The 99,053-nt window shown below is 40.9% G+C and carries 89 protein-coding genes, 2 rRNA genes and 1 other annotated feature; of the genes, 14 read left to right on the forward strand and 77 right to left on the reverse strand.

The window, feature by feature from the left end:
• Positions 1–598: 598 nt before the first annotated feature.
• Positions 599–844, reverse strand: coding sequence for a helix-turn-helix domain-containing protein (locus tag HMPREF0874_RS10150; protein WP_316066741.1), 246 nt, complete (start codon positions 842–844; stop codon positions 599–601).
• 118 nt (positions 845–962) lie between these two features.
• Between HMPREF0874_RS10150 and HMPREF0874_RS08715 the strand changes: the two genes are divergently transcribed.
• A complete protein-coding gene (locus tag HMPREF0874_RS08715; RefSeq protein ID WP_038125747.1) occupies positions 963–1,694 on the forward strand; it encodes a copper amine oxidase N-terminal domain-containing protein in 732 nt (243 codons plus the stop codon).
• 167 nt (positions 1,695–1,861) lie between these two features.
• On the opposite strand, the gene HMPREF0874_RS08720 is transcribed toward HMPREF0874_RS08715, so the two are convergent.
• The 20 genes from HMPREF0874_RS08720 to HMPREF0874_RS08815 form a co-directional block, all read right to left on the reverse strand.
• The gene (locus HMPREF0874_RS08720) at positions 1,862–3,487 is read right to left on the reverse strand and encodes a membrane biogenesis protein AsmA (RefSeq protein ID WP_008603217.1); all 1,626 of its coding nucleotides are present in this window, start codon (positions 3,485–3,487) and stop codon (positions 1,862–1,864) included.
• Between the two features lie 223 nt (positions 3,488–3,710).
• Positions 3,711–5,543 (reverse strand): carbon starvation protein A, encoded by a 1,833-nt coding sequence (locus HMPREF0874_RS08725; RefSeq protein ID WP_004694192.1) that lies wholly within the window; start codon positions 5,541–5,543, stop codon positions 3,711–3,713.
• A gap of 281 nt (positions 5,544–5,824) precedes the next feature.
• A complete protein-coding gene (hisH, locus tag HMPREF0874_RS08730; protein ID WP_008603219.1) occupies positions 5,825–6,451 on the reverse strand; it encodes an imidazole glycerol phosphate synthase subunit HisH in 627 nt (208 codons plus the stop codon).
• Positions 6,452–6,529: 78 nt separating this feature from the next.
• Positions 6,530–7,606, reverse strand: a complete 1,077-nt coding sequence (gene hisC, locus HMPREF0874_RS08735) for a histidinol-phosphate transaminase (RefSeq protein ID WP_008603220.1) — start codon at positions 7,604–7,606, stop codon at positions 6,530–6,532.
• 89 nt (positions 7,607–7,695) lie between these two features.
• Positions 7,696–8,022 (reverse strand): phosphoribosyl-ATP diphosphatase, encoded by a 327-nt coding sequence (hisE, locus tag HMPREF0874_RS08740; RefSeq protein ID WP_008603221.1) that lies wholly within the window; start codon positions 8,020–8,022, stop codon positions 7,696–7,698.
• Positions 8,023–8,024: 2 nt separating this feature from the next.
• A complete protein-coding gene (gene hisI / locus HMPREF0874_RS08745; RefSeq protein WP_004694201.1) occupies positions 8,025–8,342 on the reverse strand; it encodes a phosphoribosyl-AMP cyclohydrolase in 318 nt (105 codons plus the stop codon).
• 205 nt (positions 8,343–8,547) lie between these two features.
• Positions 8,548–9,306, reverse strand: a complete 759-nt coding sequence (gene hisF / locus HMPREF0874_RS08750) for an imidazole glycerol phosphate synthase subunit HisF (protein ID WP_038125746.1) — start codon at positions 9,304–9,306, stop codon at positions 8,548–8,550.
• Positions 9,307–9,390: 84 nt separating this feature from the next.
• Positions 9,391–10,113 carry a 1-(5-phosphoribosyl)-5-[(5-phosphoribosylamino)methylideneamino]imidazole-4-carboxamide isomerase gene (gene hisA / locus HMPREF0874_RS08755; RefSeq protein WP_008603223.1) on the reverse strand — a complete coding sequence of 241 codons (723 nt, stop codon included), beginning with the start codon at positions 10,111–10,113 and terminating at the stop codon, positions 9,391–9,393.
• A 13-nt stretch (positions 10,114–10,126) separates the two neighbouring features.
• Positions 10,127–10,717, reverse strand: a complete 591-nt coding sequence (hisB, locus tag HMPREF0874_RS08760) for an imidazoleglycerol-phosphate dehydratase HisB (protein ID WP_008603224.1) — start codon at positions 10,715–10,717, stop codon at positions 10,127–10,129.
• A 122-nt stretch (positions 10,718–10,839) separates the two neighbouring features.
• Positions 10,840–12,117 carry a histidinol dehydrogenase gene (gene hisD, locus HMPREF0874_RS08765; RefSeq protein ID WP_008603225.1) on the reverse strand — a complete coding sequence of 426 codons (1,278 nt, stop codon included), beginning with the start codon at positions 12,115–12,117 and terminating at the stop codon, positions 10,840–10,842.
• A gap of 72 nt (positions 12,118–12,189) precedes the next feature.
• Positions 12,190–13,794, reverse strand: a complete 1,605-nt coding sequence (gene hisG / locus HMPREF0874_RS08770) for an ATP phosphoribosyltransferase (protein ID WP_024062603.1) — start codon at positions 13,792–13,794, stop codon at positions 12,190–12,192.
• A gap of 243 nt (positions 13,795–14,037) precedes the next feature.
• Positions 14,038–14,901 carry a histidinol-phosphatase HisJ gene (gene hisJ / locus HMPREF0874_RS08775; RefSeq protein ID WP_038125744.1) on the reverse strand — a complete coding sequence of 288 codons (864 nt, stop codon included), beginning with the start codon at positions 14,899–14,901 and terminating at the stop codon, positions 14,038–14,040.
• A 100-nt stretch (positions 14,902–15,001) separates the two neighbouring features.
• Complete coding sequence (locus tag HMPREF0874_RS08780; protein WP_008603228.1) at positions 15,002–15,502, reverse strand: GNAT family N-acetyltransferase; 501 nt, start codon at positions 15,500–15,502, stop codon at positions 15,002–15,004.
• Positions 15,503–15,856: 354 nt separating this feature from the next.
• Positions 15,857–16,525, reverse strand: a complete 669-nt coding sequence (locus tag HMPREF0874_RS08785; protein WP_008603229.1) for an energy-coupling factor transporter transmembrane protein EcfT — start codon at positions 16,523–16,525, stop codon at positions 15,857–15,859.
• Positions 16,526–16,534: 9 nt separating this feature from the next.
• Positions 16,535–17,347, reverse strand: a complete 813-nt coding sequence (locus HMPREF0874_RS08790; RefSeq protein WP_024062592.1) for an energy-coupling factor ABC transporter ATP-binding protein — start codon at positions 17,345–17,347, stop codon at positions 16,535–16,537.
• Entirely contained in the window at positions 17,340–18,965 is a 1,626-nt protein-coding gene (locus tag HMPREF0874_RS08795) for a tryptophan transporter (protein WP_008603235.1), read from the reverse strand. The genes HMPREF0874_RS08790 and HMPREF0874_RS08795 overlap by 8 nt, the downstream gene beginning before the upstream one ends.
• A gap of 227 nt (positions 18,966–19,192) precedes the next feature.
• Positions 19,193–22,357, reverse strand: a complete 3,165-nt coding sequence (locus HMPREF0874_RS08800) for a type I restriction endonuclease subunit R (protein ID WP_008603237.1) — start codon at positions 22,355–22,357, stop codon at positions 19,193–19,195.
• A gap of 13 nt (positions 22,358–22,370) precedes the next feature.
• Entirely contained in the window at positions 22,371–23,462 is a 1,092-nt protein-coding gene (locus tag HMPREF0874_RS08805) for a restriction endonuclease subunit S (RefSeq protein ID WP_008603239.1), read from the reverse strand.
• Positions 23,459–25,309, reverse strand: a complete 1,851-nt coding sequence (locus HMPREF0874_RS08810; protein ID WP_008603252.1) for a class I SAM-dependent DNA methyltransferase — start codon at positions 25,307–25,309, stop codon at positions 23,459–23,461. Before HMPREF0874_RS08810 ends, HMPREF0874_RS08805 begins: the two co-directional genes overlap by 4 nt.
• Before the next feature lie 239 nt (positions 25,310–25,548).
• Positions 25,549–26,484, reverse strand: a complete 936-nt coding sequence (locus HMPREF0874_RS08815) for an Abi family protein (RefSeq protein WP_008603253.1) — start codon at positions 26,482–26,484, stop codon at positions 25,549–25,551.
• A gap of 356 nt (positions 26,485–26,840) precedes the next feature.
• Between HMPREF0874_RS08815 and HMPREF0874_RS08820 the strand changes: the two genes are divergently transcribed.
• From HMPREF0874_RS08820 to rbsB, 8 genes are all read left to right on the forward strand, one after another.
• The gene (locus tag HMPREF0874_RS08820; protein ID WP_008603254.1) at positions 26,841–27,362 is read left to right on the forward strand and encodes a cysteine hydrolase family protein; all 522 of its coding nucleotides are present in this window, start codon (positions 26,841–26,843) and stop codon (positions 27,360–27,362) included.
• 108 nt (positions 27,363–27,470) lie between these two features.
• A complete protein-coding gene (locus HMPREF0874_RS08825; protein WP_004694229.1) occupies positions 27,471–28,127 on the forward strand; it encodes an NAD(P)H-binding protein in 657 nt (218 codons plus the stop codon).
• A 36-nt stretch (positions 28,128–28,163) separates the two neighbouring features.
• Positions 28,164–28,346, forward strand: coding sequence for a hypothetical protein (locus HMPREF0874_RS08830; protein WP_008603255.1), 183 nt, complete (start codon positions 28,164–28,166; stop codon positions 28,344–28,346).
• A 322-nt stretch (positions 28,347–28,668) separates the two neighbouring features.
• Entirely contained in the window at positions 28,669–29,556 is an 888-nt protein-coding gene (rbsK, locus tag HMPREF0874_RS08835) for a ribokinase (protein ID WP_008603256.1), read from the forward strand.
• 26 nt (positions 29,557–29,582) lie between these two features.
• Positions 29,583–29,996 (forward strand): D-ribose pyranase, encoded by a 414-nt coding sequence (gene rbsD / locus HMPREF0874_RS08840; RefSeq protein ID WP_008603257.1) that lies wholly within the window; start codon positions 29,583–29,585, stop codon positions 29,994–29,996.
• A 44-nt stretch (positions 29,997–30,040) separates the two neighbouring features.
• Positions 30,041–31,522: a sugar ABC transporter ATP-binding protein gene (locus HMPREF0874_RS08845; RefSeq protein WP_008603258.1), complete on the forward strand. Its 1,482-nt coding sequence runs from the start codon at positions 30,041–30,043 to the stop codon at positions 31,520–31,522.
• Entirely contained in the window at positions 31,522–32,457 is a 936-nt protein-coding gene (locus HMPREF0874_RS08850; protein ID WP_004694241.1) for an ABC transporter permease, read from the forward strand. The genes HMPREF0874_RS08845 and HMPREF0874_RS08850 overlap by 1 nt, the downstream gene beginning before the upstream one ends.
• 9 nt (positions 32,458–32,466) lie before the next feature.
• Complete coding sequence (gene rbsB, locus HMPREF0874_RS08855; RefSeq protein WP_008603259.1) at positions 32,467–33,369, forward strand: ribose ABC transporter substrate-binding protein RbsB; 903 nt, start codon at positions 32,467–32,469, stop codon at positions 33,367–33,369.
• A gap of 54 nt (positions 33,370–33,423) precedes the next feature.
• On the opposite strand, the gene HMPREF0874_RS08860 is transcribed toward rbsB, so the two are convergent.
• From HMPREF0874_RS08860 to HMPREF0874_RS08950, 19 genes are all read right to left on the reverse strand, one after another.
• Complete coding sequence (locus tag HMPREF0874_RS08860; RefSeq protein ID WP_039965416.1) at positions 33,424–33,822, reverse strand: hypothetical protein; 399 nt, start codon at positions 33,820–33,822, stop codon at positions 33,424–33,426.
• 133 nt (positions 33,823–33,955) lie between these two features.
• Positions 33,956–34,438, reverse strand: a complete 483-nt coding sequence (locus HMPREF0874_RS08865) for a GNAT family N-acetyltransferase (RefSeq protein WP_008603261.1) — start codon at positions 34,436–34,438, stop codon at positions 33,956–33,958.
• A gap of 140 nt (positions 34,439–34,578) precedes the next feature.
• Positions 34,579–35,352 (reverse strand): amino acid ABC transporter ATP-binding protein, encoded by a 774-nt coding sequence (locus HMPREF0874_RS08870; RefSeq protein WP_008603262.1) that lies wholly within the window; start codon positions 35,350–35,352, stop codon positions 34,579–34,581.
• Positions 35,349–36,065 carry an amino acid ABC transporter permease gene (locus tag HMPREF0874_RS08875; protein WP_008603263.1) on the reverse strand — a complete coding sequence of 239 codons (717 nt, stop codon included), beginning with the start codon at positions 36,063–36,065 and terminating at the stop codon, positions 35,349–35,351. Before HMPREF0874_RS08875 ends, HMPREF0874_RS08870 begins: the two co-directional genes overlap by 4 nt.
• Before the next feature lie 6 nt (positions 36,066–36,071).
• Complete coding sequence (locus tag HMPREF0874_RS08880; protein ID WP_008603264.1) at positions 36,072–36,788, reverse strand: amino acid ABC transporter permease; 717 nt, start codon at positions 36,786–36,788, stop codon at positions 36,072–36,074.
• Positions 36,789–36,843: 55 nt separating this feature from the next.
• Positions 36,844–37,683 carry a transporter substrate-binding domain-containing protein gene (locus tag HMPREF0874_RS08885; protein WP_008603275.1) on the reverse strand — a complete coding sequence of 280 codons (840 nt, stop codon included), beginning with the start codon at positions 37,681–37,683 and terminating at the stop codon, positions 36,844–36,846.
• Positions 37,676–39,166 carry an MmgE/PrpD family protein gene (locus tag HMPREF0874_RS08890; RefSeq protein WP_039965417.1) on the reverse strand — a complete coding sequence of 497 codons (1,491 nt, stop codon included), beginning with the start codon at positions 39,164–39,166 and terminating at the stop codon, positions 37,676–37,678. Before HMPREF0874_RS08890 ends, HMPREF0874_RS08885 begins: the two co-directional genes overlap by 8 nt.
• A gap of 32 nt (positions 39,167–39,198) precedes the next feature.
• A complete protein-coding gene (locus HMPREF0874_RS08895; RefSeq protein ID WP_004694260.1) occupies positions 39,199–40,314 on the reverse strand; it encodes a glutathione S-transferase C-terminal domain-containing protein in 1,116 nt (371 codons plus the stop codon).
• Positions 40,315–40,578: 264 nt separating this feature from the next.
• Positions 40,579–41,232 (reverse strand): pyroglutamyl-peptidase I, encoded by a 654-nt coding sequence (gene pcp, locus HMPREF0874_RS08900; protein ID WP_008603280.1) that lies wholly within the window; start codon positions 41,230–41,232, stop codon positions 40,579–40,581.
• 114 nt (positions 41,233–41,346) lie between these two features.
• Positions 41,347–42,276 (reverse strand): DUF979 domain-containing protein, encoded by a 930-nt coding sequence (locus HMPREF0874_RS08905; RefSeq protein ID WP_004697680.1) that lies wholly within the window; start codon positions 42,274–42,276, stop codon positions 41,347–41,349.
• Between the two features lies 1 nt (position 42,277).
• A complete protein-coding gene (locus HMPREF0874_RS08910; protein ID WP_004694268.1) occupies positions 42,278–43,027 on the reverse strand; it encodes a DUF969 domain-containing protein in 750 nt (249 codons plus the stop codon).
• A 208-nt stretch (positions 43,028–43,235) separates the two neighbouring features.
• Positions 43,236–43,721 (reverse strand): GNAT family N-acetyltransferase, encoded by a 486-nt coding sequence (locus tag HMPREF0874_RS08915; protein WP_004694271.1) that lies wholly within the window; start codon positions 43,719–43,721, stop codon positions 43,236–43,238.
• A gap of 411 nt (positions 43,722–44,132) precedes the next feature.
• Positions 44,133–45,863, reverse strand: coding sequence for an S-layer homology domain-containing protein (locus tag HMPREF0874_RS08920; protein WP_039965419.1), 1,731 nt, complete (start codon positions 45,861–45,863; stop codon positions 44,133–44,135).
• Positions 45,864–46,600: 737 nt separating this feature from the next.
• Positions 46,601–47,788 carry a flavodoxin domain-containing protein gene (locus HMPREF0874_RS08925; RefSeq protein ID WP_039965420.1) on the reverse strand — a complete coding sequence of 396 codons (1,188 nt, stop codon included), beginning with the start codon at positions 47,786–47,788 and terminating at the stop codon, positions 46,601–46,603.
• Between the two features lie 318 nt (positions 47,789–48,106).
• Complete coding sequence (locus HMPREF0874_RS08930) at positions 48,107–48,646, reverse strand: hypothetical protein (protein ID WP_004697650.1); 540 nt, start codon at positions 48,644–48,646, stop codon at positions 48,107–48,109.
• 231 nt (positions 48,647–48,877) lie between these two features.
• Positions 48,878–49,948 carry a 3-isopropylmalate dehydrogenase gene (gene leuB, locus HMPREF0874_RS08935; protein WP_008603288.1) on the reverse strand — a complete coding sequence of 357 codons (1,071 nt, stop codon included), beginning with the start codon at positions 49,946–49,948 and terminating at the stop codon, positions 48,878–48,880.
• A gap of 284 nt (positions 49,949–50,232) precedes the next feature.
• A complete protein-coding gene (locus HMPREF0874_RS08940; protein ID WP_008603290.1) occupies positions 50,233–50,724 on the reverse strand; it encodes a 3-isopropylmalate dehydratase small subunit in 492 nt (163 codons plus the stop codon).
• A gap of 1 nt (position 50,725) precedes the next feature.
• Entirely contained in the window at positions 50,726–51,985 is a 1,260-nt protein-coding gene (gene leuC / locus HMPREF0874_RS08945) for a 3-isopropylmalate dehydratase large subunit (protein WP_008603292.1), read from the reverse strand.
• 1 nt (position 51,986) lies between these two features.
• Positions 51,987–53,525 (reverse strand): 2-isopropylmalate synthase, encoded by a 1,539-nt coding sequence (locus HMPREF0874_RS08950; protein ID WP_039965421.1) that lies wholly within the window; start codon positions 53,523–53,525, stop codon positions 51,987–51,989.
• 180 nt (positions 53,526–53,705) lie between these two features.
• Positions 53,706–53,909 (reverse strand) — a binding site (T-box leader).
• 157 nt (positions 53,910–54,066) lie between these two features.
• On the opposite strand from HMPREF0874_RS08950, the gene HMPREF0874_RS08955 reads away from it, so the two are divergent.
• Positions 54,067–54,582, forward strand: a complete 516-nt coding sequence (locus HMPREF0874_RS08955) for a DUF308 domain-containing protein (protein ID WP_008603296.1) — start codon at positions 54,067–54,069, stop codon at positions 54,580–54,582.
• A gap of 135 nt (positions 54,583–54,717) precedes the next feature.
• Here HMPREF0874_RS08955 and HMPREF0874_RS08960 read toward each other — a convergent pair whose 3' ends face one another.
• Positions 54,718–55,131, reverse strand: a complete 414-nt coding sequence (locus HMPREF0874_RS08960) for a hypothetical protein (protein ID WP_024062104.1) — start codon at positions 55,129–55,131, stop codon at positions 54,718–54,720.
• A 398-nt stretch (positions 55,132–55,529) separates the two neighbouring features.
• Positions 55,530–56,150 carry a hypothetical protein gene (locus HMPREF0874_RS08965; protein WP_008603300.1) on the reverse strand — a complete coding sequence of 207 codons (621 nt, stop codon included), beginning with the start codon at positions 56,148–56,150 and terminating at the stop codon, positions 55,530–55,532.
• Between the two features lie 185 nt (positions 56,151–56,335).
• On the opposite strand from HMPREF0874_RS08965, the gene HMPREF0874_RS08970 reads away from it, so the two are divergent.
• The 3 genes from HMPREF0874_RS08970 (at position 56,336) to HMPREF0874_RS08980 (ending at position 57,471) form a co-directional block, all read left to right on the forward strand.
• On the forward strand, positions 56,336–56,617 hold the full coding sequence (locus HMPREF0874_RS08970; protein ID WP_004697933.1) for a type II toxin-antitoxin system RelB/DinJ family antitoxin: 282 nt from the start codon (positions 56,336–56,338) through the stop codon (positions 56,615–56,617).
• A gap of 6 nt (positions 56,618–56,623) precedes the next feature.
• Positions 56,624–56,896, forward strand: a complete 273-nt coding sequence (locus HMPREF0874_RS08975) for a type II toxin-antitoxin system YafQ family toxin (RefSeq protein WP_008603303.1) — start codon at positions 56,624–56,626, stop codon at positions 56,894–56,896.
• Between the two features lie 227 nt (positions 56,897–57,123).
• A complete protein-coding gene (locus tag HMPREF0874_RS08980) occupies positions 57,124–57,471 on the forward strand; it encodes a hypothetical protein (protein ID WP_008603304.1) in 348 nt (115 codons plus the stop codon).
• Positions 57,472–57,528: 57 nt separating this feature from the next.
• Here HMPREF0874_RS08980 and HMPREF0874_RS08985 read toward each other — a convergent pair whose 3' ends face one another.
• From HMPREF0874_RS08985 to HMPREF0874_RS09045, 13 genes are all read right to left on the reverse strand, one after another.
• Positions 57,529–58,020, reverse strand: a complete 492-nt coding sequence (locus HMPREF0874_RS08985; RefSeq protein ID WP_232197521.1) for a hypothetical protein — start codon at positions 58,018–58,020, stop codon at positions 57,529–57,531.
• A gap of 218 nt (positions 58,021–58,238) precedes the next feature.
• The gene (locus HMPREF0874_RS08990) at positions 58,239–58,979 is read right to left on the reverse strand and encodes an ABC transporter ATP-binding protein (RefSeq protein WP_039965423.1); all 741 of its coding nucleotides are present in this window, start codon (positions 58,977–58,979) and stop codon (positions 58,239–58,241) included.
• Between the two features lies 1 nt (position 58,980).
• A complete protein-coding gene (locus HMPREF0874_RS08995) occupies positions 58,981–59,748 on the reverse strand; it encodes an ABC transporter ATP-binding protein (RefSeq protein ID WP_039965425.1) in 768 nt (255 codons plus the stop codon).
• Positions 59,741–61,264: an ABC transporter substrate-binding protein gene (locus HMPREF0874_RS09000; RefSeq protein WP_039965427.1), complete on the reverse strand. Its 1,524-nt coding sequence runs from the start codon at positions 61,262–61,264 to the stop codon at positions 59,741–59,743. Before HMPREF0874_RS09000 ends, HMPREF0874_RS08995 begins: the two co-directional genes overlap by 8 nt.
• 66 nt (positions 61,265–61,330) lie before the next feature.
• Positions 61,331–62,140, reverse strand: coding sequence for an ABC transporter permease (locus tag HMPREF0874_RS09005; RefSeq protein ID WP_008603309.1), 810 nt, complete (start codon positions 62,138–62,140; stop codon positions 61,331–61,333).
• The gene (locus tag HMPREF0874_RS09010; RefSeq protein ID WP_008603310.1) at positions 62,133–63,083 is read right to left on the reverse strand and encodes an ABC transporter permease; all 951 of its coding nucleotides are present in this window, start codon (positions 63,081–63,083) and stop codon (positions 62,133–62,135) included. The genes HMPREF0874_RS09005 and HMPREF0874_RS09010 overlap by 8 nt, the downstream gene beginning before the upstream one ends.
• A 232-nt stretch (positions 63,084–63,315) precedes the next feature.
• Positions 63,316–63,903 carry a hypothetical protein gene (locus tag HMPREF0874_RS09015; RefSeq protein WP_008603312.1) on the reverse strand — a complete coding sequence of 196 codons (588 nt, stop codon included), beginning with the start codon at positions 63,901–63,903 and terminating at the stop codon, positions 63,316–63,318.
• A gap of 46 nt (positions 63,904–63,949) precedes the next feature.
• The gene (locus tag HMPREF0874_RS09020; RefSeq protein ID WP_008603314.1) at positions 63,950–64,549 is read right to left on the reverse strand and encodes a hypothetical protein; all 600 of its coding nucleotides are present in this window, start codon (positions 64,547–64,549) and stop codon (positions 63,950–63,952) included.
• Between the two features lie 91 nt (positions 64,550–64,640).
• Positions 64,641–65,399, reverse strand: coding sequence for an SDR family NAD(P)-dependent oxidoreductase (locus HMPREF0874_RS09025; RefSeq protein ID WP_008603316.1), 759 nt, complete (start codon positions 65,397–65,399; stop codon positions 64,641–64,643).
• Positions 65,400–65,785: 386 nt separating this feature from the next.
• Positions 65,786–66,787 (reverse strand): electron transfer flavoprotein subunit alpha/FixB family protein, encoded by a 1,002-nt coding sequence (locus HMPREF0874_RS09030; protein WP_024061032.1) that lies wholly within the window; start codon positions 66,785–66,787, stop codon positions 65,786–65,788.
• Positions 66,787–67,776 carry an electron transfer flavoprotein subunit beta/FixA family protein gene (locus tag HMPREF0874_RS09035; RefSeq protein WP_039965428.1) on the reverse strand — a complete coding sequence of 330 codons (990 nt, stop codon included), beginning with the start codon at positions 67,774–67,776 and terminating at the stop codon, positions 66,787–66,789. The genes HMPREF0874_RS09030 and HMPREF0874_RS09035 overlap by 1 nt, the downstream gene beginning before the upstream one ends.
• Before the next feature lie 4 nt (positions 67,777–67,780).
• Positions 67,781–68,059: a ferredoxin family protein gene (locus HMPREF0874_RS09040; protein WP_004694335.1), complete on the reverse strand. Its 279-nt coding sequence runs from the start codon at positions 68,057–68,059 to the stop codon at positions 67,781–67,783.
• Positions 68,056–69,363 (reverse strand): FAD-dependent oxidoreductase, encoded by a 1,308-nt coding sequence (locus HMPREF0874_RS09045; protein WP_008603320.1) that lies wholly within the window; start codon positions 69,361–69,363, stop codon positions 68,056–68,058. The genes HMPREF0874_RS09040 and HMPREF0874_RS09045 overlap by 4 nt, the downstream gene beginning before the upstream one ends.
• Positions 69,364–69,751: 388 nt before the next feature.
• On the opposite strand from HMPREF0874_RS09045, the gene HMPREF0874_RS09050 reads away from it, so the two are divergent.
• Complete coding sequence (locus tag HMPREF0874_RS09050) at positions 69,752–70,213, forward strand: helix-turn-helix transcriptional regulator (RefSeq protein WP_008603322.1); 462 nt, start codon at positions 69,752–69,754, stop codon at positions 70,211–70,213.
• A gap of 169 nt (positions 70,214–70,382) precedes the next feature.
• Here the strand turns inward: HMPREF0874_RS09050 and HMPREF0874_RS09055 are convergent, their stop codons facing one another.
• The 22 genes from HMPREF0874_RS09055 to HMPREF0874_RS09160 all read right to left on the reverse strand — a co-directional run.
• The gene (locus HMPREF0874_RS09055; RefSeq protein WP_008603324.1) at positions 70,383–71,705 is read right to left on the reverse strand and encodes a pyridoxal phosphate-dependent aminotransferase; all 1,323 of its coding nucleotides are present in this window, start codon (positions 71,703–71,705) and stop codon (positions 70,383–70,385) included.
• A 436-nt stretch (positions 71,706–72,141) separates the two neighbouring features.
• The gene (locus tag HMPREF0874_RS09060) at positions 72,142–74,010 is read right to left on the reverse strand and encodes a TonB-dependent siderophore receptor (RefSeq protein WP_008603325.1); all 1,869 of its coding nucleotides are present in this window, start codon (positions 74,008–74,010) and stop codon (positions 72,142–72,144) included.
• Positions 74,011–74,032: 22 nt separating this feature from the next.
• A complete protein-coding gene (locus tag HMPREF0874_RS09065; RefSeq protein ID WP_039965429.1) occupies positions 74,033–74,944 on the reverse strand; it encodes an ABC transporter substrate-binding protein in 912 nt (303 codons plus the stop codon).
• Between the two features lies 1 nt (position 74,945).
• A complete protein-coding gene (gene cobN, locus HMPREF0874_RS09070) occupies positions 74,946–78,569 on the reverse strand; it encodes a cobaltochelatase subunit CobN (RefSeq protein WP_008603329.1) in 3,624 nt (1,207 codons plus the stop codon).
• Between the two features lie 3 nt (positions 78,570–78,572).
• Positions 78,573–80,600, reverse strand: a complete 2,028-nt coding sequence (locus HMPREF0874_RS09075) for a VWA domain-containing protein (RefSeq protein WP_008603331.1) — start codon at positions 80,598–80,600, stop codon at positions 78,573–78,575.
• Between the two features lie 2 nt (positions 80,601–80,602).
• Positions 80,603–81,532 carry an ATP-binding protein gene (locus tag HMPREF0874_RS09080; protein WP_008603333.1) on the reverse strand — a complete coding sequence of 310 codons (930 nt, stop codon included), beginning with the start codon at positions 81,530–81,532 and terminating at the stop codon, positions 80,603–80,605.
• 96 nt (positions 81,533–81,628) lie between these two features.
• The gene (locus HMPREF0874_RS09085) at positions 81,629–82,474 is read right to left on the reverse strand and encodes an ABC transporter ATP-binding protein (protein WP_008603335.1); all 846 of its coding nucleotides are present in this window, start codon (positions 82,472–82,474) and stop codon (positions 81,629–81,631) included.
• The gene (locus HMPREF0874_RS09090) at positions 82,474–83,511 is read right to left on the reverse strand and encodes an iron ABC transporter permease (RefSeq protein WP_008603337.1); all 1,038 of its coding nucleotides are present in this window, start codon (positions 83,509–83,511) and stop codon (positions 82,474–82,476) included. Before HMPREF0874_RS09090 ends, HMPREF0874_RS09085 begins: the two co-directional genes overlap by 1 nt.
• The gene (locus HMPREF0874_RS09095) at positions 83,504–84,457 is read right to left on the reverse strand and encodes an ABC transporter substrate-binding protein (protein ID WP_008603339.1); all 954 of its coding nucleotides are present in this window, start codon (positions 84,455–84,457) and stop codon (positions 83,504–83,506) included. The genes HMPREF0874_RS09090 and HMPREF0874_RS09095 overlap by 8 nt, the downstream gene beginning before the upstream one ends.
• A 43-nt stretch (positions 84,458–84,500) precedes the next feature.
• On the reverse strand, positions 84,501–86,483 hold the full coding sequence (locus HMPREF0874_RS09100; RefSeq protein ID WP_008603341.1) for a TonB-dependent siderophore receptor: 1,983 nt from the start codon (positions 86,481–86,483) through the stop codon (positions 84,501–84,503).
• Positions 86,484–86,626: 143 nt separating this feature from the next.
• Positions 86,627–88,570, reverse strand: a complete 1,944-nt coding sequence (locus HMPREF0874_RS09105; RefSeq protein ID WP_008603346.1) for a TonB-dependent receptor — start codon at positions 88,568–88,570, stop codon at positions 86,627–86,629.
• Between the two features lie 18 nt (positions 88,571–88,588).
• On the reverse strand, positions 88,589–89,350 hold the full coding sequence (locus HMPREF0874_RS09110; protein ID WP_008603348.1) for an ABC transporter ATP-binding protein: 762 nt from the start codon (positions 89,348–89,350) through the stop codon (positions 88,589–88,591).
• Entirely contained in the window at positions 89,350–90,396 is a 1,047-nt protein-coding gene (locus HMPREF0874_RS09115) for an iron ABC transporter permease (protein WP_008603350.1), read from the reverse strand. The genes HMPREF0874_RS09110 and HMPREF0874_RS09115 overlap by 1 nt, the downstream gene beginning before the upstream one ends.
• Positions 90,397–90,408: 12 nt before the next feature.
• A complete protein-coding gene (locus HMPREF0874_RS09120; RefSeq protein WP_008603355.1) occupies positions 90,409–91,431 on the reverse strand; it encodes an ABC transporter substrate-binding protein in 1,023 nt (340 codons plus the stop codon).
• Positions 91,431–93,884, reverse strand: coding sequence for a TonB-dependent siderophore receptor (locus HMPREF0874_RS09125; protein ID WP_008603356.1), 2,454 nt, complete (start codon positions 93,882–93,884; stop codon positions 91,431–91,433). Before HMPREF0874_RS09125 ends, HMPREF0874_RS09120 begins: the two co-directional genes overlap by 1 nt.
• Positions 93,885–94,014: 130 nt before the next feature.
• Entirely contained in the window at positions 94,015–94,767 is a 753-nt protein-coding gene (locus HMPREF0874_RS09130) for a TonB family protein (RefSeq protein ID WP_039965431.1), read from the reverse strand.
• A gap of 4 nt (positions 94,768–94,771) precedes the next feature.
• The gene (locus tag HMPREF0874_RS09135; RefSeq protein WP_004694375.1) at positions 94,772–95,176 is read right to left on the reverse strand and encodes a biopolymer transporter ExbD; all 405 of its coding nucleotides are present in this window, start codon (positions 95,174–95,176) and stop codon (positions 94,772–94,774) included.
• Complete coding sequence (locus HMPREF0874_RS09140; protein WP_004694376.1) at positions 95,173–95,784, reverse strand: MotA/TolQ/ExbB proton channel family protein; 612 nt, start codon at positions 95,782–95,784, stop codon at positions 95,173–95,175. The genes HMPREF0874_RS09135 and HMPREF0874_RS09140 overlap by 4 nt, the downstream gene beginning before the upstream one ends.
• Before the next feature lie 630 nt (positions 95,785–96,414).
• Complete coding sequence (locus HMPREF0874_RS09145) at positions 96,415–97,569, reverse strand: M48 family metallopeptidase (RefSeq protein WP_039965434.1); 1,155 nt, start codon at positions 97,567–97,569, stop codon at positions 96,415–96,417.
• A 184-nt stretch (positions 97,570–97,753) separates the two neighbouring features.
• Positions 97,754–98,125: a CGGC domain-containing protein gene (locus HMPREF0874_RS09150; RefSeq protein WP_008603365.1), complete on the reverse strand. Its 372-nt coding sequence runs from the start codon at positions 98,123–98,125 to the stop codon at positions 97,754–97,756.
• A gap of 466 nt (positions 98,126–98,591) precedes the next feature.
• Positions 98,592–98,708: ribosomal RNA gene (gene rrf / locus HMPREF0874_RS09155) — 5S ribosomal RNA — on the reverse strand.
• Positions 98,709–98,782: 74 nt separating this feature from the next.
• A 23S ribosomal RNA gene (locus HMPREF0874_RS09160) occupies positions 98,783–99,053 on the reverse strand; the annotation flags it as partial.

Consider the following 99,053-nt stretch of genomic DNA (forward strand, 5'->3'; position numbering starts at 1 on the left):
TAAATGGAGATATTAAATTACGTATGAAAAATATTCCACACCCGAGTACTAAGCTAAAAGTATAGATAATTCGAGCTAAACTAAGCTTACCTTTATGCGTAATAAGTTTGTATATGAAGAATATAATACCAAATATCATAATCAGATCTTGATACATTACTTATCTACATCCTTTTTCAAATTAAATTTAATTTCATATTTTGCGTAATTTCTAGCTTTCGTACCGACTATACCAACTACAAAAGAGCCGGCAGATCTTGCAACGTACTTTCTCAATATAGATTATATAAAAGCTACAAATCAACATTACTAAATATCTTTTCACACCTCAAATGAACGTATAAAAATGACCATAAACAAAATGCTGCTTTTAAAGAATTCGCTTACAGCCCCTTTTTTAATTATACTATCTTTCTAAACGTAGAGTTATAAAAATATCTAAACCGGATTCCACCATTAATAAATCATTTAATCTTGTCTTAAATTGTAATAAGTAATGCGACAAAATTAAATCAATTTTCTAATCTGGTGTTTTAAACTTAAGGCATTTCCTAGGTCAATTATTAATCAGCATTAGTGCTTCTGGAGACCAAGTTTGTTATAATCTGGATTTAATTAAAGCCGCTAATTGAGGTATTAAGTTTATTAGTCTTCCTTTATTAGCAGACTTACTAGTTGCTACCTGTTGTGCTTTAATCGTAGAGTATTCGTCTTTAACACGATTTAATTCTCTTACTACAGTAGAATGGTGAACACCAATTAAACTAGCAATTTTATGAACAGAGTACCTTTCTTTTCTTAAAATTTCTATTTGACTTCGTTTTTCTATAGCAAATCGATAAATTCATCCCTTCTTCTTTATTAGTTTTGTAAAATTAAAATTCATAATATAATATTCATATATCCATGTTATAGTACCCATTATGATTTATCGTTACGTTTTATACACAATGGAGGTTACCATGAAATTAAAACAACTGATTTTGTCCGGTATAGCCGTTGGGGCGCTAGCTTTCACAAGCGGAATGGTGCAACCTGCACAGGCAGCAGTCGGAGCGGAGACAGCTACAACGACACAGAGTTTAAAAAGACCTGCATCAGTAACGACACAGCATTATATCAATGTAGATGGCATATTATTAGAGCCCATAGATAATAAACCAAATGTCATCTATGTTGACGGTCAGCCACTCGTAGCGTTACGTCAAGTATCAGAAGCATTAGGTTATAAAGTATCTTGGGATGCCCCTACAAAAACGGCATTAATCGATATGAATATTGCTACCTTAGCGGTACAACCAGACTCTAAACAAGTCGTGCGCAAGGGTAAACTGCAAATCATCAACCTTGATACATCCGAATCTTTACTGCCTGCAGCACGTATGGTAGACGGAATTCTGTATGTAAGTCCGAACGTATTCAAACTCTTGTTAAATGATGTAACCATCAATAAAGACGAAATATACATCGTTCCACAACAAAGTCAATTGGCCACTGATTCAAACACGCAAAAAGGCAAACGAAACGGTATCGAAACATTTTTACCGGATCAAGGAGATAAAGTAATTCCATACGAAGAAGAGGAAACCAAAGAAAAGAAACCTCTTATTACGGTAAAACGAACTAACACCAAAACAGATACCAAAGACACAGAAAATACCGAATATGTACGCTCTAATGGATTAAACAGATAATAAAATCTTTCGTATAGCTACATATAATTTAGCACCTTATAACTAAAAGAAGGCAACTCATCACCATGATGAATTGCCTTCTTTTTTGATTTCTGCTAGTTTATTATTTCCGTTACTTTATATTATTACTTTATTGTTTCTTCTCACCCTTTACGGCTCAATACAGTTTATTGCTTACTGTTTTTTGACAGATTATCTAAACTATCTTTTGCCGTATCCATACTCCGTTTCAGATCCTTCATGGATTCTTTTATGTCCGGCGCTGTAAGCCCAGATTTGTCGATGCCTTTTGCAGAGTCAGAAGCACGCCTACTATTTTCCCTAGCTTGTTTCATATCGTCTTTAATGCGAGTCATATTTTCATCAATTTCATCAAATGACTCATCATACAGAATAAAATTACTGCCTCCGTGAGAAGTAATATTAAGGGGCCCCATCGTGAGCTGTCCATCATCGATACGCAGAGCATCCGTAGTGATAGTGGTGATTTTCGTATTTACTTTCACATCGCTAAAGGATAAATGTCGCCCTTTATTGTGAAAGTTTCCCGTAATACTTTGAATTGGAATCAGCATATAGTGCCCTTCACCAGACCAGAAGTTCCCCCATACCTCCATGTCTCGAGGTTGGCCTTCACTTTTAAAGTTCAAATTTGCCGATACAGGCACGAGGAACTCAGGAGCCTTGAGGGCTACACTACTGTCTAAATCCTTTGCTACGCCTGTAATCGTATAGGCTCGAGTGTCCAAATTATATACACCCTTAGCCTCCAATTTACCGCTGTATACATTGGCACTAACGTTTTCAAAATTCAAAATACCATCTTGGTACGTCACATCTCCTACTACATTCTCAAAGGTAAGTGCGGGGATGCGTAAAATAGGCATCGTCACACGACCTTTAGCAAAAGGACGGTTAAAATCACCTGTTACCTTTGTAAGCAAGGTCATGGCATCATGAATATTCTCACCAAAGCCTAGTGATGATGGATCCACCCCTTTCACATCAAATTGTAGATCCAGTTGAGGCATGCGATGCTTTAAAACATCCTTTAAATCTACACGACCTTTTAATACAAGACCATCCCCTATGGCGGTACCACCAAATTTGCCCGTCTCCATATCGATACGAATGGCCCTCTTACTATCAAGATCAATTTTTGAGTTTACATTCTTTATCACATAATGGCGATTTCTATTAAAGACCTCTAACTGACTATTTCTAAGTGTAATCTTAAGATCTAAATGTTGACCTTGCCAATTAAAGTTACGTACTTTCTTACCTAGTTCCTCTTGCCGTTCTTGTGTGGTCTTTTTAGGTGCTTTCGGACGAGGCTCTACCTCATTAATTGGTTTATTTACATCTGGAGATATGGGCGCGAAATCCAACCGATTATTATCGTCTAAATCAATAACTATAACCGCATCATCTAATTCAATGCCCTTGATAGCGGAGGACTTAAAATTACGTGTCACCACATCCCACATATTGACGCGGACTTTCCCACTTGGTGCATTGAGCAACTCATGCCCTTCTGGGTCCTTCCAAACAAGGCCTGTAAAAGTCAAAGTTCCCCACGGTGTAGCAGATAAACTTTCAACAGTAACCGTACCGCGCATCATAGTTTGTCGAGCCATAACCTCATTAAAAATAACGCCCATTCCACGACTAGCAATGGTTGCTAGTACAAAGACTATAATCGCTCCAATGGCAAGAAAGGCAGCAATGCCTTTTAGGCCTTTCTTATACAATTGTTTATATTTTGTCCAATAAGAACGTATATAATGTTTCATAGCCCTATTATAACATGTTCAAATCACAATATCCATGTGGTGTTGCCTGTATCAATCATATTGACCATAAGAAACTCTTTTCCATACAAAAAGCGCCTTGCTCACAGAAAACTCTGCATGCAAGGCGCCATTACCTAACTATTTTATAAAAAAGACAGCAAATTTATAGATTAAAAGTGCACCCACAAATGTGAGTGCACTTTATATATTGCAATAATCAATCTTATGCTTTTACTTCTTTACCGTATTTTACAAGGCTTTCAGCTTCGATTTCAGCTTGAGTCCGATAGTCTTGAGGAATGCTAGACAAGCGAATCCAACTACGTACGGCTTCTACCAATACGATAAGGATCATGAAGAACATAGCAGCACTAAATGCTACTAAAATCCATTTACCAGCAGGAATATAGCTGTAGAATACATTTTCATAGTCTGCAGCGATAGCCACGATAGCCATTAAGATACAAGGAATACCTGTTACCCAAGCATAGCGTTTGCGGCCAAGTCTCATAATAACTGTAGTACCTACGGCCAATGTCATGGTACCTAATAATTGGTTAGATACGCCGAATAGAGGCCAGATAATACCGATATTACCTTGTAGAACTAGGTAGCCCCACAAGATACAAATTAAAGCGGCACAACCATACACACCAGGAGCCCAGTGTTGGTCGTTGAATTTAGGATGGAAATGACCTAATAATTCTTGAAGTAAGTAACGACCTACACGAGTACCAGCATCGATTAATGTCATGATGAACAATGCTTCAAACATGATACAGAAGTGATACCAGTAACCCATCAAGTGAGCCATGTTAGGCAATCTGGAGAAGATATGAGCCATACCTACTGCAAGGGATACGGCGCCACCAGGACGGTGCATCAAGTCTTCACCAACCATTGCAGACAATGCTGGCAATTCATGGACTTGAAGGCCTAAAGCTTTGAAAGACTCAACTGTGGAGTTAATCGCAAAGTAATCATCTGGATGCAATGCAGTGGCAGCAATCAAGGCCATCATAGCGATGAAGCCTTCTGTTAACATCGCGCCATAACCGATAGGTAAAATTTCTTTTTCATTAGTAAGCATTTTAGGTGTTGTACCTGTAGCAATAACAGTATGGAAGCCAGATAACGCACCACATGCGATAGTAATGAAGATGTAAGGGAATACGGAACCTTTCAATACAGGACCGCCGCCCCAGATGTAAGGAGTTACAGCTGGCATTTGAATTTCAGGCATTACAATGATAATACCAAGAGCCAATGCACCGATTGTACCGATTTTAAGGTATGTGGACAAATAGTCACGAGGAGCAAGTAACAACCATACTGGCAATGCAGCCGCAAAGAAACCATACACAGCAAGCATAATTTCAATGGTTTGCAAGTCGTATGTGAACCAAGATGCATATTCGCTAGCCGCTACATTTGGACCGTAGATGATGGCTGCGAAGATTAAGGCTACCCCAATAATAGTCGCCTCTTGGATTTTACCAGGACGCAACCATTTCAAATAAATACCAATAAAAATAGCGATTGGAATGGTAGCAAATACGGAGAAGAATCCCCAAGGAGAGTTATGCAATGCGTTAGCTACTACTACGGCCATACCAGCAAGGGTAATGATCAATAGGAATAAGGTAGCGAGCATAGCACCAAAACCAGCAAGTTTACTGATTTCTTCACGAGCAATATCCGCAATCGATTTACCATCGTAACGAACGGAAGCAAACAAGATAACCATATCATGTACAGCACCGGCTAATACGGAACCAATTAGGATCCATAATGCCCCAGGCAAATATCCAAACTGTGCTGCGATAACAGGACCTACAAGTGGCCCTGCACCAGCAATTGCTGCAAAGTGATGACCAAAGGTTACCCATTTGTTGGTTGGCACGTAATCGTGACCATCATTGTGAACCATAGCTGGCGTTGGACGATATTGATCCAATGTCAGTACCTTAGCCGCTATAAAAGCCCCATAAAAGCGGTACGCTAAAATTAGAATACACGCGGAGGCAATAACTAAGTAAATACCATTCATAACCATATAAACACCTCCAATAATCACGTGACATGGAGTATATGAATATTACTGATAAAACTTATGTATCGTATCCATGCCACAATGGCTTCCTAAAATGTTAGTACTTACAACATTATTGTATAACTAATCAACAAGGTGTCAATTATTAATTTCTCATTTTGAAAGTTAAGTATAACTATAAAGCATAATAACGGCATTCTCTACCTATGAGATGCCGTTATTATCCTAGATATATTGGTTACTGAATGACTCATTCTTATCTGTAATAAAAGATAGCTATATCCCTATTCTCCTGCTTTCCTATAAGTTTTTGTAATAGTCCCAAATGTACGCAACAAATTTAGACCTACGACACCGCTTTTTTCAGGGTGGAATTGCATTCCATATACTCTACCTCGTTCTACAATGCCAGGTACATCGATACCATAATTTGCAGTAGATATGATATATTCAGGATCTGTATCCACATAATAGGAATGAACGAAATATGTATATTGATCATCTACATTGCTAAAAGCACTATGAGGCTGGTGTACTACATTTTTATTCCAACCCATATGAGGCACGCTAAGGCCAAGGTTGCGAGGAATTTCTTTTACCTTACCGGGAATAAGGCCTAAACCGGGCGTTGGGCCGTATTCTTCAGATTCTTCAAATAAAAGTTGCATCCCTAAACAAATACCTAATAAAGGTATTTCACGTTTTACTACTTCATAGATGACATCGACTAAACCACGTTCTTTTAGAACTGCCATCGCCGGTGCATATGCGCCTACACCTGGCAAGAGAACACTATCAGCATTTAATATAGTCGCCGAATCTGCCGTTAGCACTGCATCAATGCCAATGTAAGCTAAGGCTTTCTGGACATTGAAGGTATTCCCTGCATCATAATCTATAATGGCAATCATAATAAACTCCATTCTATAGGGTAAAACACGATAAGATTAAACAAAACGTATTACGAATTGTATGTTATTCTATACAAATCAATTCATGAAGTCTCTTAATATCTTACGCATAACATCCCCATCTTGAGGCATGGGAATCGTAAGACGTAACCATCCTTCTCGTTGACCTCGGCGCACTTGGTAACCTGATTTAAGCCAAGCATCTGCAAGACCCTCCGCATCAGGCGCTGCAAAGAAAATAAAATTAGCCTCACTCTTATAGTAGTGAATACCTAGCTCGTCAAAAAGGATTTCCCATTTTGACCGTTCCTCTGCATTTTGAGAGACCGTTCTCGCCACGAATTCTTGATCACCGAAAGCGGCTTCTGCAGCCACTTGAGATAAGGTATTCAAATTGTACGGCAAGCGAATGGTTTGCATATAATTTGCCAACTCTATAGGTGTCATCATGTAACCTACACGGTAATTGGCAAGGCCATAGGCTTTCGAGAAGGTACGCATGATAGCCACATTAGGGAATTCATCCAAGAGCGCACGTGCCGTAGGAACTGCTACGGAAGTGACAAAATCGATATACGCCTCGTCTATGATGACCAAGGTTTCCTTTGGTATAGCTGCTACAAATTTGCGGATATTTTCAACAGACTCATAGGTACCCGTTGGATTATTAGGATTACAAATCCACACGACCCGTGTCGTTTCATCTACAGCTTTCACAAGAGCAGAAAAATCATACTGTCCCGTTTCAAAATCAGCTGGCACCTCACGGATCTCAGCACCTTCCACGAGGCCATTCAAGGCATATTCCGAGAAGGCTGGCACGCTTACTACGATGGAGTCACCAGCGGTAATCAATGTTTTATTGACCATGGCGATGACCTCATCTAGACCCACGCCGATGACCAGTTGCTCAGGTTGTACCTGCCAGTAATTCGCTAATTTCATGCGCAAATCGGTGGCGTTGCCATCCGGATAGTAGTTGGCATCATTATGGGTTACATAGCTAAGGATAGCCTCCCGTACCAATGGCGATGTGCCGTATGGATTTTCATTCGCCGACAAGCGCACCAATCGCTCTACACCAAGGCGCTCTTTCACCGCTTCAGCCGACTCCTCAGGTATATAAGGTTTCAATGTGCGAATTATCTCTTTCATAGGCTATCCTTTCTATCTATTCCTTAACTCATATAACACATATGAACTCCACCAGAGCTCATATGTCCGAGCTCATAACAGGATATACATTATAAGTTTGTAATTTCTGGGCGATCCGTAGTCTTGCTAACAACCCCTTCGCGGCTCGCTAGCTCAGCTTCAATGGCTTCGTATGGGATATTTTTCTCTACTAATAACACGAGCAAGTGATATAACACGTCTGCTGTTTCGTAAATCAGCTCCTGTGGATCTTCATTTTTTGCGGCGATTACTACCTCTGTAGCCTCTTCACCAACTTTTTTCAAGATTTTATCGAGCCCTTTGTCGAATAAATAATTCGTATAAGAACCTTCCTTTGGCTGTACCTTGCGATTTTTAATAATTTCGTATAATTCGTTCAGTGTTTGCTGTGCCATGTTTAACTCCGTTCTACTTCATTAAAGAAACAGCTTGTGCGCCCTGTGTGACAGGCAGGACCTTCAGGCTTAACTTGAATGAGCAAAGTATCGCCATCACAATCTAGGGCCATGCTCACCACGTGCTGCACATTACCGCTAGTGCCACCCTTATGCCATAACTCTTCACGAGACCGAGACCAAAACCACGTTTCCCTTGTTTCTAGTGTTTTGTGAAAGCTTTCTTCGTTCATCCAAGCCACCATGAGGACGTCCTTAGTCTCCGCATCCTGCACAACCGTCGGCAACAAGCCATTTCCTTTTTCAAAATCCGGTTTCATATTCTATCCTTTATTAAAAGTAATCACCAATCTGTTATCCTATATTAGCTTGTATCTCTTTCTATTGCTATTGCTATTGCTATTTTCTGTTTATCTATCTATTGCTATTTCTATTCTGTTTATCTATAAACAAGCTATTTAACTAACTCTGAACATATAGACTAGTAAAGAACTTGCGAGAGATAATAATTTTTTTTAATCTGTTTTAGCGTACCGTAATTCCGTGAGCTCGTAGTTCTTGTTTGAGTTCAGGAATTTTAACTTCTCCGAAGTGGAATATAGATGCCGCCAGTGCACCGGTAACGCTAGTTTGCTTAAAGAGATCTACAAAATCCTCAACCTTACCTGCCCCTCCAGATGCAATGATAGGTACATTTACGACTGATTCTAGAGCCTTATATAATTCAATATCAAAGCCGGATTTTGTACCATCTTTACCCATGCTTGTCACTAACAACTCTCCTGCTCCACGATCTACGGCCTCTTTAGCCCAGTCGAGAGCTTTCCACTCTGTACGCTTGCGACCACCATGAGTGTAAGCATACCATTCACCAGTTTCTTCATCGGTTTTCACGTCGATGGCTACCACCATGCATTGATTGCCAAACTTTTGAGCCCCTTCTGTGATGAGCTCAGGATTAGCGAGAGCCGCAGAGTTCAAAGATATCTTGTCCGCACCAGCTTTCAACAAAGCCGTCATATCATCAACGCTCTTGATACCACCACCCACGGTGAGTGGCATAAATACTTGTGTGGAGATTTCTTGTACCACATCGCGCATAGTAGTCCGCGCATCAACGGTAGCCGTAATATCTAAAAATACAAGCTCATCAGCTTGTTGCTGCTCATAGGAGGCCGCAATGTCTACTGGACTGCCTACGTCTACGAGATTAACAAAGTTAACCCCTTTTTTTACGCGCCCATCATCTACATCTAGGCAAGGAATAATCCGTTTCGCTAACATAAAGCTCCTTTCCATCGAGTGTCAATCAATATATTCCATTGGTTACGGTCAATAATTAATTTGAGAACATCACAATCATTTCTATTATTTCTGCTGATTGTACTCGGCGATTTCCTCTAACGTAATAGTGCCCTCGTACAAGGCCTTACCAACGATACTATCCATAACACCTTTTTGTTCTAGGGATTTAATATCTGCTAAATTACGAACACCCCCAGAAGCAACGATGCGAGCTGTAGGAAATTCGTTTTGCAAATTTCCAAGTAACTCTTCATTGGCGCCCTGCATTGTACCGTCTCGGTCTACATCGGTAACGATGAAATACTTTGCCCCACCTTCAACCATGGCACCGATTAAATCGGTCATCGGCACGTCGGATTGGTCGAGCCAACCTTCAGCGGCGACCTTGCCATTTTTTCCATCTACACCGATAACGATGCGCTCCGCACCGTATTCAGCGATAACTTGCTTTGTAAGTTCCGGATTTTTAAGCGCTACAGATCCTAAGATAACCCGATCTACGCCCAAACTCAAATAGAGGTCAACAGCCTCTTTATCTCGGATGCCGCCTCCGATTTCAAGGATACCTGTGAAAGCTGCACGCACTGCTTTTACAATGTCTACATTTACAGGCTTGCCCGCCTTGGCACCATCTAAATCAACGAGGTGCAAGGCTCCAACCTTAGCTGCTTCATATTGTTTCGCTTGGTCTACTGGATCAGGGTTGATGACCGTTTCCTGTGCGAAATCGCCTTTATACAGGCGAACACTGCGCCCCTCTTGTAAATCTATAGCTGGAAAAATCATACATTCTCCTTTATTAAATAACTCCCTTTGTAGAGTTAACTCCTTGGATATCCGGATTGATAGTAACTGCTTTGCGCAATGCACGACCCGTTGCCTTAAACATACTTTCAATAATGTGATGTGTATTGCGACCATACAAATTGCGCACATGTAAGTTCATAGCAGCGCTCATCGCAAGAGCTTGGAAGAAGTCCTCCACCAGCTCTGTTTCAAAGTTGCCACCTAAAACCGGCGTACTCCATTCCCCTTGGAAAACGAGGTACGGGCGACCACTCAAATCGATGACAACTTGCGTCAATGCTTCATCCATAGGGACCCAAGCATCGCCATAGCGCTCGATACCAGCCTTATCGCCAAGGGCTTTCACCAAGGCCTGCCCTAAGGCAAGTCCAACGTCCTCAACTGTATGATGAGCATCCACATATGTATCTCCCTTTGCCTCTACCACAAGGCTAAAACGGCCGTGCTTCGCCAATAGCGTCAACATGTGGTCAAAGAAGCCTATTCCGGTCGAGATGGAGCTTGTTTGTGCCCCATCAAGGGTAATTTCTACTGTAATATCTGTTTCTTGAGTGGTGCGTTGCACCGTGCCTGTGCGTATCATAACGACCTCTATACTTCAAATCTATTTTTATAATCTATATTTCTAATCTATATTTTCACTGTATATTTTAAATACACATATAAATATAGATGCCAAATCTATTTTCTAATATTTTTTATAATCTATTTTTCAAATCGTACTTCGATGGCACGAGCATGCGCTTCGAGACCTTCCGTACGAGCCAATGTAGTAATGTGTTTTGCCACTTCTTCTAAACGTTCTTTTGTAAATTGTGTGAAAGATGTACGTTTCACGAAATCATATACGCCTAACGGAGACGAGAATCGCGCCGTACCACTAGTAGGCAATACGTGGTTTGTACCACCTACATAATCGCCCAACGGCTCAGACGCATAAGCGCCAAGGAATACAGAGCCTGCATTTTGAACGAGGCTCATATAGTTCATTGGATCCGGCAATTGGATTTCCAAATGCTCTGGCGCCACTTCGTTCATCACCGTGAACATGTCTTCAATGCTGTCCATAATAGCAATGTAACTGTTGTTTTCAATAGCTGGACGAGCGATGCTTTCACGAGGTAACAATTTAAGTTGACGTTCCACCTCATCAGATACGGCATTTGCTAAACTTTCACTAGTAGTCACCATAATAGCGCGTGCACGAGGATCATGTTCTGCTTGAGATAACAAGTCTGCTGCCAAATGAACTGGATTTGCGCTGTCATCGGCGATAACACCGATTTCACTTGGGCCCGCAATCATGTCGATATCGACTTGGCCAAATACTTGACGTTTCGCCGTAGCCACGTAAATATTGCCAGGACCTACAATTTTATCTACCTTTGGAATCGTTTCCGTACCATAAGCGAGGGCCGCCACACCTTGGGCACCGCCCACTTGATATACCGCATCAACGCCGGCAAGCTTTGCAGCACCTAATACGGCAGGATTAATGCCATCCTTTTGAGGCGGCGTAACCATGATGATTTCTTTTACGCCTGCAATCTTTGCGGGCAAAGCAGTCATGATAATGGTCGAAGGATACGCGGCTGTACCTCCAGGAACGTAAAGACCAACACGAGCCAAAGGAATGACCTTTTGACCACGGATGATACCCGGTGTATCCATATCCACAAAACCCTGCTCGATTTCACGGCTGTGGAATTCTGTAATATTCGCCTTTGCCTTTAATAATGCGGCTTTCAAATCATCAGATAAAGACTCATAAGCTGCGTCGATTTCCTCTTGAGGCACCTTGAAATCTTCAATGGAAACACCGTCAAATTTTTCAGAATACGATTTGAGCGCTGCATCACCGTTAGTGCGGACATCAGCAATGATATCGTACACCCGACGTTCAATCTCCATATCTGTGGTTTGCTGTGTGTAATTCCGTACGATAGCAAGCATCGCCTCTAATGATTCCTTATATATTTTCATCTGTCATCCTTCTTCCTACTTGAGCTATCCATATTGCTAGTTAAATATATGATTCACTCTACATCTTATTTATTAATTTTTATTAATTGCTTCTGAAAGCTGATCTATGAGTTTAAAAATGGTATTTCGCTTTTGTTTTAATGCTAATGGATTTGCTACTAAGCGTGTAGATATGGGCTGTAGCCAATCGAAGATTTCTAGATTGTTTTCACGCAAAGTGGTACCCGTTTCCGTAATATCTACGATAGCATCTGCTAGTCCTACAAGTGGGGCCAGCTCAACAGAGCCTTCAATCTTGATGATTTCCACATCTTGAGCTCCAAAGTACTGTTTTGTAATGGTTGGATATTTCGTACCAATTCGTTGACGACGACCTTCTTTAGGATCATAGCCCGCTAAGGACGCCAAGATGAATTGGCATTTACCCGTTTGTAAATCTAGCATTTCATAGCTCGTATCGTCTTGTTCATCGAGCACATCGCTACCGACGATGCCAAGATCAACCACGCCATTTTTCAAATACGTCGTTACATCTGGCCCCTTTGCAAGGATGATCTCCATAGAATCGCCTAAAGAGATAATGAGCTTACGCGCCTTATTATGTAATGGCTCGCAATCAACACCACATGCTTCTAGGAGTGGAATAAAATCCTTTTCTACGCGCCCCTTCGTAAGAGCGATACGCAATGTATCGTTATCTTGAGCTTTGCTTTCACCCTGCAAGGTAACATCAGTCAAGACGTCGATATTAAAAGCCATCCCTACTGCCGGCATCGGCGTACCATCAAAGCTAGATAGCAAGCCATCATAACGGCCGCCGCTGACGATGTATTGAGACACGCCGTCCACATAGCCTCTAAAAGTAAGACCTGTGTAATAGGATTGAAGTGGTTCCGTAGAAACATCAATGCGAACCCGTTGCCCCGTTGCTTCCACTTGATTTGCCATATCTACGAGATTATCTAAAATGCGCTGCGCCGCTGCAGGCAAGATAATTTGATTAAGCTCATCCTTTATATCTTGAACCGTACCAAACAAGCGAGGCCATACAGTTAAGAAAGGATATAGCGCACTATTTTTAAAGTCAGAAATCAACTCGTTATATCGTGGCAAGTATTTAGTGAATAACGCCTCTAAGAGCTCTGCCTTTTCATCATCACTGAGTCCAAGAGCATCGGTAATAGCACGAGAAAAACGAGCATCCCCAATTTCGAGCAACAAATGATTACCCAACTGAGCTTCGTTCACCTCTTTAATAATCTTGAAGCACTCTTGCTCAGCCTCAAGCCCTTCATAGCCTACCATCTCGATGCCACCTTGCGTCACTTGGTTGACATCGCCACGATGCTTTTTATTTTTCATAAATACATCGCCCAAGTAGTAGAACGTGCGAGGCAATTCAATATTTGTAGTCGCCAAGAAACGACCGATAGGCATGGTCAAATCCGGACGAATTACGACGGACACTTCAGAACTATCCATGAATTCGTACATATGTTGACCGCGCCCCATTGCATAGCCATTGAAAACATCTTTGTACTCTACGAGAGGCGTAGAGATCTTTGTGTATTGACGATTTCGACAAAGACCGAGTACATATTGACTCACATCATCCTTGCGCTCTGCTACGATCCCTATATCATCGCGGAAACCAGTAGGTAATTGCTGCTGTACCATCGTAAACATCCTTTCTATCAATTGATTCATATTATTTCTCACGCCTGTGAAAGCCATATTTCTGTACTATCATTGGGATTATGTGGCTATCCAATACACTATGAGAAAAAATTTACCTATATCGATACTTTTCTATTTTATCGCTTTAATTTATTAAAGTATGAAATCATAATATAACGGTTCTATAGAATTGTCAATAGAACCGTTAATATTTCATGTATTTACTATAATAATGATTTTATACTAGCCCCAAACGTTTTCTATATCTGCCACGCTATGTGCATCAGACCCCAATACAAATGGCACACCGATGATAGCCGCCATGCCTTGAATGAAGCGGCTTGGGTACATTTCACGACAATCTGGTTTGAAGAAGCCGCTCATGTTGTAGTCTAACTCGCGACCTTGGACGCGCATGATATGCAAAATATCGCTCACCACCTGCGCATTGCGACGATCTAAATGACGTTCAAAGCCAAAGTGATGTTGGTATTTCTTGATTAAATCAAAATGCCCTATCCGTTTAGGCGTATATTCACCGAGGTCAGCACGCACGGCTTGGCGCACTGTAGAATAATACTTGTAATATAACTCATATTGTTTTTCAATCCACGGCCCAAAGCCTTTCTCAAATTCTTCAGCACTGTAGTCTAAGCAGTAAAAGGCATTATTAACGCCTTCCATAAAGTGAACGGATAAAATATTATCATCCGTCAACGGACCATAGCGATCCAAGAACTCTTGAATGTCTGATTCAAAGCCTGGAATATAATCGACTTCAAAACCGAGAGAAATATCGATATGTGTGCCATAGGCACGTTGTAATTGACGACCCAACTCTAAGTAAGTATCAACTTCATTTAATTTCAAAGACGCTGTGTCATAGGCCTTTTTATCACCACCATATTCTGCAGCAAAAGCTGTTGGCAATGGTGCATGTTCTGTAAGGCATACCTTTTCGATACGCAACTCGATGGCCTTCTCAATCATCATCGCAGTTCGGTCCCCACTACCATGTGGACACAACTCCGTATGCACATGACCGTCCACGAGACGGCTACGATATTTACTATATCCAACGAACTGCCGTTCATCTTTCATGTTCATTCAATCACCCCTATTCGCCCTAACCCCTGGCGAATCCTTATCTATAATCTATACATCATTAGTATAACGTATTAATATTTATCTTTTACTATACTAATTATTATACCAATAATGCGTATGTTTCGGTATCCTGATATTTACCATGTTTGAATCCAACTTGAGGCGTTAAACCACAATAGGTAAAGCCAAATCGCGCGTGTAACTTGGTGCTGCCTTCATTGCCAGCCGTAATAACGGATACCACATTGTGCAATAACGGATCATTTTTTGCTATTTCTAAAATATGAGCCATCAGCTGTGTAGCGATTCCCCTACCACGATAATCTTGATGGATATAGATAGATAATTCGACGGTACTTTTGTAGGCCTCTTTAGGTCGATATGGTGAAAGCGATGCATAGCCTGCTACAATCCCATCAATGGTACCTACCACAATAGGATGGTGCTCATCGCTATGAGACTCATGCCACTCCTGCCACTCTGACAACGTGTGAGGTTCAAGATCAAGCGTGGCTACGCCGTTTACAACCTCATAGTTATAAATATCTAAACAAGGGGCTATATCACCTTTTGTAATTGGTCGTATTACTAATTCACTCATAAAGTATTCCTCAAAACTGTAGGTATCCTAAAAAATATTATTTCTATTTAACATAATATATAAAAATAGCCCACATACGCAAGAAAAAGGACGAACTATTCGTATAACATACCATTTCACTTTTATCCATCTTTTGAGGTAAGAATTACATATTTTACATCTATATCCCCAATACAACAAAACTGAGTGGTAAAAACAACGTTTTTTACCACTCAGCATATACGTTTTGAAGCATATATAAGTAAAAAGCTCTTATTTTACTTATATACTTTTATCATATTCTTTATTATGACTATTAAAGCTAATACATTTCTATAGGAGCAAAGTTATACTCTTACTTGATATATAAGAAAATTACACAATAACAAATAAAAGTATTGTAATAACAATTAAAGCACTAACAACAGTATAGTCAATTCTTTTCAATCCTACAGATGCAGCAAAGCTGTGTGTGGGACCACCGAATCCACGTAACTCCAAAGACAACGCCATTGTTTCGGATCGTCCCAAGGATTTTAGCAGCAATGGTTGGATAACAGATGCATAGGATTTGATACGCTTAATGAAGTTGCCTTCGAGAGATAAGCCGCGGCAAGCTTGCGCCTCTTGTACAGCATGGCTTTCAGCAATGAAGTCAGGCACGAAGCGCAGTGCAGCAGTGAACATAAATGCATATTCGTAAGGAATTTTGCATTGTGTTACGAGCGCTGCCGTAAGGTCTTGCAATTTTGTAGTTGCCAACAGGCCTATAAAAACAAGTGTCATAGCCAACATTCGTAAGCCGGATACAATGGCAGAGGTTACATCGCCACTGCCAAGGAATTGGATGAGTCCAAGAAATACAGCGAAGCTAGTTAATGCCAACACGGCTTTGCGTTGTTTGAATAACAAACCTGCCAAAAACAGTACACCGAGTTCTACTACGACTAATGCCAATAGCGATGCCCAGTCGCGCAACAGGATGGCCCACACGGATACAGCGAGGGTCATCAAGATTTTTGTTAACGGTACTAAACGTTCCATATGTCCCTCCTATTTTCCGCTCAACTGAGCCACTAACTTGGATTTCAATTCATCCATAGATTTGCAATAGCCTAAGGATGGTACCGCTAGTGAAAGTTCCACACTTGGCGGTTTTGTAAGGCCTAGGTCTTGCAATTCATCCGTAGATTTTTTGAATAATTCTTCTGGACTGCCGTCAAAGGCAACGGTTTGGTTGCCCATAATGATAGCACGGCTACATTCGCTAGCCATGATTTCCATATCATGGGTAATAAGAAGGATTGTGATACCTTCTGAATTAAGCTGACGCAATAGTGCTAATAGCTCTTTAGTTTCCTTACCATCTTGACCACTGGTTGGTTCGTCAAGTATGAGGATTTTAGACTGCATAGCCAGCGCAGAAGCAATGGCAACACGTTGCTTTTCACCGCGGCGCAATGTTGGAGGATAGGCTTCACGCAAATGACCGATGCCTGTGCGCGCCAATACTTCATCAACGATACGCTTCACTTCGGCTTTACTGCGCCCCAAGGACTCAGGTCCGAAGGCAACCTCTGTGGCTACGGTAGGTCTGAACATTTGGCGATCTGGCTGTTGAAATACGTAGCCGATAAATTGTCCCCGTTTAGACGGCGGCATGGACGTAATATCTCTGCCGTTATAATACATGTGGCCTTCCCTAGCCTTTTCTAGGCCGACAAGTAATCGCGTAATAGTCGTTTTGCCGCAACCATTACGACCACCGATAGCGATATATTCGCCTCCTTCGATGGTGAAAGTCACGTTTCGGAAAATATCTACGGATGGCACATAGCCAAAGCGGATGTTTTCAACCTTAAGCATGAGCTCCACCGTCCTTTCCTGGTACATCATCAACACGTTGAACTGGTTGTCTATTTTCTACTATATTAGATTGATCAACAAGATTATCTACTGTAATTCTTTGATTAGCTGGAGAGTTGCTTTTACCATGCACCTCGGTTTGAATAGCATGAGCCATTTCAATTTGGTGCAAGCCCTTGATAGCAGACTCGATGCTGAGCCAAGGTTCATCACTGTGGAAGCCGGCTTGTTCCAATTCCATATACGTAGTAAACACGGATGGCAATGCATCGACGTGAATGTTGTGCTCGTACATGTAACGAAGCGTAGTCGGTACATCGTCATCACAGGCGATAGAGCCATCTACCATGAGAGCCATGCGGTTAGCGTACGGCAATACGGCATGCAAATCATGGTCGATAACGACAACGGTGATACCGTGTTTTTGGTTCAAATCGCCTACGAGGCGATATAATTCTGCGGTCCCATCTGGATCGAGAGAGCTTGTCGGTTCGTCAAGAACAAGTACGGTTGGATTCGTAGCCAATACAGAAGCAATAGCCAAACGTTGGCGTTGACCACCAGATAAACTTGTAATCTTGCGATTTTCTAAGCCTACGAGGCCAACTTGCTTAAACACCTCTTCAGAACGAGCTTTAATAGTTTCACGGTCATAACCGCGGTTTTCCATAGCAAAGGCTACTTCTTCACGAACTGTCATCGTTACGAGCTGTGTATCGTAGTCGGCTAGAACTACACCGATATGGTTCGCTAGTTCTGGGATTTCCATTTGCGTAGTCGCATGACCATCTACGAAGACCATGCCTTCTAGCCGTCCACCATAGAATTTAGGCACCGCCCCTACCATCGCCATACAAAGGGTGCTTTTACCACAACCTGCAGGGCCTGTAACAACGAGGAAATCACCTTCATTTACATCGAGATTGATATTTTCAAGGGATGGTGTAGTCGCCTTTGGATGATAGTAATTTACGTGCTCAATGGATATTTTAGCTTGGCGCTCAGGCAAAATAGTCAAGCGACTATGATCAGATGTCAATTGATCTGCATTTGGCAACATGCCACGTTTAGAGAATAAACGTTGTGCCGGAATATACAAGATTGGTGTAATGGCACCATTCAAGGCCCCTACAATGAGTACCAATGGCCACATGCCGTACATGTACACATTATTTGGCAACCCAAGCACTTGCCACAAAATGGTAACAAAGATACCACCAGATACAACAGTTGCTAAAAAGCCAGACACGACAGGGGTTAAATCAAAACCACCAATTTTACGGAACTTCATGGACAACATAGCGCGCGTTACGAGAGCCGCCGTCAAAGCACCACCTGGCTCAGACAACAAATTGCCGTAAGGGAACGCTGATTTAGACGTCAATACATTGATGAGGGCCGCCACGAGTCCAATCCCCAAGGTTTGACTCAAACTAGGACGAGTCAATAAAATAGCTACGCAGTACGTAGCAATCGTCCAGTTCGGCGTTACCCCAGCCACACTAGGGCTCACCAAATGCAAAATCGTGCCCAATGCGAGCATCAATGTGCTAACAGTAACCCATCTAAACTGGCCACCCTGCACATGTGTGTACACAAGATCCTGAATCCGTTCCATAATAGCCTCATTTCTATAAAAATATATATGGATTTATTTTAACATTCTTCGAGAATTTGTGAAAGCCTAGAGGCTATCCGTAATGTTAATCTACGATTACCTAATTCATACATAGCCATATAAGAAATAATTTTCTACATTCTCCATTTATACAAAAGAAAGAGGCTACGTAAGTAGCCTCTTATCAAAACTTTAATATACTATCAAAAATATTGAAACTAAAAATACTATGCCATATATCCAAATCTAGTATATACATACTCAAAGACTTCTCCACGACAAACTTCTATTTGTCGTTCATCGTAGCTTTCTGGAAGTTCTCTCCAAAGGATATCACGAATTAGATTTTGTATTTCTGCTGTTGTTTCATCCTTATCCGTCCAATGATCCATCCTTGAAATGGCTTCTGTTATTTTACTATACATCTCTGTAGCAGTACCTTTTAGTTTCTTAATATCTGCTTTATTAGGATTGTCTCTTTTTAACAAATCAAAAATAGCCAATTCATCATCAGTAGTAAAACCTTCACGGATATAACGAGATTCTTCTTCCGTTAGCTCTTTTACTAACTGTATTAATGCTTCAAATGTTTTTTCTATATTAGAACGGTCTTTTCCAGAGTTATAATCTTCAATAATTTGTCTATAGCGCTCATAGTAATCCCTGCGGTTAGGATTAGCTGCTACCAGTCTATCCAAACTTTGTTCAATGAAATCGCCTAAGTCCTTAAATAGTAAGTTCTTATGTTTGACTCTTGTAAACTCTTTACGCAGGATATTAAAATTGATAGCACTTATATCAATACGGGTTATATACTCTGAACCGATTGCATCTTCTGTTTGCCCTAAAGATTCTTTCATTCCTATATGTTCACTAATAATAGCATTTATAGTAACCATCAAGTCAGTAGTATCTACATCTCGTCTTTTAGGCTTTAACATCCGATGTATTGCTGCAATTGTCTCATATACTCTGCGTGTATCCACTGAAATATCATCACGTTCAATATATTTCATCAACTTATGCAGCTCTGAGGCACAGGCAGTGAAGGTTTGTTTATCTGCTACAGTATCGCAGACAGCATTGGCGGCCTCATTCAAATTAGATAATCTACTAAAAGCATTAGTTTGTGCATCAGAAAAATCTTCTATGTATATATTCTTTTGCTTAAAAAAGGCTACTAATATATCAATCAACTCTAGTATACGAGCAATGAGTTTCTCTTTATCGATAGTTGGATCCACACCATCATGATTACCGACATTTGCCGTATATTCAGCCAACGCCTTTTTAAGTGCTTTTACAATACCAATATAATCGATTATTAAACCATTACTCTTACCTTCATTAACGCGATTAGCACGAGCAATTGTTTGCATTAAGGTATGTGCTTTTAATGGTTTATCTAGATACAAACAGGACAAGCACTTAACATCAAAGCCTGTAAGCCACATAGCACAGACAAACACAATACGTAAGGGATTCTCTGAATCTTTAAACTCTTTATCGAGGTCTCGTTTTACCATTTTCCGTCGATGTGTTTCAATATCTAGTCCCCAAGCTTTAAATGTTTGGATTTCATTTTGTTCCTGACTGATAACAACAGCCATGTCCGTTCCTTCCATCCATTTTAGTTTGCGTTCTAGTTCTTGTGTTTCTTGTTGTGTTGCTAATTTAATTTGTTTTTTGAGCCGCTTAATTTCTTCTTTCCAATATTCCTGTACATAATCGTACATACGAACACAGGTAACTTTATTTAAGCACACAAACATGGCTTTGCCACTAGTCCACACATCGGAATAATGTCGTACAAAGTCCTTAGCAATAGAGCGAAGTCTCGGCTCAGCAGTAAGGATATGAATTGATTTTTCAAACTCCTTCTCTAACTTCTCTTGTTGTGCACTATCTAAATCTGCTGCTTCGATAGCATCAAGAATCTCATTAGTTATCTCTGGATTTTGTAAATCATCTAGCTTAGTACCACGATTTTCATAATACAATGGCACCGTAGCACCATCCTCAACAGCTCGTTTAAAATCATAGACCGATATATATCCGCCAAATGTACGTTCTGTAATATTATCATATGAAAGTAATGGTGTACCAGTAAACCCAATACGAGCCGCTGTTGGCAATAGTCGCATCATATTATCTGCATACAGCCCATACTGACTACGATGGGCCTCATCAGACATAATAATGATGTCATGATCTGGATAAATCGGTTCTACATCAGATTTATTAAACTTATGAATCAATGTAAAGATAAAGCTAGGATTTCCTTTTAATTTAGCAATTAAATCCTCACCACTAGTCGCAATACATTGTTTTGCCTTACTATCCTTACCAAGAATGCCACAATTTTCAAAGGTATCACTAATTTGTGTATTAAGCTCTTCTCGATCTGTAAGAACTACAAAAGTCGGTGAACCTGCCATCTTGCGACGTATCTTCTGTGCAAAAAAAGCCATAGAATAGCTTTTACCAGAACCTTGTGTATGCCAAAAGACACCAAGTTTACCATCTTTTAACTTTCTATCTGCATACGCCTCTACCGCCTTATTTACACCTAAGTATTGGTGATTACGAGCCAATATTTTAGCAGTTCGACCATCAGAGTGATCATAAAGAATAAAATTCTCTAATAAATCAAGAAAGTTTTCCTTACTACAAATACCAAGAAGCATAGTTTCAAATGCTACACTCCCCTTTTCATCCTCATCTAGACGCTTCCATTCATGAAAGAATTCGTATTTACTACCAACGGTACCAACCTTCGCTTCTAAGCCATTAGAAAGCATCACAAAGGCATTGTAATAAAACAATTGTGGAATGGTATCTAGATAATCTTTGTAGTTATCCTCATACGCATTTCGTACATCGATATCCGGCCGTTTTAATTCAATAAATAGCAAAGGAATACCATTCACAAAGCCAACGATATCTGCTCGCCGATTATACAAATCACCATGAACAATAAGTTCCTTTACTGCTAAGAATTCATTATTATGTGCATTATTGAAATCTATAATAGCAGCCTTTTTAATCTCTGTTCTCCCATCAGGACACTTAACCGTTACAGGGATGCCATCACGAAGATAATTGTATTTCTCCTCGTTAATTTGTATTAAAGATGCTGTTGATATTCTACGAGTTAATTTAGCAATTGCCTCTATAATTTGTTGATCATTAATCCAAGGATTGAGTCGTTTAAGAACCTTACGGATTTCTCTAGTCAACAAGACTTCCTTATAACTAGTTCTACCAAATGTGCCATCTACTCCGAGTTGCTCTAAATTATATGCATACGCAACCTTCCACCCCAATCTATTCTGTAGCACATCACAAGCACTATCTTGAACTAGTTTCTCTTCAGAATAATCATGACTCATAGTAACACCTCCTTTACACCTCTATTTCCCCATTCATAAGCTTAGGAAGTAAACGATCTCGGGCTTGTTCACAATTTCTATTAATATCTCTCAATACTTGTACTCTTTTAAATAAAGGCTCAACAATATTATTAAAAGTATCCGCTATTTCTTGTGAAGGAATTATTATCATTTCTTCCTTCAAGTACTTAAAATGTCTTGCATAATGATAGTTAGATAAATCAACTGATAAAAGAGATAAATATAATAATGGCGCTGGCATCAGTTCAGTATTACTAATTATTAACTGTGTGCCATCTGCACCTTTAGCAAATGGAAATTGAATATACTTTAAAATACGAGTATGATCACCAAATACGATTACAGGGGCTTCGGATGATACGATTGCATCCTCAAGATTTGTATATCCTGCAATGAACTCCCTACTTTGATCAATAATAGGGATAGTCCCTTCCCGTAAATAATCTTTCGTTTTTATCTGTACTGTCCGTGGTACTGTTTTAATAACACTACCAACAGATTCCAATTTCCAACCTTCTGGAACTCCATCTACATTTTTTATATTTTCATACCCAGGAAATCGTAAATCTACAAACCATTCTTTATATAAACGCTGTGCAGCCTCTTCAAGGAGCTTGATTTGCTTTTGATTGTTTCCAATGAGGTCATCATAGCTACCAATAATAGACGCAATTTTTCTCTGAATAGTTATTTCAGGGCAAGGAATATCTAAACCATTTAAGATCTTAATTGTTAAAAACTTTGTTGTAGATCCAGAAGACATTGACTTTAATAAACGAAGCTGCTCAGTAATAGCAAAAGCTAAAAATCTAACTGTCAATAGACTAGTATTTGCACTCTCAATAATATATGTTCGTTGATACGCATTAAATTTTCCTTTATAATATTTTGCCGTATAATTTCCACTAGCGTTATTTCCTGCCAACAAAACAGCTTCAGTATCATATGCCCAATCATCAATCTTTAGGGTATTGGGATCACAAGTAAAAAATGGATAGGCACCATCGGTCACGGCTGCATTAGAATCTAATTTACCTGTTTTTATTAATGCAATATTCTTTAGCTTTTCAATCTGATAACTCATAACCCCATCTCCTTCATATTTTTAGAGATAGTTTCCATAAGTGCATTAGATTCTTGTTGTAATGCTAACAGTTCTTCATGTATTTCAGCCATACGTTCTTCAAAGTTAACCCCATCATCTTCTACAGGGGCTACACCAACGTAAGCACCTGGTGTGAGGGACCAACTTTTATCTTCGATGCTCACACCGTCATTATCACCTTTGGCTTCATTTGTGATATATGCAATTTTACATAACCCTGGTACGTCTACATATTCTCCATCGCCAAATTTTTCATATAACCATTGTGCTTCTTGAGCAATGGTTAATGTTTCTTTAACAGCTTCTACCTTTTCATCGTATTCTTTCTGAACCTTTCTTCCTTTGCCTCGACCCGCATCAGCAACAGCTTGTTTACCTTCAGTCTCAATAGCTTTCACTTGTTCGGAAAGAACCTCTATATGTTGAGAAAAGGTTTTATCTTCACCTAATGTCTTGCGATATTCATTAAGTAATGCTGTATATTTTTCAACTTCACCACGATAGAGCCAAACAATAGCATTTAAATTTTTTAATTGCCATTCGGTCCATTCGTTTAATGTACGATCAACAACAGTATAGTAATTACGGGCATCAATGAAGAGTACCTTATCTTCAATAGCATCTGGCTTTGCTCTATCAAAGAACCACAAAGAACATGGTAAAGATTTTGTATAGAAGAAGTTATTACCAACACTCACCATTACATCAACTGCACCAGTTTTAACTAGGCTTTCACGGATATTTTTATCCTTGCCTTGACTGTCCGTAGCAGAGGACGCCATAACGAAACCAGCTCGACCTGTATCGTTTAAATAGCTATAAAAATAGGAAATCCAAAGATAATTAGCATTACCGATTTCCTTATTTTTATTAACGCCAGGCATACCAAATGGCAAACGTCCCGCAGCCTGTGTAGATTCAGATTTAACCTTATCTACGTTAAATGGAGGATTCGCCATAATATAGTCACAGCGACCTTCTAATTGATGAGCATCATTGTAAAAGCTGTTTCCTTCATCTCCAGATTTAATAACACCAGTTAAACCATGAACCGCCATATTCATTAAACAAAGCTGTGCATTATACTCAACCTTTTCTTGTCCATAAAATGTCATTGTGGTGTTCGCATTCAATCCGTGAGAGTTTACAAAATCACCAGATTGAATAAACATACCACCAGATCCACAGGCTGGATCAAATAGCGTGCCATGAGTCGGTTCCAGAACATTAACAATCATCTTAACTAGAGATTTAGGCGTAAAGAACACACCATCATCGGAGGCAATGTTCTTGGCAAATTTGTTTAAGAAATACTCATAGATTCGGCCAATGATATCTCCACCTACTTCATCAAGAGCAGAGTTATTAAAGATACGAAGAATTTCTGCTAACAGCTCATCAGAAAAATCTGTATAATTCTTAGGCAATATCCCTGTCAGCTGTGAACTTTGTTCTTCAATCAAAGCCATGGCATTATTGACCACTTCACCAAGACTAGTCATGACTTGACCATCTTTGCTAGTTAAGGCTGCACCTTTGATGTCCTCTGGTAAGTTAAGGAGATAGTCATATTGTGCTTCTAGTGGTAAATAAAGAGCACTTTTAGCCTTAAAGTCACTAGCTTCTACAGGCATAACACGACCATTACGCATAGGTCTATCTTTTAAGATTTCAACCTCAATAAGTTTGAAACGACTATACGCATAACGCAAGAAGATAAGCCCCAATACAGGCATACAATATTGATTTGACGTCAGTTTAGATCCTGCACGTAGCGCATCTGCAGCTTCCCACAATTCATTTTCTAATTTTCGTATATTAACCATCGTTTCAATCCTTGCATTATCAATAATACCGCTAAAGCCACATAGAGGTTTAATACCGATATATGGCTTTAAGGTATGTATTTTTACGTATTTTATATCAATATTATACCATTACAAACAAGTACTATTTTAGGTATAAAAAAAGCACCCTTGAGGGCGCCCATATAAAAAATAAAGCAACACCGAATTAACGATGCTGCCGCTTGAAACCAAAAATGGTTTTTCTATGTACCTAAATATTACCTTATGTGGAACCATGTGTCAATAGCTCTAATAAGCACATCAAATGTAGCTTTTATATTATCATTCAACCTATAATCATTATCTCGGAAAAAGCGTTTCTTAAGTTCATCTAATTCACCACATATATGATTATGAACACCAGTACTAATACATATTCTCTGATGAGCATACATCGTAGTTAAAATTTGATAGGTAGAAATATGACCCAAATGTCTACGTCTACTTGATGGTGATTTTATAAATTTAGTGCATTCACGTTGCAAATCAGCATTAATACGTTTATTATGTGTAGAGTTTATATCGTTAATAATACAATTATTATGCGCACATGCATTCCGTAAACTTTTAACGGTATACATTAAGTATAATCGTTCAGTAATTTCAGTATTTTGCAATAGTTCTACACAATATTTATAGAAATATAAATACTGTCCAAAAGAAATCATTTCTAGAAAAGCCCATACTGGGCAACGTTTATTTTGATCATCAATATATTTAGCATATAAATTACCACAATATAAGCTACCACTATTTTTCCATAAGTCATGCTGTAATTGTTCAAAATTAGATTTCTCTAGTTGATTCATATATTCCTCAACTACATCATAAGGATCAATATTATTCTGCTGTAAAATAGATAATAAATGAACTTTTGAAAAATGCTCAATCCCAATAGTCATCTCTAACATGATTCGTCTCAATCTATTATCAATACATGCTAAATCTATTAAATAGCTAAAATCTAAATTTACATATTTTCCAGATTTTGTGGATTTTAAGAAGTTCTTCCTAAAGGATCTAAGTCTAAAGTAGTTATTATTCTCTACTAAATATTGCTCTGATTCCGCTTCAGTAATATTATTAAAAGTAATACCTTTAGATATACTATGCTCTATCTGTTCTCTTGGTGTTAAAAACGGACCATCGGACATACAGTCGCTCCCTTCAAAATAACCAACCACACACAAAACAAAGGCAAAATTTATATATACAATTATACCACTGCTTAAATATATTTGACTCTATTGAAAAATCATCTTTCTTTTACATATAATATGGCTTAAACACCTACATTCTACTTAAGCAAAGTGACTTTTTGTATAACTTTTGTTGTCGCACCCGCATAGTGGATAGTTTTATAATTCGCGACTACGTCGCGAACCAGTCTAAAGGCAATAATAAAGACCTCCTCTATCTTGGTGTATAATTATTATAATCTCCATATATTATTTAGTATTTCGCTATAATTATAATAAACTCATCATTTACCTTATCAGGGAGGTTCATAATGGCACAAGCATTAATCGTAATCGATATACAAGAAGGCTTAGTTAAGGAAAACCCTTACAATGCCAAAAACTTTATCTCAAATACAAAAGCAATCATTCAACATTTTAGAGATCAAAATATAGAAGTCATTTATATCAGACATTCTGAAGATGAAGGCTTATTAGCAACGGGCAGTGATAATTGGCAAGTCTATCACGAATTAAAACCGCAAGAAAACGAAAAGATTTTCAATAAATATTACAATAGCATCTTCAAGGATACTGAATTAAAGGAATATTTAAACCGAAAAAATATTACCGATGTAACATTCGTAGGAATGCAAGTGGAATTTTGCATTGATACATCTGTGAAAGTAGGCTTTGAATATGGTTATAATATCACCATCGTCGAAGATGCTATCTCAACCTTTGATAATGATCATCTATCCGCCGATACAATCCTATTCTTTTACAAAGAAAAGATTTGGCGGAATCGATTTGCACAGCTAAAAACAACAAACGAAATGTTAAGTATCAATTAAATTACGAAAATAATACAAAGATTTTTATAATTTTTTCTCACGTATTTGTCATATATGTATGTTAAAATTTCATTAAATATTTATGCCCGAACATAGGAGGTCTTTTTTATGTATAAGTATATTACGATTTTAGGAGCTGCGGGCCAAATAGCTCAAAAGTTGACTGCTACACTATTAACATATACAGATATGCACATTACATTATATGGTCGTCAGTTGAAAACACGTATACCTCCAGAGATTATCGACCATGAACGCGTTACAGTGATTGAAGGTTCGTTCCAAAATCCAGGTAAATTAGAACAAGCTGTAACAAATGCGGAGGTTGTATTTGTAGGTGCTATGGAGTCTGGCAGTGATATGGCATCCATCGTGAAAGCATTGAGCCGCAAAAATATACGCCGTGTTATCGGTGTGTCCATGGCTGGACTTTCTGGTGAATTCCCTGTAGCACTTGAAAAATGGACCTTCGATAACTTGCCGATTAGCTATGTTCAAGGTGAGCGCCAAGCACGCAATGTATTACGCGAATCCAACTTAAATTACACCATCTTGCGCCTCACATGGCTTTATAATGATCCAGAGAAAACTGATTACGAACTCATCCCTGAAGGGGCTCAATTCAACGATGCCCAAGTTTCACGCGAAGCAGTGGTAAAAGCCATCTTTGATATCTTACACGCTGCGGATGAAACGCCTTTCCACCGCACAAGCATCGGTGTAGGTGAACCAGGTACACACTATGACAAACCAAGCTTTCACTAATATATAGCTATATTAACAATAAAGGCCTGATAGACTATGAAAATAGATAAAAGCTACAGTAATACAATAAATATTGACGATAATGCAACTAATATTTTACAAGGTAAGGTAGATATATTATCTGCTCTTGTACAAGGCCAAAATGACATCATTCAAGGTCGTATTCTATCTTTAGAGAAATCTTTTGATAGTATAGATAAAATGTTAGATAAAATATAAATAGTATAATATATTAATTCTTTAATAATAAGGTATATCCAAGATCTAAAGAGTACATTTTTACTCATGTAACATAGATTTTGGATATACCTTTTTTATTCCTACATTTTATAGATATTTATATAGATAAACTCACGTATTTACGCTATACTAATAAATGATTAATATACACTTATAGGTATGTGAAAGCAAATGCCTCTTAGATTATCAATTATATTTATATATACAGTTCGTTGTATAAAATGTGCAAGATTCTATGTATAAAAATAAATGATAGTCATTTTTAGTCCCAGTTAGGGCAGAGGCTTATTAAGGAGTTATTATGAATCGTATTGTTGTTATTGGCAGTTGCAACATGGATATTGTAGTCCTCGCGGATAAACGCCCTACTGCGGGCGAAACAATTATGGGCAACGAATTGCACATCGCGCACGGTGGCAAGGGTGCAAACCAAGCGGTGGCTGCAGCTCGTCTAGGTGCAGAGGTCACAATGGTCGGCTGTATCGGTGAGGATGCATACGGCCAAATGATTTTAGATAATTTAAAAGAAAATTTCATCAATACAGATTACATCGTTACGGTACCGAACACTACAACCGGTACAGCACACATTACATTAGCTGAAGGCGATAACAGTATCATCGTGATTGCAGGCGCTAACGCTATGGTAGACCAGTCCGTAGTAGATAACGCTTGGTCTGCTATTGAGCAAGCCGATCTTGTGATGGTGCAAAACGAGATTCCTATTCCAACTATTGAATACATCGTTCGTCGTTGTCACGAGGCTAATGTGAAAGTCCTCTTAAATCCTGCTCCAGCAGCCGACCTCGATTCGGAATGGTTAGAATTAGCAACCTATATTACGCCAAACGAACATGAGCTATCTGCACTCTACCCTAACCAATCTACAGAGGAGACCTTACTAGCTAACGAAAACAAAATCATCGTTACCCTTGGTAGCAAGGGCGTAGGATATGCGGACAACGGTGAAATCCACATCGTACCTGGCTTCAAGGTTGAGCCCGTAGATACAACAGGTGCTGGCGATACATTTAACGGTGCCTTTGCAACGGCTATCGTTAATGGTAAAAGCTTAGCCGACGCTCTACACTACGGTAATGCAGCAGCGGCCCTCTCCATCCAACGCTTGGGAGCTCAAGGCGGCATGCCAACAAAGGACGAGGTCACTGCATTCTTGGCAAAGAATTAGCATATTGAATAGATAAGGAGTTATTTATGCAACGACACGGCATTTTAAATAGCCATATTGCTAAGGTTCTTGCAGATTTAGGTCACACAGATACCATTTGTATCTCTGATTGTGGCTTACCGGTACCTGAAGGGGTTCAAAAAATCGACTTAGCCTTGGATTTTGGTGTACCTAGCTTTGAGCAAGTAGTATCCATCATCGCTAAACATATGAAATCCGAAGCGATTCATGTGGCAACAGAAATTAAAGAAAATAATCCTAAGGCTTATGCCTTCTTGGAGTCTACATTCCCATCCGATCAATACGAATGGATTAAGACGAGCCACGATGCTTTCAAAGAAGCAACAAAACAATGCAAGTGCATCATTCGAACTGGTGAAGCATCTCCGTATGCAAACATTATCTTGCGTGCCGATTGTATTTTCAGCGATCGTCCGTAGAATAATTAAATAGAGATACTTTCACCAATCATATAGGAGTAGTTATGGAAATTGTTATGTCAGGCATTGCGAAAGCATTTGGCACAAACCAAGTGCTGCGCGATGTAAGTATTACCCTCAAGGAGGGCGAGGTTCACGCCTTGATGGGCGAAAACGGCGCCGGCAAGTCCACCCTCATGAACATCCTCACTGGTATTCATAAGGCGGATGCCGGTACCATCACCATCGACGGCGTAGAGCGTACCTTTCAAAATCCGCGGGAGGCAGAGCTAAACGGTGTGGCCTTCATCCACCAAGAGCTCAACATTTGGCCTAATCTAACATTGTTAGAAAATCTGTATTTAATGAGACCGAAGCGCAATAAATTCGGTATGCTCGATAAAAAGGCGATGCTCGCTGAAGCAGAAAATACATGCCGAGAACTAGGCATCGAATTGCCGCTCACGACTGAGGCAGGCCTTTGCTCCGTTGGTCACCAACAAATGACGGAAATTCTTCGCATCTTGATGTTAGATGCAAAGGTTGTCATCATGGACGAACCAACTGCAGCCCTTACAGAGCGTGAAACAGCGACATTGTTTAACATGATGCGCAAAATGAAAGCCCGTGGTGTTGCTATCGTATATATCTCTCACCGCATGGAAGAGGTATTTAGCGAATGTGACACCATAACGGTTATGCGTGATGGTCACACTATTATTACAAAACCAACTGCAGAAATTTCTGTAGATGAAGTAGTACGTCACATGGTAGGTCGTTCTATCGACGAGTTCTACCCTGCTCGTACCACAACACCAGGCGAAGTAGTAATGAGCATCGACAACCTTAAACCAGAAGGTTTTGACAACGACATTTCCTTCTCCTTGCGCAAAGGGGAAATTCTCGGCGTAGCAGGCCTCATGGGCGCTGGCCGTACAGAAATTATGCGTGCCATTTTTGGTGTAGATAAACACAAAGGCGGTACTGTAACAGTTAACGGCTCCGTTCTAAACTGTAAAAAACCAGAAGATGCCATCAAAGCCGGCATTGCTTTCATCACAGAAAATAGAAAGAGCGAAGGCTTGATCCTCGATTTCTCCATCGGTTCCAATATTACATTGCCGAATCTTGGTGACATTTGCCCATCTCATGTACTAGATAGTGGCAAGCTCAATTCCTTTGCTGACGAATTGTCTAAAAAACTGGGCGTTAAAACACAATCTATTCACGAACCGGCATCGTCTCTATCCGGTGGTAACCAACAAAAGGTGGTTATCGCGAAATGGGTTGGTAAAAAGCCATCCATTATCATCATGGACGAACCGACACGCGGTATCGATATCGGCGCCAAGCGTGATATTTATGATTTAATGAACGAATTAACGAACGATGGTGTGTCCATTATCATGGTGTCCTCTGAGTTACCTGAAGTGCTGGGCATGAGCGACCGCGTTATGGTCATTCATGAAGGCCGCGTAGCAGGCATCTTGGACCGCAGCGATGCAACACCAGAATCGATTATGACATTAGCCACAGGAGGACAATAATGGACAGCAAAGCTCTACAATATGTAAAAAAATTAGGCCCCCTCATCGGCCTCATCCTATTATTCGTAATTATCTCTGTCATGAACGACAGTTTCCTTGAATTTTCTAACTTGCGTAACTTGTTACGCCAAGTATCCATCAATGCAATCATCGCCTTTGGTATGACATTCGTCATCTTAACTGGCGGTATCGACTTATCCGTTGGTTCCATCCTTGCCCTCTCTAGTGCAGTGATGGCCAACCTCATCGTAACTGGTACTGACCCTGTATTGGCTATCGTATTAGCCGCAGGTGCAGGCCTCGTATTGGGCGGTATTAACGGTCTCGTTATCACCTATGGCCGCGTAGCTCCATTTATTGCTACCTTGGCAACCATGACCATCTACCGTGGTGCAACGCTAGTATTCACAGACGGTAACCCAATCTCCGGCCTTACACAAGATCCTCTATTCCACGGCTTTGGCCAAGGGGACATCGCAGGCCTTCCAGTTCCAGCTATCACTATGTTCCTAGCTTTCATCATTCTCTGGTTCGTATTGAGCCGCACCTCCTTGGGTCGTAAAACATACGCCGTAGGTGGTAGTGAAAAGGTTAGTTACATTGCTGGTATTAAGATTGACCGTGTTAAAATCTTCGTGTATGCCTTAACGGGTATGCTCTGTGGTATCGCCGGTGCAATCATCACATCTCGTCTTAACTCTGCACAACCTACAGCAGGTGCAGGCTACGAACTGGACGCTATCGCGGCGGTAGTTCTTGGCGGCACAAGCCTAGCTGGTGGTCGTGGTCATATCGTTGGCACATTAATTGGTGCCCTAATTATCGGTACCCTCAACAACGGGTTAAATATTCTCGACGTTTCCAGTTTCTATCAACAAGTCGTAAAAGGTATTGTCATTTTATTGGCGGTTCTTGCAGATCGCAAGAAAGCCTAGGAGGTTCCTATGAAAAAACTATTGTTACTGTTGGCGATGGCTATCATGGTTATCGGTCTTGTATCAGGCTGTGGTAAAAGCGCTGATAACGGCGGCGACAAAAAATCCGGCACCATCGGCTTCTCTGTTTCCACATTGAACAACCCATTCTTCGTAACTATGAAGGAAGGCGTTGAGGCTCAAGCTAAAGCGCTTGGTCTTAAAGTTAAAATCGTTGATGCTCAAAATGACCCTGCAAAACAAGCAAACGATATTTCCGACTTACTTGAAAGCGGCGTTTCTGTATTGATCATCAACCCTGTAGACTCTGCAGCTATCTCTACTTCCGTAGAAGCAGCAAATGCTAAAAACATTCCTGTAATCACTGTTGACCGCTCTGCTGATAAAGGCAAAGTAGTAGCTCACATCGCTTCCGATAACGTAAAAGGCGGCGAAATGGCCGCTCAACTTATCGCTGAAAAAGTAGGCAAAGCTGCAAAAGTTGCAGAAATCGAAGGTATCCCTGGTGCTTCCGCCACACGTGAACGCGGCCAAGGTTTCCACAACGTAGCTGACAAAGACTTAACAGTAGTAGCAAAACAAAGTGCTGACTTCGACCGTACAAAAGGTTTAAACGTAGCAACAAACATTTTGCAAGCTAACCCTGATGTACAAGCTATCTTCGCTCATAACGACGAAATGGCATTAGGCGCTATCCAAGCAGCTAAATCCGCAGGCAAAACAATCTTCATCGTAGGCTTTGACGGTACTGCTGATGCAGACAAAGCTGTTAAAGACGGCACATTGGCTGCAACAATTGCGCAACAACCGGACCAAATGGGTAAAATCGCTATTGATACAGCTCAAAAAGTTATCAAAGGCGAAGCTGTAGAAGCTAAAATCCCTGTAGATCTTAAAGTTGTTACAAAATAATTGTAAATAGAAACTGGGTACAAAAAAGAGTCGCATCCTTTGATGCGACTCTTTTTATTTTGGCTCTCGTTCCAAAAATTCTTTGAAAAACTCAATAAACTTTGGCAAATATGTTTGATCTAAACTTTCAATTGTCATATTACATTTGTAATTATAAGTAGTACAGATAGTAACATCTATCGCCAATGCACCCTTTTGATCTAACGAGAATGTTAAGGTATCCCCTTCTCCAGTTAATACATGGGTAAAGGTTGCTTTGCCTTTACACTTCTCATACAAATCGACTAATTCTTGATAGCCTTTACGAATTCCGGACCAATCGCTAGGATCAATATAGCCAGAACAGATATTATAGCCTCGTTTAATATATACGCCAAACACACCAAATTCAGATAACTCTACATCCATATCAAAAGCTATTGTTAAACTTGGTTCATTTACGATTTCATACATACTATTCACACTCCACAGACAAAAACAATTTCATTTATTATAACGTAACTATATGTAAAAATAAAATAGCGACTAGTTGATTATCTTAACTAGTCGCTATTTGTATGGTAGGACTTTAAAATTAGAGTTCTTATTACAGTGTTTTCTTAAAGAATATGGTCGTATGTACTTTCCCAGGCAGTTGTACTCGCTTATATTCTTTAAAGCCAAAGCTTTCGTACATTTTCGCCAGCCACGGGTGTTCTGCGGCAGTACCGAGGGTTACAGCCGGTGTCTTATATACATTACGCAATAAGTCTTCTGCTTCGGCGAGAACTTCTCGAGCATAGCCCTTCCCCTTGTGTTCAGGGGCCGTTACAAAGTGTGCAATGTGCGGATATACATCAGGTGTAGCCTTTGGAATCCAAGGCATGCGGAATGAAATAGAACACACCAAGGAGCCATCTACGTAGAGGCCGTATACAGGATATTTTAAGATCCACGCGCGAGACTCTTCTTGGCTAAAGTTGATAGCATCAAAAGATATAGGATAGTTCTTATTCTCTGCATATCCCGCAATCAACACCTCGTGGTACTCAGCCTCATCATCTACGGTTAATTGTCTAAATTCTTTCATTATGTACCTCGTTTAAAGCGACCTAATTCTAAAGGTATTAGGTTGCCATTAATTTCTATACTACTAAGATAGCACGCATTATTAGCGTTCTGTATTATTTATAGCACTATACTATGTTTAACGCAGTACTGCTGTACCATTTATAATGCTGCGCTATCGAGAGGCAGTTCACTATCTAGTGTAAGGTAACGACTCAAGAATTTACGTGTTCGTTCTTCTTTAGGATGTTCGAGGACAACCTTAGGATCACCTTGTTCTACGATGACGCCACCCTCCATGAATACCACTTGGTCTGCTACTTCTTTTGCAAAGCCAATTTCGTGCGTTACGATAATCATGGTTACCTCTAGCTCTTTAGCGATTTTGCGGATAACAGCCAATACTTCCCCTACTAGCTCTGGGTCAAGGGCTGATGTAGGTTCGTCAAAGAGGATAACCTCTGGGTCCATCGCAAGGGCACGAGCAATGCCGATACGTTGTTGTTGACCACCGGAAAGTTGTACAGGATAGTAATCGTCATAGCCTTCCATGCCTACTTCCTTGAGGAAACGTTGGGCAATTTCACGGGCTTCAGATTTTTTCATTTTCTTAACCGTTACAAGGCCTTCCATGATATTTTCAATAACAGTCTTATTGGAGAATAAGTTATAAGACTGGAACACCATGGATGTATTGCGGCGTACGTTTAAAATTTCCTTGTTAGACGCTTTATGTAAGTCTACAGAAATAGCATTTAATTGCATCGTCCCTGCATCGGCCTTTTCAAGGAAGTTCAATGTTCTAAGGAAGGTCGTCTTACCGCTGCCAGATGGGCCAAGGATAACCGTTACAGACCCTGTTGGCACATGTAGGTCGATGCCCTTTAATATTTCACGGTTCCCGAAGGATTTGTGAACTTGTTTAATATCTATCATAATGCATTACCTCGTTTATACTTGCTTGCATAGACTTCTAAACGATGGAAGATAAATTCAAAGACAATCCCCATCACCCAGAATAGACCGGCCACCACGATGTAGGCCTCAAAATACTGTGAATTTTCCTCTGTATATAACTTCGCAGCGCCAAACAATTCAATAACAGTGATGACGAATACGATACTGGTACTCTTCATGGTGTTAAGGAATTGGTTAGTAAATAGTGGCAACGCAAAGACTGTCGCTTGTGGCAATACGATGCGACGGAACGCTTGGAACCACGTCATACCGATAGCTTGAGCCGCTTCCATTTGGCCTTTCGGTACAGATTGCAACGCAGCTCGGAAGATTTCACTCAAATACGCCCCTGTATGCAACGTCAAACCTACAACGGCTACGAAGGTAGCTGGCACCTTTTCAAATGGCACATGCACACCCGTTTGATCCTCTAGTGCGAGGAATAGAATTGGCAAGCCGTAGTACACGAGGTATAAGAGAACCATGTTCGGAATACTACGGCACAATAATACGTACAAGTAGCTGAGCTGACTGAGCACAGGTACTTTATTTTGTTGTAGCACGCAACTTAATAGCCCTAGGATTGTACCTAACCCAACGCTGAGGAAGGTAATCATGAGGGTTACTTTCACATAAGGAATGACCGCAAAGAAGGTGCCATAAATATAGGTTGAATCAATTATATGTCCCATAATCCCCTACTCCTCACTGATCAAAATGCGTTGCGTTTCCTTGCCTGCAACAGTAAAACGTCTTTCAAGTAATCGTCCCAAGAGGGACACGATGATAATTAAAATGCCATAAATAATGGCTGCGTCTACGAATAACTCAAGATAGCGCTGGCTATTGCCACCCATGAGGTCCGCCTTACGCATCATATCGACAACGCCGACGTTAAAGATGAGGGCCGTCCCTTTCAACATGCCGATAACTAGGTTCGTCAACGGTGGAATACTCATGGTGAAAGCCTGCGGCAAGATGATGCGCACATAGCTTTGGAACTCGGTCATACCAAGGCTTTTAGCGGCTTCCTTCTCACCAGGCGCAACCGCATCAATACTGGAGCGCATGATTTCTGCACTATACCCTGCAATATGCAATGTAAACACGGCGTATACAAATACGAGGCCCGGCACATTTCTCATGTTAAACCCCATATGGGACATGATTTCTGGCACCCCAAAGTAAATGAGAAATAGTTGTACCAAGAACGGCGTACCCCGCATAAAGGAGATAAATACAATAAATAATTGGTTTAATACTGGTACCTTCTTGAGGCGAATGATGGCTATGATAGAGCCCAAAATAACACCTAAGATGGCAGAAATAACGGTGATGAGCACCGTTACGTGAACATAATTCAAGAGCTGTGGAAACGCTTGGATCATGTAGGACACATCAAAATACTTGCCCACAGTAGCACCTCGTTTCTATACATAATAGAATAAGGCCGCCAAGGCGGCCTATTCGTTATTTTTGTGTTGGATCGAATGTGTAATCCCCACCAAGATATTGTTCAGAAAGTTTTTTCAACGTACCATCAGCACGCATTTCTTTCATCGTTTTATCGATTTTTTCGTTTACTTGTTTCATATCATCTGTCCGTTTAGACAAGAAATATGTTGGTACTACTGCCAATACATCGCCTACTGCTTTGAGTGGCAAGCCACGGTCCTTAATAGCAGAGTTAATTACATATTCATATTCACCGGCTGCATCGGCACGACCTGTAGCAACAAGGTTCAATGTTTCGGCACCCGCTTTATCTGTATAGATCACTTCAATTTGCGGATTCGCTGTTTCGTTGAATTGTTTTACTAATTCATTAAACTCAGAAGATGTAGTAACAGCGATTTTTTTGCCTTTCAAATCATCTAATTTAGAAATGTCATTGCGGTCGTTTTTCACCACTAATTTACGTGTAGAATAGTTATTAACCTCATTCGTGTAGTAGTATTTTGCTTCACGAGTCGGATTACGGCGCATTTGGTTCGCGATCATGTCAACTTGGCCGGCATCCATCGCTACGAAGGCAGCATCAACGGCCATAGGCTTGAAGTTGAAATGAAGGTCTGGATTACGACGTTCAATTTCTTTCAACAACTCTACGTCAAAACCTGTAAGGTTGCCGTTATCATCCGTATAGGAATACGGACGAACTGTACCACGGGTAGCTACGTTAATCACTTTAGCATCTGGGTTCACCTTTGTTTCTTTTGATGTATCATCACCGCAACCAGCTACAACGAGCACACCTAGTGCCAATGCGCCGATAGCAAACAATTTCGTTAATTTCTTTGTATTAAACATGTAAAACTCCTTCTTTTCGCAATGTTTGCAGGAACGGCTCCACCTTATCTGTATTGGTAAAAGCCTCAATAACTCTATCTATTTGTTTTGTCTCTAAGGTGAGACCTAGTTTAATGCGTATATCTTCCATAGCAAGAGGATTCTTTGGCGATCCTTTCGGATTGTTCACCGTTTCTGTGAAAGTATCCCCATTTTTCAGTGTAACGGTTACCTTTGTAATCCGTTCACTTTGGGATACCTTCGGTAAGTCATAAACACGCTCTATTCGCGACATACAGTCTCGTACTTCTTGGTCTATGGTATCTATCTTGAATAACTCATCCTGTACAGCCCCATAGGCTAGGACTTGATACACGATGTACTCTATGGAAAACTGCCCTTCTCGACCTGTACTTGGTGTTGTATAACGCAACGCCGCATCAGCACCAGGCGGGAAGTGAACAGTAACTCGATCTATATCCTCCCAAAAGGAGAAATCGGGGGTGGCACATAGTCTACATTGATCTTGTTCCTCTGCATCTGGTGAAAGGTAGTTATGTTTAGACACATACGAAGAAGATGTATATAGTCTATGTGCCACGGTTTCAGCTGCTTCAGCGCCACAAATGGCTGCCGAGCAATAAGGGTGGACTTTCATCCACAAACCAGGATCAATAAGTTGCCCTGGTGCTAACCAACGGATAGCGATGTCATTTGATGTAACGGTAATATTACCGATTGTTTTAAACCAACCCCGTTCAGGGTCAAACGGTTTTGTACTTGTTTGAAGTGATGTATATTGCAACAGTTCGTAAGCCCACACACCATTGCGTGCTGCCAGTCCCGCATGGAGCGGCTTACCATCTGTACCACTTTGAAAGAACATGCCCGCCGATTGAGTAGCAGCCAAAGACAGGAGCTGAGCCAAGCTTTCACCATGAAGGCCTCGCAAAGCGCCTATAGCGGCCGCCGCCCCAATCACACCAACGGTCCCCGTAGAATGCCATCCTTGGGTCCGATGGGCAGGATTGATAAGGGAACCAATAATACCCTCTAGCTCGGCACCGATGATATAGGCTCGAAAGAATTCGTGCCATGTATCCGTCGGCTTGATCACTGCCAGTAAAGCAGAATATAAAACAGTACTAAAATGACCTGCCAGATTTGCCTGGGCATCATCAAAATCTAGATAATGCGAGGCAAAGCCATAATACAAAGCCTTATCAGCTTTAGATACATTCTCTATTGCTAAGCCAGTATTTCCCTCTGATATAACCTTGCCACTCAAAACAGTGGAGTTCATATGACGGCCACTATCCGAGCCTATAGAGGGCTTACCCCCTATAAATCGAGCTAAATCTTGAACAGCACATTCCGACTCAGCTGGCACTAAGGATGCCAGATAGTCTAGCAAGGCAATACGAGCCACTGACAGGAGGTCCTCACGGTTCGTCACATCCGTTTGTTCTATGTAGTTCACAATCGTCTGTGTTACTGAATCCATGGGTCTCCCTTTCAGTTATCTATAACAATCTATTATTTACCAAATTTTTCAGCACGGTCATTTGGTTCTAACCAAATGGAGTCGTCTGGACCTTTTGGAACGAGGCGTGGTAGGTCTTCAAATGGCGTATGGTCTACATAGTAGAAGCGTTTACGCATGGAGTCGAAGTCTGTTGTGCCACCGAATGCAGGATTGGAGTACAAATCTTTCGCATAGTTCCAAAGATTTGGATAGTCTACGAGGCGTTTTTTATTCACCAAATATTTTTGGTAGAACACGAGATCAAAGCGCGCTAATGTTGGGAAAATACGGATATCAGGGTCTGTAATGGTATCCCCCATCAAGTAACGTTGCTTGCTAAGGCGTTCTTCGAGCCAATCTAAGCGAGCAAAGATACGATCATAGTAATATTCGTAATCTTTTTGGTTTGTTACAAGAGCTGCCAAGTTTACAGCCAAGTTGAAGTCAGCGTAGATGATAACATTCAATGCATCGATGTCGGCACGCAATTCCTCAGGATAAATATCTGGTGTATCAGGGGACACAAAATCTTTAAAACCCACTGCCAATTCTGTAGTCAATGCATGGTAGTCGTTGTTGACTACCGCACCAGTCGTAACATCTACGATAGCTGGTACTGTGGAGCGTGCATCGTAGTTAGGATCACCTTTGCGGTACGCTTCACCTAAGGAGTGAATGCCCAATACAGGGTCCTTTTCATCCTTATCAAGGGTAAAGAACCAGTCTGCAATAACGCCTGCTGGACGCAATGGATCAACCGTGCCTTTGGAGATTACCTTATCTAGGCCAAGCAAATCAATGGCAATAGCAATACGGTGAGCCCAAGGGCAATGCTTAGACCATACAAGGCGGTAACGGTCCTTTTCTACAGGTAGAAACCCTGGTTCACTGCCAAAAGGTGTTGTGAATTGAGGCTCTTCACTATCAGAATATTTTTGACGACGGTTAAAATTCGATGCATCTTTACCTTCATACTCCTTCTGCTCCCCTTGAGAACGAGGGTTACTAGATTGAAACTCAGAAAAATCGATAGGACAAGGATTCATAGCGCGTTGAAACTCAACTTCTTTTCGAGCCGCCGCAATGGTAGGATCCTTGATTTTACTTACATCTACGTGTTCACTCATTCTATACTCCTTATAAAGGTCATCCCCATTAGCTTTATTCCACTTTTTATGGTGAAAGCTTTTGTGATATCCCTCAACTATTCCTACTAACTCAATATGAATATAAACCTATATTATATTATTTAAAAACCTATGTCAATAGTGGGTATTTAAAATTTATAATGTCTATTACAAACAAAAAGCTCGAGTTATATCGTTTCTAGATATAACTCGAGCTTTATTTAGATTATGTGTATTAAATAAACACTAATATTGGTAAGATTTTTATTCGTGCGGTGTTGTATAGTTAATATCTTGTGCCTTGTAACTTTCACCATGAGCTAATACATGAACGATGGTTTCCAATGTGGCACGTACAGTTTCAACAGCCATGCTTGGTTGATTTGGTTTATCCACCACTTGGGATGGCAAGTATGGGATGTGCATAAAGCCCGCCTGAATATTGCCCTTTTGCGCGGCATAGTGACATACACCATACATCAAGTGATTGCATACGAAGGTTCCCGCTGTATTGGAGACCTTAGCAGGAATACCGTTTTGATGTAACGCATTGACGATATTTTTTACGGGCAATGTCGCAAAATAGGCACTAGGGCCATCGGCTACAACAGGCTCATCTTCCGGTTGGTTGCCCCCATTATCTGGAATGCGAAAATCGTCACAGTTAATAGCAACGCGTTCCACTGTAATATCTGGGCGACCACCTGCTTGACCTACACATAGAATGAAATCTGGTTGGCACGCTTCAGCCGCTGCTTTTACAGTATCAACAGATTTATAACGAATAGTAGGAACCATTTGTGTCACTACCTTGTAATCACCATCGGTATAACCATCCATTGTTTTGACCGCTTCCCAAGCCGGATTAATAGGTTCACCGCCGAATGGATCAAAGCCGGTAATTAAAATTGTTTTCATCACACTACCTCATAACGATATCTTATGGTGCATTAGAACAATTAAACATGATATATAACCTTAGAAGATATATCATATAGTTTCATAAGCATATCGTGCTTTCACAGAAAAGGGTTAAATAAAGTAATACATTAATAGAATATTCAATACGAGCATGATTAATGCAATTGGAAGTTGTGCTTTAATAACACCGTATTGGTCGCGCATTTCAAGGAGCGCTACCGGTACGATGTTAAAGTTGGCAGCCATAGGTGTCATCAAAGTACCGCAATAGCCTGCAAGCATTGCTATAGCACCAACAGCCGCAGGGTTCGCACCATGAGCTACAACGAGCATTGGGATACCGATGGCACTTGTAATCATCGCAAATGCGGCAAATGCGTTACCCATGATCATTGTGAAGATAACCATACCGATGCAGTAAGCCACAACAACGAGGAATACATTATCTGCTGGTACTACACTTGCGACTGCACTGGAGATAAGTTTACCAACGCCAGCCAAATTAAATAGATACCCAAGAGCCGCTAATAACTGGGACAAAATAGCAGTCCAACTGATAGCATCGATAAGTCGACGGCCTTCATGGAAACCTTGGTTAAGTTCGCCCTTTGTAATAAAAAGAGCAGCACACATAGCTATGATTGCGGCAATACCTAGACCAACAAGAGCGCCTAACTTAGTAAAGAAACCAATGAAGAATGTAATAATACCAACAAGTAACGCTGGTACGAAGATAACATTACCAATGCGAACCGCTTCGCCTTTTTTAAATTCAATAGGAGATTCAAAGTAATGGCCTTTGCCGAGTTGTTTTACTAATACAATAGCCGCCATAGCAATGACAAGCCAACCATTAATTTCCTTGGAGAGATAAGAACCAAAGATAAAGGATACGCTATATAAGAGCCAAAATAAGCCTGTACCAATGCGATATTTATGTTCTTTATCTAGAAATGATTGAATAGCAAAGATAAATAGAATAATCCCTACGAGAAGATATACATAATCTAAGGGCTGCATTTTATAGAATATTTCTAACATATTATTCAGCCTCCTTCTTCAATTCTTCTGGTGTAACAAGAATATTTAACTCATTAGGTACTAATTTACCAGCTTTCATATCCGCTTCGTCACGAGCTACAGAGGCTTGAATTGTTTTATCAAAGATAATAAAGCGAATAAAGTTAACGATATAGGCACAAACAGCAGTTGGCAATCCGTACAATACCATATCTGTTAACTCTACAGAATAACCTAATTGTTCCATAACGCCTTTGATGAGTAATAACCCACCAGCAGCAAGGAATAAGTTTTGACCGAAGAAGTTACCTATATTATCTGCAGAAGCAGCCACACCGCGCACCTTATCAAGCGTACGTTGAGATACTGGACGGCCTTGAGCTACCGCAGCTTCACTCATAGGAGCAATCAATGGACGAACCATAGCAACCATACCGGACATGTTAATGCCAAAGGCTACAGTTACTTGACGCACAAATAAGTAAATCATAAAGATACGACCTGCCGTAGCAGCGTTGATCTTGCCAATCAAAATTTCTGCCCGTTCACGCAAGCCGTGACGTTCCATAAGACCGATAACAGGTAAAATCAAAATAAATAATGACATATAACGATTTTTAACAAAGGCCTCTCCAATAGCACCAACGATATCGTTAATACTGAGACCACCTGCCAGGCCCGTTACAAAGCCTGCGGCTACGACAACTAACAAGGCATTAAAGCGCAGCATCAGACCGATGACCATCACTAAAATACCAGACAAAATCAACATATGGACACATCCTTTCTACAAATCATCCATAACACATATAACCATAAAGATACGTTATATGTATATATTATATACTGAATAGTCATAATCTTACAAAAAAAAATACCTTGTATCTAAATTTAGTGAATGTCCCTGATCTGCGATCAGAGCATAAAACACTCAAATAGAGTACAAGGTAATTTACGTAATTAATATAACGCTTTCTTAATTAATTTAATTCTTTCTTAAATAATATAGTTGTATGCTGTTTTCCTCTAAAATGAACCTTATCATACGCCGTAAACCCAAAGGATTCATACATTTTAGGCAACCACGGATGCTCCTTAGCCGTTCCTAATGTAACAATATGTGTTTTAAACTGTTCTTTTAAAAGCTCCTCTGCATAGCCCAAGACTTCCCGTGCATATCCTTTGCCTTTGAAAGCTGGTGCCGTTACAAAATGAGCAATATGCGGATATTTATCCGGCGTTGAGTATTTCACCCAAGGCATACAAAACGTAATAGAACTAACTAATTGCCCATCAATATACAAGCCGTATACAGGATAATTTTCAATCCATTCCTTAGATTCCTCTTCCGTAAAATCAATAGCGTCGAAGCTAATAGGATAGTCTTTTATAGCTGCATAACCGTCGATTAATACCTTATGATATTCTGCTGTGTCTGCTACTGTTAATTGTCTAAATTCTTTCATGGTCTTTCCCTCATATCTATATCTTTATTCACAAACTATGTATATTAATTCACTTTGTGAAAGTAATTATACACCTATATGTATTTATTTGCAATATATTTACATAAATATTATATGAAATCATAATATCTATAAAGGAAATCTTATATGCAATAATGTAATATATAGATCAACCCTCAACCATACTATGTGCCAGATAAATTAAAACCTCAAATCTCAACAAATAGCAAGTTCGTATAAAAATAAGCAGAATACAATTTAGATATCAGTCAACGATTTCATTCCGTCTAACCATAATTGACGAATTCCTATAAAATAAGCACAATACCACAAAAAGATTTAGACAAAAAAACAGGATGTATCAAAGATACATCCTGTTTTGAGCTTTTACAAACTCTAGAAAAATTAACCCTATTGATTATTGTAAATACGGGAACCGTATACGTCACGTTCGTTTTTAGGTTCGTTATTAACGCGAACACGTTCAGTTTTATGACGATCGTTATCATCACCAGAAATACGGTCAACACGGAAGTGGTTAAGACGAATATTTTGTAATTCAGGACCGAATTCATTCAATGCACGTTTCATGTTTTCGTCAATAGGAGCACCATTTTGAAGTGCACGGTACAACATGGTAGCGAATTCGTAACGAGTCATCTTAACATCGCCTTTGAATGTGCCATCAGGGTAGCCAACAAGGATACCATTACCAGCCAATTGGCTAATATATTGGTAAGCCCAGTGGTTGCGAGGAACGTCTGGGAATTCAGCAGTTTTGCTTGGATCAATTGCATGTGGAGTCAAGATTTGTAACAAGTTATTATATTTGTTTTCCATATCTTGAAGACGTGCGTTCAATTCAGCAATTTCACGCCCCATAGCTACGCGGGAACGGGATTCAGGGGAACGTTTACCAAGACGGATGGATACACCTGCGTTCAATTGAGTTTCGCCAGTACCTACAGTGCCACCAACGGAGAACATTGTATCTTCGTTAGGTCGGTAGAATGCGCCCAATGCAGCGGAGTTAGCATTATGGTAGTGACCATAACCAGCAGCAATTGTCCATTTGTCATCTGGGTTGAAGTCCAATGGATGCAATGCAGCCAATGCAGCAGAACCTGCACCTACTTTATTAACGCGTCTTTCAACAGTACCAACACGACTAGTCAAGTTCTTAATATTGTTATTGATTTGGCCAGGTGTGGAATTGTTGATTTGTGTTTGTAAGTCATTAGCTACGGAATATAATTGGCTACCGTTTACAGCATCTGTAGAAGTAGCGGAGATTTCCCCAGCCGCAACATTTTTAATTTGACGCTCAGCACCAGCTTTACCTACAGACACGGAACCATTAGCAGCAGAACCTACGCCAGCAAAGCCACCGAACGTATGACCAGCGATTGTTGCACTACTTTGTGCTGTAGCTTCGCTTGTAGTGGAACCTGTACCTAAAGCGATAGAGTTTAAATGTGTTGCATTTGCATGATCACCAATCGCCATAGCATAGTCAGCTGTAGCACTTGCATCAGAACCAAACGCATTAGAACGCACGTTAGTTGCCTGTGCACCAGCGCCAAATGCTTGAGCATGATCACCAGATGCAAGAGCAGAGGAACCCATAGCAACAGAATGATTATTGGTTGCTTGTGCGCTAGAACCAATCGCATTAGATTTATAGCCAGACGCTAGTGCTTCATAACCAATAGCTTGTGAGCGAACTTCGGAAGCCTTTGCACGAGTACCAATAGCGGTAGACCATGTACGTTGTGCTTCAGCAGAATGACCAATAGCAATAGATTCATTCATCAACGCTTTGGAAGAATTCCCCATTGCTAATGCAGAGGTGCCTGCTGCCGTATTGTTAACACCAATAGCAACAGAATTACTTTTCCAGTCACCAGTTTTCTTTGTAGCATCATCTGGCTCATTTTCATAATCACGATCACGGAAGTTTGCATCAGATTCTTTTACCGTATTACCGCTACCATAGGCAACTGCATTATTAGCACCTGTAACAACATTAGTGTTGTCCATTACAACAGAAGCAGCGTCTACCGGATTAACATTCGCACCAACAGCAGTGACAGCAGCCAATACAGCAAACGCTAATTTTTTGGAATGTTTCATTTCTCTCATCTTACACCCTCACTAAATTAAAAAATCATCCAAATTACAATATAATTTTTCATTCTCTCTATGTTCCGTCTCTCACCTCGGTCTGAACAGGTGAATATTCTAAATTAGCATAAAGAAATATCCCTATATCAGTTTAAGAAAAATTTATATTGTCGATTACCCGCATAGAATATCAAAGTTTTACGATATACACAACCCTTTTTTCTAACACAAATCAAATTATCAAGTCTTTATACCTATCAAAATCCGCTTTATTACTAGCTTTATGGGGAATTAAATTTTACTCATTATTTTCCCTTATGAGTTAAATTTTTCGCAACTTTGTAAACTTTTCTCATGTAACAAACTGTATAACTTATAAATAAATAACCACCTTATAAGTACGCAAAATATACCTTTTACCCTTATTATATCCCATTCACGCTTAATTCATGAATTATATGTGAATTAAACTATTTTGTATATTTAATCAACATCCTATCATTTTATTATAATTTTATATTTTTACAGAAATAGCATCTATCAATGCAAATCGGCGCCCGAAAAGATAATAACGAGAATATTATGAGAATAAACATGACAAATACAATTTATATTGACTAATATTTTATGTATATGTTTAAAAAAAGAAGGCCCCTATTCTTCATGAAAATACCCCTTTTACTGATTATCCAGTAAAGGGGGTACATATCAAAAATAGGGGTTTTATAACAAGAATCTTTCTTTATTATATGTAATTATGCTAATAAGGCGCTTACAAGTGCTTCTGCTTTATTAAAATCGGATTCTTCTGGGTTCCAGTTGCATTTAATTTCCGGTTCTACTACAGAGAATCCATATTTAGTCAACTCTTCACGGAGTACCTTTGTAGATTCACCAGACCAACCATAGGTACCGAATACAGCAGCCTTTTTATTTTTAAATTTCAACTCACGCAAGAAATCGAGCCAACCAGCTACGGAAGATAATACGCTATTACCTACTGTTGGAGACCCTACAGCAATAGCTTTAGACTTAAAGACTTCCGTCATGATGTCATTTTTATTGGTTTTACTAATATTGAAAATCTTAACACGTGTATCAGGCGACTGTTTCGCAATTTCTTCGGCAATCTTATGTGCCAACTTCTTAGTGCCATCCCACATAGTGTCGTATACTATTGTGATTTGATTCTCTTGATATGCTTGCGACCATTCATAGTATTTTTCTACGATTTGCATTGGATTTTCACGCCAAATCGCTCCATGACTCGTAGCGATGATATCAATTGGCAAATTAAGCTTTTGAATTTCTTCAACTTTAGCTTTTACCAATGGAGAGAACGGATTCAAGATATTCGCGTAATACTTCATTGCCTCTTCCCATAGACGGCATTGATCGGCCTTATCTGCCCATAATTCCTCTACGGCAAAATGTTGACCAAATGCATCGTTGGAGAACAAGATATTATCCCCTGTCATGTACGTCGCCATGGAATCAGGCCAGTGGAGCATGCGCATTTCTACGAACACCAAGGATTTTCCGTTTCCAATATCTACGGAATCCCCTGTTTTAACGGTTTTAAAGTTCCATTCAGGGTGATGATATTGACCAACCAAGGACTTAACAGCATTTTCCGTACAATAAATAGGCGTATTAGGGATTTTTTCCATTAAAGCAGGCAAGGAACCGCTGTGATCTACTTCGCCGTGGTTACATACGATGAAATCAATCGTATTCAAATCAATTTCAGATTCCAAATTATCAATGAACTCAGAGGAATGAGGTTTCCATACAGTATCAATGAGGACCGTCTTCTCCTCTTCAATCAAATAGGCATTTTGGCTAGACCCATTATTAATGGTGTAATCGGAACCGTGAAACTCTTGCAATTCCCAGTCGATTTTACCAACCCATGATACGTTGTTTTTAATGTACTTTCTCATAATAACCTCCATGTTCTGTGAAAGTAAATATACTCACCTCATATCTTTTAATGAGTCTATAAAGGCCCACAGATGAGAGGAGCAACTTTCACCGGTATTACCCAATATATGGCCCCATGTTGTATCAATAGATACAACATAAATCGGTCATTAACTATGGTTCTATTATACGGACATCACATAATGAAGTCTGTACCTGTAGATACAGTTTTGAGAATTATTCTAAAAAACCACTCATAGGTAATCACATGCCGCGTACATTAGTACACATCGATTCCCCATGAGTGGTTACGAGTATATGTAATTATAAGGGATGATTTATTTATTACCTGATTTAGATAGTCCAGGGATAGCTTTATAGATATATAATGCAATATATCCATCAACCAAACTATGAACGATGGTGCCGCCGCCTACAAGAACAAATACAACGTAGATGAGATCAATGTTTGGCATCGTAGTTGTAGTATAGAACAATAGGCATGCTAGTACCTCACCAATAGCGTGAATGATAGCACAAGCAAGGTTAAACGCAACAAAGGATAGAGCCCCTGTTAATACGCCTGGATGATGTTTAATATAGTAAGCCCCCATCAAGGCAAAGATGATATGAGATGCAGCACGCATAACGATAACAAGTGGGAAGCCTGCTACAAAGAAGCCGAGCGTAGAACCTATGACAACACAAGCTGCCATCTTACGAGATAAGAACATGGCCAGGAATATAGGAACATGACTCGCCAATGTATACGATGCCGGTGGAATCACAACTTTCAAAGGCATCACAATAGGAATCATAATGGCTAATGCCATCAATAAAGCAGTAATGGTTAAATTTCGATACATCGAAGAATTCATAAAGGCCTCCTTAAGGACTATCTTCCCACACATCTACCAATATAGCACTCTGATATATGAAGAGCAACTACACATACCGCTAGGCGTCCCACAAAAAAGAGAGGGCCTTACAACCCTCTCTTATTTAATTAGACAAATATATTATAATATCTGTATTTTAACACTTATGGTACGATTTTGAAAATGATGTAACTCACGTTAATAACTTTGAGGAATCTTAATTCATTACTTTTATAAACGTTCGATTACGGCTTGCGCCATTTCTATGGTGCCTACCCGTTTTAAACCTTCGCGGTAGATATCTCCTGTACGGTAACCATCAACGAGCACTTGTTCCACAGCACGTTCAATAGCATCAGCCACTTGAGGTAAATCAAGGGAATGACGGCACATCATAGCTGCGGACAAGATTGTGCCCAATGGGTTCGCCAAATTTTGGCCCATGATGTCTGGTGCGGAACCGTGGATTGGCTCATACAATGCTGTGCCTGTACCCATGGATGCAGATGGTAAAAGCCCGATAGAACCAGAGATAACAGCGCCTTCGTCAGACAAGATATCGCCAAACAAGTTTGTAGTAACGATAACATCAAATTGTGCAGGATTTACAACGAGTTGCATCGCTGTGTTATCTACATAGAAGTAATCTGTTGCGATGTCTGGATTAGCAGCCGCTTTCTCTTGCGCGATTTTACGCCACAAGCGAGAAGAAGCCAATACATTTGCTTTATCTACGGATACGACCTTTTTATTACGTTTGCGCGCTGTTTCCATAGCGATGTCCATGATGCGCTCTACTTCGTAACGGCTGTATGTTTCTTTATCCCAAGCAAACTCGTTAGCACCTTCACCTTGTGCCTCTTCGCGTTCACCGAAATAAATACCACCAGTTAACTCACGAACGATGACGAAATCTACATCTTGTACGAGCTCCTTTTTAAGCGGAGAATACTCTTGCAAAGATGGATAAATTTTCACAGGACGCAAGTTACAGAACAAACCAAGCTCCTTGCGAAGGCCTAGGATTGCCTTTTCAGGACGGATAGACGGATCTACATTATCCCATTTAGGACCGCCTACAGCACCAAGCAACACAGCATCAGCCGCTTTACAAGCCTCGATAGTATCCTCAGTCAACGGCACGCCATACGCATCAATAGACGCACCGCCCGCTTTCTTATCAATCCAATTAACCTTTACACTGGCTTTCTCAAAAGCCACATCACACACAGCCTTCGCTGCTGCAATAATCTCAGTACCGATACCATCACCAGGAATCAATACAATATTCTTTTCGCTCATCTTACCTCTCCATATAGTAAAAGATTGTAAACCTCATGCTCTTCCCCCAGTGCCCTTTGCGAAGAAATCGCAATAGAACTTAATGGGACAAGAGCTGGCATATGCCTTGAGACCGACTTAGCTCGCTCCTCATTCCCCCTCTGCCACAAATCCATTCAAGATATTGTTAGCTAGAGGAATTTTAAGTTTTGCTACACAAAAGTAGAATGGTTGGAAACGAAACACGTGTCGAAACCGACTTAGCTCGCTTTGGAGGCTTGAGATACGTGTTTCGTTTCATCCTGCTACTTACGGTTTTTAGCAAAACTTACAAGACCACCAGCTGCCGCAATATCTTGAATGAATTGTGGCAATTCAGTGCCTTGGTATTGTTCGTTTTTCGTCAAATTGTACACGATACCTTTAGACAAGTCTACGCCGATTGCATCGCCTGCATCGATACGATCAACTTGTTCACCGATTTCCACAACTGGTAAACCAATGTTGATAGCATTACGGAAGAAAATACGAGCAAAGGAGTGTGCAATGATAACAGGCACACCTTTTGCTTTGATAACACCTGGTGCATGTTCACGAGAAGAACCACAACCAAAGTTTTTACCAGCTACCATGATTTCGCCAGCTTTCACATTAGGAGCGAACGTCGTATCAATATCTTCCATCGCATGTTCGGCCAATTCGTTCCAATCGGCAATCGCCAAGTAACGAGCTGGAATGATTACGTCTGTATCTACATCGTCGCCGTAGCGCCAGATTTTCTTGCTTTCAAAATCCATATTAAACCTCCTCAGGGCCTGCAATGCGGCCTAATACAGCACTTGCTGCCGCCACGTATGGGCTTGCCAAGTATACCTCAGAATCAACGTGACCCATACGACCACGGAAGTTACGGTTTGTAGTGGAAACGGTACGTTCCCCTTCAGCCATGATACCCATGTAACCACCTAGGCAAGGACCACATGTTGGCGTGGACACAGCGCAGTCAGCTTGAATGAAGATGTCCAATAAACCATCTTTCATAGCTTGATCGTATACATCTTGGGAACCAGGAATCACGATACAACGAACGAATGGAGCCACCTTGCGACCTTTGAAGATTTTTGCAGCTGCTACCAAGTCTTCGTAACGGCCATTTGTACAGGAACCGATGATAACTTGGTCAATTTTAATATCTTTGTCGATTTCGTTGATGTAATGTGTGTTGGATGGCAAATGAGGGAACGCTACCACTGGTTGCAATTTGGACAAGTCGATGGTAATAGTTTGAGCATATACCGCATCAGCATCTGGAGCGATTGGCTCAACAGGACGATTTACGCGGCCTTTGATGTATTCTTCAGTAATTGCATCATAAGGGAATACACCACATTTACCGCCCGCTTCGATAGCCATGTTACAGATGGTAAGGCGGTCAGCCATAGTCATGTGTTGTACGCCTTCGCCGGCGAATTCAAGAGCCATATAACGAGCGCCATCTACACCGATTTGACCGATTAAATCGAGGATTACGTCCTTACCAGTTACCCATTTATTAGGTTTGCCGATAAGTTCAACCTTGATTGTTTCAGGCACTTTGAACCAAGTTTTACCTTCTGCCATAGCAACGCCCGCATCAGTGGAGCCTACGCCTGTGGAGAATGCATTCACCGCACCATATGTACAAGTGTGGGAGTCAGCGCCGATCATCATTTCGCCAGGACCGATAAGACCTTTTTCTGGCAAAATAACGTGCTCGATACCCATTCTACCCACTTCAAAGTAGTTCGTAATGCCATGTTCGCGTACGAAATCGCGCATTACTTTTGCTTGTGTAGCGGATTGAATATCTTTATTTGGTGTAAAGTGGTCAGGCACCAAGTAGATTTTATGACGATCAAATACAGGTTTGCCGATTTTTAAGAACTCTTTGCGAGCCGGTGGGAATGTGATGTCGTTCATCAATACCGCATCCAAATGACACTCGATGATTTGGCCTGGCTTTACAACATCAAGACCCGCATGACGAGCCATATTCTTTTCAGTAATGGTCATACCCATATTATTCTTCCTCCTGTTGTTCTAGCTCCATAGCTAGGAATACTGAGTTTACTGCATTAATATATGCATTTACACTTGATTTAACAATATCGGTGCTGATACCACGACCATGGTACAAACGACCGTTATATTCTACCTTAAGGGTTGCTTCCCCAAGGGCATCTTTACCAGCTGTTATAGCGCGGATTTGGTAATCTTTCAAACTGATTGGCAAGCCAACCACACGTTCAACCGCTTTAAGGGATGCGTCTACTGGGCCATCACCAACGGCTGCATCGGCTTTTTCACCTTCTGGAGTCATGAGACGAACATCAGCATAGGCATAGCCTTTTTCGCCCAATTTGTAGTATTGAGCCACGAGTTCAAATGCTTTTTTGTGGTGAAGATTATCTACTACAAGGGCTACGATATCATCATCGTATACTTGTTTTTTGCGGTCCGCCAATTCTTTGAATTTACCGAAGAGGTCGTTGATTTTCTCTTCTGTGAAAGATTGGAAACCAAGTTTTGCCAAATGATCAGCAAAGGCATGACGGCCAGAGTGTTTGCCTAATACGAGGTCTGTTTTTTCAGCCCCTACGGACTCAGGAGTCATAATTTCGTAAGTTTCAGGGTTGCTCATCATACCATGTTGGTGAATACCAGACTCATGAGCAAATGCATTGGAACCAACGATTGCTTTATTTGGAGGCACCGCTACGCCTGTCAAACGGCTTACCAATTTGGACAATTTAGTGAATTGTTTTGTATCGATGTTCACTTGAAGGTCGCCGAAGTATTCATGGCGAGTTTTAAGCGCCATTACTACTTCTTCGATACCTACGTTACCAGCGCGTTCACCAAGACCATTTACTGTACATTCAACTTGACGAGCACCTGCTTCGATAGCTGCCAAGGAGTTTGCATTAGCAAGACCTAAGTCGTCATGACAGTGAACTGAGATGATTGCTTTTTCGATACCAGGTGTATGTTCTTTGATGTAACGAATTTTGTTAGCGAATTCGTTAGGGATCATATAACCTACTGTATCTGGTACGTTAAGAATAGTAGCGCCACCAGCGATAGCTACGCCAAACACTTCGCACAAGAAGTCTAAATCAGAACGAGCTGCATCTTCACCGGAGAACTCGATTTCGTCGAATTTGCCTTTTGCAAATTCCAAAATAGATTTAACGCGGTCCAATACCTCTTGGCGAGTCATTTTCAATTTATAATTCATATGGATTTCGGATGTAGCGATAAACACATGCAAACGGCTGCGTTCTGCATCTTTCAATGCATCAACTGCCTTTTGAACGTCCTTTTCATTAGCGCGTGCCAACGCACAAATTGTTGCACCTTTCACTTCACGTGCAATCGTTTGTACTGCTTCAAAATCCCCAGGGGATGCTGCTGGGAAGCCAGCCTCGATTACGTCGATGCCGAGGCGTGCAAGGCCTTTCGCAATTTCAACTTTTTCTGGTGTTTGCAATGCTACGCCAGGTGTTTGTTCCCCATCACGAAGGGTTGTATCGAAGAAATATACGCGATTTTGATCCATAATCTTCACCTTTTCTGTACTAATAAAACATAACGCTGTATTATATCTATCTATTGTGAAAGTTTAGTAAAATCGCCGATTCCAACGCTATTTCGGCTGAAGCCAACGTAGATACATCAAATCAGTAATTTTACTAGACTTTTACAATAAAAAAAGCCCCTCAGAACAACTGTCGTTGCTCAAAGGGGCGTTATATTCATAACACGGTACCACCCTAATTGGGACTCGTTGCGGGTATAACGGAACCACCGTCGATGACTACTGCTACATTCGCCACCAAAGCTCACGGGAGAGTGTCAGCGTACAACCTCTATTGCCTCGCACCAACCGGCAACTCTCTGAAAGCAGGATCTGTAAACCTTTATACCCATTCATAGCTCGTATTTAAGATATAAAGGTATTATACGGTATTCTATAGAACTGTGTCAACAGGATGGACATGTGAGTTTTGTGAAAACACAGTTTTATCGTTACAATTTGACATCCCCCATGATCTCATGCATACTGTAAATAAGCAGTACCAATGATTGGAGGAATTATTATGAGTGGTTCAAGCAAATTCTTCTTTATTTTATCGGGTATTGTAAGCATTATCCTGGGGATATTCTTACTCTTAAATCCCGTTATTAATCTCATAGCTTTTGCCTGGCTTTTTTCTATTATCTTTTTCGTCAGTGCGGTCAGCTCTATTATAAATTATTTTACGTTATCGTCTGAATTACGTAGCGGCTGGTATCTTATCAGCGGCATTATCAATGCTCTATTCGGTATCTATTTAATATCCGGCGGATTTGCATTCCTACCATTAGTACTCCCAACCACAATCGGCATCTGGATGGTAATTGACGCCATCTTTATTTTCATTAAATCAAGAAAGTCCGACAGCATGGTATCACTCATGGGACGTAATGCAAAATGGCTTGCACTAATTCTTTTACTATTAGGCCTATTACTTATATTCGAGCCGATCGCTTTTGGTGAAGCATTTATCTATTTCATCGCCTTCGGTTTCTTATTTGACGGAATTTATTCCATCGGTGAGGCTTTTAAAAAATAGAATATAACTAAATAATTACACTATAAGATTGACCATGTACTGCCAAAACAGCTGTCATAAATTACGATGTCTATTTCGTATTTGTGGCAGCTATTTTATTTGAAAGTATCTATCCAAAAGCATACCTCTACGCAATCAATCTAAAAAGCTTATCCACTCTAAATGCTCAAAATTATTTAGTATTCTCTTATCCATTTTTACAACTTGATTAGTAAGTTCTATTCGATTATTAACAAATGAAATATCTGTATACCATTCCTTTAAACTAGCATACACATCATTCTCTAAATCAATAATGATGGTTTCAATAGGATCCCAGGTCTTGCATCTTACAGACTCTACCATAACCATACTACTACCTATGAAAGTAACATCCCTACCATAAATCCAAAACGGCAATGCTTTCCCCTTTATAGAAATAGAATATATAGCATCTCCATGAGGCGGTTCTGTTTCATATTGCGCTTTTATATTGTACTTTTCCATTATCTCATTGCTAGCATTTTCTATATATGGCAACGTTGAAATCTTATAATTATCTGCGTTCATATAAGCTCCGTTATTTTTAATATGAAGCACACCAAAGAGGACTGTATATCGCTATTTGTGTAAAGAGTATTTTGCTATACTTATTACGAAGAGAGTCTGTTGACGTGAGTTAGGTTCATCTCCGCGAGGAGGTGATACTATGACAAATCATGAAGTTACCTATGTAATTATCATAGTTCTGTTATCAGTAGTCACTATCATTGCACTAGTTAAGTAGTACAACGATAAACGCCTAACGTATAGAGGAGTGCAGTCCTCTAACACGTTAGGCGTCATCATAATTTTGTTCAGTTTTAGATGAGCCTAACGCCCTAATCACGTTAATGGGCTCTCTTTATATGTATATTATAAGCTAATCAGGCTTAAAAAGATAGTACAGCAATAAACTTAATTAGTACCTACACTGTTAACATTTCTCTAGCACGCTCAACAGAAACTGGCTCATTAAATAAGAACACATGATTTTGTCCTTCATGTTCCCAAGATGCTAAGTAAACAGCGTCATCTACCATTCGATAGGTTATCGTCATCCCATTTATAATCTCTGTTTTCTGAGGTACATAATCCTTATAGTCACCTGCGATATTACCTGATACGGTAGATACTCGGTATTTAATATACTGCGGCATATCATCTACACGGTCAAAATATGTTCCTTTTAAAAGCTCATGATAGGCATACACAACTTGTAATACATCGTGATCCACAATAGATACATGTACGGGACGTAATCCCTCTAAACCACTTGGCAACTGCGGTTTAAAGTTCAAATGTTGCTTAGCCTCATATAGGGTATCAAACACCTCTAGAGATTGACCTTTACGAGTGCTTCTATAATCCTCATCAGTTATAGTACAACTACCAAGTCCATTGGGACATGGGAACTCATTTCGATCACCATAAGGCTGATCATAAATAGAATTACCATTAAGACGGAATCTCATCAACTCATCTGCGGACACAACATTGATGGAACCTATAAAAGCTAGCGTAGCTAACATACATACAACCTTTTTCATGATACAATCCCCTGCAAACAAACTATATATAGTAAGTTAATTATATCACCTAAAAAGCTAATATTTTTTATATTCATAAGTATTTTTCGTCCAGGAAAAGATATATATTATGCTTGCAATTCGCAGTTATAAGATTGCAATTATATAGCATGTGCATTACAATAGAAGTAACAGGAGGTGATACTATGGCAAAAACAGCCTCTATCAGTTTGCGTATCGAGCCAGCTGTAAAAGCACAATTAGAAGCACTATATGCTAGCTTTGGCATATCCGTAACTGATGCGATTAATATTTTTCTCCACACATCACTAATGGAAGGCGGATTTCCATTTCAACCTAAACAACCTCGTTATAATGCAGAAACAGAAGCTGCTATTCAAGAAACGAAAGATATATTGGCAGGAAAAGTAAAAGCAAAATCATATGCTAATGTAAAAGAAATGATTGAGGATTTAGGATTGGAGTAATCAGTTATGTTGAGATTAGTGCTTAGCAGTAAGTTCAAAAAGGACCTAAAGCGCTCAAAAAAACGCGGTAAAGATCTCAATAAACTCTATTCAATCATCAATAAATTACAGAATCAAACGCTATTAGATCCTGGTTATAAAGATCATCCATTAACAGGAAACTACGAAGGCTTTAGAGAGTTACATATCGAGCCAGATTGGCTTCTAATTTATGCAATTAAAGATGACATATTAGTATTATCTTTAACTCGCACGGGTAGCCACTCAGATTTATTCTAACTAAGCTTAAGAGGAATGTGAAAGCATTCCTCTTTTCTATTCCCCAAAAAATTTATACCAGTTATTATCATAAATCTATCCTATTTGATAGTATCTATCGCAAATCATTCTACTATTCAAAATTATTGTAAGTGCTATAATGAACTTATAAAAATGAACAGGTGTTCCTATGATAGTAAGTGCATCTTTCGAAACTCATATTTACTAGTTATATTAAGGAGATTATCATGACACATACACAATTAACACAACTCGTACAAGCTTTATTAGATGCACCTACAAGCAATGAAACAGTAAAGGAATTCGCTCAATCTTGGATTAATGCAGAAGGTACACCTAAACAAGAAGAACTCACGAAACAACTCGTATCTGTAGCAGAACAAAATATTGCACTTATCGACGAAACAATTGGCTTTGCTGGCTCTGAACTCGCTACACAAATCCTTGGCACAGAAAGCGCAGCTAACCTATTACAACACGCTAAAGACATCAAAGCTGAAGGCGCCAAATTCTGTGACTGTGATGCATGCGTAGCTGCTAAAAACATAATTGATTTGAAAGCGGAAATTGAATAATATAAATGAATAGAAAGAGGCTCCTTAAAAGGAGCCTCTTTCTATATGTTAACTTATTTATACCCTTATATAATCACCTTGAGCTTCACCATTTTCATAAATTTTAGCTTTATCGTCTAATCTACTTTGCTCAATAATTAAACTCAATCCGTATTTATATTTAAATTCATTATCCTGGTTTGTCAAATATGCTAGCTTATCCTCATCTTTTATCACATCATCACGGTTCCACCAAGGCTTTATCTCTATAACAACAAAATTTTTCTCATTATTGCCACGTTTATGAATAATAATATCTGGTCTAATACGACTCTCCCCCATACTTTTTTTATCAGCTACATTTCGATTATATTCACAATCTACATGATATTCAGTAACAAACAACTCCAAATAATGACTAAGTTTATGTGAAATAGATAGTTCACTAACATGTTCATCATTCTTCACCGGTTCATCAGCCTCATAATTTATTAAATACTGATCATTATTATGCAACATATCTAATGACTCCCTCAACACCGCTAAGAACTCATCTATCAGCTCCATCATATATTCTCCTAACAATATAATCTCTCCAACAACAATTTAACTTATATTATTTATTATTCTCCCCTTTTATATAAACTCCTCTATCAATACAACTAATTTATTGATACCAACAATTTTATCTTAATCTACTTAAATAAAAAGACCCTTTATTGTGATATGTCCCCCTTTACTGGACAACCAGTAAGGGGGGGACATATCAAAGCATAGGGGCTTTTTTTCTACTCACTCGCTTCCACAAGTGATTTTGTATATGGGTGTACCGCTTCTTTAAGTCGTTTTGATTCGATAGTTTCTACGATTTGCCCATCTTTCATAACGATGATTCGATCTGTTACGGCTTGTAACAGGCCAATATCATGGCTGACGAATACGTAGCCGAAGGGTTGTTCCGAATGGAGTTTTTGTAATAGGTCTAACACTAGTTTTTGATTCACCGCATCAAGGGCTGATGTAGGTTCGTCAAAGAGTACTAGCTTGGGGTTCATCAACATGATCCGTGCCAATACGACACGTTGTAACTGACCACCGCTGACTTCGTGAGGGTATTTATACACCGTATTTTCTGGCAAGTCTACTCGTTGCATCCATTTACGGATATCGTCCTTTGCTGACGCCACATCCATAAGCCCATAGTTGATATACGGCTCTAAGAGAAATGCTTCTAAGTTCATTCTAGGCGGAATCACCGCCAAGGGATTTTGGAACATCATCTGCATAGAGCGATATATTTCTGTATGATTTTGAATGGAATGGATATCCTCACCAAAGAGTCGCAAGGTGCCAGATGTAGGTTTTTCTAGCAGGGCAATTATCCTAAGCAATGTACTTTTACCAGAACCACTACCACCAGCAATACCTACCCGTTCATTCTCCGCTACAGAAAAAGATACATCATCAACAGCACGAACCGTATGATTGTGGTTTGTATATTGTTTACAGATATTCTCGAGTTGAATCATACTACACCACTTTCATTACAGAATCTAACAAAATACGAGTATACTCATCTTTTGGGAATGCCATAACCTCTTCGGTGGAGCCTACTTCAACGAGCTGTCCCTTATTCATAACGCCAATACTATTGGCAATGCGCGCCGCCGCCTTGATGTTATGCGTTACGATAATCACTGTTGCACCAAGGGCTTGTGTTACCTCTTTCATAAGGTCCAATACAGAGGCTTGCACCAGCATATCTAAGGCACTAGTTGGTTCATCAGCAAATACGATGCTCGGCTTCAAGATAAGGCTTAAAGCTATTGCCAATCGCTGCTGCATGCCACCGCTCAATTGAAACGGATAGGACTGCAAGATACGCTCTCCGTCGGTTAAGTGAACAAGATTAAGCATATCTATAACGCGGCTTACATCATAGCTTTCATCATGAGCACAGAACAAATCCTTAAAGTGATTTTCTACGGTGCGATTTGGGTTTAGATAGGCGCTGGGATTTTGAAAGATCATGGAAATCTTTGTGCCCCGCAATTGTCGCCAATCACCATCACTCAATGTAGAAACATCGGTGCCATTTAGCAAAATTTGGCCGCTAATGTTAGCTTGTTTCAACATGCCAAAGGCGGCACGAACTAACGTAGATTTACCAGAGCCACTTTCACCAACGATAGCAAAGACCTCACCATTGGGCACGGAGAAGGATACATCGTGCACCGCTTGCTCCGCACCGTATGAAATTGTAACCTTATCAAATACGATACAATCAGATTTATTCAATAGTAGAATCCTTTGTTAATAAGTAGTAATCGATTGGATGTACCGGTACATTTTTAACTTTTGTAGTGGATACAACCGTTGCACTTGGATACAACAAATAAATATCTGCTACGTCATCAACTAAGATTTGTTGTGCTTGTTTAGCAATATTAGAGCGTTCGTTTTGATCAAATGTTACAGACAATTGGTCGATTAACGCATCTACTTGAGGGTTAGAGTAGCCACCAACATTTGCTTTCGCACCAGTTTTGTAGAACAAGCTGAGGAACCAGTAAGGATCGTTTGTAGACATAGTAACTACATTGCGTTCTACTAAATCAAAACCATCTGTACCAAGTGTATCTACTTCATCAGGGCTTTGTAATTTCTTAAGAGTTACAGCAATACCTGCTTTTTTCAATTCTTGTTGAATTTCTTCGTATAAGCTTGTATCTTTCCCCCAAATAGCAATAGTAACAGCTAATTCTTTACCGTCTTTTGCGTACATGCCGTTTGCATTCTTAGCGTAACCAGCTTGAGTCAAGATTTGGTCAGCTTTTGCTACATCTGTCATCGGTTTATTAGCAATCGTATCATAACCTAAATTGGCAGATGGAGGGAATGGTGCCGCCCCTGGTGTAGAGCCATTGCCGATGATTTTAGCCATGGAATCATAGTTAATGATATGAGCAATAGCGGAACGCACCGCTTTATCATGTAATGGAGATGCTTCTGTGTGGTTTGCTTTCAACATAAACACACGAACGCCAGCAACGTCTTGAATATTGAAACCGTCTTTGAACAAGCTACGGTTAGCAGAGTCCACTTTTTGAATTACGTCTACGTCTTTAGATTGCAACGCCATAGCGCGTTTATTATTGTCTTCGATGTCTTTTACAGTTACAGAATCAAGGCCTGGTTTGCCGCCCCAGTAATCTGCGAAGGCAGCGAGTTCAATTGTTTCGCCTTTTTTGAAAGCAGTAATTTTGTAAGGACCTGTAAGAACTGGTTTAGATGCTACATCTTTAAGATCTGCAGTATCCATGATAACGAAAGCAGGTTCAGTCAAACTGGACAACAAAGAACCATTAGGTTCTGTAGTCTTAATAATCAAGTTTTGACCATCTACTGTGATGGACTCTATTTTAACTGCTTTAGCGGAACGAGCACTTTGTTTCATCGTATACTCGATGGACTCTTTTACCTTTTGAGGCGTCATCGGAGTACCATTGTGGAATTTAACGTTTTCACGGATGTGGAATTTCCATGTTGTAGGGTCTACATTTTCCCAAGAATCTGCCAATTGTGGGGCAAATTTCATATCCGGTGTTACAACGGCTAAGTTTTCACCTGCACCGATACGAGTCAATGTCCACGCATCCCATTCGTGAGTTGGGTCTAATGTTTCACCAAACCAATACAAACCAACATTCATATGCTTCCCTTGTTTGCCGTCTTTAGCAGTATCATTGCCACAGCCGACCAAGAGAGCTACCATACATAGCATGGACAAACATGCTAACAACCAACGTTTCATAATATCTCCTTTAAAATACATCGCCTCGTCGAGGCTTTCACCATAAAAAATCTATATACAGCACAGTTAACGAGATACATCGAGGGCATCGCGCAACGCATCACCAATATAGTTAAATAAAACAACGGTAATAAAAATGGCAAGCCCCGGGTAAATTAATAGCCACGGTGCCGTTTGTAGAAAATCTCGGGAGCTCAACAAGATAGCGCCCCACTCCGGATCCGGCGGTTGCACACCGATGCCAATGAGCGAGAAACTGGCTACCAAAATGATGGCATCCCCTAGATGTTGAATAATAACAATCACCAACGGTGGCAATACATTCGGCAGAATATAGCGCCACAGAATTCGTAGATTTGAAGCACCTGACATGCGAGCAAAGGTAATATACTCCGCGTGGCGTTCAATCTGTACGAGGCCTCTAGTGATACGGGCATATTCCGCCCATTTCGTAATGCACAAGGAAATGATTACATTCGTAATGCTAGGGCCCATGATACCGATGAAAGCAATGGCGATAACCATATTCGGGAAGCCAAGTACTAAATCGATTAAACGAGATAACCAACGGTCAACGCGAGGTGTAGAGAACCCTGCTAATCCACCAATAGCGATACCGATGGCCCCACTAATGCCAATGATGGTGAAAGCAATCCCTAAAGAAGCTTTACCACCGTACAGAATACGAGACCACACATCACGACCGAGTTGGTCAGTACCTAATAGATGGGTACTACTAATATCTTGTAAGCGGTCCGCGATACTCGTTGTTTCAGGATCAAAGGGGGCTATATAGGGAGCGCATAAGAAAAATACGATCCACAGAGCTGCTAATACCAACATAGCATATAAAGTATAAGGCTTTTGTCTATTCATAAGAGCCTCCTTTTATGGCGGCTCTTCGCTTCGGATTCAGCCAAACACTCAATACATCAATGATGATATTAATCACTATGAACACCAATGTAATCCAGATAATATAACCTTGCATCAATACATAATCACGAGCCATAATGCCCTGCACCATCATGTAACCAATGCCTTTTATGGAGAATACCGTTTCAATAACGGCGGAGCCACCTAGCATAGCGCCCATAGTTACTCCCATCATAGGCAGCAATATAAGACCTACATGAGGGAATATATAACGGGTATAGACCATCCATTCTGGCAAGCCTAATGCTCGCGCCCCCTGTACAAAGGGCTGTCGCGACACTTCTAAAATAGCATTGCGCAATCGACGAATGTAGAGACCACATATCCATAAAGCAAGAGTTACCGCGGGCAATACATAGGCAGAAAAGCCATTGGTATTCGTTATCGACACTAGCTGTAATTTAACACCAAATAAGTACAGTAATAATAAACCGACCCAGAACCCAGGGATTGCTAATGCTAGAAATGTAACGAGACGAACCCCATGATCAATCCATGAGTCTTGATACTTTGCAGATAACATACCGAGCGGTATGGTTACCACTATCCCCATAACAAGAGCTAAGGATACTAGCCCCAAGGTATTAGGCAAGGCGCCACCAAGAATAGTCGCCACTGGTAAAGCGTACAGAATGGACTCACCAAAGTCCCCTTGTAGAATTTGACCTAACCAACGTAGGTATTGCTGCCACCAAGGGTCATTGAGACCTAACTGCTCTCGTATCTGTGCAACTACAACTGGATCTGGTGTAGCCCCTACAAGATTAAACTTCATCGACACGGGATCAATAGGAGATAATTTTATCAATACAAATGTACCGATGGTAACAACAAATAAAATACCTACAATACTCGCCAAACGCTGTAGTATTAATCGATACAATACATCACCTGCCTTCTTTATCACAAAATAGCTATATTTATATTCTATCAATGTAATACTTAGATAGATATACCCACACAGGTATTTAGAATCATTATCATTATGAAAGTTTTGCATACCAATAAAAACGGCCCCTCATATGAGGAGCCGTTCTATATAAAACCCTTACAGTGTCCATGCGAGTGCTTCACTACAGCTCGCATGCCTATCCCATTAGGCCTGGACTTTTATATTATTTTGTATGTTGTTTTGGGGCTACTGTATTAACAACGATTGCTTTAGCCATGTCACGAGTTACAGGGCGTTCGAAGTACATCCCATGAGTTTGTCCGTCTTTTGTCCAACCTATGAGATATACCATTTTATTGCCGCCTTTGAAAACAACCTTTGTGCCGTTTACTTTTTCATTAGCTGTTACACGAAAATCGTTATAATCGCCGCTGATATCTTCTTTTATTTCATTGGCTATGCGATGGATGATGCGTTTGCCTGCAGCTTGATTACGAGTAGCATCTTCACCAGCTTGGTAAACATAAACCACTTGCAATACATCCTTATCAATAGTACTTACAGATTCAATATTGTAACCTACAGGTAATACCTTAGGCATTTGAGGTGTAATGTTCATATATCTAGCCGCTTCATCTACAGTAGAAAACTCATGAAACGGACTTGGCATACCAACCATTGGCGCTTCTTGTTGCGCTACCACAGATTTAGGTTGATCTGGTTTTACATCAAGAGTACCTTGAGCACCAGCAACAGTATAAGAACCTACACATGCACAGGCAACTGCCATCAAGACAAATTTTTTAACCATGGGTATAATCTCCCTTCGCTCAACACGAAAATTATTAAAAACACATTTATTTTGTATGTGATTTTTCCTCAACAATATTACGAATTATAGCCTTCGCCATATCTCGCGTAACGGGATGCTGAAACTCTAAAGAGTGATTCTGCCCATCTTTCATCCACGATGCAAGATAGACCTTTTTCTTACTACCTTTGAAAGTAACCTTTGTACCGTCTACACGTTCAGTTTCTATTACCTTATGAATTTTATGGTCACCACTAATATCACCAGCTAACTTAGATGAGCGATATATAATAAGTGCACCGCTAGCTTTGTTGTAATATGGCTCCGCGCCAGGTCCATAGACATAAACAACTTGTAATATATCTTTTTCTAAGGTTATGACAGATTGAATATTAAAGCCTACAGGTAACAACTTTGGCATCTGTGGTGTTATATTCATATACTCCGCTGCTTGTTGAACTGTGGTGAACACATGTACCGGACTCGGCATAATAACATTTGGTTCTGCCGCTTCAACTGATATGCCACCAATCATAGGCATAGACTCGCCTTTATTAGCCGGCGCTTCGGCACTAACAATGTTATATAAACCAATAAATGCACATACAAAAGTAGCCAATAAAAATATCTTTATCTTTAGTTCCATACAACAATCTCCGCGCAATGAATTTGATGAAATTATATTTATCAAAACTCACGCAGCAATTATACTCTAAATAATATAAAATTTCAAGTAACTATTTCTTATGCACCATAAACCCAGCTGCTTGTTGATTTGCCATGATTGTGACATCGGAAATTTGCAAGCGTTTAGGTTGGTTTGTTACGTATAGCACAACGTCCGCCACATCCTCAGGTTGGATTGCATCGATGCCGGCATAAACGGCTTTAGCTTTTTCCGTATCACCGTGAAAGCGCACTTCACTAAATGGAGTCTCTACGATGCCCGGTTGAATGGTTGTGACCTTAATATCTGTAGCAATCGTATCCATCCGAATACCATCGCTTAACATCTTAACGGCCGCCTTTGTAGCGCAGTAAACAGCGCCACCAGGATATGCGTATATACCAGCAGTAGAGCCCATATTTACAATATGGCCTGCGTTTTTATCAATCATATAAGGTAGTACAGCCTTTGTTACATATAAAAGACCTTTCACATTCGTATCGATCATAGTCACCGCATCATCGACAGCACTATCTTGGAAAGGATCTAAGCCTTGCGCGAGGCCTGCGTTATTTACGAGGACATCAACGCCACCAAACGCTTCAATTGCTGCTGGAACCTTGCTTTCAACATCCTCACGACTACGCACATCAAGAACCAAAGTCTCAACGCGCACGCCATATTCCTTAGATAAACAAGCCTGTACCTCAGCCAACACCTCAGCGCGACGGCCGGAAATCAAAATATTATCGCCATACTTTGCATACGCCTCGGCAATACAAAGACCAATACCAGACGTTGCACCAGTAACAAAAACATTACGAGCCATAAAAACCTCCTTATCAATCCGAACTATATCTATAGCCTAATTATACCACTTTAATACGTAATAGACTCTAGGCCACTCCCCTATACTAATAAAAATGATACATTGGCACAGATGGTATTTAAAAGGATACATAAAGTGGCATATGGGTTTAGGAATATGATAATAAAAAGAGGATACCCTTTCTGAAACCGACTTTCCCTCTATATAAATAATATGTCGGCGCAGTGATTTATAATACTTGAATATTTGAGCTCTACAGCAGCAATAAACCAAATAGGGATACCTATTCGAAGCCGCCTTGGGCGCTACGCGTACCCATGAAGGCTGAGGATAGGTATCCCTATGTCTTATTTAGTCTGATAAGTAGAGCTCAAATATTACGTCTTTTATTTCAAATGCGCCAACATATCATTTAACACTTCCATGCAATCCCCCACTATCCCATAGTTAGCGTGTTGGAAGATTTCTGCATTTGGATCATTGTTGATAGCCACGATTGTGTCAGCCCCAGAGATACCGCTCACGTGTTGAATAGCACCGGAGATACCGAATGCCAAGTATAATTTAGGGCTTACAGTTTTACCTGTTTGGCCTACTTGGTATGGCAATTCAATCCAACCCTTTTCAACGAGAGGACGTGTAGCACCTACAACGCCGCCGATAGCATCAGCAAGTTCGTAAAGCTTATCAAAGTTTTCTTTGGACCCCATGCCGCGACCGCCCGCTACGATGATATCCGCTTCTTGAATGTTGTACCCAGCTTTGCTGAACGGAATGAAGTCAAGACGCTTCATGCGAATGTCTTCAGGTTTAAGGTCAAATGGTTCAATTTGAATGCGGCCCCAGCTATCTGCAATGCGTTCAGGCTTTTTAAATACATTAGGACGGACAGAACCCATTTGTGGACGATGATTTGGGGAAATAATTTCAGCTAAAATATTTCCCCCCAAGGCAGGGCGTGTCCATTCTACAAGGCCTTCCTCAGTATCTACTGTCAAAATAGTACAGTCAGCTACGACGCCGTTTTTCATGCGACCAGACATACGAGGTGCTAGGTCACGACCATTATTTGTTGCACCAATCAAAAGAATATTAGGCTTATGATCTTCAAAGAAGTCCGTCAAAACCTTTGTATAGCCATCCGTTGTATAGTATTTCAAAAGAGGGCTTTCAAAAACGTGAACAATATCGGCACCATGTGCCACAAGTTCCTCCGCCTCGGATTGAACATTCTCACCAAGCAGCATAACTTGAACGAGTTGACCCAATTCCTTAGCAATACGGCGAGCTTGACCGATAAGTTCGTACGTAACCGGATGCACTACGTCATCGATGGTATCCGCTACGACAAAGACGTCTCTATATTCATCAAAATTTGTCACTCCCATTATCGATCACCTCCTTTGGAACCTTCTTCACCTTTAACAGCTGCTAAAACCTTAAACTCACTGGAGGATACACTTTCAACAGAGGCAGCCCGCTGCACAGGATCTTTTACATCTACGCCCTCATCATTGGTATCTACAGGCTCTTCAACCAGTTCTTCGTTGGGCACTAATAGATGAGAAAACTTTTCTGGCTTGATATTATAAGCTAATTCAAGAATTTTCTTAGCGCCTTCGTCTACGGATGAAAGCATTTCTACCTTGCCTCGAAGCGGTGGTTGGTATACCTTGCGCACACGTGTAGGAGAGCCATTGAGACCAATACGGCTTTCATCAATATGCGGCATATCTCGCAATGTAATATGTGTAATCGTATACCGTTTAGCGTAAATCGAGCTCCAAAGACCTGGTTGGCGCGGCTCATTGAGTTCAGCCGTAGCCGTTACCAATAGTGGCAAAGGAACTTCCACAATTTCATAGCCATTTTCATGTTCTCGTTTCACAATCGCTTTTTGGGCTGCTTGATCTACGGATAATTCACAAGCATAGGTAGCTTGCGCCATGCCTAGTTCCTCCGCAATTTGAGGACCTACTTGAGCCGTATCACCATCGATAGCCTGCTTGCCGCAGAAAATGATTTGGAACTCACGATTCATAGTACGTTGAATATGACGAATGGCAGAGGCAATTGTATAGCTTGTCGCCAATGTATCAGCACCGCCAAACGCACGGTCTGTAATGAGCACCGCATCATCTGCACCGAGGGATAAACACTCGCGCAGTGCCGCCTCTGCTTGTGGAGGCCCCATAGTGACAACGGTTACACGACTACTTTCATATTGATCTTTTACCGAAAGAGCTGCCTCTAACGCATGCATATCATAAGGGTTTACAATACTAGGCAGACCTGTGCGGATGAGATTATTCGTTTCCGGATCCAGCTTAATCTCAGATGTATCTGGAACCTGTTTGATACATACTAATAACTCCATACACTCACCCCTGTCTAAATTCTACGCCCTTAGCGTTACGCGGATATTTCCAAGTTTTTACGATGGTTTCGCCACAGAGAACACGGCAGGTACCGCATTCAAGGCAACCAGCGAAATCAAATGCTAAATCGCCATTTTCTTGTAATGTATATAAACCAGCAGGACAGCCGTTTACGAGTTTCATTTTCTCTTCCAAGCTAAAGCCAGCGCCATCCACAATGATATGAGGAGACGTTTCATCTACATAGTATTTATTGGCGCCCAAGCGCTCTTCTAATTTCATAGGGAACGCACCCCTTTCCAAGCATCACGAATCAAGGTAACTAAACCAACGTCACTTACACTACCCATCAATTTCTTCATCATTGGTACTGCACCATCACCGTTTACAGTGAATACATCACGCATCACATGATTCACAAGAGCTGGATATTCTTTGAATATACGAGGGTTGGATGCGAGGAAGGCAGGCATATTTTTATAAAGCTTCATGTCCTTATATAGCCAAGAATTCTTAATTTGACGTTCATACAATTTAGCAACGCGCTCCATGTTTTCATCGCGCAAGGCTACGTTAACCGCATCCGCTGCACACATGCCAGATTCGATGGCAAGGTCCATCCCACGAATGGTATACCCCAAGTTCATACACATACGCGCTGCATCACCGACGATAACATACCCATTACCGCCCAACTTAGGCAGCGCTTTAAATCCGCCTTCTGGCACGAGATGCGCACTATGCTCCTTCAATTGACCATTTTTTAATAGTGGTGCGATTCTTGGATGATTGGTGAAAGCTAACAGCATATCATCTACCGATTTAGTAGCTTTGCCGATATCTTCAAGGCCTACAACCATACCTACGGAAAGGCTGTCTTTATTCGTATAAATAAAACCACCACCTAATAGGCCATCGGTCATGTCCCCCAATGTAAGCCACGCCATCCCCTCATCGCCAGATAGCATAAGGCGATTTTCAAGATCCTCTTTTTTGAGTTTATATACCTCTTTTACCCCTACAGCCATTGTTTTTGGATCTGTAGGGCCTGTAAGACCAGCCTGTTCCAATAATAATGTATTAGAACCTTCTGCGATGACAACTAATTTTGCATATACTTCGTCATCGTGACAGCGAACCCCTATTACGCGGCGATGTTTACCTTCACCTTCGGTAATAAGCTCTGTTACCTGTACATTAGATACGAGGAGAGCCCCTTTTTTCTCTGCCTCTTCTGCTAGCCATTTATCAAATTTAGCACGCAATACTACGTAGGATTCTTCATTAGGTTCACCATCTTCGTAACTATACTCGATGGTAGTCATTTCATTACCTGTGCCTATAGAAATGCGCTCTTTTGTTACCTTTCGTTCCAACGGCGCACGGTCTCTAAAGTCCGGTACAAGACGCTCCAAAGAATGTGTATAGATGCGTCCACCCATCATATTTTTAGCACCTGGTGCGGTTCCACGTTCGATAAGTAAAACTTTTACCCTCTGCTCCGCTAAGCGTAATGCTGCCGCAGAACCCGCTGGCCCTGCGCCAACAACGATAACATCAAATGTTTCATTGCGATCAATTGCCATATACTCAGCTCCTTTAAATGAAAGCTTAGACTTACATAAGTTCATATAGTATATATATTTCTCTATTTAGAACCAAAATACCTTTAAAAATTATCACAGAAAGATGAATATATTCTATATTTTTCAGAAATATATTATAAAAGTCTCTACAGGTTGTATATATACTCATTATATATTAATACTAATGTATACTTTCCGTTCTAAATAAGTGCAATAAAATTCATCAATTCGTGAAATTTATAAGTAAGTCTAGCTTTCACGGTGAAAGTAGCGTATGATAAAAGTAGCAAAAACCCTATACGGAGCAAGACGCGTATAATACGACCGCATAATGCAAGTCCACGGTCAAGGTTGGGAACTCGTTATTTTTTAATTAAGAGGAGGCCCTATGGACCCGTTAAAAATCTTGAAAGCATTATCAAATCCGCATCGGTTAGATATTATATTGTGGCTAAAACACCCAGAGAAAGAATTCGGTGTACAAGTACACTCTAAAACTCTTATCGATTTTCCACATAGTGTGAGCGTTAAGAGCATCCAAAAGCGCTGCGGTGTATCTCAATCTTCTATTTCTACATTTATGAGCATCTTAGAGAATGCTGAACTTGTAGAATCGCGTAAAATCGACCAATATACCTATTTTCGTCGCAACGAAGAGGTTATTCGCGAATTTGGCGAATGGTACAACAAAGAAGTATCCATCCAGTCTGATGAAATTGACAAATTATTAGAAACGGTTATCTTAGAAGACACTTCATATCCAGCAACTGAGGAACGCTCCATACCTAGCGAGCAACTGGCAGTCGAAATACGTACTAAGGGACCGCATCATGATGAAGAAAGTAAATAAAAGCCCTTCCCTACTTACCATATCTAGGGAAAAACGAAAAGAGCTATAATTTTGAATATTATAGCTCTTTTTTACGTAATACTATACCATACATAGTATCTATATAACTCATAATGATAACTTACAATGCAAAAAGAGTGCCTCCCTTTGGGAATGGCACTCTTTACATTTATACATTTCGTTGTGCTTCATAAGCTCTGAATAGTTTAGATAATAATTCAGGAGCCAAGCGCAATAGTTCTGGATTTTCACAGAAAGATACGCGCAATTGTGTTTTACCAGGGTTATTATCACCATTTTTACCGCTATAGAAACCATTGAGCGGCGCCATGAGGAGTGTATATTCCTTACCATCATCAAGGCTTACTGCACCGTGTTCGGCACACCAGGAAGCAAATTCCACGCCGTCAAAGCCAGGTTTTGCCACCTTTCTCACGTCGATTACAAAGTAAATAGATGCTTCAGGACGGGATACGATGAAGTCTGGTTCTACCTCTTTAAACCCTTTATGGAGCTCAAAGATCATTTGACGATAGTAGTCGCGTTGTTGCTCATACCAATTGTGCAACTGCGCATAGGACTCATGTTTCAAAGCGCCAAAAATATATTGGCCCAATGTATTAGCGCTAAGGTTTGCCGTATACTCCGCAACAGATTTTTCATAGCATAATTTATTATCCGTAATGATGGCTCCAATGCGAAGTCCACACGCATTCCAAACTTTACTAGCTGTTTCAAGGCTAATACGGCGACCTTCGATGCCAGGCACATCTTTATCGGTTAAAGCCCAAATGCTAGATGTTTCTTTCCCTTTTTCATAAGCCAATTCACGGTACGCTTCGTCAGAGATAATCCATAAATTATGTTTAACGCACAATTTAGTATATTCAATAAGTGTTTCTTTGCTAAATAATTGACCAGTCGGATTGTCATAAGGAATGATGAGCAACGCACCAGGTTTTGTGTCGATGATACGCTTCTCTACAGTCTCTACAGACGGCAATTCGAACTCACCATTTTCATTGAGCTCCCGTTCTACTGTTACGGTTTTACGGCCTATGCGAAGACCTACTGCATCATAATTTGTATAGGAAGGATTGAACATCAAGAGAGGGCGTTCCTCTTCGCCGGCACCACCACATACGCCAAGCATGATAATTTCCATCGCCATGGATGCACCGTCTGTCACGAGTACATCAAGACCTGTCGTATCAAAACCTTGACTGCGTAAAATGTGTAGAAATGCTTCACGGCATTCATCAGTGCCCGTAGTTGGTACGTATGGCACAATGCCATTGTGGAACGGACTATTGACACCACCCAAATCAAACAACCTACGCTGCATGGCGGGATGCATAGGACGCATTACATTGCCAATAGAACCATTCACCAAGATAGGTGGGTTCTTACGTTCCAAGAATTTAATTTGTCCTAGGCGAATGCCAGACGGCTTGCGAGCCATCATATACGGCGATAATTCTGGTTGTTTCATTTCGATCCAACTCCTCTAAAAATCAACCTTCTCCATGGGAAGGTTTTGATAACTGTGAAAGTAACAAAACACTTACTATACAAGCAAATATATGTGTACATCACAAAACATAAACTATGAATACCTATAGATAGATACATAATATTATAGAGCTTTTACTATAGAAAATCTATAGTTTTATAACATATACTTATTTACCTATACCCAATTTATCGGTTATTGAAAATAACTCTCATGGTGCTTAGTGCGGTCTCAATATATCATCAAAAATTATAATAAAAATGAAAGAGCCTAACGAGAGGCTCTTTCACCGTGATATAGATTACATTTTGAAGCTATACAAATAGCTATGATGTAATTGTCAATTATTAGTATAGCTTTATAATCGAACCATTGCAGTAGTTACATCTATTAGCCATTGCAGTAGTTATACCCATTAGATAGTCACTTCTACACCTAGACGGAAGTTACGACCTTGACCTGGCCACCAGTCACCAGGGTTGCCCCAACGAACGTTAGATTGTTCTGCATAGTATGTATCAAAGATATTATTGATACGACCAAATATAGTAACATTTTCGCGTACACGATAGTTAGCGCTGATATCCGCCAACCAGTACGTTTTACGTGGGAATACATTATCTGCAGGGCCAGGACGGTTGATGATACCGCGAATATCCAAATGAGCATCCCATTTAGCATCGTTGTAATCAAGGCCTGCATTAACAGCATGTTTTGGCACATACCCATCGCGATTTGCTTTGCGAGTTGGTGTCGCATCAATATGAGTATACGTATAGCCAAGGCGTGCGGACAAGTGGTTCGTCAATTGTTTACGCACATCCGCATTGATGCCACGAGCTTTTTCAGTGTCAAAATTGCGATATTGACCTGTAAAGTTTGCTGGATCTGTCATAACCCAACCGATTTTATCCTTCGTACTACGGCTGAAGAAACTAAGATTACTATTCCATGTTTTACCGAATTTGTGGTGTACACCTAAATCAAATTCATGACCTGTTTCCGGTTTCAAATTGCGATTGCCATTGAAGCCATCAAATAATTGGTATGGTGTAGGGGCTAAGAAGTACTCTTTATACGCAGCATACACATTTGTCTTCTCATTTACATCATAGCCAAGGCTGATGGATGGAGATGTATGAGTACCGAAGGAGGAATGATGATCAACGCGGATACCAGGCGTTACAGTCCACTTAGGAGCAAATTTCCATTCATCTTGAATGAAGTAAGATGTATTCGTAAGCTTCACGCCACCCATATTAAGCACCTTATCTTGTCTCCAGTCAAAGCCGCCTACTACAGTATGGTCTTTTGCTTTATACGTAACTTGATCGCCAATACCACGAGTCTTCACATCTGTTAAGTACCCATCGTATGTTGTTTTATAATGATTGTTCATCAAGTATAATTGATGGCTCCAACGATTGCTGATTTTGTTCTTCCAAATCGCGCGTAAGGAATCATTCGCTTCATTACCATAACGAATATGGTTGAGGGCACCCAAATGGTCGGAGTACATTACATCACCACGATATGTGTCGTAAGATATTTTTACATCGTTCTTATCATTGATTTTATTGCCCACCATGAAAGATGCAGTGTGGCTATTGCCATGTTGCGGAACGCGCACGCCATGACCATCTTTATAGGAACCAATAATATCTTTTTGTACGCCTACACGCCAGTACCAATTGTTTTGGCTACCTTCGTTGGTAATTGCGTATTGCTCTAAATCATTACTGCCACCCATCACGCGAAGCTTAGTTTGTACACCTTGCTCAGGTTTTGCAGTGATTACGTTTACTACACCACCAATGGCACCGGAACCATACAATGTAGAGCCTGCACCACGTTGAACTTCAATGCGATCAATACTAGACATATCTTTCAAAATAGTCATCGGCGGATTCACACCAGCCGCCCCCATATTGATGCCGTCTACCAAATACAATACTTGGTCAGACCCATTGATGCGGAATGCATTGGAGTTCGTGTAACCTACGCCACCACCATACGTATTAATATCTACGCCCGGTACGATGTTCAAGGCTTCGTTCATATTCGTAGCATGGCGCTCACGAATATCGTCGCCTGTTACTACGCCTACACTAGCTGGCACTTCTGAAAGCTGTTGTTCACTACGAGTCGCCGTAACAACAATGGTATGCGCTTCTTTCGCATCACCAGCGTCAACAGCTGATACACTAGGAGTACTCAATGTGCTACCAAATACGAGAGCTAACCCTATGTACATGGATAATCGTTGCATTCTTGATACTTTCATAAAAACCTCCACACACACTAAATCACTTGTCATATATATTTTGTGCCATAGAAACCATTGCACGAGTCATAAATTGAGAATAACTCATGACCTGCGAGGAATCTACGAGGAACACACGACGATTGGCGATGGCCTTAACCCCCTGCAAAGCAGGATCAGAATAGAGTTGTTCTGCCGTTGCTGGCGTAGTACCATCCGAAGTGTAGGCCACCGATGGGATGATAATAATATCTGGATTCGCTTTAATTAAATCCTCTCGCGTCCCATTATCAAAAGGCCCCAAGCCTAATTGGGCGGCCGCATTGGTAACCTTCAGATATTTAGTCATATCATCAAAGGTTGACCCTTTGCCACCGGTTAAACCAAATTGCGTATAAAATGCTACTACAGGGCGTTCACCGGTATGTTTATTTGCTAACTCTTCGACAGTTTTCAAATCTGCATCCATGCTAGCAATCATCTTTTCATCCGAAGCGTGTAAGAGTCCTGCAATTTCATGGATAACTGCTTTTGCTTCTTCTACCGTAGTCGGAGTCTTATAGACGTAAACGGGAATCTGCATATTCCGCATTTCCCCAATTGCATCTGGAGATATCCAGTTTGGAACTAATACTAAATCAGGTTGTACAGAAAGCATGGATTCAGCAGTTGCTTTCACATGCGTCCCCACCTTGGCAGACTCATCAGGTACATTATTAGGCACGGTGCCAACGGCTGCCACTCGGCTCGGATCAACCAAGGATAACACTATATCCTCTGTACTCGCAGCAATAGGGACGATTCGCTTCGGCTCACTAGGCACCGTAACAGTTACACCAGTGCCATCCGTAACCTGATGTGTCGTGCCCGTAGTCCCCGTCTGCGTAGGACCACAACCGACCACTAGAAGTACCATCATTACTATGGTACATATAATAGATATTCTGTGCTTCATACTAACGACCTTCTATAACCCCTTCCATGGAAATAAATAATGATTGCAAATCCTGTAATATTTCAGGCGATGCATTCCAATAGCCACGTTGAGAAGCCTCTAGCAAGGTTTCTGTAATGCGCTGTAAGGCCCAAGGATTTACATTGCGCATCCAGTCTTGTACTGTCTTGTCTAAAGCATACTTATTAGCATACCCTTCATAGACCCAGTCTGGTACGACATCACTCGTAGCATCCCAACCAAATGTATGGGATACGACATTCGACATATCCGATGCCCCTTTATAGCCATGTTTCATCATGGCTTGAATAAATTTAGGGTTCTGCGTTTCCCCTTGCACGACGCGGCGAATTTCGTCACCTAAAGGCCTCATCACAACACGACTGCGGTCTGAGCTATCCCCCACATAGGCGCGCGGCGCACTGCCCTTTGCGGTGCGCACCGCCGCAATGAGACCACCGTGATAGCTATAATAATCGTCGGCACTCATAATATGGGTTTCTCGATTATCTTCGTTCTTAATGGTCACATCCATCGTGGTTAATCGACGTTGGAATAGCCTCATGTCCTGAGGAATGTCCTTGTGCAGGTGAAAGCTACTCCACTTGCTGTAAACTTGAGCAATATCTTGTAAAGACTCCCAGTTTTTGCCTTCAATCAAGGCACCTACACCCGTGCCATAAGCTTGGGGCGGATCGCCAAAGATGCGGAGTCTAGCCTTTTTAGTAGCCAATAGAGGGTCCTCACCTTGCTCAACGAGCCAGTCTACATCATCGTGAATATGCTTTTTCACGTAGTTGTCTTCCAACGACTCATCTAATTCTGCCACCATTTCAACGGCTTTGTCGAGCCAGCCGATAGCAGTAGGCATCATATCTCGAATGAGGCCACTGATGCGGCCCATCACATCGATGCGAGGACGCTGCAATTCCTCTAAAGGAATCACTTCTAAACCTGACACGCGACCGCCCGATTGCCATTTAGGTCGAACTCCTAACAAGTAAAGGAACTCACCCAAGCACTGACCATGACTTCTAGAATTGCTCGTAGCCCATAGGATGATGCCAATCGTCTCAGGATACCGTTGTTCATTCAAAATATAGTCAGCGATAACTTGATCTGCTAACTCTATGCCTAATTGATAGGCTATCTTCGTCGGTAAAGCTCTTTCATCTAAACCATAGAAGTTACGCCCCGTAGGCAGTACGTCGACTTGACCGCTCGAGGGGGCTCCACCTGGACCGGGCTCTACATATCTGCCCTGTAAGGCATTTGAAATAGAGGTTAGCTCGTTCTTGGTGTCACCTAATTTTGGAATATACTCTCGAACGATCGCATTCGCCAAAGGTTCTAACCGTTCGGGCACTGTATAATCTGGTATATTGATCACATGCCTTACAAAGCTACGCAATTCATTCCAAATTCGATCTATGGTAACACTATATCGTATACCATCTGAATGAATTTCGCCAGCATGTTCCGCCATATAAGACCAATCATAACCTAATTCTTCTGCGATGGTGGCAAGGCCTGACGCGATTTCACCTTGAGGAGTGCTTACAATAGCAGTAATAAACTCTTCTAATGCTTCCCCTTCAGGACCTTGCCCCAAGATGTGCAAACCATTGCGCATCTGCATATGTTTCAAGTCGCTCAGCTTTTCGTGGACCTCTGTAATTATATCGTCCACCGTCATGGTAGAACCTCGTTCTTTATCGATGAGATGGCACTCCATGGCCTTTTCTCGAATCACTTCACCTAGAGTAGAGACACTTTCAGGATGTTCCCGCTCAAAATGACTATGTTCATCGAGTAAGGCCTCTAATTCTTCGAACTCATCATAGAGGCCCGCTGTCGTCATCGGCGGCGACAAGTGACCCACTAAGCAAGCCGAACTACGCCGCTTGGCTTGTATGCCTTCCCCAATAATGGTTGTCCAATACGGGTAAATATTTGGCAAACTGGAAATGCCGATTTCCGGATAACAACTAGCGCTGAGTCCAGCCCCCTTACCGGGCAGCCATTCTAGAGAGCCATGGGTACCAACATGGATAAATGCATCAGCTTCAAAGACATCGCGCACCCAGTGATAAAACGCTAAGTATTGATGTGGTGGAGGCAAGCAAGGATCGTGATAAATGGCCGATACATTCTCCCCAAATCCACGGGGTGGCTGTACCGTAATCCACAGATTGCCATTGGAGAAACCTGGGATAATCACGTCATCATCGTAGACGAATACATCCCCTGGGGCTTCGCCCCAAGATTTAACCATTGCTGTCTGCGTATCTTCCGGCAGCGTAGCAAAATATGCTTTGTAATCATCACTACTTAACCGACCTTCTGCAGAGGCTAGCAGTTCATCGGTGAGCATGGAGCGGTCATTCGTCATATGAGACGTTACCACATCCATCAAGTCTGCACTTGTTTCTGGCACCGTGTCGATGGTATAACCTTCCGCCTTCATATCTCGTAATAACCGTAGCACCGACTCAGGTGTATCAAGACCTGCGGCAGAGCCAATGTTGGAGTTCTTAGGCGGATAGTTATGTAATATAACGGCCACTTTTCGCTCCGATACAGGGATATGACGCAATGTAGACCATTTAATAGCTCGTTGTACAATAGCAGCGATGCGTTCTTTCACAGGCAAGTACACATAGTGTCCACGCTCATCATAGGTTTGGCATGCCACAACACCGCCTTGAATAACCCCATCTAGCTCAGGCTGAGATATAGATAAATTCACGTCTAAAGGTGTTACACCTTGTGGATTCTCGGCCCAAGATTTCTCATCCATGTATATGGTATAACCCTGAACGATAGGAACATCCTGTAGCTTTAACTCCTCCAAGGTTTGAGCCCCTAAGGACTGAAAGGAAAATTTACAAGTATTTATGAGCACATCAAAGGGGAATTCATCCTTCCCAAAAAGATGGTTCATGGACAGCTTCATATTCGGAATACCTACGCGCGGATTCGAGCCATACTGACCATAAAAGATAATCGGATTGTACTGATGTTTGTAAATCTCTTCAAATAAGGCCTGTTGATACTCAATATCCCCCATGATCCATTCGTCACGGTAAAAGTAGACCGCTATAGATGGCCAATCTCGATGCCCTTCGGCATCCATAAACTCATCATAGGTTTCGTAGATATTGCCTTCTCGACCCATAATGGCTTGCCAAGGAATAGGATCTGGCTCTTCCCATTCAGAGGTAGGTTTTGTACTGAAAGCACCGTTGATTAAGCGTACATAATTCATGACCCCACTGGTTCGGCGGTAGCTTTCAAGAAGAACCCGTTTATCCTCATCCAAATTGCGATATAAAATATCTGTTTTCTTAGGTTCTACTACATCAATCCAGTATTTAGGATGATGTGCATATAACCAGCGTTCCAGACGTTCTAAGAAGGGCGAGTCTAAACCAACCCCCATATTCGTTACCAGAACTACATCGGCAGCGCGTAAGCGACTTTCAAAGTCAGCATCCCATTGAGGAGGCTTTTTCATATTGCAAAGGTCCACCTCGCCCTGTAAGAGTTCCGGGTAAGTAGCAACAGCTTTTTCTATATATTGGATTTGTTTTCCTAAATTAGAAATATACAGGAGTCGACTCATGATCTACCTCCGCGATACGCGCAAAATACTATCTGACGTAATAGAGTCCATCGCATAATAACTGCCATTCATTAATTTACACAATTCCTTAGCTAGGCCGAGCTTAATAAAGCCCGTTTCCGTATCGATAACGATACAGTCTACTGGCAAGGTCCCTAAAATACGAGCCCATTGTTTCGCCTCCCCTACAGGGTCCTCAGAAGTCCCCGAAGTAGCACGACCATCGGTAATACAAATCATTTGAATCCGCTCCGCCGAATGTCTGCGAAGCAATCTATCACACATAGTATAGGCTACTCGTAAACCTTGGGCTAAGGGCGTCTTGCCCCCTGTTGGCAATTTTGCTAACAGTCGCTCTGCTCGCTCTACACTACGGGTGAAAGGCAATAATACCTCTGCGGAATCCTTGCGAAATGCAATGAGTCCTACCGAATCACGGTGAACATAGGAGTCATGCAAGAGGCTCAAAATCGCACCTTTTGTCGCCTCCATGCGATGGCGGGCTGCCATAGAGCCACTAGCATCCACTACGAAAAGCTGATACGCACCGATTCGCTTTTCACGAGCCTTTCGGCGGTAATCTTGAGGTTTTACTACAATAGATAGCCCTTTTAAATCATGACGCTCTGCTTGTGGGGCCCTTTGACATAAGCATTCCGATGTAACAGATTGCTCCACTACATTTAATGGGGTATCTACCTGTAATTGTTTTACCCTTTCAACGGCCCGCAATCGTTGATACGGTGCGGCTGCACGCAATGTGTCAATTAAAGCCAAATCCTCTAAAGCCTGTTCATCTTGATAGGCTCGAATCATGCGCCCCCTAGTATCCTTTGTTCTAGTCATAAGGCGCCGACCAGAACCTTTACGATACTGACGGTCTACCGTTTTAGAAGATTGCAATTTCCATTGAAAGAACTGATTAGCTATACGGGCAACAGTATCGGGCAAACATAAAGAAGATATTCCATTAGATGTGTCACTATAAGTATTCATTGAATCAGAAGTTCCCCACTCATTCGCTGTAGACTCTAATGTTTCTGAATGATTGGACTCTTTTGATTTACCATCATCAAAATCCATATCACTTGAGCCGTCATGACCATCGCTATTTGAATTATCTAGCCCATTAGCGTTTAACTCGTCAGAATGGGATTCATCACGCTTGGAATCTCTGGAATCAGAGTTATCAGAGTCGTCTACATCCGAATCATCTGTTGCTGTTTCAGTATTTTTCTGTGACTGGTTTTGATTACTTGCACTATTAGATACCTCTCCTTGTGAGGTCTGAGATTCAGATGTATCATTGCGCTTCATGCGATGAGGCAATACATAGAGAGCGGCTCGTTCCGCATGAGATGGCTTGCAGTAAGAACTACCATCAAGAACTGCCAGTGATTTCATAACTTGTAATAATACATACTCTGCTCCATGACCTACGGTTCGAGCTTGCAATGCATAGGATATAGCCAGTGAAAGCATAGCATCAGGAACAACTATAGATTGAACTTGTTTAGAATCTATTAGGCTCAATAAATCCTCAGATGAAGGCTCAATTTCATCTCGCCTTCGTTGTAACACCTTCACCTTAGATTGTAGTGTAGGTACATCCATAGATACATGCACATCTACGAGTTCCCACTCCACATCATCTAAGGTTCTATCCTCATGGTTTATGGTCAGTATCAGTAGTATTTGACGACGTTTCGCTTCTACCAATAGTGCATGACGGACTTCAGGCGATAGAACGTGAGCATCATCGACAACCCAGCATCGATTACTCGTATCACCTAATAATCCAGATGCCATAACCATCTTACCCTGTGCAAGGGATGCTTCAAAATCGATGGACTCTTGTAGTTGTGAAGTATCTATATAAACAGGTATCAAACGATATGGAATTTGCCATTTCTCGAGGCACTGACGAAGTACATAGCTTTTACCAACACCGGTACCTCCAGAAATAACAATGGTATGAATCTGGTCGTTTACAAGGCCTATTTTGAGGACCTCTTGTACAGATGTTTCCATAACTAGCCCTCAAGCACTGCCGATACCACTGTATCAATGCGCTCCTCATCCTGACCTTGTTCTTCAAATGGCAAGCGACGTAATCGATGTTTTAACGCTAATCGTGCCGCCACCTTGAGGTCTTCCGCTGTAATTTGGTTGCGACTGTGAAAGGCTGCATGAGCACGAGCCGTATGCATCATCGTAATGTCTGGGCGATGTCCATCAACGCCGACACCTATGCTGATACTCGCTATTTGCAACAACACATCATCAGATGGGATGATGCCTGGCAATACTTCACGAGCTTGTAATAAACGTTCGTGCAGACTACGTTCTGATTCCTTGTAAGACGCTACAAAGCTTTCAGCATTGTCGCCAAAGGCGAGGCGACGCTTGATTACCTCCATACGTTGTGCCGGGTCCTGTTCTCCATAGACCATAACAGATAGTCCGAAACGGTCTAGCAGTTGAGGTCTGAGGTCGCCTTCTTCAGGATTCATCGTTCCTACGAGGATAAAACGAGATGGATGAGAATGGCTCACCCCTTCCCGCTCTACCGTATTCACCCCCATAGCCGCCACGTCTAGCAAAATATCTACAATGTGGTCATCTAATAGATTAACCTCATCTACGTAAAGAATATTTTGATGGGCTGCGTGTAAAATACCCGGTTCAAAGGCTTTTACACCCTCTTGCAATGCCTTTTCCAAATTTATGGATCCTACAACGCGATCTTCTGTAGCATTGATAGGTAGCTCAACAACAGACATCGCTGATGCGCCTGTTTCCATAGGAGGTAACAGATTCGCTAACGCACGTACAGCCGTAGACTTAGCAGTGCCTTTTTCGCCTTCAATTAAGACACCGCCGATTGATGGGTTTATGGCATTGAGCAACAAGGCCAATTTCATTTCATCTTGACCAACAATAGCAGTAAATGGATATAGCATACGCCTAACCTCACTCAGATTCGCAATACAAAATAGTCACCATACATAATAAATCAATAACCCTAGGAAAACTCTAAGTATCGTAATCCATTCTAACTATTTCAGATTTGGATCAATAGACATTTCTGAAGTAACTTCGGTTTGTTTGAAGTCATCAATCTTTGTAGTTCCTTTTGGGAATACAAAGATACGTTGTTGTTTAAAGTACGGATCATCGTAAACCGCGGCCGATAAACGGAACGCATTTCGTAGATTTTCTGCCGTCAATACATCACGAGGTGCACCTACATCAACGATGTGACCATCACTCACCAAAACGAGTTTGGTGCAATATTTGGCAGCTAACTCTAAGTCATGAACGACAATTAAAATCGTTTTACCTTCGTCACATAATCTGCGACCCTCATGAAAGATATCGTCAGCATATACTAGATCGAGGGCAGCCGTCGGCTCATCTAGTAATAGGACCTCTGTTTGTTGTGCCAAAGCCTTTGCTAAGAATACCCGTTGACGCTCACCGCCACTCAAAGATTGTACAGAACGATTCCGCAGATGATAAACGCCTACCTCTTTCATAGCCTGTTCAACGATAACTTTATCTTCAGGGCCTTCTTGTTCCCACCATTTCAAATAAGGATAACGAGCGGTCATTACAATATCGATGGCTTCATAATCGAAGGAAACATTTACAGACTGTTGCATATACGCCACATGATGAGCGATTTCTTTATCGCTCAAAGAAGAGATGCTTTTACCATCCCACAAAACATCTCCACCAGATGTAGGATAAAGGCCACGTAATGCTTTTAACAACGTTGTCTTACCAGAGCCATTAGGGCCGATAATGCCTACGAACTCGCCTCGGTCAATAGCAAAGGATGCCTCTTTTACAATGGTTGTATCTCCTAATGTGACAGATAGAGATTGAACATCTAGTTTCATTAGGCCCCTCCTTTACGACGCAAGCGATGAAGTAAATATAGAAAATATGGTGCCCCTAATAGAGCCGTCATGATACCTACGCGAATCTCAACTGGCTGAGCAATAACGCGACCTAATGTATCACAGAATACGAGGAATAGTGCGCCTCCAACGGCCGCCATAGGCAATAGTATTCGATGATCTGGCCCTACTAAGATACGTACAATATGTGGTACCACAAGACCTACAAAGCCAATAGAACCACTGACGCACACCGCAGTAGCAGTAACGACAGATGCCAAAAACAGGAATAACATGCGGTACACCATAACAGGCAAACCCAAGGCACGCGCCTCTGTATCGCCAAGGACAAGTACGTTGAGGTGACGACCGAGCATCATCAAAATGACACTACCCGTCATGATAGGTCCTACCGCCAATAGAACATGGTCCCATCGACGATAATCGAGGCCACCTACCATCCAGAATAAAAATTCCCGCAAGCGATATTCATTAATCATCGTCAAGATGCCCGATGTAAAAGCACCGAGCAGCATACTAACAGCTACACCAGCCAGCAACAAGGTGGTTGTGTCGAGCTTGTTATTACGCCATGTTAAAAGTATAGTAATCCCAACGGATACAAAGGCTCCAACGAAAGCAAAGGCAGGCATGTAAAACATGCTAAGGGATGTTACGCCAAGGGCAATGGCGATAACCGCACCGAGGGATGCTCCAGCGGATACGCCCATAATACCTGGATCTGCCAATGGATTGGAGAATACCCCTTGCATAACCGCACCAGCCAGTGCCAAGGCGCCTCCTACGAGAAGGCCAATGATAAGGCGTGGCATGCGGATAAACCACAGTACAGCCTCTTGTTCAGCCGTAATGGGCTCCGTGAAGCTCACAGGTATGCCCATGCCATTTAAAATACTTTGCACGCCCCCTCCGATAGGGATCATAATGGTCCCTACATGGAGTGCCAATAAACTCACAATACATAGCAATACCCCAATCAGAGTTATAGCCATGATGCGTTGTTTCTGTCTAGTCATGAGAATTCCTTTCTAATTGAGGATACACAGTATGCATAATGGCTAGCATTGCTTCACCAATATGCTGATTCATTGTATACAGGTACGCTGCCGGTAAGGGCTTAACACGATTTTCCTTAATAGCAGGTAGATTTTGAAAGGCCGGATTCTTTAAATATCTATCCGCCAAATTCTTGTCCATTCCCTTATAGGATGGAATAAAAATATAATCTGGGTTCATGGCTAGCACACGCTCCTCCCCAAAAGGTATTCGTGGTGGTAAACCAATCCGATCAGGTGCATTATAGATGCTCATATAGTGACACATATCATCAAAAAGGCTTCCTGTGCCCGTGTATCCGTCCATAGATGATACAAAGAGAACCGTCTTGCGCTGCTCAAGTGGAATAGATTCCGCTAGGTGCTTTATTTCATCTATTTCACGGTGAATCTTCCGATTGTAAAAGCTACCCTTTTCATCTTCCCCGATAATATGAGCAATCTCCATCACATTCTGAATCACTCCGTCCACCGTAGAAGGGGTCGGTACCACAACAGTGGCTATACCCATGTGCCGTAAACCATAGATAACATCAGCCGATATATAATCTGGCGCTATAACGAGATCCGGTTTCAAGGCTATAATTTTCTCCAAAGGATACGAGCTCAACACAGGCTTTACCATCCTTGCGCGCTTTGCCTCTAAGGAATATTCCTCATAGGTAGACAATTTATTAATGCCTGCTAAACGCTCTGGTTCTATAAGTCCTAATAAAATTGTGTCGAACGCAGAGGATAGCGATAAAATCCGCTTTGGATGCTCTGGAACAGCAACTTGAACGCCATCGTGACTTTCAACATAACGAGTATATGGCGTTACATTTGCCTCCGATTGAGGTCCACAACCTGTTAAACATACACAAAGGAGTATCATCAAACATATGAAAAATCCAATTTTCTTATTCATGATGATACTCCTTGTATAGTTCTAATTAGTGATTACATAAAGACTAGAATTTTTGAGTATAGCTGAGTTGGTAATTAAATGGTTCATCCCAGTATTCCCAGTCACCGTTTGAAATAACATTATGACGGTTTAACAAGTTACGTGCATCTAGCCGCAAGGATGAGTTTTCATTGAACTGATAGCCTACGTATGCATTCCAAGCTATAAGATTAGGATTAATACCGCCATCGCGGTTCTTCATCCGTTTTGTGACAAAGTTGATGCTAGTACCTGCAGTCCAGGTTGAGCTATTGTAATGGATACCCCCTGTAAATTGCAATTTAGGGTTAGCTTGTTTCCAATAGGTCTTATCGATTTCTCGTTGTTTAGGATTAGAATACGATGCACCCACAGTCATTTTTAAGTGATCTGTTAATTTACGACCATATTGGGCTTCGATACCGACATTTCTATAGCGACCACCATTTACGCGAATCGTGTTTTTACCATTGCTATCCGGTTTCCAAGAGAAGAAGTTCTTAAAGTCCATATAGAAGAGCGCTACTTTCCAGCTATCTTTGTTGGTAATATGTTTATAGCCTAATTCATAATTCCAACCTTCTTCAGGTTTCAAATTGCGTCCACTAACAGAGGCATAGCCTTTATTAATTTTCTTGAAAGTATCGCTTAGATTCGGCATTCTAAAAGCTTTACCAACATTTATATACATGGATGATTCCTTGTTGATACGATGTTGTAATTGGAACTGAGGAATTAATACGCGCTGATTTTTCACAGGGTCTTTAATATCCGAATAACGCAAACCTAAAATACTAGTCCATTTAGGATTGATTTGATAGGAATATGTACCATAAATGGCATAACTATTGCGATGTGGATTTCCATAGTATGGACCAGATGTAGTACGATATGTCTCTCGTTTACCAAGCACACCCGCAATGAAATAATCCTTACCACCGCGGAAGTCCCATTCATGTTGCACATCGAAACCATATTGTCGAGCAATATAGTTGTTATCACTCAACGTATATGTCTTTTTGCTATGTACGCGACTTTTACCATACAAATCTCTATCGTTGTAGAAAAGAGTACCTGTCGTATTGCCATCTTTATAAACTAAAGACGCATTGTTTTTAGTATCTTTATAAGCATATGTTGTAGAGTGAAGCTTTTGCTTAATAGGATTCGTTTCTGTACTCAACTGTCCAAAAGAAGAATTACCTTCAAAGCGGCTAAAGTTCAAAGTCAACTTATCATTTAATTTACCGCTCATAAATACACCTAAAGAATTCCCTTTGTTACGAGCTGTATAATATTCATAGCCTCTAGCATAACCACCGATATCGGAGCGGATAGGGGTTTCAGGATCTTGAGCGCCAAAGAAGTTACGTTCCACACCTATTAAGAAGCGAGGCGTCCCATAGTTAATTTTATAAGTTTGGCGGCCCATATTACCAAAACCTATCGTAGCAGAGCCCCCTTCTTTACTTGGAGTCTTAGTAATTACATTGATAACACCACTCATAGCATCAGCGCCATATAAAGCAGACGCTGCACCTTTTAATACTTCAATGCGTTCAATAGAGCTAGTCGGAATAGAGCTAAGTCCGCCCTTGCCATTGAGGTTCATCGGTACCCCATTCATGAGAATCAAAGAGCCCCGTTCAAGACCACGGATATTCACACGGCTATCCATAGCCCCATATTCAAGACCGGATGCACCATAGGAAAAAGACGTAATGCCTGGTACCATATTAACTGCATCAAATGCATTTTTAGCACCGCTATTAGCTAAGTCCTTTTGAGTAATAACATCCATCGCAGCCGGCGTATCTAAATCTAAAAGAGCCATGCGATTTGCTGTTACATTAATAGTATGGATTTCAGATACTCCATTAGATTCACTCGATGCAGCTGTAGTGGGAGTCTTATCAGCACTTACCTCTGCTGCATATCCATTCACAGACAATCCTATCAATGCTAAACCCACAAGTATAGATATACGATGCTTAATTTGTTGTCTCATACCAAATGCCTCACTTAACACATATATACATTCACACAATTATATAAACTACATATTTGTATTATTACACATTTATTTGGCCCGCACAAAACCCATACCCCTACCGCTACTGCATTCTCGGGGGATTGTATCGTTAATACATATTAAAATTTTTGTGTATAACTTAATTCATAATTGAATGGTGCATCCCAGTATTCATAATCTCCATTGGATACTACATTATGACGGTTCAAGAGATTGCGTGCATCGAGGCGTAATGTAGCATCTTTGTTAAAGTGATACCCAACATAAGCATTCCAAAGAGCAATGTTAGGGTTCAAGCCGCCATCGCGATTGCGCAAACGTTTGGTAACAAAGCTAAATGATGTACCAGCTTCCCAGGTTGGGCTTTTATAATGAATGCCGGTTGTAAACTGTAACTTAGGAGCCGCTTGTTTCCAATAGGTTTCATTCATTTCCTTTTGTTTTGGATTAGAATAAGAACCACTTACACTCATTTTGAGTCGATCTGACAAATGTCTACTATACTCAGCTTCAATCCCAACATTGTGGAATTTACCACCGTTTACGCGAACGGTTGGGCGACCATTTACATCAGGTTGCCATTGGAAGAAGTTCTTGAAGTCCATATAGAACACGTCCACCTTCCAGCTATCCTTCTTATTAAGACGTTTATAACCTAATTCATAGTTCCAACCCTCTTCAGGCTTAAGATTTTTACCACTTACTGCTGTGTATTGGCGGTTCACGCTACGGAATGAATCACTCAAGCTAGGCATCGTGTAAGCTTTCCCTATATTTAAGTACATGGAGGAAGCTTTATTGATGGTGTGCAACAATTGGAACTGAGGCGTTAACACATATTGGTCCTTAATAGGATCACTAATGGCTGTATAACGCAAGCCCAAAATGGCAGTCCATTTGGGATTGATTTCACGAGAATAGCTACTGTACACCGCATAGGTATTACGATGAGGCCGTGTATACACAGGGGCATGTGTGGCACGATAGGTTTCTTGCTTACCTGTAACACCGGCAATCAAATAATCCTTACCGCCTCTAAAGTCCCATTCATGTTGTACATCTATACCATATTGACGAGCTACATAACTGGTTTCGGTCGGCTTGAACTGTTTAGCACTATGAACACGGCTTTCACCACGCATAGTACGGTCATTATAAAACAATATCCCCGTCGTATTATCATCCTTATAAATCAAAGATGCATTATTACGGTCATCCTTGTAATGATATGTCGTAGAATGACGAGCCTGTCTCACAGGATTTCTTTCTGTACTAATCAAACCAAAGGAGGAACGGCTTTCAGCGCGAGTATAATTTAAGGTTATCTTATCTGAAAGCTTACCGCTCATGAACACACCTAAGGAGTTACCTTTATTGCGCGTAGTGTAGTAATCATAACCCTTGCGGCCTGTATAGTCATACCGCACCGGTGTAGATGGATCTTGAGTCCCCCAGTATTTTCTATCGATACCAACGAGGAATCGATCAGTACCATAAGAAAGATCAAATCTCTTGGAGCCTCGATTACCTACAGCTACCGTAGCAGAACCGCCCTCTTTTGACGGCGTTTTTGTAATAATATTTATAACGCCACCTAAAGCTTCTGCGCCATATAAGGTAGAGGCCGCCCCCTTTACAACTTCGATGCGCTCAATGGCACTGGTAGGTATAGAGCCAATTCCGCTCTTACCATTTAAGTTCATAGGTACACCGTTTACAAGAACAAGTGCACCGCGGTCGAGTCCACGAATATTCGTACGGCTATCCATGCCACCGAAATCCGCGCCAGACGCACTAAAGGAATTAATAGTTACACCCGGTACATTGGCAACCGCATCAAAAGCCGTCTTAGCACCACTATTTTGTATATCCTCTTGAGTAATAACAGAAGTCGATACCGGTGTATCTAAATCTAATAACGCTGTACGATTAGCTGTAACATTTATGGTAACTTCTTCTTCATTATTGTTCATTATTACATCTGCAGCATAACTATTAATTGACATAGTAGTTAATGCCATAAGCACTGCTGCACAGACTTGTTTATTCATTCGTTTCATCATCCACGCCTCTTTTTTTATTTATTCCATATTATATATAATATTTAATCGTCCATTTGGTAATGTTTGTACCGTGGCGGACACGCCGTAGATGTGTCGGATGGTCTCCTCTGTCAATACTTCATGAGGGGTCCCTGTACACACTACGGAGCCGTCTTTTAGGGCAATGAGACGGTCACAATAGATGGCTGCTAAATTCAAATCATGAATAGCAGACACTACAGTTGCATCGAGACGTTTTACAATCGTCATCAGTTCCAGCTGATACTTAATATCTAAGTGGTTTGTCGGTTCGTCTAGCACTAGGCATTCTGTGCGCTGTGCCAAAGCACGTGCTAAGATAACACGCTGCTGCTCACCACCAGATAAGGTATTAAAATTGCGACTTTCAAAATCACTAAGTCCTACTTGAGACAGCGCATGTCGAGCGATTTCATAGTCATCAATTTGATCTCTATCAAGCAGCCCTTTATACGGGGAACGGCCCATGAGAACCATTTCAAGGACGGAAAAATCAAAGTTAACCGTACTATGCTGTGCCACTACAGCCATTTTTAAGGCTGTATCGCGATGACTTAAGGAACTCATTTCAGTGCCATCAAAGAAAATCTTCCCATGATTAGGCTGAAGCACGCGATATAAGCATTTCAAGAACGTACTTTTACCACTCCCATTAGGACCTATAATTCCAACGAATTCCTTATTTCGTATATCTAGGGAAATATCCTGAAGAATCGTTTTAGAACCAAATGAGACTTGGATATTATCTGTTTGAATATTCATTATTCCCCTCCAAATCCGTAGTTCTTACGCACCAACATGTATACAAAGGTTGGTGCCCCAATGAGAGAAATGAGAATGCCGATTGGCAATTCTGCGTGAGGAATAATACATCGGCACAAGCCATCAGCAATGACGAGGAAAATACTGCCCCCTAATGCGCTGAACGGAATCAAAGTCCAGTGATTCGTTCCGATTGTCATGCGCACGAGATGAGGAATCAAGAGGCCTACAAAGCCAATCATGCCCGCCGCGTACACCACAAAGCCAATAATAAGTGAGCTAATAATCAAATAGACTTGTCGATATCTATGCAAATCGCGACCTAAGGTGATGGCCACCTCATCGCCGAGAAGCATAATGTTTAAAACTCTGCTTTGAGACCAAAAGAATAGAATGCTCACGAGTACAACGATGGCAATAAATGGCAACATGTCCCATTTAGCGCCCGCAAAGCTACCCATCAACCAGTACGTAATGGTTTGGATGCCTTCCTTATCGTCCGCCAAATAGACCACAAAACTTGAGAAGGAGCTACATACAGCGCTTAATGCCAAGCCCCCTAAGATCAATTTCACCGAGTTTGGTCGTCCACCCAAGTTTGAGATAAACAATACACCGAAGGAAATCGCCATAGCCCCAATAAAGGCCATAATGCCGACAAAGTTCTCACCGAACATAACCCCTACACCAAATAAAATAGCTATCGTAGCACCGAGAGATGCACCGGAGGAAATCCCCAAGATATAAGGATCTGCCAGTGGATTCTTAACGATGGCCTGCATGATAACGCCAGATACGGCAAGACCTGCTCCAATAATAGCGGCCATCAACAACCGCGGCATACGTAGTAACCAAATAATAGTCTGATCAGGACTATTCATAGGATCATCAATAGCTAATGGGCTAGAAAATTGATCTATTACAATATTGAGAATTTGAGAAAGTGAAAACTGTACTGTACCAACAGAAAGTCCCCATAGAATGGCTACTGCTAGCACCCCTATGAGGACAAATCCGCCAGCAGTATATCCAATTCGTTTTAGCATACTGCTCCTTTATTAATGAATTAAATCTGGTACCCCTTCTGGATATAGATTAGGATACAACCCATGCGATACGATGTCGATACCATCTAATAAACGAATACCAGGACTATATACAGCAAGCAATGGCAAGAAATGAACGCGTTTATTGCGCAATGCATTAACACCTTGTAAACCTGGCTGCGTTAATACATAGTTCATAATCACATCCGCTTGGCTATATTCGCCGTCAGACACGATCAAGAAAATTACATCCGGATTCTGCTCCACCACGTCCTCCATGCTAATGGACGGCGTTTCCGTGTCGATCACATCGGCGTGCAAGGAAGCTCCTATATTACCAGCTAATGTCTTATGTCCATACAATCGAAAATGCTTGCCTTCCACCTCGACAAACAATGCCTTTGGTGGCTTCTCATGAGCCGTTTGGGCTACCGTGTACGCCACAGATTGTTGCATCTCTTGAATGAGACGCTCTGCTTCCATGTTTCGATTAAAAATACGCCCCAAATCTCGAATATATTTATACTCCATATCCATGGTGAGCGCCGATTGAGCCCCCAAGGAGGACTCTGCAATATATACATTCGCTTGTCTCGCCTGCCAAAATGTAGGTGTTTGTAACATTTTATTTGTAAAAGTAGACTTCCAACCTACCAACAAATCAGGCTTCATCATCAATACGCTTTCCAAATTGGCGTATTTCAGATCCTTGTATGGAATTTTATCGTATGCCTCACGGTATTCTGGTCGCACGTATTTGCGATCTGGAATCCCCATGCCCGCTACGATACGATCCCCTGCACCAAGAGCAATGATAGTTTCTATGGAGTTTTGCCACATCGCTACCACACGCTCGGGCACTGCTGTATAGGTACTTTCAAAAGGCTCACCTCGACGTACAAAGGATTCAATTGTCACTGGTGGCTGCAATTCGATATGTACTGGTGTAGACTGATGGTCCTCAACAGTTACCTGCTGAGGACCACAACCTACACATATTAATAGACATAGTATTAATACGCTGAATCTAATCATTAGAATTTATATTTCGCCCCAATCATGAAGGAACGTGCTGGCATAGCCGCACTACCGCGACCATTGTAAGCACTATAGCTTGTTTCATAAGCGCGGTTAAGAACGTTATTTACCACGATGTACGCAGTTAAATCTTTTGTTACATCATAGTTGAGGTTCCAGTCCACGATGAGGAAACGTCTATGAGTGAATGCATAGTCGCTGTTACCAGTGTACCAGTTAATCAACAAGCCAGAATATAGACGCTTGTTATCATAGGAAATGTTCAATGCATAGTGGTTTTGCGGACGCAAGCTATTAATAGCCACATTGATATCATCGCTATTGCTATAACCCCAGTTTGGATCAAGAATCCAACCACCTTTAGATAACCATTTATCTTTCATATGAGAGTAAGACGCACTCATTGTTACATGTTCATTTAATCTGTGGTCTACTGTAATATTGAAAGATTGTTTGTTTTCTTTTGCATTAACTGCTGTTTTTTCAAACTCGCCGGATCTGCTATTCAAAATTGGCAATGTAGCGATGGCATTTTTCATACGCGTGTAATCATAATGAACTGCTACAGTAGTATTATTACCTTTACCAAACGTATGTAATAGGCCCCATGTGAAAGCATCGCCTTTTTCATCATCTAACGGTGTATTAAATACCCCATCAACCGCACTGTAGTCGCCTGTTTTAAGCGGTCTCAAGATGCGAGTCCAACCAGCGTACATGCTAGTCTTTTTGTTAAACTTAACTTGACCATGCAAGCTAGGTGTTAAGGCGCTTACACTACCCTTACCTTGGGAGTCACCGCTGCCATTACCTTGAATACTGCTATAGTGTACATAGCGCAATGCTGGTGTTAATTCCACATTGTTACCAATGTAGATTTTATCTTGTAAATAAGCATATAAAGTATTACGACGAATATCAGAAGACACTACATCACCATTACGTTTAATAGAACGGGAATTCAAATTAGAGCGACTATAGTCGATATTAGCAATAATATCATGCTTATCAAGTTGGCGAGTCCATTGAAGTTCTACACCTGTTTTATTTTCTTTATACCATCTATTTGGGCTACCTGCCATACCGCCTGTTTCAGCAATCCATTGACGCAATGCATCACGACGATCTGGGAATGGTGCCAAATTGGAATCAACCCATGCATTAAATTGCTCCACAGTAGCGCCATTAGGGAATGCCGCAGCATAGGCAGCACGTGCGGCCTCGCTACCAAGTTTAGACCATGTATATGTATCGCGACCTTCATATCGATGATCTAAACGATACAATCTAGCAAAGCTTTCCATTTGACCTTGGCGATCGAAAGTAAATTTCAAATCTGTGTCTAAGTTTTTAAACTTACTATAAGAGCCGTAGTTACCATCTAAAGCGAATAAATTGTGGTAGCCAGGGTTTCTGGAGTCACCATACAACTTAGGTGCATAACCTTGTGGATTTTCATCTGGATCTACATATTTAGGATCTGTTTTCAACTTGTAATTAGTATCATATTGGCCAACTTCAGCATTGAAAATAATGCGACGCCAATCATCTGCATTCCAGTATTTCCGGCTTGGTGTAGAAATTGGATACCCATCGCGACCTTTTTTGAAGTTCATTGAGAACTGTAAGCTTTGTTTCTTATTGAACTCATGGTCAATACGTGCATTAAATCCTTCTTCGCGCCATTTAGAACCTGTAAGAGTGGCTACTTCACCAGTATCGCCATCTTTATACTTCGTATCTTGAGACATAGTACGTGTAGCTGTTACAAAGTAACCAGTAGATGCATTCTTACCTGCCGCACCTTGTACAGTCAAGTTATAACTATGCTTGTTCCAGCTGCCTGTAGCCAAATCAACGGAACCGCTGAAATTGCCTTTACCACGGCGTGTAATGATATTGATGACACCACCTGTAGCATCAGAACCATATTGAGAAGCACCAGGGCCTTTGATAACTTCGATTTTATCAATAGCATCCATATTGGTTACTTCATCAATATTTACACCTGTAGATTTAGAGCCTCTTTCAGAGCTATCACCTAAACGACCAGATGTAATATTGTCTACACGACGACCATCTACTAATACTACAACGCGGGAGTCACCATTAATGGACACACCATTATTATAAAATTGGTAACCATACTCGCCACCACGGTAACCAGGATTTTGGAATGTAACACCTGGAACGCGTTTAATCGCTTCAGTTACATCGCGATAATGACGTTTTTCAATCTCTTCACGAGTGATAACCTTTACATCACCACCAGTACGGTAATAAGATTGCTCAGTAATGGTATTACCATACTCATCCTTTGCCGCATCGGCTTTTACCGAAACATTATGAACCTCATAACCCTTGAAGTTCTCATCATACGCATAGGCTTGATACGTACCTAACGCTAACGTTGCCGCAATAGCAGCAGATAAAATACGACGACTCGTCATAACCCCTCCACACACAATAAATACACAATAAAAAAAATATTAAAACTAATCCTCTAACAAATGCGTTTCTTGTATTTTCTGAATTAAAACTACACACAAACATAATTCATACATTATCAGCTATTGAAAATTAGTTAAAACCATAATCTACATTAACCACAATTGTAACTGGCTCACCTGTTGTATTCTCTATACCGCCAGAGCTCTCTACGAGGCTAGCAGCAGCATTATCGAGAATGCTAGAGCCACTGCTACCAATCATTTCAGCACCTGCATAGTTGCCATCGGCATCAAAAGTGATTTCAAAGGAAACTCGTCCACTGAGGCCACGGCGCACCGCCTGTTGCGGCATTACTTTATTACTCTCAATGCGAGCAATATAACCTGAACTATCGTAAGATCCCCCACGACGTTCTACATCACCTGGACCTGGATCACCACCTTTAGAACCATTGCCCTCATTACCAAGGCCTCCATTACCAATAACCCCACCACCACCAGGGCCTGGTACATTGCCACTGCCTGGATTGCCAACAGGATTATCAGTATTACCATTCAAGTTGACTGATGCCATCTCATTACCACCTAAGTAAGGATTCAGATTTTTTAAGCCTTCTGTGGGCTTTCCCGATAAATCAGGCAACACACTACCTGCTTTACCGCCTCCTGCGACTGGTTTGTCGTCAGGTTGAATCTTTAATTTCTCAGGATCTTTCTTCTCTTGAGGAGGTTCTTGCTGCCCCATATCAAGGTTGATAACCAAGTCTTTTTTGGGTGTTTCTGGAGGTTTTATATGACCAAACCAATCACCTACAACACCCCAATATACAAGATTTAATGCCAATGCAGCTACGAAAGGAATTCCATATCGTTTATCTACCATAGAATCACTTCCGTTCTGTAGCTACGCTAACAAACCGAGCACCACTAATTTTAAGATTATCTAAAATATTGATAACGTCCTTATACGCAATATCCTCAGAGGCACGCACAATAAATGCCTGTTGAGGTTCTTTTGCAACAATACCTTGAATTTCATTGCCCAGTTGATCAGGGACAATCTCACGTTCATTCAAATACATCTTATGTGTAGCTGTTAATGAAATTGTGATAGGCTCAATCGTCTTTGCAGAAGAAGAGGAAGCCTTTGGTAAGTTAAGAGGAATTTGTTCCTCTGTATTCATATACAACGTACTCATCATGAAAAATACGAGCAAGAAGAAAACGATATCAATCATAGGTATAATCATGATGGTAGGTTCTTTTTGTATGCCTACTGAACTACGTTTCATCGTTGACTCCTAATATATAAATCCATAATAGAACCTAATTTTTGCTCTAACTTTGCGATATCTGAATTTACTTTATCTGTGCACCAACTATGGATGGCTAATGCTACGATGGCTACTGAAAGCCCTGTTGCAGTGGCAACCAGCGCTTCGGATACGCCGCCTGTAATAACAGTAGGCGCACCAATATCGCCACCAACGGCCGCGAAGGAGCGGATCATACCAACAACAGTACCCAAAAGGCCAAGTAATGGAGCCATTGTTACCATCATGCTAAGCCAGTTAAGACCACGTTTTAAACGTTCATCCATGTACCCTACCACATCATGTAAACGATTCTCTAAACCTTCCGCACTATATACAGACTCCACGATAGGAGACACGAATCGACTCAATGCATCATCACTATTTTTTATAGAATTCTCTAGAGTAGACCAATTATTACTATTACGACCGGCATCAATGCTATCGGACAACTGCTGTAACTCATGATTGATGTTTCTGTACGTACGAATACGTTCAAATAAAATAGTACATGCTGCTAACATGAATAGTACAAGTGGATACATAACGAAACCACCTGCATTAAATAGGTGAATTGTATACTCCATCATAGCCTCCATATAATATATAAAATTACGTGTTATTTAACAAAAAAATGGTCATCTATATTATTAGATTAACCACCAACATTGACATTATCCTATAAAGTATTTATAAGTACAATAACCCTATACCCCCTACCGTTATGATATTTCTATAGGATTCCATTCTAACTACATATTCCATCCACCTTAAATATACATCTATCCACTATATATAGACAATATTAAGTTCTCGCATAAAAGCTTCATAATTATTATAAAAAATATAATAATTATATCTATTAAAACTATGCTCAATAAGATAATCTCTCATATTTTATAGTTGAAAATCATTATAATTCACGTTCCACCATCAAAAATCTTTTTGTATTTTTATGAGCTTATTATTACTCCATGAATATAATTTATTCACACATGAATAATACTTATACTTCAGACTATCTATATCTTTACGGTCTATTTATTACTCCTATAGCGCTCAATATATCTTATAAACTTATTAACTTATACTCAAACTATAAATATTACAATCTATATAAAAAGAGGACTAAGCCTTTATGGGCTCAGTCCTCTGATTATTCTCATTATAATAGCATAAATCCTTAAAGCAAATTATATGCCATGTATAGCTCTTATTTATTTTTTAGCTTTATCAGCTTTTACCTTTTTAGGTTTTTCTTGTTTAACCTTCACTGGTTTTTTCACGTTAACAGCAGTACCAGCAGGCTTTGCAAATGCATTATTAAGATTTGTTGCCACTTGTAATGCTACATCTGCATTTGGCGTAGAAACAATGGATTGACCAGCTACCGTTACAGTGTCACCACTATAGGATGCAGAACCTGGTGTCACTTGATTGTTATGATACAATCGTGCCAATTTACCAGCCATGTAATAAGCACGCTCTTCGCCTGTGTAGCGGCCACTACCTGCTGGAGTATAGATATTATCACCGTTTACGTACACAGTACCATTCGATACGTTTACATGATTCCCAGAATATGTGTACATACGAGAAATATTATTGTTCACCCGATCGGACAACTTTGGATGGTTATTAGGTGCTACCACTTGTGAAAGCCCTTCGCGGTAGTGTTCCCCCACTTTGTTGCGCAGTACTGCCATAGAACCAGCTGCACCACCCACATTGTATGGAGACTCACTTAAAATCTTAAAGCCTAACTCATCAGCGGCTTTTTCTTGACTCATCGTAAACACTTGATTGGATAAGTAGTTACCTGCCACATTAGATAAAATAGCCGCACCTTCACTACCGCCAGCAGCAATGCCGACCGCTGTAGAAAGACCGATTTGCTTCTTAGCGCCATTAATAATATCTTTATGCTCGCCATGAGAGATTTCATGAGCCATTACATAGGCCAATTGATCATCATCTAGCGTATCTAGAGCACCCTTGTTAATGGACATAACGCGACCAAGTGTGGCAAACGCATTAAACTCCTCATCAGGATTCGCATATACAACGTAGGAACGTTTTACACTAGGTGTAGCCTCTAATGTCTTCATAATTCGATTTACACGCTCTTGGGCGGCACTATCGTTTAAGTAACCAGTTTTCTCTTTTGTGCGTGCCAAACTCTCCTGTTGCCCCTCTGCAGAATTATCCATTTTATTTAATGCAGTAGATACGTAAGCCATAGCAATAGCACCACCAGCTAAAGATTGTACCGCAGCAGACGCAGCATTAACAGAAGCCGTTTGCATCATAGTAGGTGCCATTGTCACTGCCATAGCAATAGATAAAGTAGCCGCTGTAAGTTTCTTATTCATTCTCTCAACCTCTTAAACAATGATATAGCTATATAATAAAACAATATAGAATGTAAGAAAATGCCAGAATTTCCACACTACCTATATAATATTACTTCATGATAAATATAGAATGAATAATGGAACAATCATTCATCTATCATAAGATGGTGCAATCTATTATGGTTAATTCAAACATTGCTAACTATTGATCTGTCGTTACTGGTTTAGCTGAAAGTACTACCGCTTCTTTACCATCTTTAGAAACAGCACCACCATGTGTATAGCCTACTACATCAAAGCCTGCCTCAGCACACTGCTCTGCGATGCTTTCATAATTTTCATTCTTACCACGCGTACATGTAGAAAGATGTACCGTAGTAACACCTTTTTTCTTAAAAGACTCAATCTTCTTAGCTAGATCCCCACCACTATGTGTGAACCCCACCAACTCAATATCCTCATCAGCATAACGCTCAAAGGAATCCGCTTTATTCATAAATGCTTTCAAACAACCGCCACAAGAACAGCGCTGCATTGTCTCCTCATTAACGAGGACCGCAATTTTTTTAGACATATGACCTCCTATGAAATATGATATAAACCTAAGTATACCATATCCATGAGAAAAATATGTGCTTCAAAGCACGATAATTAATACTAATTATATAAGTAACTCCTTCAACGTCTACTGCTTTGCTCATTAGTTCCCTTAAAAGAATAAAAATCCATACAAAAAAAGACACACCCTTCGGTGTGCCTTTAATTAATCAGCAGCTTCCTATCAATCCTCACTGTGGATTTTCCTTCACTGCTTCGCAGTTCGGTAAATCTTACGTTCGGAAGAAGGTGATGTGTGGGCCCCATACGTCGTTTCACTCCTCTGTGGCCTCACACCCTACCCTTCCCACGCCGTCTTATTGATTTATATAGATAGTTTCTACTTGTACAACCTTGGCTGGAGACGGCTCTTGCAGAGTTAGCTAGTCGAAGACTAGCAAAAAGAAAAGGCCTACCTTTAGGTAGACCTTTTTCTTTTAGTCAATCAGCGGCTTCCTATCCTCCCAGGCCGTCTCCAGCCAAGTACTTTCGGCGTTTATGAGCTTAACTACTGTGTTCGAGATGGGAACAGGTGGATCCTCATAGCCATCGCCACTGAATCTGTCAGAGTTTGTACTCTGAAAACCACATAGAAGTATATATATTTGTTGCACATTCTGCTTAATGTTTTGTTTAAGTAAAGCCCTCGATCGATTAGTACCAGTCAGCTCCAACCCTCACGGCTCTTCCACACCTGGCCTATCTACCATGTCGTCTACATGGGATCTTACTAGCTTATGCTATGAGAAACCTCATCTCAAGGCTGGTTTCACGCTTAGATGCTTTCAGCGTTTATCCGTCCCGAACGTAGCTACCCAACTGTACCCTTGGCAGGATAATTGGTACACCAGCGGTTCGTCCACTCCGGTCCTCTCGTACTAGGAGCAGCCCCCTTCAAGTTTCTT

The sequence above is a fragment of the Veillonella sp. 6_1_27 genome, assembly GCF_000163735.1.
GTDB classification, from domain to species: Bacteria; Bacillota; Negativicutes; order Veillonellales; family Veillonellaceae; genus Veillonella; species Veillonella parvula_A.

Excerpts from the sequence above, each read along its gene's own strand:
- HMPREF0874_RS08795 (WP_008603235.1), bottom strand. The coding sequence starts at position 18,965 with ATGGAACGGATTCAGGATCTTGTGTACACACATGTGCAGGGTGGCCAG.
- HMPREF0874_RS08885 (WP_008603275.1), bottom strand. The coding sequence starts at position 37,683 with ATGTTTAATACAAAGAAATTAACGAAATTGTTTGCTATCGGCGCATTG.
- HMPREF0874_RS09035 (WP_039965428.1), bottom strand. The coding sequence starts at position 67,776 with ATGGAGTTATTAGTATGTATCAAACAGGTTCCAGATACATCTGAGATT.
- HMPREF0874_RS08785 (WP_008603229.1), bottom strand. The coding sequence starts at position 16,525 with ATGGAACGTTTAGTACCGTTAACAAAAATCTTGATGACCCTCGCTGTA.
- HMPREF0874_RS09105 (WP_008603346.1), bottom strand. The coding sequence starts at position 88,570 with ATGATGAAACGAATGAATAAACAAGTCTGTGCAGCAGTGCTTATGGCA.
- HMPREF0874_RS09050 (WP_008603322.1), top strand. The coding sequence starts at position 69,752 with ATGGACCCGTTAAAAATCTTGAAAGCATTATCAAATCCGCATCGGTTA.
- HMPREF0874_RS09085 (WP_008603335.1), bottom strand. The coding sequence starts at position 82,474 with ATGAAACTAGATGTTCAATCTCTATCTGTCACATTAGGAGATACAACC.
- HMPREF0874_RS08980 (WP_008603304.1), top strand. The coding sequence starts at position 57,124 with ATGACACATACACAATTAACACAACTCGTACAAGCTTTATTAGATGCA.
- HMPREF0874_RS08790 (WP_024062592.1), bottom strand. The coding sequence starts at position 17,347 with ATGCTTAAGGTTGAAAACATCCGCTTTGGCTATGTGCCATCCGTAGAT.
- HMPREF0874_RS08905 (WP_004697680.1), bottom strand. The coding sequence starts at position 42,276 with ATGTTAGAAATATTCTATAAAATGCAGCCCTTAGATTATGTATATCTT.
- HMPREF0874_RS09030 (WP_024061032.1), bottom strand. The coding sequence starts at position 66,787 with ATGGGAGTGACAAATTTTGATGAATATAGAGACGTCTTTGTCGTAGCG.
- hisG (WP_024062603.1), bottom strand. The coding sequence starts at position 13,794 with ATGGTACAGCAGCAATTACCTACTGGTTTCCGCGATGATATAGGGATC.
- HMPREF0874_RS08810 (WP_008603252.1), bottom strand. The coding sequence starts at position 25,309 with ATGGTTAATATACGAAAATTAGAAAATGAATTGTGGGAAGCTGCAGAT.
- HMPREF0874_RS08955 (WP_008603296.1), top strand. The coding sequence starts at position 54,067 with ATGAGTGGTTCAAGCAAATTCTTCTTTATTTTATCGGGTATTGTAAGC.
- HMPREF0874_RS09065 (WP_039965429.1), bottom strand. The coding sequence starts at position 74,944 with ATGAAGCACAGAATATCTATTATATGTACCATAGTAATGATGGTACTT.
- HMPREF0874_RS09020 (WP_008603314.1), bottom strand. The coding sequence starts at position 64,549 with ATGGAACTAAAGATAAAGATATTTTTATTGGCTACTTTTGTATGTGCA.
- HMPREF0874_RS08830 (WP_008603255.1), top strand. The coding sequence starts at position 28,164 with ATGAAAATAGATAAAAGCTACAGTAATACAATAAATATTGACGATAAT.
- HMPREF0874_RS08970 (WP_004697933.1), top strand. The coding sequence starts at position 56,336 with ATGGCAAAAACAGCCTCTATCAGTTTGCGTATCGAGCCAGCTGTAAAA.
- HMPREF0874_RS08825 (WP_004694229.1), top strand. The coding sequence starts at position 27,471 with ATGTATAAGTATATTACGATTTTAGGAGCTGCGGGCCAAATAGCTCAA.
- HMPREF0874_RS08780 (WP_008603228.1), bottom strand. The coding sequence starts at position 15,502 with ATGAGTGAATTAGTAATACGACCAATTACAAAAGGTGATATAGCCCCT.
- HMPREF0874_RS08890 (WP_039965417.1), bottom strand. The coding sequence starts at position 39,166 with ATGGATTCAGTAACACAGACGATTGTGAACTACATAGAACAAACGGAT.
- hisH (WP_008603219.1), bottom strand. The coding sequence starts at position 6,451 with ATGATTGCCATTATAGATTATGATGCAGGGAATACCTTCAATGTCCAG.
- HMPREF0874_RS08940 (WP_008603290.1), bottom strand. The coding sequence starts at position 50,724 with ATGGATTTTGAAAGCAAGAAAATCTGGCGCTACGGCGACGATGTAGAT.
- HMPREF0874_RS08920 (WP_039965419.1), bottom strand. The coding sequence starts at position 45,863 with ATGAGAGAAATGAAACATTCCAAAAAATTAGCGTTTGCTGTATTGGCT.
- HMPREF0874_RS08975 (WP_008603303.1), top strand. The coding sequence starts at position 56,624 with ATGTTGAGATTAGTGCTTAGCAGTAAGTTCAAAAAGGACCTAAAGCGC.
- cobN (WP_008603329.1), bottom strand. The coding sequence starts at position 78,569 with ATGAGTCGACTCCTGTATATTTCTAATTTAGGAAAACAAATCCAATAT.
- leuB (WP_008603288.1), bottom strand. The coding sequence starts at position 49,948 with ATGAGCGAAAAGAATATTGTATTGATTCCTGGTGATGGTATCGGTACT.
- HMPREF0874_RS09075 (WP_008603331.1), bottom strand. The coding sequence starts at position 80,600 with ATGGAAACATCTGTACAAGAGGTCCTCAAAATAGGCCTTGTAAACGAC.
- HMPREF0874_RS08915 (WP_004694271.1), bottom strand. The coding sequence starts at position 43,721 with ATGAAAGAATTTAGACAATTAACAGTAGCAGACACAGCAGAATATCAT.
- HMPREF0874_RS08930 (WP_004697650.1), bottom strand. The coding sequence starts at position 48,646 with ATGAATTCTTCGATGTATCGAAATTTAACCATTACTGCTTTATTGATG.
- hisF (WP_038125746.1), bottom strand. The coding sequence starts at position 9,306 with ATGTTAGCGAAACGGATTATTCCTTGCCTAGATGTAGATGATGGGCGC.
- HMPREF0874_RS08960 (WP_024062104.1), bottom strand. The coding sequence starts at position 55,131 with ATGAACGCAGATAATTATAAGATTTCAACGTTGCCATATATAGAAAAT.
- HMPREF0874_RS08845 (WP_008603258.1), top strand. The coding sequence starts at position 30,041 with ATGGAAATTGTTATGTCAGGCATTGCGAAAGCATTTGGCACAAACCAA.
- HMPREF0874_RS08895 (WP_004694260.1), bottom strand. The coding sequence starts at position 40,314 with ATGAGTGAACACGTAGATGTAAGTAAAATCAAGGATCCTACCATTGCG.
- hisB (WP_008603224.1), bottom strand. The coding sequence starts at position 10,717 with ATGATACGCACAGGCACGGTGCAACGCACCACTCAAGAAACAGATATT.
- HMPREF0874_RS08990 (WP_039965423.1), bottom strand. The coding sequence starts at position 58,979 with ATGATTCAACTCGAGAATATCTGTAAACAATATACAAACCACAATCAT.
- HMPREF0874_RS09090 (WP_008603337.1), bottom strand. The coding sequence starts at position 83,511 with ATGACTAGACAGAAACAACGCATCATGGCTATAACTCTGATTGGGGTA.
- HMPREF0874_RS08715 (WP_038125747.1), top strand. The coding sequence starts at position 963 with ATGAAATTAAAACAACTGATTTTGTCCGGTATAGCCGTTGGGGCGCTA.
- rbsB (WP_008603259.1), top strand. The coding sequence starts at position 32,467 with ATGAAAAAACTATTGTTACTGTTGGCGATGGCTATCATGGTTATCGGT.
- HMPREF0874_RS08910 (WP_004694268.1), bottom strand. The coding sequence starts at position 43,027 with ATGTTGATTTTGTCTGGTATTTTAGTGATGGTCATCGGTCTGATGCTG.
- HMPREF0874_RS09040 (WP_004694335.1), bottom strand. The coding sequence starts at position 68,059 with ATGAAATTAGAAGAGCGCTTGGGCGCCAATAAATACTATGTAGATGAA.
- HMPREF0874_RS08865 (WP_008603261.1), bottom strand. The coding sequence starts at position 34,438 with ATGAAAGAATTTAGACAATTAACCGTAGATGATGAGGCTGAGTACCAC.
- HMPREF0874_RS08800 (WP_008603237.1), bottom strand. The coding sequence starts at position 22,357 with ATGAGTCATGATTATTCTGAAGAGAAACTAGTTCAAGATAGTGCTTGT.
- HMPREF0874_RS09135 (WP_004694375.1), bottom strand. The coding sequence starts at position 95,176 with ATGAAACGTAGTTCAGTAGGCATACAAAAAGAACCTACCATCATGATT.
- HMPREF0874_RS08725 (WP_004694192.1), bottom strand. The coding sequence starts at position 5,543 with ATGGTTATGAATGGTATTTACTTAGTTATTGCCTCCGCGTGTATTCTA.
- HMPREF0874_RS09025 (WP_008603316.1), bottom strand. The coding sequence starts at position 65,399 with ATGGCTCGTAATGTTTTTGTTACTGGTGCAACGTCTGGTATTGGTCTT.
- HMPREF0874_RS08815 (WP_008603253.1), bottom strand. The coding sequence starts at position 26,484 with ATGTCCGATGGTCCGTTTTTAACACCAAGAGAACAGATAGAGCATAGT.
- HMPREF0874_RS09080 (WP_008603333.1), bottom strand. The coding sequence starts at position 81,532 with ATGCTATATCCATTTACTGCTATTGTTGGTCAAGATGAAATGAAATTG.
- HMPREF0874_RS09140 (WP_004694376.1), bottom strand. The coding sequence starts at position 95,784 with ATGGAGTATACAATTCACCTATTTAATGCAGGTGGTTTCGTTATGTAT.
- HMPREF0874_RS09115 (WP_008603350.1), bottom strand. The coding sequence starts at position 90,396 with ATGCTAAAACGAATTGGATATACTGCTGGCGGATTTGTCCTCATAGGG.
- HMPREF0874_RS08985 (WP_232197521.1), bottom strand. The coding sequence starts at position 58,020 with ATGATGGAGCTGATAGATGAGTTCTTAGCGGTGTTGAGGGAGTCATTA.
- rbsK (WP_008603256.1), top strand. The coding sequence starts at position 28,669 with ATGAATCGTATTGTTGTTATTGGCAGTTGCAACATGGATATTGTAGTC.
- HMPREF0874_RS09095 (WP_008603339.1), bottom strand. The coding sequence starts at position 84,457 with ATGAATAAGAAAATTGGATTTTTCATATGTTTGATGATACTCCTTTGT.
- HMPREF0874_RS09005 (WP_008603309.1), bottom strand. The coding sequence starts at position 62,140 with ATGAATAGACAAAAGCCTTATACTTTATATGCTATGTTGGTATTAGCA.
- HMPREF0874_RS08950 (WP_039965421.1), bottom strand. The coding sequence starts at position 53,525 with ATGGATCAAAATCGCGTATATTTCTTCGATACAACCCTTCGTGATGGG.
- HMPREF0874_RS09000 (WP_039965427.1), bottom strand. The coding sequence starts at position 61,264 with ATGAAACGTTGGTTGTTAGCATGTTTGTCCATGCTATGTATGGTAGCT.
- rbsD (WP_008603257.1), top strand. The coding sequence starts at position 29,583 with ATGCAACGACACGGCATTTTAAATAGCCATATTGCTAAGGTTCTTGCA.
- HMPREF0874_RS08820 (WP_008603254.1), top strand. The coding sequence starts at position 26,841 with ATGGCACAAGCATTAATCGTAATCGATATACAAGAAGGCTTAGTTAAG.
- HMPREF0874_RS08720 (WP_008603217.1), bottom strand. The coding sequence starts at position 3,487 with ATGAAACATTATATACGTTCTTATTGGACAAAATATAAACAATTGTAT.
- hisC (WP_008603220.1), bottom strand. The coding sequence starts at position 7,606 with ATGAAAGAGATAATTCGCACATTGAAACCTTATATACCTGAGGAGTCG.
- HMPREF0874_RS08875 (WP_008603263.1), bottom strand. The coding sequence starts at position 36,065 with ATGGGACATATAATTGATTCAACCTATATTTATGGCACCTTCTTTGCG.
- pcp (WP_008603280.1), bottom strand. The coding sequence starts at position 41,232 with ATGAAAACAATTTTAATTACCGGCTTTGATCCATTCGGCGGTGAACCT.
- HMPREF0874_RS08965 (WP_008603300.1), bottom strand. The coding sequence starts at position 56,150 with ATGAAAAAGGTTGTATGTATGTTAGCTACGCTAGCTTTTATAGGTTCC.
- HMPREF0874_RS09110 (WP_008603348.1), bottom strand. The coding sequence starts at position 89,350 with ATGAATATTCAAACAGATAATATCCAAGTCTCATTTGGTTCTAAAACG.
- HMPREF0874_RS09055 (WP_008603324.1), bottom strand. The coding sequence starts at position 71,705 with ATGAAACAACCAGAATTATCGCCGTATATGATGGCTCGCAAGCCGTCT.
- HMPREF0874_RS08860 (WP_039965416.1), bottom strand. The coding sequence starts at position 33,822 with ATGTATGAAATCGTAAATGAACCAAGTTTAACAATAGCTTTTGATATG.
- HMPREF0874_RS08805 (WP_008603239.1), bottom strand. The coding sequence starts at position 23,462 with ATGAGTTATCAGATTGAAAAGCTAAAGAATATTGCATTAATAAAAACA.
- HMPREF0874_RS09130 (WP_039965431.1), bottom strand. The coding sequence starts at position 94,767 with ATGGTAGATAAACGATATGGAATTCCTTTCGTAGCTGCATTGGCATTA.
- HMPREF0874_RS09045 (WP_008603320.1), bottom strand. The coding sequence starts at position 69,363 with ATGGCAATTGATCGCAATGAAACATTTGATGTTATCGTTGTTGGCGCA.
- HMPREF0874_RS09120 (WP_008603355.1), bottom strand. The coding sequence starts at position 91,431 with ATGATTAGATTCAGCGTATTAATACTATGTCTATTAATATGTGTAGGT.
- HMPREF0874_RS08870 (WP_008603262.1), bottom strand. The coding sequence starts at position 35,352 with ATGATAGATATTAAACAAGTTCACAAATCCTTCGGGAACCGTGAAATA.
- hisI (WP_004694201.1), bottom strand. The coding sequence starts at position 8,342 with ATGAAACCGGATTTTGAAAAAGGAAATGGCTTGTTGCCGACGGTTGTG.
- HMPREF0874_RS09015 (WP_008603312.1), bottom strand. The coding sequence starts at position 63,903 with ATGGTTAAAAAATTTGTCTTGATGGCAGTTGCCTGTGCATGTGTAGGT.
- hisJ (WP_038125744.1), bottom strand. The coding sequence starts at position 14,901 with ATGAACATGAAAGATGAACGGCAGTTCGTTGGATATAGTAAATATCGT.
- HMPREF0874_RS08925 (WP_039965420.1), bottom strand. The coding sequence starts at position 47,788 with ATGAGAAAGTACATTAAAAACAACGTATCATGGGTTGGTAAAATCGAC.
- HMPREF0874_RS09100 (WP_008603341.1), bottom strand. The coding sequence starts at position 86,483 with ATGAGACAACAAATTAAGCATCGTATATCTATACTTGTGGGTTTAGCA.
- HMPREF0874_RS09125 (WP_008603356.1), bottom strand. The coding sequence starts at position 93,884 with ATGACGAGTCGTCGTATTTTATCTGCTGCTATTGCGGCAACGTTAGCG.
- HMPREF0874_RS09060 (WP_008603325.1), bottom strand. The coding sequence starts at position 74,010 with ATGAAAGTATCAAGAATGCAACGATTATCCATGTACATAGGGTTAGCT.
- HMPREF0874_RS09145 (WP_039965434.1), bottom strand. The coding sequence starts at position 97,569 with ATGAATAAGAAACTTACAGCGGCTACTTTATCTATTGCTATGGCAGTG.
- hisE (WP_008603221.1), bottom strand. The coding sequence starts at position 8,022 with ATGGCACAGCAAACACTGAACGAATTATACGAAATTATTAAAAATCGC.
- HMPREF0874_RS09150 (WP_008603365.1), bottom strand. The coding sequence starts at position 98,125 with ATGTCTAAAAAAATTGCGGTCCTCGTTAATGAGGAGACAATGCAGCGC.
- hisA (WP_008603223.1), bottom strand. The coding sequence starts at position 10,113 with ATGATTTTTCCAGCTATAGATTTACAAGAGGGGCGCAGTGTTCGCCTG.
- HMPREF0874_RS08850 (WP_004694241.1), top strand. The coding sequence starts at position 31,522 with ATGGACAGCAAAGCTCTACAATATGTAAAAAAATTAGGCCCCCTCATC.
- leuC (WP_008603292.1), bottom strand. The coding sequence starts at position 51,985 with ATGGGTATGACCATTACTGAAAAGAATATGGCTCGTCATGCGGGTCTT.
- hisD (WP_008603225.1), bottom strand. The coding sequence starts at position 12,117 with ATGAAAATATATAAGGAATCATTAGAGGCGATGCTTGCTATCGTACGG.